General features: G+C 59.9%; 99 protein-coding genes, 2 tRNA genes and 6 pseudogenes (2 of these 107 only partly in view). 51 read left to right on the forward strand and 56 right to left on the reverse strand.

The window, feature by feature from the left end:
* The 11 genes and pseudogenes from N3C12_03925 to N3C12_03975 all read right to left on the reverse strand — a co-directional run.
* On the reverse strand, window positions 1-845 hold the 5' portion of the coding sequence (locus N3C12_03925; GenBank protein ID MCX8071587.1) for an ATP-binding protein. Its footprint begins 274 nt before the window's first position; only the first 845 of its 1,119 coding nucleotides appear in the window; its start codon is at window positions 843-845; its stop codon lies off the left edge, out of view.
* Between the two features lie 254 nt (window positions 846-1,099).
* Window positions 1,100-1,567, reverse strand: coding sequence for a hypothetical protein (locus N3C12_03930; GenBank protein ID MCX8071588.1), 468 nt, complete (start codon window positions 1,565-1,567; stop codon window positions 1,100-1,102).
* Window positions 1,549-2,961 (reverse strand): patatin-like phospholipase domain-containing protein, encoded by a 1,413-nt coding sequence (locus tag N3C12_03935; GenBank protein ID MCX8071589.1) that lies wholly within the window; start codon window positions 2,959-2,961, stop codon window positions 1,549-1,551. Before N3C12_03935 ends, N3C12_03930 begins: the two co-directional genes overlap by 19 nt.
* Before the next feature lie 4 nt (window positions 2,962-2,965).
* Complete coding sequence (locus tag N3C12_03940; protein MCX8071590.1) at window positions 2,966-3,817, reverse strand: adenylate/guanylate cyclase domain-containing protein; 852 nt, start codon at window positions 3,815-3,817, stop codon at window positions 2,966-2,968.
* Between the two features lie 203 nt (window positions 3,818-4,020).
* On the reverse strand, window positions 4,021-4,227 hold the full coding sequence (locus N3C12_03945; GenBank protein MCX8071591.1) for a hypothetical protein: 207 nt from the start codon (window positions 4,225-4,227) through the stop codon (window positions 4,021-4,023).
* A gap of 33 nt (window positions 4,228-4,260) precedes the next feature.
* Window positions 4,261-4,779 (reverse strand): GAF domain-containing protein, encoded by a 519-nt coding sequence (locus tag N3C12_03950; GenBank protein MCX8071592.1) that lies wholly within the window; start codon window positions 4,777-4,779, stop codon window positions 4,261-4,263.
* A 171-nt stretch (window positions 4,780-4,950) separates the two neighbouring features.
* Window positions 4,951-5,628 (reverse strand): annotated as a pseudogene (locus N3C12_03955) (DevA family ABC transporter ATP-binding protein).
* 6 nt (window positions 5,629-5,634) lie between these two features.
* The gene (gene devC, locus N3C12_03960) at window positions 5,635-6,786 is read right to left on the reverse strand and encodes an ABC transporter permease DevC (protein ID MCX8071593.1); all 1,152 of its coding nucleotides are present in this window, start codon (window positions 6,784-6,786) and stop codon (window positions 5,635-5,637) included.
* Window positions 6,787-6,837: 51 nt separating this feature from the next.
* Window positions 6,838-7,020, reverse strand: a complete 183-nt coding sequence (locus N3C12_03965) for a hypothetical protein (protein MCX8071594.1) — start codon at window positions 7,018-7,020, stop codon at window positions 6,838-6,840.
* Window positions 7,021-7,182 carry a hypothetical protein gene (locus N3C12_03970; GenBank protein ID MCX8071595.1) on the reverse strand — a complete coding sequence of 54 codons (162 nt, stop codon included), beginning with the start codon at window positions 7,180-7,182 and terminating at the stop codon, window positions 7,021-7,023.
* 18 nt (window positions 7,183-7,200) lie between these two features.
* Window positions 7,201-7,710, reverse strand: coding sequence for a biotin/lipoyl-binding protein (locus tag N3C12_03975; GenBank protein ID MCX8071596.1), 510 nt, complete (start codon window positions 7,708-7,710; stop codon window positions 7,201-7,203).
* Between the two features lie 126 nt (window positions 7,711-7,836).
* Here N3C12_03975 and N3C12_03980 point away from each other — a divergent pair, with 126 nt between their 5' ends.
* Both N3C12_03980 and N3C12_03985 read left to right on the forward strand, forming a co-directional pair.
* Window positions 7,837-9,513, forward strand: a complete 1,677-nt coding sequence (locus tag N3C12_03980; GenBank protein ID MCX8071597.1) for an acyl-CoA synthetase — start codon at window positions 7,837-7,839, stop codon at window positions 9,511-9,513.
* Window positions 9,514-9,678: 165 nt separating this feature from the next.
* A complete protein-coding gene (locus tag N3C12_03985; GenBank protein MCX8071598.1) occupies window positions 9,679-9,972 on the forward strand; it encodes a CBS domain-containing protein in 294 nt (97 codons plus the stop codon).
* 74 nt (window positions 9,973-10,046) lie between these two features.
* Here the strand turns inward: N3C12_03985 and N3C12_03990 are convergent, their stop codons facing one another.
* The 12 genes and pseudogenes from N3C12_03990 to N3C12_04045 all read right to left on the reverse strand — a co-directional run bounded on the left by N3C12_03990 (window position 10,047) and on the right by N3C12_04045 (window position 23,451).
* On the reverse strand, window positions 10,047-11,117 hold the full coding sequence (locus N3C12_03990; GenBank protein ID MCX8071599.1) for a phosphotransferase family protein: 1,071 nt from the start codon (window positions 11,115-11,117) through the stop codon (window positions 10,047-10,049).
* A gap of 106 nt (window positions 11,118-11,223) precedes the next feature.
* Window positions 11,224-12,486: an alpha/beta hydrolase gene (locus N3C12_03995; GenBank protein MCX8071600.1), complete on the reverse strand. Its 1,263-nt coding sequence runs from the start codon at window positions 12,484-12,486 to the stop codon at window positions 11,224-11,226.
* 74 nt (window positions 12,487-12,560) lie between these two features.
* Complete coding sequence (locus N3C12_04000; GenBank protein ID MCX8071601.1) at window positions 12,561-13,922, reverse strand: lactonase family protein; 1,362 nt, start codon at window positions 13,920-13,922, stop codon at window positions 12,561-12,563.
* A gap of 19 nt (window positions 13,923-13,941) precedes the next feature.
* Complete coding sequence (locus N3C12_04005; protein ID MCX8071602.1) at window positions 13,942-14,478, reverse strand: flavin reductase family protein; 537 nt, start codon at window positions 14,476-14,478, stop codon at window positions 13,942-13,944.
* A 6-nt stretch (window positions 14,479-14,484) separates the two neighbouring features.
* The gene (locus N3C12_04010; GenBank protein ID MCX8071603.1) at window positions 14,485-15,369 is read right to left on the reverse strand and encodes an SDR family oxidoreductase; all 885 of its coding nucleotides are present in this window, start codon (window positions 15,367-15,369) and stop codon (window positions 14,485-14,487) included.
* Window positions 15,370-15,607: 238 nt separating this feature from the next.
* On the reverse strand, window positions 15,608-16,375 hold the full coding sequence (locus N3C12_04015; GenBank protein ID MCX8071604.1) for a c-type cytochrome: 768 nt from the start codon (window positions 16,373-16,375) through the stop codon (window positions 15,608-15,610).
* Window positions 16,376-16,616: 241 nt separating this feature from the next.
* Window positions 16,617-17,966 (reverse strand): di-heme enzyme, encoded by a 1,350-nt coding sequence (locus N3C12_04020; GenBank protein ID MCX8071605.1) that lies wholly within the window; start codon window positions 17,964-17,966, stop codon window positions 16,617-16,619.
* Window positions 17,967-17,976: 10 nt separating this feature from the next.
* Window positions 17,977-18,930: a metallo-mystery pair system four-Cys motif protein gene (locus tag N3C12_04025; GenBank protein ID MCX8071606.1), complete on the reverse strand. Its 954-nt coding sequence runs from the start codon at window positions 18,928-18,930 to the stop codon at window positions 17,977-17,979.
* 85 nt (window positions 18,931-19,015) lie between these two features.
* Window positions 19,016-19,663, reverse strand: coding sequence for a hypothetical protein (locus tag N3C12_04030; GenBank protein MCX8071607.1), 648 nt, complete (start codon window positions 19,661-19,663; stop codon window positions 19,016-19,018).
* Window positions 19,656-20,309: a hypothetical protein gene (locus tag N3C12_04035; GenBank protein ID MCX8071608.1), complete on the reverse strand. Its 654-nt coding sequence runs from the start codon at window positions 20,307-20,309 to the stop codon at window positions 19,656-19,658. Before N3C12_04035 ends, N3C12_04030 begins: the two co-directional genes overlap by 8 nt.
* A gap of 760 nt (window positions 20,310-21,069) precedes the next feature.
* Window positions 21,070-21,624, reverse strand: a pseudogene (locus N3C12_04040) (DUF3179 domain-containing protein).
* A gap of 1,587 nt (window positions 21,625-23,211) precedes the next feature.
* Window positions 23,212-23,451, reverse strand: a complete 240-nt coding sequence (locus N3C12_04045; protein ID MCX8071609.1) for a hypothetical protein — start codon at window positions 23,449-23,451, stop codon at window positions 23,212-23,214.
* Window positions 23,452-24,404: 953 nt separating this feature from the next.
* Between N3C12_04045 and N3C12_04050 the strand changes: the two genes are divergently transcribed.
* Genes N3C12_04050 through N3C12_04060 form a run of 3 tightly spaced genes read left to right on the forward strand, consistent with a single transcriptional unit; the run spans window position 24,405 to window position 28,792 of the window.
* Complete coding sequence (locus tag N3C12_04050) at window positions 24,405-26,165, forward strand: DUF1446 domain-containing protein (protein ID MCX8071610.1); 1,761 nt, start codon at window positions 24,405-24,407, stop codon at window positions 26,163-26,165.
* 49 nt (window positions 26,166-26,214) lie between these two features.
* Window positions 26,215-26,418: a hypothetical protein gene (locus tag N3C12_04055; protein ID MCX8071611.1), complete on the forward strand. Its 204-nt coding sequence runs from the start codon at window positions 26,215-26,217 to the stop codon at window positions 26,416-26,418.
* A 58-nt stretch (window positions 26,419-26,476) separates the two neighbouring features.
* The gene (locus tag N3C12_04060; GenBank protein MCX8071612.1) at window positions 26,477-28,792 is read left to right on the forward strand and encodes a hypothetical protein; all 2,316 of its coding nucleotides are present in this window, start codon (window positions 26,477-26,479) and stop codon (window positions 28,790-28,792) included.
* 604 nt (window positions 28,793-29,396) lie between these two features.
* Here N3C12_04060 and N3C12_04065 read toward each other — a convergent pair.
* On the reverse strand, window positions 29,397-31,622 hold the full coding sequence (locus N3C12_04065) for a hypothetical protein (GenBank protein ID MCX8071613.1): 2,226 nt from the start codon (window positions 31,620-31,622) through the stop codon (window positions 29,397-29,399).
* 599 nt (window positions 31,623-32,221) lie between these two features.
* Between N3C12_04065 and hpnI the strand changes: the two genes are divergently transcribed.
* On the forward strand, window positions 32,222-33,454 hold the full coding sequence (gene hpnI / locus N3C12_04070; GenBank protein MCX8071614.1) for a bacteriohopanetetrol glucosamine biosynthesis glycosyltransferase HpnI: 1,233 nt from the start codon (window positions 32,222-32,224) through the stop codon (window positions 33,452-33,454).
* Window positions 33,455-33,525: 71 nt separating this feature from the next.
* Window positions 33,526-34,656: a hypothetical protein gene (locus N3C12_04075; GenBank protein ID MCX8071615.1), complete on the forward strand. Its 1,131-nt coding sequence runs from the start codon at window positions 33,526-33,528 to the stop codon at window positions 34,654-34,656.
* A gap of 49 nt (window positions 34,657-34,705) precedes the next feature.
* Here the strand turns inward: N3C12_04075 and N3C12_04080 are convergent, their stop codons facing one another.
* Entirely contained in the window at window positions 34,706-35,692 is a 987-nt protein-coding gene (locus tag N3C12_04080; GenBank protein ID MCX8071616.1) for a polyprenyl synthetase family protein, read from the reverse strand.
* On the opposite strand from N3C12_04080, the gene N3C12_04085 reads away from it, so the two are divergent.
* The 6 genes from N3C12_04085 (at window position 35,604) to coaBC (ending at window position 40,498) form a co-directional block, all read left to right on the forward strand.
* Complete coding sequence (locus N3C12_04085) at window positions 35,604-36,170, forward strand: DUF971 domain-containing protein (protein ID MCX8071617.1); 567 nt, start codon at window positions 35,604-35,606, stop codon at window positions 36,168-36,170. The two genes, N3C12_04080 and N3C12_04085, sit on opposite strands and share 89 nt — an antisense overlap.
* Window positions 36,154-37,227: an Mrp/NBP35 family ATP-binding protein gene (locus N3C12_04090; GenBank protein ID MCX8071618.1), complete on the forward strand. Its 1,074-nt coding sequence runs from the start codon at window positions 36,154-36,156 to the stop codon at window positions 37,225-37,227. Before N3C12_04085 ends, N3C12_04090 begins: the two co-directional genes overlap by 17 nt.
* Window positions 37,228-37,308: 81 nt before the next feature.
* Entirely contained in the window at window positions 37,309-38,070 is a 762-nt protein-coding gene (locus N3C12_04095) for a CDP-alcohol phosphatidyltransferase family protein (protein MCX8071619.1), read from the forward strand.
* Window positions 38,054-38,305 (forward strand): hypothetical protein, encoded by a 252-nt coding sequence (locus N3C12_04100; GenBank protein ID MCX8071620.1) that lies wholly within the window; start codon window positions 38,054-38,056, stop codon window positions 38,303-38,305. The genes N3C12_04095 and N3C12_04100 overlap by 17 nt, the downstream gene beginning before the upstream one ends.
* The gene (locus N3C12_04105) at window positions 38,302-39,306 is read left to right on the forward strand and encodes a flippase-like domain-containing protein (GenBank protein ID MCX8071621.1); all 1,005 of its coding nucleotides are present in this window, start codon (window positions 38,302-38,304) and stop codon (window positions 39,304-39,306) included. The genes N3C12_04100 and N3C12_04105 overlap by 4 nt, the downstream gene beginning before the upstream one ends.
* The gene (coaBC, locus tag N3C12_04110) at window positions 39,284-40,498 is read left to right on the forward strand and encodes a bifunctional phosphopantothenoylcysteine decarboxylase/phosphopantothenate--cysteine ligase CoaBC (protein ID MCX8071622.1); all 1,215 of its coding nucleotides are present in this window, start codon (window positions 39,284-39,286) and stop codon (window positions 40,496-40,498) included. The genes N3C12_04105 and coaBC overlap by 23 nt, the downstream gene beginning before the upstream one ends.
* A 402-nt stretch (window positions 40,499-40,900) precedes the next feature.
* On the opposite strand, the gene N3C12_04115 is transcribed toward coaBC, so the two are convergent.
* A complete protein-coding gene (locus tag N3C12_04115; protein MCX8071623.1) occupies window positions 40,901-41,986 on the reverse strand; it encodes a zinc dependent phospholipase C family protein in 1,086 nt (361 codons plus the stop codon).
* Between N3C12_04115 and N3C12_04120 the strand changes: the two genes are divergently transcribed.
* From N3C12_04120 to N3C12_04150, 7 genes are all read left to right on the forward strand, one after another.
* Window positions 41,985-42,794 (forward strand): uracil-DNA glycosylase, encoded by an 810-nt coding sequence (locus tag N3C12_04120; GenBank protein MCX8071624.1) that lies wholly within the window; start codon window positions 41,985-41,987, stop codon window positions 42,792-42,794. The two genes, N3C12_04115 and N3C12_04120, sit on opposite strands and share 2 nt — an antisense overlap.
* Window positions 42,791-44,191 (forward strand): nodulation protein NfeD, encoded by a 1,401-nt coding sequence (locus tag N3C12_04125; GenBank protein ID MCX8071625.1) that lies wholly within the window; start codon window positions 42,791-42,793, stop codon window positions 44,189-44,191. Before N3C12_04120 ends, N3C12_04125 begins: the two co-directional genes overlap by 4 nt.
* Before the next feature lie 14 nt (window positions 44,192-44,205).
* Window positions 44,206-44,991, forward strand: coding sequence for a slipin family protein (locus N3C12_04130; GenBank protein MCX8071626.1), 786 nt, complete (start codon window positions 44,206-44,208; stop codon window positions 44,989-44,991).
* Window positions 44,992-45,017: 26 nt separating this feature from the next.
* Window positions 45,018-45,446 (forward strand): peptide chain release factor-like protein, encoded by a 429-nt coding sequence (locus N3C12_04135; GenBank protein ID MCX8071627.1) that lies wholly within the window; start codon window positions 45,018-45,020, stop codon window positions 45,444-45,446.
* Between the two features lie 209 nt (window positions 45,447-45,655).
* The gene (locus N3C12_04140) at window positions 45,656-46,372 is read left to right on the forward strand and encodes a DUF2760 domain-containing protein (GenBank protein ID MCX8071628.1); all 717 of its coding nucleotides are present in this window, start codon (window positions 45,656-45,658) and stop codon (window positions 46,370-46,372) included.
* A 1-nt stretch (window position 46,373) separates the two neighbouring features.
* Window positions 46,374-48,179, forward strand: coding sequence for an Hsp70 family protein (locus N3C12_04145; GenBank protein MCX8071629.1), 1,806 nt, complete (start codon window positions 46,374-46,376; stop codon window positions 48,177-48,179).
* Window positions 48,176-50,947 carry a hsp70 family protein gene (locus tag N3C12_04150; GenBank protein MCX8071630.1) on the forward strand — a complete coding sequence of 924 codons (2,772 nt, stop codon included), beginning with the start codon at window positions 48,176-48,178 and terminating at the stop codon, window positions 50,945-50,947. The genes N3C12_04145 and N3C12_04150 overlap by 4 nt, the downstream gene beginning before the upstream one ends.
* Before the next feature lie 248 nt (window positions 50,948-51,195).
* Here the strand turns inward: N3C12_04150 and N3C12_04155 are convergent, their stop codons facing one another.
* The 7 genes from N3C12_04155 to kdsB all read right to left on the reverse strand — a co-directional run bounded on the left by N3C12_04155 (window position 51,196) and on the right by kdsB (window position 58,142).
* Window positions 51,196-52,197 (reverse strand): lysophospholipid acyltransferase family protein, encoded by a 1,002-nt coding sequence (locus tag N3C12_04155; protein MCX8071631.1) that lies wholly within the window; start codon window positions 52,195-52,197, stop codon window positions 51,196-51,198.
* Between the two features lie 66 nt (window positions 52,198-52,263).
* Window positions 52,264-52,821: a ferritin-like domain-containing protein gene (locus N3C12_04160; protein ID MCX8071632.1), complete on the reverse strand. Its 558-nt coding sequence runs from the start codon at window positions 52,819-52,821 to the stop codon at window positions 52,264-52,266.
* A gap of 38 nt (window positions 52,822-52,859) precedes the next feature.
* On the reverse strand, window positions 52,860-53,855 hold the full coding sequence (locus N3C12_04165) for a lipid A biosynthesis acyltransferase (protein MCX8071633.1): 996 nt from the start codon (window positions 53,853-53,855) through the stop codon (window positions 52,860-52,862).
* A gap of 21 nt (window positions 53,856-53,876) precedes the next feature.
* The gene (locus N3C12_04170; GenBank protein MCX8071634.1) at window positions 53,877-54,884 is read right to left on the reverse strand and encodes a KpsF/GutQ family sugar-phosphate isomerase; all 1,008 of its coding nucleotides are present in this window, start codon (window positions 54,882-54,884) and stop codon (window positions 53,877-53,879) included.
* Complete coding sequence (kdsA, locus tag N3C12_04175; protein MCX8071635.1) at window positions 54,838-55,686, reverse strand: 3-deoxy-8-phosphooctulonate synthase; 849 nt, start codon at window positions 55,684-55,686, stop codon at window positions 54,838-54,840. Before kdsA ends, N3C12_04170 begins: the two co-directional genes overlap by 47 nt.
* A 1-nt stretch (window position 55,687) precedes the next feature.
* A complete protein-coding gene (locus N3C12_04180) occupies window positions 55,688-57,340 on the reverse strand; it encodes a CTP synthase (GenBank protein MCX8071636.1) in 1,653 nt (550 codons plus the stop codon).
* Between the two features lie 16 nt (window positions 57,341-57,356).
* Window positions 57,357-58,142 (reverse strand): 3-deoxy-manno-octulosonate cytidylyltransferase, encoded by a 786-nt coding sequence (gene kdsB / locus N3C12_04185; protein ID MCX8071637.1) that lies wholly within the window; start codon window positions 58,140-58,142, stop codon window positions 57,357-57,359.
* Between the two features lie 209 nt (window positions 58,143-58,351).
* On the opposite strand from kdsB, the gene N3C12_04190 reads away from it, so the two are divergent.
* From N3C12_04190 to N3C12_04205, 4 genes are all read left to right on the forward strand, one after another.
* The gene (locus N3C12_04190) at window positions 58,352-60,088 is read left to right on the forward strand and encodes a proline--tRNA ligase (protein MCX8071638.1); all 1,737 of its coding nucleotides are present in this window, start codon (window positions 58,352-58,354) and stop codon (window positions 60,086-60,088) included.
* Window positions 60,089-60,158: 70 nt separating this feature from the next.
* Entirely contained in the window at window positions 60,159-60,653 is a 495-nt protein-coding gene (gene purE, locus N3C12_04195; protein MCX8071639.1) for a 5-(carboxyamino)imidazole ribonucleotide mutase, read from the forward strand.
* A 26-nt stretch (window positions 60,654-60,679) separates the two neighbouring features.
* The gene (locus tag N3C12_04200; GenBank protein MCX8071640.1) at window positions 60,680-61,783 is read left to right on the forward strand and encodes a 5-(carboxyamino)imidazole ribonucleotide synthase; all 1,104 of its coding nucleotides are present in this window, start codon (window positions 60,680-60,682) and stop codon (window positions 61,781-61,783) included.
* 145 nt (window positions 61,784-61,928) lie between these two features.
* The gene (locus N3C12_04205) at window positions 61,929-62,177 is read left to right on the forward strand and encodes a hypothetical protein (protein ID MCX8071641.1); all 249 of its coding nucleotides are present in this window, start codon (window positions 61,929-61,931) and stop codon (window positions 62,175-62,177) included.
* Between the two features lie 86 nt (window positions 62,178-62,263).
* Here the strand turns inward: N3C12_04205 and N3C12_04210 are convergent, their stop codons facing one another.
* From N3C12_04210 to N3C12_04255, 10 genes and pseudogenes are all read right to left on the reverse strand, one after another.
* On the reverse strand, window positions 62,264-62,563 hold the full coding sequence (locus N3C12_04210; protein ID MCX8071642.1) for a hypothetical protein: 300 nt from the start codon (window positions 62,561-62,563) through the stop codon (window positions 62,264-62,266).
* Between the two features lie 159 nt (window positions 62,564-62,722).
* Entirely contained in the window at window positions 62,723-63,043 is a 321-nt protein-coding gene (locus tag N3C12_04215; GenBank protein ID MCX8071643.1) for a hypothetical protein, read from the reverse strand.
* Between the two features lie 223 nt (window positions 63,044-63,266).
* The gene (locus N3C12_04220) at window positions 63,267-63,950 is read right to left on the reverse strand and encodes an OprO/OprP family phosphate-selective porin (protein ID MCX8071644.1); all 684 of its coding nucleotides are present in this window, start codon (window positions 63,948-63,950) and stop codon (window positions 63,267-63,269) included.
* Between the two features lie 166 nt (window positions 63,951-64,116).
* Window positions 64,117-67,317: pseudogene (locus tag N3C12_04225) on the reverse strand (molybdopterin-dependent oxidoreductase).
* A 168-nt stretch (window positions 67,318-67,485) separates the two neighbouring features.
* Window positions 67,486-68,148 (reverse strand): annotated as a pseudogene (gene nrfD, locus N3C12_04230) (polysulfide reductase NrfD).
* Between the two features lie 423 nt (window positions 68,149-68,571).
* Window positions 68,572-69,021 carry a 4Fe-4S dicluster domain-containing protein gene (locus N3C12_04235; protein MCX8071645.1) on the reverse strand — a complete coding sequence of 150 codons (450 nt, stop codon included), beginning with the start codon at window positions 69,019-69,021 and terminating at the stop codon, window positions 68,572-68,574.
* A 3-nt stretch (window positions 69,022-69,024) separates the two neighbouring features.
* Complete coding sequence (locus N3C12_04240; GenBank protein MCX8071646.1) at window positions 69,025-69,312, reverse strand: hypothetical protein; 288 nt, start codon at window positions 69,310-69,312, stop codon at window positions 69,025-69,027.
* Window positions 69,270-69,797: a hypothetical protein gene (locus N3C12_04245; GenBank protein ID MCX8071647.1), complete on the reverse strand. Its 528-nt coding sequence runs from the start codon at window positions 69,795-69,797 to the stop codon at window positions 69,270-69,272. The genes N3C12_04240 and N3C12_04245 overlap by 43 nt, the downstream gene beginning before the upstream one ends.
* Before the next feature lie 488 nt (window positions 69,798-70,285).
* Window positions 70,286-70,834, reverse strand: a complete 549-nt coding sequence (locus tag N3C12_04250; GenBank protein ID MCX8071648.1) for a hypothetical protein — start codon at window positions 70,832-70,834, stop codon at window positions 70,286-70,288.
* Window positions 70,835-70,839: 5 nt separating this feature from the next.
* Entirely contained in the window at window positions 70,840-71,268 is a 429-nt protein-coding gene (locus N3C12_04255; protein ID MCX8071649.1) for a hypothetical protein, read from the reverse strand.
* A 105-nt stretch (window positions 71,269-71,373) separates the two neighbouring features.
* Between N3C12_04255 and N3C12_04260 the strand changes: the two genes are divergently transcribed.
* From N3C12_04260 to N3C12_04275, 4 genes are all read left to right on the forward strand, one after another.
* Window positions 71,374-72,159: a prolipoprotein diacylglyceryl transferase gene (locus tag N3C12_04260; protein MCX8071650.1), complete on the forward strand. Its 786-nt coding sequence runs from the start codon at window positions 71,374-71,376 to the stop codon at window positions 72,157-72,159.
* Entirely contained in the window at window positions 72,156-72,704 is a 549-nt protein-coding gene (locus tag N3C12_04265; protein MCX8071651.1) for a TlpA family protein disulfide reductase, read from the forward strand. The genes N3C12_04260 and N3C12_04265 overlap by 4 nt, the downstream gene beginning before the upstream one ends.
* A gap of 20 nt (window positions 72,705-72,724) precedes the next feature.
* Window positions 72,725-74,023 (forward strand): hypothetical protein, encoded by a 1,299-nt coding sequence (locus N3C12_04270; GenBank protein ID MCX8071652.1) that lies wholly within the window; start codon window positions 72,725-72,727, stop codon window positions 74,021-74,023.
* Between the two features lie 72 nt (window positions 74,024-74,095).
* Window positions 74,096-75,427, forward strand: coding sequence for a hemolysin family protein (locus N3C12_04275; protein ID MCX8071653.1), 1,332 nt, complete (start codon window positions 74,096-74,098; stop codon window positions 75,425-75,427).
* Between the two features lie 227 nt (window positions 75,428-75,654).
* Here N3C12_04275 and N3C12_04280 read toward each other — a convergent pair whose 3' ends face one another.
* Window positions 75,655-78,471: a BamA/TamA family outer membrane protein gene (locus N3C12_04280; protein ID MCX8071654.1), complete on the reverse strand. Its 2,817-nt coding sequence runs from the start codon at window positions 78,469-78,471 to the stop codon at window positions 75,655-75,657.
* Window positions 78,472-78,501: 30 nt separating this feature from the next.
* Entirely contained in the window at window positions 78,502-82,362 is a 3,861-nt protein-coding gene (locus N3C12_04285; protein ID MCX8071655.1) for a translocation/assembly module TamB, read from the reverse strand.
* Between the two features lie 92 nt (window positions 82,363-82,454).
* Between N3C12_04285 and N3C12_04290 the strand changes: the two genes are divergently transcribed.
* Window positions 82,455-83,852 carry a DegQ family serine endoprotease gene (locus N3C12_04290; protein MCX8071656.1) on the forward strand — a complete coding sequence of 466 codons (1,398 nt, stop codon included), beginning with the start codon at window positions 82,455-82,457 and terminating at the stop codon, window positions 83,850-83,852.
* 32 nt (window positions 83,853-83,884) lie between these two features.
* Here N3C12_04290 and N3C12_04295 read toward each other — a convergent pair whose 3' ends face one another.
* The 4 genes from N3C12_04295 to hisI form a co-directional block, all read right to left on the reverse strand.
* Window positions 83,885-85,150 (reverse strand): MFS transporter, encoded by a 1,266-nt coding sequence (locus N3C12_04295; protein MCX8071657.1) that lies wholly within the window; start codon window positions 85,148-85,150, stop codon window positions 83,885-83,887.
* Between the two features lie 185 nt (window positions 85,151-85,335).
* Window positions 85,336-85,725 carry a peptidoglycan-binding protein gene (locus N3C12_04300; GenBank protein MCX8071658.1) on the reverse strand — a complete coding sequence of 130 codons (390 nt, stop codon included), beginning with the start codon at window positions 85,723-85,725 and terminating at the stop codon, window positions 85,336-85,338.
* An 11-nt stretch (window positions 85,726-85,736) separates the two neighbouring features.
* Entirely contained in the window at window positions 85,737-86,645 is a 909-nt protein-coding gene (gene hisG / locus N3C12_04305) for an ATP phosphoribosyltransferase (protein ID MCX8071659.1), read from the reverse strand.
* Window positions 86,646-86,663: 18 nt separating this feature from the next.
* On the reverse strand, window positions 86,664-87,050 hold the full coding sequence (gene hisI / locus N3C12_04310) for a phosphoribosyl-AMP cyclohydrolase (protein MCX8071660.1): 387 nt from the start codon (window positions 87,048-87,050) through the stop codon (window positions 86,664-86,666).
* A gap of 141 nt (window positions 87,051-87,191) precedes the next feature.
* Between hisI and lpxD the strand changes: the two genes are divergently transcribed.
* The 12 genes and pseudogenes from lpxD (at window position 87,192) to N3C12_04370 (ending at window position 98,631) form a co-directional block, all read left to right on the forward strand.
* A complete protein-coding gene (lpxD, locus tag N3C12_04315; protein ID MCX8071661.1) occupies window positions 87,192-88,244 on the forward strand; it encodes a UDP-3-O-(3-hydroxymyristoyl)glucosamine N-acyltransferase in 1,053 nt (350 codons plus the stop codon).
* Window positions 88,241-89,017 carry a hydroxyacylglutathione hydrolase gene (gene gloB, locus N3C12_04320; protein MCX8071662.1) on the forward strand — a complete coding sequence of 259 codons (777 nt, stop codon included), beginning with the start codon at window positions 88,241-88,243 and terminating at the stop codon, window positions 89,015-89,017. The genes lpxD and gloB overlap by 4 nt, the downstream gene beginning before the upstream one ends.
* A gap of 123 nt (window positions 89,018-89,140) precedes the next feature.
* Window positions 89,141-90,046 (forward strand): serine acetyltransferase, encoded by a 906-nt coding sequence (locus N3C12_04325; GenBank protein MCX8071663.1) that lies wholly within the window; start codon window positions 89,141-89,143, stop codon window positions 90,044-90,046.
* A gap of 142 nt (window positions 90,047-90,188) precedes the next feature.
* Complete coding sequence (locus N3C12_04330) at window positions 90,189-90,674, forward strand: cupin domain-containing protein (protein MCX8071664.1); 486 nt, start codon at window positions 90,189-90,191, stop codon at window positions 90,672-90,674.
* A 46-nt stretch (window positions 90,675-90,720) separates the two neighbouring features.
* Window positions 90,721-91,356: a cob(I)yrinic acid a,c-diamide adenosyltransferase gene (locus N3C12_04335; GenBank protein MCX8071665.1), complete on the forward strand. Its 636-nt coding sequence runs from the start codon at window positions 90,721-90,723 to the stop codon at window positions 91,354-91,356.
* Window positions 91,353-92,042, forward strand: a complete 690-nt coding sequence (locus N3C12_04340; GenBank protein MCX8071666.1) for an MBL fold metallo-hydrolase — start codon at window positions 91,353-91,355, stop codon at window positions 92,040-92,042. The genes N3C12_04335 and N3C12_04340 overlap by 4 nt, the downstream gene beginning before the upstream one ends.
* Window positions 92,039-92,401, forward strand: a complete 363-nt coding sequence (locus N3C12_04345) for a gamma-glutamylcyclotransferase (protein MCX8071667.1) — start codon at window positions 92,039-92,041, stop codon at window positions 92,399-92,401. The genes N3C12_04340 and N3C12_04345 overlap by 4 nt, the downstream gene beginning before the upstream one ends.
* A gap of 37 nt (window positions 92,402-92,438) precedes the next feature.
* Window positions 92,439-93,830 carry an MATE family efflux transporter gene (locus N3C12_04350; protein ID MCX8071668.1) on the forward strand — a complete coding sequence of 464 codons (1,392 nt, stop codon included), beginning with the start codon at window positions 92,439-92,441 and terminating at the stop codon, window positions 93,828-93,830.
* 257 nt (window positions 93,831-94,087) lie between these two features.
* Window positions 94,088-94,720: pseudogene (locus tag N3C12_04355) on the forward strand (ABC transporter ATP-binding protein).
* A 110-nt stretch (window positions 94,721-94,830) separates the two neighbouring features.
* Window positions 94,831-95,604, forward strand: coding sequence for an ABC transporter permease (locus tag N3C12_04360; protein ID MCX8071669.1), 774 nt, complete (start codon window positions 94,831-94,833; stop codon window positions 95,602-95,604).
* 3 nt (window positions 95,605-95,607) lie between these two features.
* Window positions 95,608-97,161: a GldG family protein gene (locus tag N3C12_04365; protein ID MCX8071670.1), complete on the forward strand. Its 1,554-nt coding sequence runs from the start codon at window positions 95,608-95,610 to the stop codon at window positions 97,159-97,161.
* Between the two features lie 33 nt (window positions 97,162-97,194).
* The gene (locus N3C12_04370; protein ID MCX8071671.1) at window positions 97,195-98,631 is read left to right on the forward strand and encodes a DUF4340 domain-containing protein; all 1,437 of its coding nucleotides are present in this window, start codon (window positions 97,195-97,197) and stop codon (window positions 98,629-98,631) included.
* Here the strand turns inward: N3C12_04370 and hisC are convergent.
* Window positions 98,623-99,678 carry a histidinol-phosphate transaminase gene (gene hisC / locus N3C12_04375; GenBank protein MCX8071672.1) on the reverse strand — a complete coding sequence of 352 codons (1,056 nt, stop codon included), beginning with the start codon at window positions 99,676-99,678 and terminating at the stop codon, window positions 98,623-98,625. The two genes, N3C12_04370 and hisC, sit on opposite strands and share 9 nt — an antisense overlap.
* Before the next feature lie 107 nt (window positions 99,679-99,785).
* On the opposite strand from hisC, the gene N3C12_04380 reads away from it, so the two are divergent.
* The 4 genes from N3C12_04380 to N3C12_04395 all read left to right on the forward strand — a co-directional run bounded on the left by N3C12_04380 (window position 99,786) and on the right by N3C12_04395 (window position 102,384).
* Entirely contained in the window at window positions 99,786-100,592 is an 807-nt protein-coding gene (locus N3C12_04380; protein MCX8071673.1) for a hypothetical protein, read from the forward strand.
* A gap of 111 nt (window positions 100,593-100,703) precedes the next feature.
* Entirely contained in the window at window positions 100,704-102,137 is a 1,434-nt protein-coding gene (gene gltX / locus N3C12_04385; protein ID MCX8071674.1) for a glutamate--tRNA ligase, read from the forward strand.
* Between the two features lie 43 nt (window positions 102,138-102,180).
* Window positions 102,181-102,253, forward strand: a tRNA-Gln gene (locus tag N3C12_04390).
* 59 nt (window positions 102,254-102,312) lie between these two features.
* Window positions 102,313-102,384, forward strand: a tRNA-Glu gene (locus N3C12_04395).
* 20 nt (window positions 102,385-102,404) lie between these two features.
* Here N3C12_04395 and N3C12_04400 read toward each other — a convergent pair.
* On the reverse strand, window positions 102,405-102,968 hold the full coding sequence (locus N3C12_04400; GenBank protein MCX8071675.1) for a DedA family protein: 564 nt from the start codon (window positions 102,966-102,968) through the stop codon (window positions 102,405-102,407).
* A gap of 38 nt (window positions 102,969-103,006) precedes the next feature.
* Entirely contained in the window at window positions 103,007-104,581 is a 1,575-nt protein-coding gene (locus N3C12_04405; protein ID MCX8071676.1) for an AMP-binding protein, read from the reverse strand.
* A gap of 58 nt (window positions 104,582-104,639) precedes the next feature.
* Between N3C12_04405 and N3C12_04410 the strand changes: the two genes are divergently transcribed.
* From N3C12_04410 to N3C12_04420, 3 genes are read left to right on the forward strand one after another with little or no spacing between them, the layout of a single operon-like run.
* Window positions 104,640-105,905 (forward strand): CoA transferase, encoded by a 1,266-nt coding sequence (locus tag N3C12_04410; GenBank protein ID MCX8071677.1) that lies wholly within the window; start codon window positions 104,640-104,642, stop codon window positions 105,903-105,905.
* Between the two features lie 5 nt (window positions 105,906-105,910).
* A complete protein-coding gene (locus tag N3C12_04415) occupies window positions 105,911-107,137 on the forward strand; it encodes a CoA transferase (GenBank protein MCX8071678.1) in 1,227 nt (408 codons plus the stop codon).
* Entirely contained in the window at window positions 107,134-107,787 is a 654-nt protein-coding gene (locus N3C12_04420; protein ID MCX8071679.1) for a cysteine hydrolase, read from the forward strand. The genes N3C12_04415 and N3C12_04420 overlap by 4 nt, the downstream gene beginning before the upstream one ends.
* Window positions 107,788-108,128: 341 nt before the next feature.
* On the opposite strand, the pseudogene N3C12_04425 reads toward N3C12_04420, so the two are convergent.
* Window positions 108,129-108,227 (reverse strand): annotated as a pseudogene (locus tag N3C12_04425) (prepilin-type N-terminal cleavage/methylation domain-containing protein).
* Between the two features lie 287 nt (window positions 108,228-108,514).
* Here N3C12_04425 and N3C12_04430 point away from each other — a divergent pair.
* Together N3C12_04430 and N3C12_04435 are read left to right on the forward strand one after the other, a co-directional pair.
* Window positions 108,515-108,934: a hypothetical protein gene (locus N3C12_04430; GenBank protein MCX8071680.1), complete on the forward strand. Its 420-nt coding sequence runs from the start codon at window positions 108,515-108,517 to the stop codon at window positions 108,932-108,934.
* A 319-nt stretch (window positions 108,935-109,253) separates the two neighbouring features.
* Window positions 109,254-110,930 (forward strand): FAD-dependent oxidoreductase, encoded by a 1,677-nt coding sequence (locus N3C12_04435; protein MCX8071681.1) that lies wholly within the window; start codon window positions 109,254-109,256, stop codon window positions 110,928-110,930.
* Here the strand turns inward: N3C12_04435 and glk are convergent.
* Together glk and pgm are read right to left on the reverse strand one after the other, a co-directional pair.
* Entirely contained in the window at window positions 110,927-111,919 is a 993-nt protein-coding gene (glk, locus tag N3C12_04440; GenBank protein ID MCX8071682.1) for a glucokinase, read from the reverse strand. The two genes, N3C12_04435 and glk, sit on opposite strands and share 4 nt — an antisense overlap.
* A 28-nt stretch (window positions 111,920-111,947) precedes the next feature.
* Window positions 111,948-113,585 (reverse strand): phosphoglucomutase (alpha-D-glucose-1,6-bisphosphate-dependent), encoded by a 1,638-nt coding sequence (gene pgm / locus N3C12_04445; GenBank protein MCX8071683.1) that lies wholly within the window; start codon window positions 113,583-113,585, stop codon window positions 111,948-111,950.
* A gap of 173 nt (window positions 113,586-113,758) precedes the next feature.
* Here pgm and gpmA point away from each other — a divergent pair, with 173 nt between their 5' ends.
* The gene (gene gpmA, locus N3C12_04450; protein ID MCX8071684.1) at window positions 113,759-114,508 is read left to right on the forward strand and encodes a 2,3-diphosphoglycerate-dependent phosphoglycerate mutase; all 750 of its coding nucleotides are present in this window, start codon (window positions 113,759-113,761) and stop codon (window positions 114,506-114,508) included.
* A gap of 2 nt (window positions 114,509-114,510) precedes the next feature.
* On the opposite strand, the gene gap is transcribed toward gpmA, so the two are convergent.
* Window positions 114,511-115,343, reverse strand: partial view of a type I glyceraldehyde-3-phosphate dehydrogenase gene (gene gap, locus N3C12_04455; protein MCX8071685.1) — the 3' portion only. Its footprint extends 202 nt past the window's final position; only the last 833 of its 1,035 coding nucleotides appear in the window; its start codon lies beyond the right edge, outside the window; the stop codon is at window positions 114,511-114,513.

Raw genomic sequence — 115,343 nt, forward strand, 5'->3', positions numbered from 1 at the left:
GCGTTGATCACGAGGTTCGCAATCACGCGGCGCAGGTCTGCGCTATTACACATGCAGTGTTCCATTGTGCCCTTTTTCTCCACCACCACTTGCACGTTCCTTACGTCGGGATGCAGTGCCAAATCGTTGCGCAGCGTGTCCCGAACAAGCTCGCACAGGTCGACAGGCTCCCGAGGATAACCCGAGGGCCGACCTCGAACGCAGCGGAGGGCTGAGCGCATCATTGCCTCGAGCCGATCCCGGGCTTGCGCAATCATCGTGAGGTAACGCTGATTGGGGTCGGATGGTGTTAGCGAGTCTGCAACCAAGGTGGCGCCATTGAGGACATTCAACAGGTTCAGCATATCGTGAACCTGCATGTGTAACTGCTCGTAGGCTTGCTGGGCGTCGTCCAGCATCGCGCGCAGGCGGCGGGCCACTGTGCGCATCATTGCCGCCAAAGACTCTGGCTCGCGCCGAAGGTACTGCTCGAAAACACTTTGCGGGATTTCGAGAAGTCGGGTGGAACAAATGGCCCGAACCGATGCACTACGGACCCCAGGGTCCAGCAGCGCCAACTCGCCTACGTATTCGTTCTTTCCAACGACTGCGATGGGCCGTTCGCCCCGAGCTACCTCCAATTGGCCATCCAAGATCACAAATAGCGAGCCACCTGGGCTGCCGTATTCGAAGAGTATCTCACCTGGCAACAGATCTACGACTTCACAACTGCGTGCGACCAGCCGCAAGGTGAACGGAGTAAAGCTTTCGAACAGGTCTATCCTGCTCAAGAGATACGCCACCTGCTCCACCGAAGGCTGAAAACCGTGCTGACGGCTCCCCGCCTCCACATTCATCTTCCACATCAGATTCTCCCATTTTTGTGCGGCTGACATAACGTGGTGAACCCTCGCATAAGCGAAAATGGTTCCAAGCGAGACTCTGTTGCGAATCTGCCCACTCAGTCACGGCTACGTTAATTTTGTCACAGTGCGTGTAGCCATCGTGCCCTGCGAGTCGCACAGCGGAACGCATGGACGGGCTGATGTCGGCCACTTCTTGTTCAGATGTATACCCAGGTTGCCATTTTTTGCTCGCCACAACGAGCGGTCGCAAAAAGTCACGGAGCCGCCTCTGGCTCGGTGTTGTCGCGAGTTTTCCAACGAGAGAGCGCACGCGAGTCGAAAACCTCATGCGGCTGACCCCAGTCGGAGTGCGCCGGTAACCATCCATCTAGAATTCGTTGAGTGTACCGGTACCCGAGGTCGACGATGTCGTACAGGCGTGACCAGTCGAGCATCTCGAACTCCCCGACTGGCGGTGACAGGTGTAAGTCGGCGGCCTTGCGCGCCACTTGCACATGTTCCGCCCCGCTCAAGCTGGTAGCCTTCATCAGCACGTAGGGTAAGGTTGGCACCCACTGCTTTTCTCCGCGCAAGCGCAGCAGTAGGCATTCCAGGGGAGAAGGAATCCGCTCCGCTGTGTAGCGGCGACCGTCGTCGAGAGACACGTCCACGGCAATCACCTTGCTGGGTAGCAATTCCTTCATGATGTCTACCGGTAAGTTGTTCAGCAGCCCCCCGTCCACCAGCAGGTCGCCAGCGGAAAGAGCGGGGGAAATATGCCGGGCAACGACACAGTGGCACGCAGCGCCTCCCAGATTGGCCCCTGTTGGTGAAGCTGCAAAGAATTCCGCAACAAGTTGGCAGACACCGTGAAGAACGGTACCCAATCTTCGAGGATTTCTGCCTCCCCAAAGGTTTGCCGCAGCAATTCTTCCATGCGCTGACCGCGCACGATCGATACAAGCGGAACGGTATAGTCATCGAGAAGTCCTCCCTCGATGAAAACCCTTCTCGCGCCTTCAAGCATTTCCTCATGCGTGCGCCCGAGGGCGACTGCAGTAGCGATCAACCCACCGAAGCTGGTTCCGCCCACGGCATCGATGGGAATCCCCGTCTCGCGGAGCGCACGCACCGCGCCAGCGTGAGCAAAGCCACGCGCGCCTCCTCCGCTCAGCACGAGGGTGATTGCATTCCCCGACAGTACACGCGCGAGCCGATGGAACCCGGCGTTCCCCATCCACCGCACGTGATGGTGCCGGTCACATACACGGTTCTTAAGCCAGCTCGCTGTGTTGGACGGTGTGCCCTGGAAGTGAACAAGAACGAGCTCGCGAGCAACCAGGTCACTCCGAGGGGCGTACACGCCGAGCTCTTCTTCGATGGGGGTCAGGGTAGGGTCCAGCTCTGCTTGAGCGATGAAAAGAATCCGGTCCGCATGTCCGATCAGATGACGCGTCCAATAGGTGGCTGCGGGGTCTGCAACCGAGACGATGAAGTCGTATTTCTGTTCGCTGTCTTCAAACAGGCGCCTACAATGCCACTCTTGTAGCTCGGTGGGGCCGCTGCCCACGAGCGCCTGCACATCGCTGCTTGTGAGGAGGCGCGTCGTCCCGAAGCGCAACAGGGCAATCTGAAGACGACTTGCAAATTCCCTTACCCGTGCACCTCGGTTGAGCGGCAACAGCGCTACATGTTTCACCGCGACCTGGGGTATGGATCCCGGTTGCCCCGCAACCAGGCGACGAATCACCGTTTGCGCGAGGTCCAACACTGCTGCTGGGCACGCCGAAGCTGCTCGACGGAACGTCTCCCCATCGATCTTAGCGAGCGTGCTGTCCCGAGCGGCGATCACGGTGGCAGTCCGCTGGCCCCCGGCAATCAATGCAGTCTCTCCGACAGTTTCCCCTTCGGACAAATACGCCACCAATCGCTCGCGGCCTTCGGAGCCGCGAATTTGTATCGCGAGCCGACCGCTGAGAAGTAAGTGCATCGATTGAGCGCTCTCCCCCTCTGGATACAGAACCTCCCCGCGGCGCAAATTTAGAATCCCGGCTCGCTGAGCGAGGGTTTCCCGGGTAGCCGGGTCGGCGTTGGGAAATACGCGCTGTAGCGCCGCCATCAGGCGAGTATGCAGCACAAGCCTAACCTACCATCGGCGATGAACGCACCGCGTTATCGGTGAGCACGTACACGGGCAGCAAGGACCCTCGGACGGCGAGGGGAACAGCTCCGCTCGGCTTCATGGGCAGCGCATGGGTCAGCCGTCCTCGCGTTGTTTCAGAAACACCAATGTCCCACGGCTCGATCGATTCGCAGATCCGTAGAGCCTCGGACCACCCGGGACCACACACGTTGTAAACGAATCGCCGAGCCTCAGTCACTCCGGCAACGACACGCCCGGTGTGCACAGCAATGCGCACTGCCAGTGTTGGCGAAGAACTCTCGTGCTGGCTCTTGGAAAAGTCACGTGCGAATCCGCGCATTTCGACTGCAGCACCGATGGCATCGTCTGCGTGCTCTGCAGTGACGGGAAGAGCGCCCGAAACTGCGCAGTACAGCCTTCCGCAGGCGCGCAAGCTTTCGAGGCCATAGCGTGCCGCAATCGCATCGAACGCTTGCAAGTGATGATTGAATACACCGAACCAGTCGTGGAGCGGGTTTTGTTCGGATACAGAGTCCAGGTCGACGAAATCGACCACGACCAGGGTTGCGTGCTCGTACCGTTCGGGGGGAACAAGCCCCTGCTCGCGGAACTGCTTTTTCAAGGTGGAGGGGATCAGGCTCGACAATAAACTTTCTGAGCGCGTCCTCTCGATCTCAGCAATGGCTTTTTGCTCTCGGAGTTCACGCCGAGAACGGATGAGTTGCATGGTGCGGGTATAGGCCGCGTACGCAAAAATGAGGAAATAGGTCAGGAGGAAGATGCCACACAACAAGTCGGACTGCGGAAGCCCTCGGTGCGTGACGTTCGCACCGAGGACCACGGTTGGCACAGCTACACCGAGCCCCAGGGCACCCGCAGCACGCACAAGCCAGCGAAATCCGCTCAGTGCGAGCGCGTTTCCGAGCGCAACGGCTGACGCAGTCAGTGCGGGAAGAAGTGAAAACTGCGTGATGTGGATCGCCCAACCCAGGAAGAATGCATCTACCAGCAGGTAACCGAGCTGTTGAGCTCGGGAGCGACTTCTCCGGTAGCTCAGATGAGCCAGGTGGGGTAGGTCAGAACGATCACGAGCAACGCAACATGATAGATCCGCAAGCCTTCGAAATTTAGAACGAAAAATGCCGACGTGGCCACCGCCCACGAAACCCCAGAGAGGCGCAGCAGGTAGATGAAGCGCGCGAGATTGTGCTCGTAGGGCAAAGAACCGGAGGCTGACCGTAACTGGGGCTGATCGGACACCGGGCTTTTCTCCTTCAGAGGTTCGCCTCGACTTCACGACCCAACCGCCATCGGTTCGATCGTTTGCGGACTGTTTTGCCTCGCAGCCTGCCTCATGTGAGCCCAGCTTTCCAGCAAGATTCCAAAGTTTGCTGCAAACGTCGTCAGTTGGTGCTCGTCTGCTGGCGTAAACGTACCCTCGCGCTTGTTGAGGAGTTGAATCACGCCAACGGGTTTATTGCTTCGCGCCAAGATCGGCACACACAACACACTCCGCGTCCGATAACCGGTGCGCTCGTCCACGGAACGATTAAACAGTGGTTCATCGTATGCATCGGCCACATTGAGGATCTGCCCGCTCTGCAACACGTGCCCGGCGAGCCCGGAAGAGGCTGGGATGCGGATCTCCAAGGGGCGCTGCCCGTTGCGAGCGACCTTTGACCAAAGCTCTCCGGTTGTCTCATCCAAGAGAAACAGCGTGGCACGATCAGCCCCCGTAAGCCACCCGACCTTGAATGTGAACGCCTCGATGACTTGGTCCAACATGCTCTCGAACGCTTCATGGTTGAGCATGTCAATGGCACTGAGGAAGCTTTGAAACTCGGTCGTAATCTGATCCACCAATTTCACGAACTGGCTAACAGCCATGCCTTCAATCTGCTTCGTCAGTTCGCCATTTCGGTTGTTCGCTGCCACCAGTTCGAGCATGCGTTGCGTTCCTGCGAGCACGGCATTCGTGAACGAAGAAAGGTAACCGTCTTCCATGTGAATGATTCGGTCGGCGACGTCCAGGATTCGGTTGTCGTGCGTGACCAGAAGCACAGTGCACCCCTGCTGCTTGGCCAATTTATGCATCAAGTCGACGACTTCGCGACGCGACTGTTTGTCCAAGGCTGCCGTGGGCTCGTCGGCCAGAATAATTCTTGGTTCAGCAACCAGCGCGCGGGCAATGGCCACACGCTGCTTTTGCCCTCCAGAGAGTTGGTGAGGATAGTGGTGTGCGCGCTCACCCAACCCAACCGCTTCAAGGATCTGCAGTGCCCTCTTGCGCCGCTCGCGCACGTTCAGCCGTCAGTGCAGGTAAAGGGACATCTCGACATTTTCCAGTGCAGTAATGGAGTCTAGTAAATTGTGAGCTTGGAAGATGTACCCGATTTCCCTTCGCACCTGGGCGAAGACGGAACGGCTCGCCTGAAGCAACTCCCGGCCGAGAAAGCACAAGCTCCCTTCTTGCACGGAACGCAACGCCCCGATCAAGGTCAACAACGTCGTCTTCCCAGAGCCCGAGGGGCCGGTCATGATGACAATCTCGCCAGGTTGCACCTCGGCTTGCACGTTGAAGAGGATCTGTTTGCGCAGTGCCCCCGAACCGTAATAGTGGTTGAGGGACTCGATGCGGATGGTGGCTACCGAGGCGGGCATGGTAAGTTAAAAAATTTCCGCCGGGTCCGCGGAACGGATTTTCCGCAGGGCAATGGCACCGGAGGCTGTGCACATAAGCATCGTTACAGCCAATGTTCCGGCAATCAGCGCCGGGCTGAGCTGCATGGGGAGTTGCGTTGCGTGATGTGTCAGTCGGTATAACTGCGCACTCACCAATAAACCTGGTACATATCCCGCGACGGCGAGCAACAGGGCCTCGTAGAGCACTACGCGATACAGGTACGAGTCGAGGTACCCGATGGCCTGGAGCGTGGCATATTCGGCCAAATGATCGGCAACATCAGAAAATAGGATCTGGTAAACAATCACCAATCCGACCACGAAGCCCATGATCGCGCCAAAGGTAAACACAAAGCCGATCGGTTGCGCCGTGGCCCAGTAGTTCACCTCTCTTTCCATGAGATCGTCTTTCGTGAGCACCTCGACGTCCGACGGGAGCTTTGCCGCAATCCGATCGCGCACGACCTCGGGAGTCTCACCAGCTTCCAGTCGGACAAGACCGAACTGAACGAGGCCCGGGCTACGCTGGGGGAAGATGCGCAGAAAGTTCGTGTCGCTGGTGATGAGGCTGCCGTCGATGCCAAAAGATGTCCCTAGGCGGAACAGCCCGATCACCGAGATCGCCCGGCCTTCGACTTCAGTGTCCACCTTTCCGTTTTTACCCAACAATTGCACTACCGGACCGAACTCCGGACGTGAGGAAGCATCAAAGAGTACAACGTCAGGGGCTCGTAAAGACTCGGCTTGGGCCCAGACCGCTTCGAGGTCCAATGCATCCAGTCTGGGGTCGGACGCGGCGATGAACAAACGGTGAGTAGTTCCGTCGGTCGGGTTTTTCCACAGGGCTACATTGGTATAGACCGGGACAATCTCCCTTACTCCCGAAACTCCCAGTGCCTGGTACAGTCGCCGACCACTGAAGCTCTGCATCGAAGCGAGAAACATCGAGCGCGGACTGACAAGGAACACTTCGCCCCGCAAGTGCGAATGAAACCGGACCGCGCTTGCGAACAGGGCTTTGCGAAAGCCTAACTGCATGAGAATCAACACCACGGCAAACGCGACTCCTGCCACGGCCACCGCGAGGCGGCGCCGCTCACGGCCGAGCTGACGACGAGCTAAAGCAAACGCGCGCATTCCGGGTTCATAAACCCAGCGAAGTCGCAAGGCTCCTCAACCTGGGTCTTTTCATTCCTGCCATGCCGACGGCACATGTTCGGCCAGAGCGGAAGAAGTATCGATGCGAACTTCTACCTGGAGGTTGCTCAGCCCGGCTACGTGCTCGCTTTCATGCAAGCGAACGCGCACCTCAACGACGCGCGCATCCACTTTTGCTGCCGGGTCATCGGCCAACGCATCGAGCTTGCCCACCTAGCGGCCAATTTGTTCCACGGTTCGGCTTAGAGCATCCTTCAAGGCTGGGCTCGTGACTACAGCGGGTTGCCCAACACGAACCTGCCCAATGTCGCTCTCGTAAACTTCCGCGACCGCATACATTCCGTCGGTATCGCCCAATTCGAGAACGCCGTCCAACCCCACACGCTCCCCCGGTTAGGCGTGGATTTTCAGCACCTCACCGCTAAAGGGTGCCCGAATCTGCGTTAACTCGAGAGCTGCCTCTGCCTCCTTAAGCCGGGCTTTGGCAACCGCTAGGTGGCTTTCGTAATCGTCCCGTTCGTCCGCGGCAGCGGCCTTCTTTTCGTACAATCGGCTAACCCGTCGCCATTCTAACTCAGCGTGGCGGAGCTGCGCGCTCAACCGTTCCACGGTTGCCGCCCGCAGGGCGTACGTGTCAAAAATCCCGAGAACTTGCCCCTGCCGAACCTTGTCTCCTTCACGCACGTACAGTTCGTGAATCACTCCGATAAGGTTTCCTGGCTGAGAGGAGCCCACGACCTTCACGATGCGGTTCTTCGGCTCTAACCGGCCGCGCGCGGCCACGGAGCAGCTTTCGCGCGAGCATCCTTCCGGTTCAATCCTCCGGCGTTGAGCCGCAGAGGGCGAAATCACCAAGAGCACGACGGCGCAAAGCCAAACAACGCGGGCGGGCGCCAACACCATGAGGGGCGCCTATCACGCGTTTCTTCCTTTAGCAAATTCTTCCCTCCTGCAGCTTCTGTTCATAGCTGCGTCGAAAACGGAGCCCTAGCTGCCTTTACCGTTGCAAAATGCTAGGCAGCGGCGCCTATGAAGCACCACAAGGAACGGGAATTCAACCTCGCAACAATCAACGAAGCTTTGGCGCAAGCGTATCCCGAGAGGGAGTGTTTGGTCTTTCGCGACCGTCGTTTTCGGTGGAAAGATTTCACCGACCGCACCCGTCGCTTGGCAAACTTTCTTCGGGCTCATGGTCTTGGGTGCCACCGGGAGCGGTCGGAACTGAAGAACTACGAGTCCGGCCAAGATCACCTCGGGCTCTACTTGTACAACGGCAACGAATACCTCGAGGGAATGATCGGGGCTTACAAGGCACGGGTCGCCCCGTTCAATGTGAACTACCGCTATGTGGAAGACGAGCTGATTTACCTGCTGAATGATGCCGACTGCCATGCGCTCATCTACCACGCGCGCTTCGCACCTCGGGTGCAGAAGATCCGTTCAGAAGTCCGTCATCTCCGGCTGCTGGTACAAGTAGCTGACGAGTCGAACAATCCGCTTTTGCCGGGTGCGTTGGACTACGAGGAGGTGTTGCGCCAGTCATCTCCGGAAAAACCTGACCTGCACTGGTGCGCGGACGATCTGTACATCCTCTACACCGGTGGGACCACCGGCATGCCCAAGGGTGTTCTCTGGCGGCAGGAGGACATCTTTTTTGCAGCACTGGGTGGACATCCGCCCGGGGGCCAAAAGGTCCCCTCGATTGATGCATTAGTCGAAAATGCCCGTTCCAGCTCGGCACGAGCGCTTCCCGCTCCGCCTTTTATGCACGGCGCAGCACACTGGATGGCGCTCACTTGTTGGCATCAGGGGGGAGCGGTCATTGTCCAAGACCAACCCGAGCGGCTCGACCCGCATGATATTTGGTCCACCGTAGAGCGCGAGCGGGTGACGTTTTTGACCATCGTGGGGGATGCGTTCGCTCGCCCGCTGGTCGATCAGTTGCAGAAGCGTCGTTACGACCTGTCCAGTCTGAACGTGATTCTCTCGGGGGGCGCAATCCTCACACCCGCGCTCAAAGAAGCGCTGCTCGAACACATTCCTCACCTAATGATCATCGATGGATTTGGTGCCTCGGAAACAGGTGGCCAGGGGTCGCAAATCGTTACCAAAGGTATGACGATCAGCAGCGGTGCTTTTCGGATGAACGAAGAAACGCTGGTGTTGAAGTACGACTTGAGTGGCCCAGTCGAGCCCGGCAGCGAGGAGGTTGGCTGGCTGGCTCGCACGGGGCACGTGCCGCTCGGTTACTTTAAGGACGCAGAAAAAACCGCACGAACGTTTCCCGTACTCAATGGCCGGCGGTATGCCATCCCAGGAGACCACGCCAAGGTTGCTGCCGATGGAACCATCATCGTACTCGGGCGTGGCTCGGTGAGTATCAACTCGGGCGGAGAAAAAATTTACCCCGAAGAAGTGGAAAAGGCACTTAAACACCATCCGGCGGTGTACGACGCTGTCGTCGTGGGAACTCCGCACGAGCGGTTCGGGGAACAGGTGACTGCCATCGTGCAGGTGCGAAAGGGCGAAGAACCCAGCAAGGAAGAGTTGATTGAGTTTTGTGCCCGTCACCTTGCCCGTTACAAACTTCCGCGGGAAATTTTGTTCGTAGACGAAATGGTGCGGAGCCCCTCCGGAAAGGCGGACTACCGCTGGGCCAAGCAGTTTGCCCTCGAGCAACTGGGCCTCGCTGGCAAGGCCCGGTAAAGCGGGTGCCGAGTTTGAACATTTGGAGAGGCTTCGCATTTCTGAGTCTCGGTTGACGTCGGGCCTTCCCATTTGAGCAGCCGGATTGGTGCTGCCCCGTGCGCGCTTTCACGGGGCAGGGGTGGTACCAACTTTGCGGTCATGCTCGAGCGGAGGAGCCGAATCATGACTCGGTTAGCACATTCTGCAGAGACAACGCTCGAGCGGCTGCGTCCGGTGGCACGAACCGCATTGGATTCCACCATCTTCGATGCCGCCCATCTGATGTACGAGTCCGGCACCGATGCGCTTGCGGTTGTGGACGCAAATCAGCAGCTTGTCGGCGTCCTCGGTGCGCGCGACATTGTTGCCGTTCTCGGTCTGGGTTTAGAACCGGCAAGGCTTACAGTGCGCCAGTGGCTGCAGTCGCCGCGCGAGTGCAACAATCACGGGCCGCGCGGGGAAGCTTGGCTCGGTTAGCGCCAGTTTTGAGCGCGTCGAGGCCGCGAGTCATCGAACGGATGCACCGCTGCTGTCGGAGCGAAGCCAGAGGCTTAGATCCAGCGTTTGCGTCCGAGAGGGGTTGTGTTCGCAAGCTCTGCCGCCTTTCTCGCCATCGTGAGCACGACCTCGCCAAAGAAGGCCATCTTGGGATTGCCTGCTCTTCCCTGCACCCAGGCGGCGTAACCCTGTTCCAAAACCACAGCCATTTTAAAGCGAGCGAGGATCACGTAGTAATCGAGTTCATCGACCGGACGGCCGCTCACCCGAGCATACCGTTCGGCCAGCTCCGCGCGTGTCGGCATCCCGGTGTAGTCGACATACCCTGCGTGCTCGCGGTCCTCGTCAGGATCGGGCCAGGCCATGAGCACCCACCCGAGGTCCAGCAGCGGGTCTCCCACAGTTGCCATCTCCCAGTCAACGATGGCCGCCAGACGCGCTGGGGCACCGTGAGCAAACATCACGTTGGCAAACTGGTAATCTCCATGAAGGATGCCGGGCACGTAGTGGCGCGGCCGGTAATGCCGTAGCCAGTCTGCCGCTTCCTGGAGCCCGGGAAGCGGCCGGAATTGAAACTTTGCGAGCAGGCCGAGCCAGCGGTCTACTTGCCGCTCATGGAATCCAAGCGGGCGGCCAAATCCCTCGAGCCCGACTGCTTGCCAGTCCACCCGGGACAGCTTGGCAATTCCGTCGATGAGTTCCCAAGCTAGGCCGCGCCGGGCCTCCAGGTCGGTATCGAAGGGGGACGGCCATTGTGCTTGGTTCATGCACGACCACCCGCGGACATATTCCATCACGTAAAAGTTCGAACCCAAAACTTGCGGGTCGGTGCAAAGCGCAAGCACTCTGGGGTGGGGCACGTCGGAATCGCGCAAGGCGGAGAGCACGCGGAACTCCCTGACCATGGATTCATTCCGCCCTTCAGGGATCAGCCGCGGAGGCTTGCGGACCACAAATTGAAATTCGCCCCTCCGCAGCAGCCACGCTTCGTTCGAGGCCCCACCGGAAATGAACTCCACGTCCAGGGGAAGACCTTGACCGGGCAGACCTTGCTGGTCCAACCACGCCTGCAACCGCTGTTGCTCTTCCAAAAGCAGTTTGGGTGTAAGCTCGGCGCAACCCATAAACCCGTTCTCCCCAGCCCACCAACGTCTACTGCGGAGCTCCACGAAAGTAAATCCGGGCTCGCAGGCCGCCTATGTTGGATTGAGCGGAGTCCGGAGAGGCTCTTTACGCGGCCGCCGCGACTTCGGCGGATTGTCGGTGTCGGGAATATACGAAGCTCAGGAACCGCTCGATGCCGTAAACGACGTGCAAGCAACGCAGCGAGGGAAACAGATCGAATGCATGCTGGGCCCCGGGAATTTCCGCATACACCACAGGTTGGCGGGAAGCAGCGCGCAACGCAGCAACAAAGTGCCGAGCCTGCTCCACGGGAACCAGAGTGTCGTGATCTCCGTGCACGACCATGAACGGAGGGGCATCGGCGCGAACCCACGAAATTGGCGACGCCTTCTCATACGCTTCGGGAGCCTCTTGCAGAGACGCTTTCATCACCTTGCTTTCGAGCAGCCGGTGGATCTCCGCATTGTGGAAGGTGTGAAAGCGGTCTACGAAGTCGTACACGCCGTACATGGGCACGGCACCCTGGACGGTGGTGTCGCGGTCTTCGAAGCCCGGTTGGTACGCAGCTTCATTGGCCGTAAGGGCGAGCAGTGCCGCCAAGTGGCCACCGGCAGAGCCGCCGGTCACGACCACGAAATTGGGGTCTGCGCCATATTCGTGTGCGTGTTCCCGGATCCAAACGATAGCAGCCTTTACGTCAACCAAATGGTCGGGAAATGTGGCGTGCGGGGAAAGTCGATAGTCCACGCTAACGCACAACCAACCACGTCGAGCCATGTGGGTCATCAAGGGGAGTCCTTGTTCGCTTTTGCTGCCGATGACCCAGCCGCCACCGTGGATTTGCAGAAGCACGGGGCAGTTTTGCGGGCGTGACCGATGGCGATACAGATCCAAGCGCAAGTTCACACCGGCGACGCGGCGGTACAAAATGTTCTTGAGCCGCTCCACCTCGGGATCGTGAATTGGAAAGGGTAAGGCAATCGCCTTCCAGTCGAGGGAAGTTGGCCATTGAGATCGCAATTCGGGAAGAACCTGAGCGCGATACTGCGAGCCGAGTCCCTCTCTGAGGGCGTGTTCTACCGCGTCGCCCGCGCGATCGCCTCGCCAATACGCGGTCCAGAGGGCCCACCAAGAAAACACGAGGATGAGCAGCGGGACTTTACCGACCCAGTGCTGAGACGCCCCGGATCCCACGAAAGCCAATGCGAGTAGGACCTGGATCCCAATATGATGCAGGGCAAGCTCATCGGTGAGCCAGCCAGCAAAGAAGCTGACGACGGCCCGTCTGCCCGGACGATAGCTCGGGAACCAAACGTTGTACGTCAAGAGCACGCTGAGTACGGTTAGCAACCACAGCATCACTACCATGGCCTTTTCACCTCCGGAGGCCCGGACACGCTAGGGTCTCGGCCTTATCTGCGGTCGCGGGCAGACCCCCTCCATCATGAACACCCGCCCAAGGCGTGGCGAACACCGCGCACGATTTCGTCCACCGTGAGCCGTCCGTCGCCACTGCGATCCATCTGCCAGCATCCGAGTGGTTGCGCCTCAGTGAGTAACGCAGCCACCCCTAACACGAGCTCCTCAACGGTTACTTCGCCGTCTTCGTTACAATCGCCTTCGCACCGAGGCCAGCGGCGGAACGTCGCCACGCTGTCATCGAATTGAGACGCGACGTAAGCGAACCGACCCGCGGGATCGAAACTCGCATCCGCTGCCCCCGCCAGGCCATCGACGCCATTTTCGCCGTCCCGCACCGCGTCCACGATTTGCAAATCACCGCTCTGTAAGTCTCGCTCGAGCAACACAACGGTGTCATCGCCGCCACGCGTCACCAGCATCGCCGAACCTTGAGGCGCGAGGGCCAAAGCAGTCGGGCCCGCAGAGTCCCCACCACCAATAACTTCAGGGTCTGTGAGAGTGCCGACAAACTGGAGGTTGCCGTCGGGGTCCTGTCGAAAATGGCCTACCGCTTCGGTACCTAGCGTGTAAATATCCCGACCGTCTGGGGAGACGCTCACAGCAACCACACCGGCGAGCCCGCCAACACCGGAAACGCCATCTAGAAAACTCGCGAGTGGAATGAGGTGACCTGTCTCTGCCGTTCGCCGCAAGTGCACGAGGCTTGCGGATCCGCTGGACACCACGAACACGTCTGTCCCCGTGGGCGACACCGCCACAGCGGTTGGGCGAACGAGGCCCTCGACCTCGCCGCTGTCACCACGATCGCTGAGCACTTGGGTTACGGCCAAACGCCCCGAGTGTCTGTCTCGCGTTAAAACGGTGATTGCGTTGTCTCCGTAACTGACAACGACGAGTTGGCTTCCGTCGGGTACAAACGCCATCCCATGGACCTGTGTAAGGCCGCGTTGGCCTGCGGCACCTCCAAACAACGCGTCGACAAAGCGCAACTCTCCGGTGAGTGGATCGCGGGCAAACGTGGCAACTGCGTCGCCAAAAAAGGCCCCTACGTAAACATGTGCTCCATCGGGCGCGACAACGATGCTAACCGGTCGAAACAATCCGCGAACCTCGCCCTCTTGGTCCAACTTGGCTTGGAGAAAACTCACCGCTCCCGTGACGACATTGCGGGAAAGCACGACGACGGCGTTGTCATCGAAACTGGCTGTGTAGACGTGTCGCCCGTCGGGGCTGATCGTCACCGCGTGCGCTCCCCCTAGGTTGTATGCGCCGAGTGGGTCGGCGAGACGCTCAATGAATTCCAGTCGAGGCCCCTGGGCAGCCGCAATGCCGCAACTGAGAATGGTTGCAAGCGCAACCAGCGAGTCGATCCTGGCTCTCATGCTCACCCCCTCGGGAGCGTTACCCCGATCGCTGATACCACATGTTTGGGTGGATCTCCCCCACGTAAGCATACGGTAGATCCAGCGACGTGAGGGGCCGATCCACGGCGCCCCAGCGAGCCGCAGTGACGGTTGCAACAAAGGCGGTGCGATCGCCAACCGCGAAACTATCAACCACTTTACACTCAAGGCACAACAGCGCGGCTAAGAGCCAGGGGACACCCGCGGGGGACCAGAACCAATCTACGCGATCGAGGTTGTTTACTCGTTTAGCGCTAGCGGAATGAAAGTAATCTTGCAGGCTCTTGGAGCGCTGCCCCACGACGTTGAGTCCAAACCAGCGCTGCTCCACCAGCCATCGGTGCGAGTATGTGCCCTGCCCTACGGCGGCAATCAGGAGTGGCGGATTGGCCGAAGCCTGCGTGACCCACGACGCTGACATCCCGTGCCCCGATCCGGCTGCACGGGTGGTGAGGATGTAGATGCCGGTGCTCAATGCGGACCAGACGCCGGCAGTCCGTTCGTCCATTTCCCGCCCCGGGGGTAACCTGGTCATGTGCTGTTAGTCTCTTCGCGAGAGTGGTCGCAGCACCGGCATCTCTCCCGTCGTGCCACGATCCACACCGGCAAACCCTTCGACTGGCAGAGGCGACCCATCGCGCAAGTGGCGGATGGCCATTGCGCCTCCGGCAGTCGCCCCTCCGTCGGCAACAATGTACGTGCCAGTGACAAAGCGAGAATCTTCCGACGCAAGGAAGAGCGCTACTCCGGCAATGTGTTCTGGCTCCCCCGCCTCCGGCCACGGCTGAAATTTTTCCAGGAATGCGCGCACCGGCTCTGGGTTGCCACGATGCAACAGCGGCGTCAGGATACCGCCCGGGCAAATGGCATTGACCCGGATGCGATGGGGTGCGAGCTCAATGGCGGTAGCCCGCGTGAGGTTAATCACCGCTGCCTTGGCTGCGGAATAGGCTTGCGGGCCGTCCCCGCCATAGAGCCCGGCGATTGAGGCTGTGTTGATGATGGTCCCACCTTGAGGCTGCTGTTTCATGATTCGAGCGGCATGCTTGGTTCCAAGAAACACCCCACGCACGAGCACGGCGAAGGTGTAGTCCCAGTCTGTAACGTCAATGTCAGTGATCGGCCCGAACGCACCACCAACCCCAGCGTTGTTGAACATACAGTCCAGTCGACCCCAGCGATCCATGGCTAAACGTATGGCACGCTCCACCTGAACTTCGTCGGCCACGTCTGTCCGTTGGAACAGGACTCGATCAGTAAAGCCCTGTTGTTGCGCAGCCGAGAGGGTTTCTTCGCCAGCTTGGGCGTTATAATCCGCGATCACAACTTTGGCCCCCTCCTGCAGAAATCGGAACACCGTGGCGCGGCCAATGCCGCTTGCGCCACCCGTGATCACCGCCACCTTATCATCGAGTCGCCCGGCCATGAGCTCGTTCCTCCTTTCTCCGTGAAGGCGCCAACGCGCCCTACTCCCTCATGCGCTGAGAACCGTTTGCCACCCTCGTTGCCTCTCACGCAATACAGGTGCAACCGCGGCTGGTGGTATGAGCGAATTTTTTCGGCAGGATTCACCGGCGCCTGAGCTAGCGAAACAAGAAGCGTCGCCGGCCAACCTTACTGGATGACTGGATGCTTCCTGACGATCCGACAGGAGCCCTCGCGCGTCAACGGCTCATCTGCACGGCTCGGTACACTGGCGGCGTTTCGAGGAGACAATGATCTGTGGGGCGCGGGAACGAGCCCAGAGGAAACCGAGAGCGCAAACTGCGGAAGCTTTCGAGAGCGCCGTCGTGCTCGAATCCGAACAAGACCAAAACCACGTGCCGGCCTTCCCTTCGCTCGCGACTCGCGTAAGTCTCGATCCGCTCAAGCCCTGGGATCTCGTTGAATCGTTGTTCGTCAAACCAGCGGTAAAACTCCTCCAGACGCTCATCCTCCACTTCGAACGCCTGCGCGAAGTAGCTGAGATTGTCGCGGTCGACCGCGCTTTTGCCTCTCGCCTGGTGGTGATGTTCGTGGTGTTGCGCTCCTGCCCCATGGTGCGACGATGCCGAGGCGTCGTTGTTGCTTTCCTTTAGGCTGGTGAGGTAGGCCACCAGATCGGCAAGTTGCTCCAGCGTCATGTCTGGATATTCCGGCATGCGTGAGTGCCCGTTTTCGTCGAGGTAGCCGGGCCCTTCGACCAGGATCGCGTTAGGATTCACAATGGCTTCCGCAAAGTATCCCGGCGGGTGGTGGCTACCCATGCCGGTGAGCTCTGGGCCTACGAAGTACGAGCTATCCCCACCTGGGGGGAAGTCCTCGCCGGCAATCTTGTGGCATTTGTAACACCCGAACTCGACAAAGGTCTTGCGTCCGGCCGCAGGATCCCCGGGCGCAGGTGAGAACTTCCAGCCAGGCGGTGTGCCGCCCCACGCATGGAGCTGCTCCATGCTGACTCGTAGCCCAGGAGGCGCTGCTTCTCTCATCGGCCGATCGAGTCTCTGCTGGGGCTCGCTGCGCTCGCAAGCAAGCAGGGATAATGACAGCACTCCAGCACCAAAATAAATTCTAAAAGCTTTCCACCGCATCGCCAGCTCACCTCCGCCCGTGCTTAGCATCTAGCTGCTCTCCGTTGGGTGTTGGTGCTCATCCGAGGCTTCGTCGCTTGCGACGCGAGACTGGGCGCGGTCTTTATGGGGCAATCTCCGGAGGGCAGCCCGTCAATACGGCATGCACACCCTGCAACAGTTCGTCCACGGTGACGTCACCATCCCCGCTCGGATCAGCCGCTAAACACTGCGCCAGAGGACCCGTCCCTAGTGCCACGCGCACCGCTCCTACGAGTTCGTTGACCAGCACGGTTCCGTCGTAGTCACAGTCGCTGATGCAGGGCCAGACGCGGAAGGGATCGCTAAAACGCGGGTCGGTGGTAAAGCGTTCATCGTCGAGCGATCGTAAGAATGCCAGCAGTTGCTGCTTCTCTTCGTCAGTCAGCACGAAGCCACGCACAAAGTTGCTCTTATAGGGGTTTTTCGACCCATCGCCCGCGTAAGGGCCCGAGTGGATCGTGCGACCACCGGCAGCGTAGTGGTCGATCACTTCCTCCAGTGTCGCGATGCTGCCGTCGTGCATGTAAGGCGCGGTGTAACTCAAATTGCGCAGCGTCGGTGCCTTAAAGCGCCCCATGTCACTCGGGATGCGGGTGATCTCGAACAGACCCGTATTATCCGGAGGGTACGCGCCCTGGCCATCAATATTGTAAAGCCCATTATTTTGAAAGGAGGTTTCGTCAAACGGGTTCCCTTCGTGGGTAACAGAAGCCGTGAAGTTGAAGCCGCCGTGGCAGTGGAAGCACTCCAGCCGCTCCGAGAAGAACAACCGGCCTCCGAAAAATGCGTCCTCGGATAACGCAGCGTCGTCGAGCCCTTGCACGTAGCGGTCGTAGGCCGTGTTCCCCGAAAGCAGAGTCCGCTCGAAGCTTGCGATTGCTTTCACCACGTTGCCCAGCGAGACCGGGCGTGCCTCACCGGGAAATGCTTCTGCGAACAAGCGCTGGTACCGAAGATCAGCCTGTAACCGGGCGAGAAACTCGTCTTCTTTACCAGCGAGGCCGAGCTCCACGGGCCGCTCGTTGAACATGGGAACCAACATTTGGCGCTCGAGGGAGTCCAAGAGGGGATTCGCCCAGCCTAGGGCCGTAGCATAGGCGACATTGGCCAAGCTCATCGCGCTTCGAGGGTGGACTTCACCCGTGGATCCAACGGCTCGGGCACGCCCATCGGTGAATGCCTTGGACTGTTGGTGGCACGACGCGCACGACTGCGTGAGGTTGCCCGATAGCCGGACATCGTAAAACAGGAACCGACCGAGCGCGACCTTCTCTTGGCTCATGGGATTGTCGGACGGCACTTTCGGTTTGGGAAAGCCAATGGGCAGATCGAACACGTAGTCGGAGGCCGGGTCGCCCTGTGCTGCCCATGGCAACAAGGCAACGATGCCAGCAATGACGTTTAGCCATTTGATTAACGGCTTCAGCGACACCAGTCGTCTCTCAATGCTGTGGAGCTACCCGGAAAAACTTCTGCAAAGCTGGCACGGGGAGCCCAGTAACGAAGTCGACCCCGAGGTTCTGCAAGATTGCTTGGCAATCACTGTCTCCGGGATCCGACATGCACCCTGGCGGCGTGCCCGCAACGTTTGCGTTCAAATCAGAATTCTCTAGCAGGGCGGCCAAGTCCGCTACGATTGCGTCGTGCTGCAAAGAGAAGGGGCGCAAAATAATTTCGGCGCGGTTGGGTCGTGCGCATCCACCGACGACTCCCGGTTGTGCGTAGAAACAGCCAGTGGATCCCAAGTGGACCCGATAGTTGTCGAAGGCGGTGTCCACCCGTAAGAACTTGTATCCGGCCTGCCAACTCCAAAACATGGCGGTGAGGCTGAGCGGCGGCGGTGCCACGGACGCATCCCCGTGGTTGAGGCGAAAAGGCACTCCGAGCACAAACCGGATTCCGTTGTAATCGCCGGGGGCCACTCGACCCCGAATGGTGTCATTGGTGAGCACCGTGCCATTCACGCACGGCGATGTTTTGTTTTCAAAGTCGATCAAGGCCACGTCCTCTAATTGCCAAATACCGTCTTGGTCGAGAAGTACGGGAACCTCACGAGCATCCGCAGTCAAGAGGCGAACGTTGGAAACGTAGAAACGAAAATCGGATGGCGTAAACTCGCTACCACCTTGCCCAACCCCATTATACGTTGCCCCGCACTGAAAGGGCTCATCCCCCACTTGCCCTCGAAACCGGATTTCCACCCGCTGGAAGACGCAGCCCTCGAGGATGTTGTTAACTCCGGCGACGAGTTCGTCCACTGTGACCTCGCCGTCGCTATTCCGATCTCCCACGCATTGGCCTAGTGCGTCGAAGCGGTACGGGAGTGATTGGCCATCCGATGGTCGCCCAGCGGCTAAGGCAGTCAACAACAGGGAGAGGGCGACGGCGCCTCGCATTCTTCGCTGCGTTCCTTCTGTCCTCGCTGTCCTTCTCTCCATCTCTTCCGTCCTCCATGTTGGGTTTCTCATCTCTGGTTCCCCTTTAGGGGGCAGCACCGTCTAGAATCCATTGTGCGATCGCCCTGCGCTCTTGTTTCGATAGCGGGGGGAGACCAAGAGGCATGGGGCTTCCGTATTCTGGGGGCACAACCGGCTCCAGCTTAACCCACAGAAAGCTCATCTCGAGGTCCCGAGGCTGTACGCGCCGAAGCCCACGCAGGCTGGCGGCGAAGTTGGTTGGCGCCGCACCCACGAGCTGTGCCCAGGCGTGCTGGGACTCCAAGTCGAGCCCTGCCACGGGCGCATGGGCCGAATGGCAGCCGCTGTGAGCGCAGGAAGGCTTGAAGATTCGCTCCTGCAGCTCCCGGAACGTATAACCGCTGGACTGCGAACAACCCTCGAGTGCTGCCAGCACGGCAGCGACAATTTCGTCAACCGACACGATACCATTTTGGTCGCGATCAGCGGCCGGACACAGCAATACGTCACTGCCGAGTGCAATCCGTACCCCCGTTACGATTTCATCGATGGTCACGGCTCCGTTTCCATCACAGTCGCCCGCACAAGCTCCTGCTCCGCGTGGGCCGAGCAGCACCACAGTGAGGATGCTTGCGGCGAGAAGCCTCATGGGCGGCTTCGCAAGCTGGAGCAGATTCAAAAGTTCGAGGGCAAGCCAAGGTCGGCTACTCATGATCGTGGCCGGCATCGACGACCTTTAGCCGCAGCGTGTAGGTCGCCGATGGGTCGTAAACGGACCCAGCCGCCACGAGACGCAGCCTTACCTTCGGAGTGGCAGTTGCCGGATCCACCCCACCGGGAAGAATCAGTTGCCAGCTCACATGGGTGTGGAAGGGAGCGACTCCCAGCAGTGCACGGCTTCCCGCCATGCTCAGCTCGGTGCCCTCAACTTGGATCCGCACGCCTTCGTCGATTTCCACAATCTCGATCTCCACTTCGGTGCCGGGCAGGAGCGGCTGCAAGTGTTCCTCCGCCTCGTCTGCGCCCACCGTTTCGAACGCCGGTGAGGTGCCGCTGTATACGATCAAGCCTCCCTCGCAACTGTCCCCCACGCCGCCAAGACACTGTTCCTCGGTCAGCTCCGCCGCCCCTTGATCGAAGTCGAAGTGGGCCATGATTTCGCCTCCGCCGCCATGGTGGGAGCCGATCAGGATGTGAGCGTGTGCTGCTTGTCTTGGGGTAGGAGTTGGGGAGGGCAGGCGGTGTTCAGTTGGTGTCGGTGACGCGGTGGGATTACTGAGTGGTCCGTTTTCACGATCGTCTCCGCAGCCGACTGCGAACAGTAAGGAAAGAACTGCCCAAAAGTGCTTCGAGTTCACCGCGCTCCTCCTGCGCCGGCTTCCATCGCCAAGCATCCGGGAGCCGGCAATTGGGCAGTTTGTCGCACCCATAAGGCTGGCCGACGCCCATTTCGCGGGTGCATCCCGCCAGCCCCAGCCCGCGCTCCGGGCGCGACACGGGCATATTGATTGGCATAGGGGACGGAACATCGCCTTTGCACTCGAAACGCTTGGGCTACGTGACGACCCTTGAGGCTGCGTCATGGAGCTCAGCAGGAAACGGTCCGTTGCATAGCTGCCGACAGCACCGTTTGCTCGGCTGGCCTCGGATCAGCGGTGAGGCGCGCAGAGGCTGGGCGCCGGTGCCCCCGTAGGAACCTGTCCGCAATGGGACACTCCAGTCCAGAGAAGAGGGTGATGTCTCGCGCCGATGAGCGTCACATCGCCTGCGCGCTGTTGCAGACTAACGTTCTCCCGCATGGGTATTAGGCGAATGCTCCCCTTTCCAGATCTCCGTGTCCGGATGAAACGCCGACCAGGTAAACCAGTAGGCTACGAGTGAAGGGGGAACCTCCCCCCGGCTTCTCTGCTGTTACCCGTGCTGGGCGAGCGTTCCGCTGGTACTCGATACGGAGGTGAAGGCCCCAATTTTGTCCGGGAGGCTTTCCCTTAAAGCGGCCAGAGGATAGGCCTTGGCCGCACCGTTGACCCGCACTCCGAGAACCCACTCCTTTGCGGGTAGTCAAGCGTCCAGCCTGCGGATCGGGAACATAATCTCGGCCGACCGCCGGTAAGTGTCCTACGGGTCCCACCTGTAGTCGCGGCTATAACCGGTGTCATCCGAAAGCACCAAAGTCTCCGGATACGGCCCGCGCCAGTCCTCCCAGGTGGTGAGCTCGCTGGGAATACTGCGAAGCCCCACGCCGGCATGCTCTCTCGTTGCGGCTGTTTCCGCCAGTTGTGACCAAAGACTCTCAGTTTGATGATTGTACAATAGGACGTTGCTCTGAAAGAGCTTGCCGGAAACGCCGAAGGTGAGGCCGGAGGAGCCGACTCAATGATCGAACGTAACCGTACCCTCCGTGAGCGGATAATAGGTGACCACAACAGCCTTGCCCCAAATTTCGTCATTGACCACTTCGTGCTAGTTCAAGATGCGGATTGGGTAGGCTTTTGCCTCCCGGCCGCTTGCCAGGCCCACGACTTCATCGTGGGGTTCAAGAAAGTCTGCTTCGGCTGCCCGGATAAATTTCGGCCTTGTCAGATCAGAAATTCCGTCCTTTGGAGACCCACCCGAGAGGATCTCTTCCGGCCGTAGCGTGTGCCGGGAAAGCTCGAAGCCAAACAGGAACATCGCTGCTGGGAGCACGATCCCGAATAAGAGCCATCTGTGCCAACAATGCACCTTCTCGCGCTTGTATACCATACCTAAACCCAGAACCGCACCGAAAAGTTCCCGGGCTCAAACCACGAGACATGGAAGGACTATGGATCCGCGATCTGCCTCGGTTGTCCAAATGTGTGGACGAACTGCTCGCGTGGCATGGAACTGGCGAGCGCGCAGTTAACGTTGCCGAGTATGTGACTCCGAACCGTCACGTCCCCGTTCGTGCGTACGGTGAACGCCCCGATCCGCTCGCCCCCCGGCGAGAGGCGGAGCGGGAAACGCCGGCAAATGACTTTGCCAGCAGGACCCTCGTAGCCGGTCAGTGTGGTTACCACACCACCGAGGTCGCCCAGCGTCGCGCGAATCGGCCGCAGGCAGGCTCGCGAAGATATCGACAGGGTTCTCGAAAGAAACCCTTCCTTTGCTCCGTTCGTAGCTCCTTAGTTCCACGATGCGATCAGATCGGACTGCGACGGCAAGTTCCCGGCGTCGGCTCGCCGGACATCATCAGCGTACGTTGCAAGGAGGTCGGGCGGCGGTGAACGGAATAAGCTGGTGACGGCTATGAGAACTACCGCTGAAATGGCGGCGGCAAATACGACGTACCACCGGGGAGAGAGCCGTACTGGAGCTGCTGAATCACGCTCGTCCGGGCTGTTTAGCGCTCTCAAGACCCTGGCGCGCAGTTCAGGCGGCACTGCGTACTTGGCCGCGTGGCTGCGGACGAGTGAACGCACCCGGTGGTGGGTCACGCGTGCTTCGGCGCAGGACGTGCAGGCCCGAACGGGCGCGTCCGTCTCGGCCTGCTCCGGCGGGTCGAGAGCTTGATCGACATGGGCCGCGATGAGGTCTTGGTAAGTGCGACAGTCCATTTTCGTTATCTCGAGCGTAGCTGTCTTCGCGCTTGCGCGTGTGGCAGCAAAGCTTGGCGCAGTATGTGGCGGGCCCAGGACAGGCGCGAACGTATCGTTCCCAAGGGACACCCCACCACGGCGGCAGCCTCCTCGTACGTAAGCTCATCAATATCGATTAAGACCACCACTTCACGGGAATGCTGGGGGAGAGTGTTCAGGACCGCTTGGACTTTTTCACTTAGGGATTTGAAAGAAAACAATTCAGCCGCGTCCCCCCACCTTGCCCCTGATGGACGCGGCTTTCGAGCTCGAAGATAAGCTCGTTCGGCTCGGCCGAATCAAACAATCTTCTTTGCGAACGGTAGCGATTGCGAACGATGTTGCACAGGAGGGTGGGCAGCCGAGCTTTGCAATTACTCCCGGGTATGAAGCGATGCCACGATCGGTAGGCGCGGAGGTAAGTCGCCCGCAATACGTCCGCGGCATCTTCGCGATCGGCGCAGAGGTACAAGGCCGTCGTATGTAGCGTGTCCATGAGCGGAACCGCCGTCACTTCAAAGCTCCCGCGCTTTGCCTCGCATCTTTTCACTCAGAACGGAGTACCATCCGATTCATCGACCTGGAAATAACCCATCTGGCCCCGCGAACGTTCCCGTGGCGCGGAGGATAAGTCAGAAGGTGAACAACGAGTGGTGAGAGATCAGTGTGAACAACCGCGTTGTCCGCGCTCTGCTGAGGTGAAGACGTCTGCCATAGGGCGCATCACGAGGAACAGCACAATTGCTCGTAGCGCTCGTAAGGTATTGACCCGGATGAAGATTGCGTGAGCCAGCGTCATGAAAAGATGCTGACGAGGCTGCGCCGGGCTCGCGCCCGCGGGCAGCTTGCTGCGGAAGTAAGGCTGCTGTGAGGCGATCCCGGTGGTAACGCTTCGCTTCATCGGAGGAAACACGGTGCCGCACTCCAGTCGAAGAAAAGGGCAAAGCCGGTGACCGTTCTGGCTTCAGGGACGTGCTGCCGGGAATCGTCGTGCTTTTTGCCTTAAGCGGTGCCGGGTTCGCGCGCTGACCTAGTAGTTCCGCTGTAAACTCCGAACCCACTCCGAGTATACCTTCCAACGCCCACCGCTGAGCAAATGCGCAGCAAGCTCTGGCAGCGGAGGCGAATCACAAAGGCCTTCCTTCGTGCTCAACAGGTCGACGTTTGTCAGCGCGGCTGAGAATGCTCGGTAACGGAATCCGCTATCCGCAGCTAAGTTGCGACGTCGCCATCGACGCTACCCTTGCTGAGCGCATGGGCAGTGGGATTCGAGCCGACAGACAACGGTGGACACCGTGGGCAGGCATCAGCACCGCGTTGCTACGCAGGTCTTTCATACAGAGGACCCCGCGCTGTTTTGCTGGCCGCCACAGTGCGCGTCGAGGAAACCCAGCCAACGCGCAGTCCGCAGGTGGAGAAGAACCTCCTGTACTTGGATGAACTCTTGCTCGCAGTGCCATCGATACGCAAACTACCCAAACTACCTAAGGAAGATGTGAAGTCTAATGGCGCGATGGTCTTCCCTAGCCCCTGCGGGGGAAGCCGAGAGACATGTGCCCGGGGCGGCCCCTCCGGCATGGGAGTTAGCAGGATAAACGGAAAATGGATTGGGCCGGCGAGCTACGGAGCTCCGAGGCGCGTTTTCCCGATCCTCGTCGGAGCGAAACGGTAACAGCGGGACGCGTAATCCAGAGCTTCGACCCTCCCATACACCCCCCTCGCCTATTCCAATCCCACGCTACGTAGCAGGCAAGGACTGTGCAGGTTGTTGCAGCGATGGGTGGTTGTGGGTTTTGGCCAGGTTCAATGAAGGCTCCCTTGCTCTGAATGACGGAGAAGTGTTTAGGAAGTGTCATGGCAAAAGAAGTACTGCGGATTGCGAACTGCAGCGGGTTTTACGGCGACCGACTGAGCGCAGCGAGGGAAATGGTAGAGGGCGGTCCGATCGACGTGCTAACTGGCGACTATCTTGCCGAGCTCACCTTGATGATCCTCTTCAAGGATCGCCAAAAAAACCCGCAGGCTGGTTATGCACGCACATTCTTGCGCCAAATGGAAGAAGTTCTCGGCACGTGCGTGGAGCGCGGCATTAAAGTGGTCGCCAACGCCGGTGGCCTGAATCCGGCTGGTTTGGCCCAGCAAATGTGCGAACTTGCACACCGCCTCGGCCTTCGTGTTCGCATCGCCCACATTGAGGGCGACGATCTCCTGCCTCGGCTTAACGAGCTTCAGGCCGAAGGGCATGAATTCCGGCACCTCGACAAGGGAATACCGCTACGCGAGCTGCAAGCGCAGGTTGTTACGGCAAATGCTTACCTTGGCGGCTGGGGGATTGCGGAGGCGTTGCGCCGCGGAGCCGACGTGGTGATTTGCCCGCGTGTGACCGACGCGGCGTTGGTGGTCGGTCCGGCAGCTTGGCATTTCAATTGGTCCCGCGAAGATTGGGATCGCTTGGCCGCTGCTGTCGTGGCTGGTCACATTATCGAGTGCGGGGCCCAGTGCACGGGTGGAAACTACTCTTTTTTCCGCGAGGTCCCCGACATCGAACGCATCGGCTTTCCGATTGCGGAGATGTACCCGGACGGTTCTTTCGTCATCACGAAGCACCCTGGGACCGGTGGTTTGGTGTCTACGGATACCGTACTCGCCCAACTGCTTTATGAAATTCAGGGACCGCGCTACTTGAACCCCGACGTCACAGCTCGGTTCGACACGATCTCCCTCTCTCAAGAGGGCGAACATCGCGTGCGGGTCACGGGTGTACGAGGTGAGCCACCGCCAGCCACGACGAAAGTCTGCATCAATTACCTTGGCGGGTATCGTAACTCAGTGACCTTTGTGCTCACGGGCCTGGATATCGAGGAAAAGGCCGAGGTGGCCGAAAAGACGTTGTGGTCCCTCGTGGGCGGCAAAGAGCGTTTCGCCGAAGTTCACGTAGACTTAATCCGCTGGGATCGGCCGAACCCGCGGCGCAACGAAGAGGCGTTTGCTTACCTCACGATTGCAGTGAAGGACCCCGACCCCTCCAAGGTTGGGCGAGCGTTTACCAACAAAGCGATCGAAATGGCGCTGGCGAATTACCCGGGCTTTTTTGTCACCAGCCCCCCGACAGACGCGAGCCCCTACGGCGTTTTCTGGCCAACGGTCATTCCTTCGTCTTTGGTTCCTCACCGCGTAGTCCTCGAGGGCGAGACGATCGACGTGCCCCCGGTCGAATCCGCCGCGGCCCCGAAGGTCGAACCGCCACCAGTGCATTTGCCACCTCCTCCGGAGGGCGAGGTCGTGCAAGCCCCGCTCGGGCTGATCGCCGGGGCGCGCTCAGGCGACAAAGGTGGGAACGCCAACGTGGGGCTGTGGACGCGACAGCCGGAAGCCTACTCTTGGCTGCGCGAGTACCTCACCACCGAGCGCTTTCGCGAACTAGTGCCGGAGGCGCGTCCGCTCGAGATCGAACGCTACGAGTTCCCGAACTTGCGGGCCTTGAATTTTGTTGTTCGTGGTTTGCTGGGCGACGGTGTGGCGGCCTCGACCCGCATGGATCCGCAAGCCAAGAGCCTCGGCGAGTACGTGCGGGCCAAGCTGGTAGAGATTCCGCGGGCGTTGTTGCCGCAGTGATGCTAGGGGCAGGCGCCAGCGCAACCCAGGGACGAGAAAGGAGAGGCCTATGATTCGGTATTACTGTGATCGCTGCGAGGCCGAGGTGGAGCAGCACTCGGACCTCACCGTGTTTTCCGTGGAAATTGGTGAGAGTGGCTCGACTTCCAGTTGGCGGTTGCGGCGAGAATTGTGTGGTAAATGCTTGGAGGAAACCAAGGATTTTCTCAACAAATTTTTCGCCAAACCGACAGCCAAGAAACGAACAGCCTGAGGCCGGCGATTGGGCCGCCAGTGTAATCGGGTTGCTGCTCTAGCGAAAGGATATGATTGTGAGTGTGCGAGGACAAACGCTTGGGGTAATCACGGCCGCATTGTTCCTGAGCACCTTTGTGGGTTGTGGCGACGACAACGGAGAATCGCCATCGGCAACACTGACCCCGACCAGGACGCTCCCCTCTCTGACCCCGAGTTCACCACCATCTCCTACGGTCACGCAGCCCAGGCCTTCGTTCACAGCCACTGGAACGGCGACGCATACCCAGCCGGTGTCCTCGCCAACGCACACGCGGACTGTGGCCCCTCCGAGCCACACGCCTGCGCAGACGGCAACGCCGGTTTCCCCTACCGTCACCGCAACTGCTTGGGCGACCGCCTCGGCGAGCGCTTCGGAGACCCCGAGCTCGACCCCCACAGCAACGCCGACTTTCGAGCCTGGGACTTGCTTCGATCCAGAGGTCCAAGGGCGCGAACCGCTGTGCGAACTCGATTTGCACCCGCAGACTTGCGATTTCCTCGTTCCGGAGTTTTGCCTGTACCCCTACCCATCGTCATTTTTTCTCCGGGCAGATAGTTCCTCGCCCACAGGCTGGCGGGTCAACTATGCTCGTGAGGCGATGCCAGCAAATGCTCGCGGTGTGCACATCGATCCCAGGGAATGGAACACCCTCGATGGCTTTAGCCCCGGTGCCATGATGTTGGCGCTGTTTCCTGAAGGGGTGGACTTAGCGGCTTCAAACGCACCGCCGATTACGAACTACGCGCGATCGGTGGAAGACGACTCCCCCACCGTGATCCTCGACGCAGATACCGGCGAACGGATCATTCACTTCGCGGAAATGGATGCCGATGGTACCAGCGATGCCAACCGGAGTCTGATTTTGCGCCCTGGGGTGCGTTTGAAAGAGCGCCACCGCTACATCGTGGCGCTGCGTGGTTTGCTTGACAGCTCCGGAACGCTGATCCAACCGAGACGCGCGTTCCAGGTTTTCCGCGACCGTATTGCCACGCCCGTCCGCGCCATAGAAGAGCGTCGGGACCATTTTGAAGACATCTTCGCGCGGCTCGAGCGCGCGGGGATCCCACGCAACAACTTGCAGTTGGCTTGGGATTTCGTGGTCGCGAGCACCGAATCCATCACAGGGAGAATGCTGGCTGCACGGGATCAGGCCCTTGCTGCGAACGGACCAGGAGCGCCGGAGTTCGAAGTGACGGCCATTGATGAGAACTACAGCGACCGAATTTGCCGCCGCGTGCGCGGAACCTACCGGGTGCCCTTGTTTCTGACCAGCGATCGCCCGCCGGCAGTTTACAACCTCGATGAGAACGGCGTGCCTCGCCAAAACGGCTGGGCGCGGGCGCCGTTTACCGTAATTATCCCGTGCTCCGCGATTAACGGCGAAGAGCCAGTGCCGGGCCGCCCGATGATTTACGGACACGGCTTGTTCGGCACAGGCGAAGGCGAGGTTACGGCTGGGCCGCAGCAGACGCTGGCAAGCCGCTTCGGTTTCATCATTGCCGCCACGGATTGGATCGGGATGTCCAATGGTGACCTCGACAATACTTTCCGCATTATTGGCGACTTGAGTCGCTTCAACCAGCTCGTCGACCGCCTCCAGCAAAGTTTGATCAATCAGATCCTGTTGGGCCAACTGCTCCTGGCTGAGGACGGCTTCGTATCCCATCCGGCGTTTCAGTTTGGTGGCGTGCCGATCATCGACCGGAGGGAGCTCTTTTACCACGGCAATAGCCAAGGGGCGATCGAAGGAGCGGCGTTCATGGCCGTGGCGCCCAACCTCACGCGCGGTGTCCTTGGGGTCGGTGCGGCCAACTACAGCTTCCTTCTTCAGCGGAGCATTGACTTCAATCCATTCTTTTTCGTTCTAGCCCAGGCCTACCCCAGCGTGCTTAATCGCGCGGTGCTCTACGCCTTGATCCAGCAACTTTGGGATCGCGGTGAGCCTAACGGCTATACGTCCCACCTAATCGACGACCCGTTGCCGAACACACCGCCAAAGAAGGTGCTCATCCACACAGGGATCAACGATTCACAGGTTTCGCATTACGCGACGGAGATCCAAGTTCGCAGCCTTGGGATTCCGGCAGTGGCACCGTCCGCGTACCCGGCGTTTGGCATCGAGGAGCGCGTCGCGCCCTTCGATGGCTCCGCATGGGTGCCGTACGATGTCGGCGGTTCTCCTCCGCCATTGGACAATCGTCCACCCGCGTTCGAGAACGGAGTCCATGAAGCCGTGCGTCGGCTTGACGCCGCGCAACGTCAGCTTGATGCGTTTTTGCGCAGCGATGGCCGCGTGGAGAACTTTTGCGATGGTCCGTGTGTTTTTCGCGATGTGCCTGGCGTGCAGTGAACGGCTGCAGAGTTGCTGACAAACGGCAGCCGCGGCCGGAGTGCGCGCGGTGAGCGCGGCGCCTCTGCCCGGCGAAGGCGCGCGACGTAGCGGCGCAGCGTTCGCTCGAGCCGCCGGATGTCGACGTCGAGTACCACTGGCTTTCCTTCGACACGGAGTCGAACCGTGCGTTGAAGCGCGCGCTCCGCTACGCGAGCAGCGCCAGTACGGCGATTGCAGCGCACTAGCAGGAGACTCGCCGACCACTGGAGCAGCACCTGCAAAAGTTCGCGTTCTAAGGCGCCGTGAGGGGTAGGCCGCCAAAGGCGCTCCCAAGCTTCATGCGCCTCCCAAAAGTAGCCGCGGTGAAACAACTCCACCCCGAGCACCCAAGCTGGATGTCTGGTCGCCACCGCCGGCGTCAGGATAATGGCACCTTCTTCACTGCCCAGAGCATGATTCAAAAAGGTACTCGCGGCGGCTCGTACCGAGGGCGGCGATTTGCCGGGAAGGTAGGGGGCCGCAGGAAGCCCCTCGAGGCTACTCCGGTTTACGGCGGTCCCGATCTGATTTCGCTGCGGAACGCCTGATCGTGCGCTCGCGGTCGGAGGTTGCCTCTCGACCCTCATTGCCAGCCCCGGTTGGGTGCCTCCGTTGGAATGGGGGTCCGTCGACTGTCGGCATCAACCTCGTCGGTAGTCACGCTGTCGCCCTTGAGCTCGGCCAAATTGCCAAGGACTGCGAACCCGACGCGCGCCGCAATTGTAAACGGTTTGGCCCAGCCACCGAAATCCAACTGTTCGACAACGCTTCTCGCTCTGGCTGCGGCGCCGTGATTTTGTTCTAGGGCAGCCACGTACGCGACAGCCGGCCACACACGCCGATCCAGAGTGGCAGGATGGGCGAGCACGGCCTCCGAATATTTCTTGAGCCAGTCTTTAATGGCTGCGTCGCCCGTTATGCGGTGCGTATAGCTCAAGCCCTCCGCCAAGATTCCGAGTTTCCAGTCTTGCACCTTCTCCGGAGCATGCCGCTCCATCCCGAGACGTGCGTACACCTTTGCACCCTCCAAATACCGCCCGTCGCCAGTCACGTCATAAAGGGCAATCAAGGCGATCTGGGGCCAACCGAACTGGCGTGGATTCCCTTTGATCGGAGCTCGAACCCGCCGCAACAAAAAATCGCCAATGCCGCGCGCGGCCTCGAGAGCGCGCTCGTCCCCGGTGAGAAGATACATCGAGAGCAATCCTTCGGTCCACGTGTGCCCCAAGTCCACACCGCCCAGCTCGAAGCTCCAGTGCAGGGGATTCTTTGGATGGTTCATCCCAACCCATTGGGGATATCTGGGTTGGTAGTGGATGACATCGACATCCATGAAGTGACGGCCAGCGGCCACCATGCTGTCATAAAACCGCCCATCGCCTGTCAGCCAATAGGTCAACGCCAGCACCCGGGTGAGATCATATTCCAGGTTGCCCCAAGCGTCGCAGCCTTTGGTTGTGTCGTGGTACCCCGGGTAGTTCCAATCGCCCCAGTTCCACATTCCATAAAAGCCGCGGCGCCGGCGCTCGTGCGGATCGGTGGCACCTGGGCTATTGGGACATTCGACCTCTTGCCGGTCGTCCCACTCCTCGCGCTCATAGCTGCGGAGCACTCGATCCCAAGATTCGGCAAGGTTCGTGAGGAACCTTCGCCCAGCGGCCGTCCGGGTTAGGCTTGCTTGCCGTAACGCACGAGCGCTGACAAGCCATTCCGGACTCACCCGCCCCTCGAGCGGTACCGAAGAGAGTGCTGATGACGATGGTGATTCTCCGCCCTCTCGGAACGCGAGCACAAACTCGTGCGTTTTTGCTGACCCGGTTCCAGCGAGCGCCGGGCGCTCGTCTCCACCATAAAGGGCGTAAACAAGCCGTTCACCTTCCAGCCGTATCGCTTGCGGATACTGCTGCCAAAACCAGCGCGCCCACAGCGTGACACCGAGATGCCGATTGTGGGCGTCAAACCAACCGGTGAGGCGACCCGTTTCCGTCCGGTGTCTCACCGTGTACGTACTGTTGTCACGTTGCGCGATGACGACCGGAGCTCGTTCCGCCAAGTGCTGGGCGCGCCCCTCGACCTCGACCGTAAGGCCTCCCTTATGGAGCTTGGGTAGAACCAACTGGGCCTCGAGTTGTGCGATGCGCTCGTAGGTCACTTCATTGCTGTGAACCTCGAAGGTGTGAAACACCCGGAGGAACGGGTGATTCGCGAAACACTCCAGGCGTACACGGTAAACGAGAGGACTGTTGTCGTAGCGGCCGCTGAGCTCCACCATGGCGCGGAGAGGGCCACTGTCGAGAACCCTGACCTGCTCTACCGGTCCAGCGAACACATTGCGGCCATCGACGTGCGCGGCACCTTTAAGGCTAGCGCCATCTAGCTTCTTTTGCTCCGTGGAAAGGTTCTCCACCCAAAAGCGACTTCCGCGGCGCACAGAAAATCGGAGCGTTCCGTTTTCCACCTGAATGCGCTGGCGATCTTCCCGGACGCTTACCGGCCGAACCGGCCTCGGAGGTGGGGACTTCACGCCGGGGGGGTCCTCCAAGCGCACCGTGGCCTTCGTTTGGCCAGGCGGCAGATCCGCTTCTCCCTGCAACCGGATCCAATGCGGCGAGCCGTCGGGCCAACGCGTTAAAACGCGAGCAGTCGTAGGTACCCTATGACCCCCGGAAAATTCCAACGCGATTTTCCCCGCATCCACTGGTCCCGACGCTCGCGGCATCGGTAGGCTGGCGGCAATCGGCCAGTGCCGCAGCTTGGTGTTCGTGCTGTTCACAAATTCGATTTCAGGCGCGGGTAATGGAGCTGCCATCGCCAGCGAGGGTACGGCCAGCAAAGCCACGATGCTTAAAAAGCAAGGGAATGCGAGGATCCATCTGGAGGAGGCTTTTAATCTGGAGGAGGCTTTTAATGCCATCGGCCAACAGTTCCCGGTGACGACTGGGTTCTGAGCGTCCATAGACGTCTTTGTGCCTAGCCGTGGGAATACCTTGGGCAACCGGTGTTGTTGCGCGGCGCGAAGAGAGAGCAAGAACGTGTGCGGTCGCGAAGGCATGCGCGTTACGCGAGCACCAGTCTTCTGTTGCAGGGCGGAGCCTATGCAGACGGTTTTCTGCCGGAGCAACCGCTGTCGGACCAGCCGTTGTCCGACCAAGCAACCGAGCGAGAACCTGTAGGCCGTACCACGGAATTCATCGAGGTTGTGGGTGCCCTCTCGATGGTGGGGCGTAATCGCTCGGAGACCTGCAAAACGAGGCACGCCAGCCGCAGGGTACCCGTGTTCGAGCTGCCGGATTGGTTGACCAGACGGTCGATGTTCGGTAGGACACTGCCCATGTTGCGTTGGACCCGCGGTCAGCGGGTTTTTTTAAAAAGCCGGCTTAACCGACTGGTCAATGGCGGTGCTGTGCGATGGAGCTGCTGATCGTTTTCCTAAAGCTCCTGGCCGCAGTGGGGTTCGCCGTATCGGCATGGTATTGCGCGGCGGTCTTGTACGGTGCGCGTCGGTTTGTGCGGGAGCGCAAGGTGGTCCCCCATTCCCCTGCCGATCCGGTGCCGGGCGTCACGATTCTCAAGCCTCTTAAGGGCTTAGAGCCGGGGCTCTTCGAGAACTTGGCCAGCTTTTGTCGGCAAGATTACCCGAAGTTTCAGGTGATTTTCGCGGTGGCCGATCCAGCAGACCCTGCGATTCCGGTCGTGCGCCGACTCATCCGCGCTTTCCCAGACGTCGCCATTGATTTGGTGGTCGACCCGACCATTTACGGCACAAACTACAAGATCAGCAACCTGCAGAATGGTTACCGGCTCTGTCGGTACGACTACCTGGTCATCGCGGACAGCGACATTCGTGTTCCGCCACACTATTTGCGAACGATCGTAGCCGACTTGCTGCGGCCGGAGGTGGGGGTGGTCACCTGCCTCTATCGGGCGCGGCCGGTTGGCGGATGGCCAGCAAAGATCGAAGCCTTATTTGTGAACACCGACTTCACCCCGAGCGTGTTTGTGGCCCGGATGGTTGAAACGACCCGTTACGCGTTTGGGGCAACGATGGCGATTCGCCGCGATGTGCTGCAGAGAATTGGCGGATTTCTCGCGTTATCGCATTACCTGGCTGACGACTTCTTCTTGGGAAACCTCGTGAGCCGCCACGGGTTCCAAGTGGAAATTTCCCCGCTGATCGTCGACACCTATCTCGCGGTGCCATCATGGAAGCGCCTCGTAGAGCACCAGCTCCGGTGGTCCCGCACGTATCGAAGCGTCCGCGGTGGGAGCTATTTTGCGCTCGTGCTCACACACGGCTGCCTGTGGGCGTTGGCCAACCTAGTTTTGTATTGGGGAAACCCGTGGGCATGGGCGGCCGCCTTAGGATTGTTAGCGTTTCGCCTCACCGTGGCCGGGATTGTGGCGCAGCGCTTTCTCGATGTGCCGTTAACCTTGACCGATGTTGCGATTCTTCCGTTCAAGGACCTGTTTTTAAGTTTGATGTGGGCAAGCGCGTTTTTCGGCAACACGGTCTCCTGGAGCGGGCACCGGTTTCGTGTTGTGGCCAATGGTGAGATGGTGCCGGTAGACGGCTTGCCGGTGGTTCCTGCCACGGTGGACGCGGCCGCCTCCTCGAAGCTCAGCACGGGAACCGACTCCTGACTCTTGTCACAGGAGTCCGTTCCCGCCGAAAGATTTGACATTCAGCGCCCACCTGTGGTTGGAGCGGGCGTATGAAGGCGTACAGCGGGGTATCGTGGTGGGTAGCCGTAGCCGTGATGTCCTTTGTCGTCGCTTGCGGGGACGATGACGCGTCCAGCAGCGAAACAAGTGCTGATCGGGTGATCGTGTTCGCCCCTGAAGGAAACCGCTTGCGTGCATATGCACCTCTGCGAGGAGAGAAGCAGGTTGTGATTCCGAGCCACGCAGACTCGCCAGTCAGTGGCCGGGACATTAACGGCCAAGTTTGCTTTCTTCCCGATGGCTCCGGCCGCTTTGTCGCAGGTGAAGACACCAACCAGCCCAATCCACCCCCGGGCTGGGGCTTGTTCCAAGTAACGGGGCAGCGCGTAGGTGAACTCCGCGCCACCCAGATTACACGCTACGTGCCCACATACCAGCCGTCGGCAGACTCGCCTGAGAACTACGGCTGCGGTTTTTTGCGGGACGGACGGTTGCTCACCACGGATATTGGAAACGAGGCGGATGGCCCGCCGACGGGGCAATTGATCGTCTGGTTTCCTCCGCTCGACCGGCAAAACCCGTCGTACTGTAAAATCGATGTAGCCATTGGCACTGCTGGCGGCATTTTTGTCGACGCTAATGATCGGATTTTCGTGGCGAGTGCGCGGGAGCAACCAGGCATTTACCTGTATGAGGGACCGTTTCCGACCAGTGCCGACAGCGCCGGTGGTTGCGGCAACCGGGATGTCACCGGCGCACCGCTAGCCACCACGGTGCGAAAGCGTCTGTTCATCCCGGCAGACGGCCACATCCGGACGCCGAATGCCGTGGTGGGCACTCCGCGCGGTACGTTCTTGGTGAGCAGCGTGCTCAACGGAGTGATTGCGGAATACGACGGCGAGGGCCGTTTCGTTCGTCGGATTCTTTCCCCCCAGAGTGGGGAGAGCCTGCCCTTCCCTTCCACGGGCACTCCGCTAGGTGTCGCGGTCGACTCCACCGGAGTCGTCTACTACGCGGACCTCGGGCTTACGCAAAACGGGCTCAACATTGGCCCGGGTCGTAACCTGGGGACCGTGCGCCGAATACGCTTCGATCAAAGCGGAGCGCCGCTACCGCCCGAGAAGTTGGATGACGGCTTGAACTTTCCAGACGGGGTCGGAGTGTGGGAACCAAGTCGGTGAGATGACGTTGCTTAGCCGCTTTCCTCCAAAATCTGCTGGAACAGAAACTTCAGCTTCCCCGGGCCAACAGTTGGTCGATCATCTGGTCCAAGATGGAGGCTTCTGCACTTTGCGTTACCGAAGCAAGTCGTTCCTTCGCACGTGCGGCAAAGCTCATGGCCAGGGCGCGTGCCTCCTCCGTGGCGCCGCAGGCTCGCAGCCGGTGGAGGGCTCTTTCCACCTCGGCATCGGAAGGGCAAGAGTTTGCAAAAAACGTTCGCAGCTCCGCGTCGCGGCGTAAGCCAATCACGATGGGCAGGGACGGATTCCCATCTCGTAGATCGATTCCCACCGGCTTTCCTATTGTTGCGGAATCGCCTTCGACGTCGAGTATGTCGTCGACGATTTGAAACACCATCCCGACATGAAAACCACAGTCGGCCATCGCGTCGACCACCGCCGCACCAGCGCCAGCCAGATAAGCGGCGGCGCGAGCTCCTTGCTGGAAAAGACTCGAGGTCTTACGGGCGACGATTTCGAAATAGTCGTCGATCGTCACCTCTGGGTTGTGCCGAAAACGCCCCTGCATGATTTCCCCTTCAGTCAGGAGGATGCACGCCTCGGCGGCCCAACGAATGAGTTTTTCCTCGAACGGAGCGCAAAGTTCGAAGGCGCGGCTGAAGATGAAGTCCCCCGTAACCAGGGTGCGCGCCAGACCGTAGCGATACAGAGCTGATGGGCGTCCCCGGCGCATGTCGGCATTGTCGATGATGTCGTCGTGCAGCAACGTGGCTGAGTGAATCAACTCCAAGGCCGCGGCTACATCGATGATCCCGTCCAGCGACCGACCCCCACAAGCCTTGTAAATGAGCAACGTCACTGCGGGACGAACGCGCTTTCCTCCGGAGCCGACCAAGTACGCCGAAATCTCCGTCAACAATGGCTCACGCGAGCAAAGCTGCGACTGGATGCGCTGCTCGACTCTTTCGAGCGCATCCGCCAACGTCCAGTCAGAATGCTCCAATGACTGCAACGGCTTGGGTCCGGCGCCGGCCACACAATCGTCCTTTCTAAGCGAACACAGCCAGATAAAGACAAAGCGCAAAGCGAGTCAAGGTAAGCCGGCGGGACATTGCGCTGCTGGCCGCCTACGAGTAGCTTTGCGCCTCGTGACCGTGCCGAGCTGCCCTGAAATATCGCCACCGTTGGCGGTGCGCCGTGCTGGAGACTACACGATCGAGATCCTGTGGCGGGATGGTCACCGCAGTGTGTTCCCAAACGCATACCTGCGAGCCAATTGTCCTTGCGCGCTTTGTCGACTCGAGAACCACCGGAAAACCGAGTTGCCCGTGGCCAATGAGGGCTTGGTACAGGTGGTCGGCATCCGCGCCGTGGGGCATTACGCTATCGGAGTTTTGTGGAACGATGATCACGGAGAATCGATTTATCGCTACGATCTTCTCCGACAATTGTGTCCATGCCCACAGTGCTGGCAGGGACTAGAGCCGAGCCAAAGCCGTGCTGACCATCGCTGACATTCGCGAGCGTTTGAGCGAGATTCGCCTGCTCGGCACGAAGGTGGACATTGTGCGTGCCGGCTTTGTCCAACGCATTGGGTGGGACGGCACCCGGATCGAGGTTGACCTGATCGTTCCCCCTGTCTCGTTACACGCCACGCAGGTTCTCGAAGCGGACATTCGCCGCTCTCTCGGCGCCCTTCCCGAGGTGCAGGATGTGAGCGTGCGCATTAGTGGAGGCGGGCGTGGAGAGGGAGCACGGAATCCGGAGGGAGTCTTGCAAGGTGTCCGGCAAGTCATTGCCGTGGCCAGCGCAAAGGGCGGCGTAGGCAAGTCCACAGTGGCGGCAAACCTCGCACTCGCTCTTTCCTCTGAAGGATTGCGCGTTGGCCTTTTGGACGCGGATGTGTACGGCCCTAGCCTCCCTTTGTTGTTCGGAACGCGTGGCCCGGTAACGATTACGGTAAGTCAGCGTTTAGCTCCTGTTTCTAAGTTTGGGTTGCAGCTCATGTCGGTCGGCTTTTTCGTGGAAGAAGAAGCGCCGGTGATTTGGCGCGGACCTGTGGTCATGAGCCTCGTCAGGCAGTTCCTGCGAGACGTTGAGTGGCGCGATCTTGATATCTTACTCGTCGACTTACCGCCAGGCACTGGAGATGCGCCGTTAAGCTTGTTGCAACTCATCCCCGTAGCTGGAGCGGTGATTGTCACGACCCCGCAGCAGGTTGCCATTGCGGACGTCGAACGGGGTATCGCCATGTTTCAGCGGGTGCAAGCTCCTGTGTTGGGAATTGTCGAGAACATGGGAGTTTATCGCTGCCCGCATTGTGGATCGGAGGAGGAATTGTTCGGTGAAGGCGGTGGAGAGGCGCTGCACCGGAAGTTTGGGATTCCTTTGATTGCGCGCATTCCACTTGAAGCCCACCTACGGGAGGCGAGCGATACTGGTGAGCCTTTGCCAGTGCGGGCTCCGCACCATCCGGTTGTCCAAATGTTCCGGCAGCTTTCCCATCGTGTATTGGAGCGGCTTGCAGAGGTCGATCGTGAGGTGCTGCCGACACCCAGGATCATAAACTAGGTTGCGTGCGGACACGCCCCAACGAACGGGCATGGAAAGTGAGCGCGGGGGAAGAACAGATGGCTGATTCGGAGGATTGTTGTGGGCTGGCATGAGGTATTGTTGTCCTGGGCCATCTTTGGCTTTATCGGCGGGACCGCCGTTTGGAGCTTAGGGCGGTTTCATCAAGAAGGTGCAAAGACCGGGCAAGTCGGGGGCTCCCTTCTCCTCGGAGAGCGAGTCCGTTCTTGGTACGTTTCTTTCCTGGACATCATTGTTGAGCGGTGCGCCTCTTGGAGAGTCCAACCAACCCACCTGTCGTTTGCCCAATTATTTCTAAGCGCGATCGTTGCCGTCGCGATCGCGCGCGGCATGTTGTTTACCGGCGGCTGGTTGTTGCTCGTTACGGGCACGTTGGACATTATCGACGGGCGCCTGGCACGGCGAACGAACGGGGCGAGCTTACGAGGGGCGTTTTTAGATTCGGTGATCGATCGTTATGCCGACAGTCTCGGATATGTGGGCCTCGCCGTGTACTTTCGTGATTCCTGGGTGCTCTGGCTCACGCTCCTCGCCATGATCGGCAGCTTGATGGTGAGCTACACCCGCGCGCGCGCCGAAGGCTTAGGCGAGAGCTGCAGAGTGGGCTTACTCCAGCGGCCGGAGCGTTACGTGATTCTGGGATTCGGATGTATGTTCAGTGTGCTCCTGGCGCGCATGTTCGCACCATTCTCGGAGCTAGCCGACAACTCTCTTCTGATTGTTGTCCTGTTCCTCCTGGCCTTGTTGGTCAATGCGACAGCCGTCCAGCGCGCATTGCACGTGTGGCGAAAACTTGGAGGTCCTCGTGAGCAGGGAAACTGACATCAGGGGCGACCGCCGACTCCTCCAGGTGCTAGGCACCTTTGTGCTCATGCTCGGCGCCGGTCTCGTGTTAGATCGTGCCCTCCCGGTGGTTGGTTGGCTCTTGACGCTTGCCGGGGCTGCACTCTTAGTCGCGGCCGTGTGGGGCAGCCGCAGCGGTGAGGATTCGCCGCCCTCAACCAGGGAGTTCCGTGGCAACGGGGCGGAAGAGTCGTCGGCTGGACTGGCGCAATGAGCCGCACCGTCCGCATCCTCCTGACTGTTGCCGTTTCTGGCGTGCTGTTGTTTCTTGCCTTGCGGGGCGTGGAATGGGAACGAGCCTGGACCACAGCGCGAGAAATCCGCGCGACGTGGTTGATCCCCGTGATGGCGGTGACGATTTGGACTCTTTACATCCGGGCGCAGCGTTGGCGAAGCCTCCTGCGGCCGCTCGGCAGCGTGCCTTTGTCCCCACTGGTGCACACGACCAACATTGGCTTCATGGCGAACATGGTGCTCCCCTTGCGGGCCGGCGAGATCGTGCGTCCGCTATTGCTCGCCCGTGCCACAGCGCTGCCGCTCGGCGGCGTTCTCGCCACCATCGTACTTGAGCGAGTGTTCGATTTGCTTGCCGTGATTTTCCTTTTCGGCATCGCAACACTTCTTGTTCCGGTTTCCGATGAGGTACGGGTTTTGGGGTACGTCCTGGTAACGATGGGCACCCTGCTTGCGGCGGGTGTAGCGGTTGCACGGTGGCAGGAGGGGCGTGTCTTGCGCCTTTGGTGTGGAGTTGCGAAGCGGTTGCCGGCGTTCGTACGGCACCTGCTCGATCACTTTGTGCGAGGATTTCTCCAGGCATTGGAGGTGCTCGACAGGCCAGCAACGTTCCTTTCGATTGTGGCGTGGACAGCGTATCTGTGGGCGATCATTGCGGCCGTAAACACACTAGGGTTAGTGGCGTTCGCCTTTGCAGTTCCGCTGCTCCGGTGCGGCCTGGTGCTAACCGCGATCGTTGCTCTGGCCGTCTCCGTGCCATCAGCGCCCGGCTACATCGGCTCTTTCCAATTCGGCTGTAAGCTGGCTCTCGAGATGTTTGGCTTAGCCGCAAGCGAAGCCCTAGCCTTCTCCGTCGTGCTTCATGTCGCGCAGTTTGTTGCGATCCTGCTGGCCGGGTTGTACTCCTTGGCGCGCCAAGGAGTGAGCTTCCGCCAACTCGAAGAAGTGAGCAAATCGGATGTCTCGGTGTCTGCGGGATAAGAACATTTTGCTCGGGCTCACGGGCGGCATTGCCTGTTACAAGAGCGCCGAGTTAGCCCGACTCTTGGTGCGAGAAGGAGCACGAGTGCACGTGCTCATGTCGGCAGCGGCGCAGCAGTTTATCACACCTTTGACCATGCAATCGCTAACGGGGCACGCAGTGGCGACCGATCTCTTCGAGCTGAGTCGCGAGTTGCAAATTGGCCATATCCAGTTGGCGGACCTCGCCGACGCGTATGTGATCGCTCCCGCAACCGCTGATGTTGTCGGCAAGCTTGCTTCCGGCCAAGCCGACGACGTCGTGACCACGGTTGCTTTGGCTACACGCGCGCCGATCCTCGTCGCTCCGTCGATGAACGTGAATATGTTCGAGCACCCGCTCGTGCAGAAGAACTTGGACGTGCTGGAGCGGATTGGGTATCGCATCGTGCCCCCCGGCGAGGGAGAGTTAGCGTGCGGGTGGCACGGCAAAGGGCGTTTGGCCGAACCCCACGTGCTCCTGGCAGAGACGGAGCGCGCTGTGACGCCTGCCCAACTTACGGGTGAACGCATCTTAGTGACTGCTGGCCCTACACGGGAGTTTTTGGACCCCGTTCGCTTTCTGACGAATCGCTCTAGCGGCAAAATGGGTTTTCAACTTGCGGCGGCCGCATGGCGCCGCGGAGCGAAGGTCAAGCTGATCACGGGCCCAGTCTCCCTGGCGACACCACACGGGGTCGAGCGGCGAGACGTCGTCTCCGCCGAAGACATGTTTCACGCAGTGCAGGAGGAGTTTCGGGCTGCCACCGTGCTGATTATGTGCGCCGCAGTAGCCGATTACCGGCCTGCGGAACGTCGCCCGACGAAGCTAAAAAAGCAGAGTGCCCGCTGGTCCGTGGAGCTGGAACCAACAGTGGATATCCTGGCGAGCATCGCTTCCTCAAAGGAGCAGCGCTTTGTGGTCGGTTTCGCCGCCGAGACCGAAAACGTCGAGGAGTCGGGCCGCAGCAAGCTTTTACGCAAGGGGTTAGACCTAGTGGTCGCGAACGATGTCAGTCGGCCTGGGGCGGGCATGGAAGCGGACGTCAACTCCGCCATTCTCCTGGACCGTTTTGGAGGACGCGTCGAACTGCCCCTGATGAGTAAAGCAGAACTCGCCGAGGCGATCCTCGACCGTGTCGTTGAACTTCGCCAGCAGCTTGCCGCTTTCTGAGTGCTGTGGGATCCCCCGGTAAACCCGAACCCGTGAAACCGATTTGCGGGGTTTTGTTCAGAGAGGCGAGCCTGCTGTCCGGAATCCGAGCCTCTCTGGAAGAGTTGTTCGGACCAGTTGAGGACTGCTCGACGATCGCTGCCTGGCATTGGTCGAGGTATTACGCCCAGGAAATGGGCGAGCCACTTTGGCGCTGCTGGTTGAGCTTCGTGGAACTCGCTTCACCGGGAGAGCTGGTTCGGTGGAAGCATGCGACAAACGCGATCGAGGTCGGTTTCGCTGTGGGCGGGCGCCGCCGCGTGAATCTCGATCCTGGCTACATTGCTGCGGGCAAGCTCGTTTTGGCTAGCACGAAAGATGCCCCTCACCGGATTTACCTTGGCGAGGGGATTTTTGCCGAGGTCACCCTTCTGTACGAACGCGGGGATTTCCGGCCACAGGCGTATACGTACGGCGATTATGCAGACGCGATCGCTCGGCAATACTTTCGCCAGGTACGTGCGCGTTATTTGCAGCAGCGCCGTAGCACGGACACCTGAGGCCGTCGTCGGCCCCGGCTCTACTGCCCGGATCCCGAACGGGGGCAAGTCGCCCCACCGCAGAAGAGACAAGTTGTGCGACCTCCTTCAGTTCTCGCCTCTCGCCGAGGGTTGTCAGGGCACGGGCTACGTCCTGCGGCAAAGGGCCGTTGCGCTCCAAGGCCCGCAACATTCGACGGATGTCACTTGCGGCCCGCAGCGCGAGCAGGCCGGTGGGGTCGGCACTCTGGTTTGCGGCGTTCGAGCCCTTCTCCAGCATGTCCAGTATGGCGGCCCAGCAGGCGCGGTTGTATTGATCGGCCAAGTCGGCGGGCAGCGTATATTGAGAACGCTGCGCCAAGCGCCGAATGATCCGGTGCCATTGGTCGAGATCGTGCACGGCGATGAAGGAATTGAAGATCCGTTTGTCCGTTTCGAAGGAGAATAGCGTGCGCGAAACAACGGTGCGCACCAACTCGTCGCACTGCGGAAACTCTCGCTGGCGCAATTCGCGCACGAGCGTGCGAATCTCCGGGGACTGCAGGGTATCGAACCGCGCCTCCCAGTAGACGTGGCCCATCGCTAGGGAGCGGTAGCTGAGCACGAGCTGCACCGGAACGTAGTGGTTATGGGAGAAGACGTCTCCTGCCAGGTGGGTGAGATAGCCATAAGCGAAGGCCCGTTGCACGTCGTTCGCGGCATGCGCCAGCAGGCTCCAACCCACCCTCCAAGAGTGGCAGTGTGCTTGTTCGCTGCGCGTGTATTTCTTCGCCTGCGTAATGTCTGCCCCCACGCACCCGTAAAGGAACTCCCAACGATGCTTACGCAGCAAGCGTTGCAGGCCTGCGCCGAGGATGGTAACGTGCGCAAGCACAGTTGCGCCGTGGGTCAGGTGCGTCATTGGGCCCCAAGCCCAGGAGGCATCAGGCAACAGGGCCACAAAGAGGGTGAAGAGTAACGCGACGCGCATGCCGTTCGATCCTAACCGGAGGGATGTCCTGCCACAACCGACACTTGGTCGCTTAGCCGAGCAAGTGCGGGCCCACCTGCAGTACTGGATGGAGTTAGGAGAGAAGGAAATTTTGCGGTTGCGTCCCACCGAGGCGCGCGAGCAAGAAGGAAAGCAAACTGTTACACCTCGGTCCACCGAGCCGCCGACTGCTCCGCCCGCGCCTGCGGCCCCCACTATGCGGAGCTTGTTTAGCGACCCCCAGTTGTTGGCAGCGCGTACTCTGGATGACGTGCGCGCCGTCCTCGGGGACTGTCGGCGGTGCAAGCTCTGTAGTTCCCGCACGCAAATCGTTTTTGGTGTCGGTAACCCTCGGGCAGAATTGATGTTTGTGGGAGAGGGGCCTGGCCGGGACGAAGATCTGCAAGGTGAGCCGTTCGTCGGTCGCGCGGGCCAGTTACTGACTGAAATCATCACGAAGGGAATGAAAATGCGCCGCGTGGACGTTTACATCGCGAATGTCGTCAAATGCCGTCCTCCAGACAACCGCAATCCGGAGCCTGACGAGGTGGCGCAGTGCTTGCCGTTTTTGCAGCGTCAAATTGAGATCGTATCCCCGAGGGTCATCGTGGCGCTAGGTAAGGTCGCTGCTCACGCATTGTTGCAAACCACTACACCGATCTCTCGTTTGCGCGGCCAGTGGCATACGTATCGAGGGATTCCGCTGATGCCGACACTGCATCCGGCGTATCTCTTGCGCAATCCGGCGGATAAGCGGCTGGTTTGGGAAGACATTAAACAAGTCATCCGACAATTGAGGTCTCCGTGAGACGGGCATTGGCAACTCGGTCGCACTCGAGGGGGCATTGGGTCACCACACTCCTCCTCGCGTGGTCCGCAACGACGTGGGCGGTATCGACGCATACCCCGACCCGACCATCTCCCACTGTCGTGCCTCAAGCCGGATCTAGGAGCGAGGTCGCTAGAGAGGGAGTTGCGCTGGTCCACGTCATCCGGATCGACGGCGGGATCAACCCCGCTGTGGCGGATTTTGTTCGCGAGTCGATTCAGGCCGCTCACCAAGCAGGAGCAGCCGCCCTGTTGATTGAGCTGGATACCCCTGGAGGGCTGCTGGAATCCACCAAGGATATCGTCAAGGACCTTCTCGGGGCTCCACTGCCGGTGATCGTTTATGTATCCCCGAGCGGCGCTGGCGCCGCTTCTGCTGGCGTGTTCGTCACAATGGCCGCCAACATTGCAGCGATGGCCCCGGGAACCAATATCGGCGCCGCCCATCCGGTAGGTGGTGGGGGAGAAAACATCGAAGGCGACATGCGCACCAAGGTGGAGAATTTCGTCGCCTCGCTGAGCAAATCCATCGCGCAGGAGCGCGGGCGGAATGTGGAGTGGGCGGAGAAAGCCGTACGCGAGAGCGTGTCCATCACCGAACAGGAGGCTCTCAAGCTGAACGTGATCGACGTCGTTGCTGCGAGCAGGGAAGATCTTATGCGGCAAATTCACGGACGCGAGGTGCGGGTGCAGCAGCGAGCACAGCGACTGCAGTTGGAGAACGTCGCGTTTGTACAACGGGAGATGCGCTTTAAGCAAAAGCTCCTGAACGTGCTGGCGAATCCAAACGTGGCCTATCTCTTGATGATGGCGGGGCTTCTGGGCTTGTATGTAGAGTTCACTCACCCGGGTTTATTTTTCCCGGGGGTCGCCGGAGCAATTTGCCTATTGCTCGGCTTTGCAGCGCTGCAAGTTCTGCCGATCAATTATAGTGGGCTCGCACTGATCGTCCTTGGTATTGCTTTGTTGATTGCGGAGCTCTTTTTGCCAAGTTTCGGCACGCTGGGAGTGGGCGGCCTGATTGCCTTTGTGCTCGGGTCGTTGTTGCTCTTCGACACGGCGGAATCCGATCTCACGCTGAATCCGGCCATTGTGTATGCGGCTGCTGCCACTCTCGGGGCTTTTACGTTTGTCGTGGGTTATTTGGTCATGCGTACGCAGCGTCGGCGCGCAGCCCTCGGTCGCGAGGGCCTAATTGGAGAGATCGGCGAAGTGCGCGAGGCCATCGAGCCAGGAAGACCGGGCCGCGTATTCGTCCATGGCGAGTACTGGACCGCTTCGGCGGACGAGCCCTTACCCACCGGCACCGCAGTGGAGGTCGTGGATGTCCAGGGGCTCCGTCTGCGAGTGCGCCGTTCGACGAATCAAAAGATGTGAACGGGGAGGAACTCATGTTCGGTTCGGCTTTGACCATTGTGTTGATTGCCGCGGTTCTGCTGATCAGTGGGGTGAAGATCCTCAAGGAGTTCGAGCGAGGGGTCATTTTTCGACTCGGGCGCTTGGTCGGCTCGCGGGGGCCTGGGTTAATTTACGTGATCCCGGTGATCGAACGCATGCTGCGGGTCGACATGCGTACGGTGACCATGGATGTCCAGCCGCAAGACGTGATCACCCGGGATAACGTGTCTGTGAAAGTGAGCGCGGTGCTGTACTTCCGGGTGATTGATCCGAGCCGCGCGGTAGTAGAGGTTGTGGACTACCTGTACGCCACCTCGCAACTCGCACAGACGACCCTCCGCAGCGTGTGTGGTCAAGCTGAACTGGATGAGCTGCTCGCCGAACGGGAGAAGATCAACGCGAAGCTGCAGGAAATTCTCGACGCGCAAACCGATCCGTGGGGAATCAAGGTCATTACCGTGGAGGTCAAACACATCGACCTTCCCCAGGAGATGCAACGGGCCATGGCACGACAAGCAGAAGCAGAACGGGAGCGGCGGGCGAAGGTAATCAATGCAGAGGGAGAATTCCAAGCAGCGCAGCGCCTGGCGGAGGCCTCGGCAATGATTGCGGCGCATCCCGTGGCACTCCAGCTCCGATTTTTGCAAACGCTCACCGAGATGGCAGCGGAAAACAATTCGACGACGATCTTCCCTTTGCCGATCGATCTGTTGACTCCTTTCTTGAAGCGCGACGAGTCACAGGACTCACCTGATCAACGTTCCTCCTCTGCGACTTGAACAGGGAACTGCGACCGGGAGGCGAGGTGGTCGATCCGGTTTTTCCGGTCAGCCCTCAAAAAGCCGATGCCCTGCGCCAACGGATGGCGCGCCTTGGGATCCGAGAGGAGGACCTCGAAGAGTCCTTTATGCGGGCACGGGGAAAGGGCGGACAGCATGTCAACAAGGCTTCCACCGCGGTCCAACTGTTACACCGCCCCACTGGCCTCAAGGTCCGTTGCGAACAAGAGCGCTCGCAGGGCCTCAATCGCTACCGAGCACGGCAGATCTTGTGCGACAAACTCGAGCGAAAACTTCTCGGCGAGGCGAGCGCCGAGCAGCAGCGAATCGCGAAAATTCGCCGTCAGAAAAGGAAGCGCTCCCGTCGGGCAAAGGAGAAAATCCTGGCGGAAAAGCATGCGCGCTCCGAGCTGAAAGCGCTGCGCGCGCCGTTGCGCCCGGACGGTGAGGAATAGAAGCGGCTTGCCCCGAACCGCACTGAGAAGTGCTTTTTCGCCAAAAGTCGGTCTCGTAAGGGACTCGGTACTCGAGGGATCAGAGGCGCCGGTTTCTGTGCCTGCGCATAACGAGCGTCTTCCGACTGCCAGCGCTTTGCCTACCTTCGGAGAGGCAACATCGCTATAGAGCCGCATCCGACCTGGAGAAATGTGAGGTCTCGTTACGAATGTCCACTGCACCCAAAGATCGAAAAGTGTTGTCGGCCCTACTTCTGTTTGCGGGGCTCGTGTTCTCGCTCGCCAATGTAGCGGTGTTGTTGATTACGGTGAAAGGATCCATAACCGTTCCATTGGCAGTCGAGCTTTACCGCATTTGCCCGCCGTGTGTGGTGTACTTCGCGGTGGCGCCACTCATCGTTGCCCTGTTGACAGTACTCCTGTTGCGGCAGATCGTGCCTGCTACCCCAGCTGCAGCGAAAAACACAGAGGCAGCGCCTGAAAGCCCGGGCAAAGCTGTTGCGCAGTCAGAGCAGGCGCTCAGGGACACCGGTGCTTTGCAGTTGCTTGCTTTGCTGCAACGTGAGGGGCGCTTTCTGGATTTCCTCGCTGAAGACTTGGGGGCGTACTCCGATGCGCAGATCGGTGCCGCGGCCAGAGCAATTCACGCCGGTTGTCGGAAGGCGTTGGAAGGGCGACTAGAGTTGGAGCGGATCCTCTCCGGCGAAGAAGGCGCTGAGGTAACCGTCGACGCCGCGTTCGATGCCGAGGCGATTCGCCTGTTGGGTGACGTTCGCGGGGCACCACCGTTCCGCGGAGTCCTGCAGCATGCGGGGTGGCGGGTGCGCCGCTGCGAGCTCCCTCGCATCGTTCCTGGATCGAGGCCGGAAATTCTCGCACCGGCAGAAGTCGAGATTCCACCAGCGCGGGCTGAGAGCCGAGCGTAACGTGCCGCGGTACGTTGTCGGGATCGATCTCGGAACCACGAACTCGGCGCTGGCTTACGTGCCCCTTGAGGAAGACAGCGCTTCGGTAATGGTGCTGCCCATTCCTCAGCTCGTCACGGTCGGCGCTTGGGAAGAGCGCAGCCTCTTGCCTTCGTTCCTCTACATTCCAACGCTCGAGGAATCTTCCTCCGCAGGATATCGGTCGCCTTGGGCCCCAGCCCCAGGCTTCGTGATTGGCGAGCTTGCCCGGCGCCGCGGAGCAGAAGCGCCGCAGCGCCTCATTGCCTCGGCTAAGTCCTGGCTTTGTGTGGACACGGTAGACCGCCAAAGCCCCATTTTACCTTGGGGCTCGGAGGCTGACGTCCACCGGCTCTCGCCAGTCGAAGTTTCCGCTCGGTACCTGGAGCACTTGCGCACCGCGTGGGACCAAAGGTTTCCGGACAGCCCTCTTGCCGAACAAGAGGTTTTCATTGGGGTGCCTGCTTCGTTCGATCCCGTTGCCCGGGAGCTCACCATGCGTGCGGCTTTGCTGGCGGGGCTCGAGCGCGTTACGCTCATCGAAGAACCGTTGGCCGCGTTTTACGCGTGGCTCGCTGGGCAGGGAGATGAGTGGCGGGAGCAGGTGCGTGCTGGAGACCTTGTTCTGGTTTGTGACGTCGGTGGGGGCACGACCGACTTTACTTTAATCGAAGTGCGCGCCTCGGAGGGACAGCTTGTTTTAGAGCGGATCGCAGTTGGCGACCACATCTTGTTGGGTGGCGACAACATGGACCTCGCGCTTGCACATGCGGTGCGTGCTCGGTTGGAAGCCGCGGGACATCCGCTCGATACCTGGCAATTCCAGGCGCTCGCGCTTGCTTGCCGGGAGGCAAAGGAAACGCTCTTGCGCAGCGCTGGGGAGAAACAAAGGTCGTTTCCGGTCGCTCTTCTTGGAAAAGGAAGCAGGCTGATCGGTGGCACGATCCGCACCGAGATTGAACGCGAACTCGTAGAAGAGCTTCTCACCGAAGGATTCTTTCCCTTTTGCTCGCCAGAGTCGGAGCCCGAGGACAATCCCCTGGCGACCGTTGCCGAGTGGGGTCTCCCGTATGCCGCCGATGCCGCGATCACACGCCATCTGGCTGCATTCTTACACCGAGCGCGTGCCGCAAGTGGAGCTCGAGTCGGGTTACCCTCCGCGGTCCTTTTTCATGGGGGAGTTTTTCACTCGGAAGTGTTCCGCCACCGGGTCATGGCACTCCTCGCCCGCTGGTCCAGGCATGCGCCGCCGCCCCGCTCGTTGCCGGGGACGGATTTCGAGCATGCGGTGGCGCGCGGAGCGGCGTACTACGGGTTTGTTCGCAAACGTGGCGGCGTGCGCATCCGTGGAGGGGTCGCCCACGCGTTTTATCTCGGGATCGCCGCCGCGATGCCAGCCGTTCCGGGCATGCAACCGCCAATCAAAGCTTTTTGCATCGTGCCCCGGGGTTTGGAGGAAGGCGCGGAAGTTGAGCTTCCCCAGCGGGAGTTTGCTCTGACTGTGGGTCGAGAAAGCGTGTTTCGATTTTTCCAAAGTGCGGTACGGAGTGATCCGGCAGGTGCTCTAGTGGAACATATTGGGCCGGAATTTCACGAGCTCCCTCCGGTGCGCACGTGCTTGCCGGGCAGCTCAGCGGTTAACCAACGCATCCCTGTGTACTTGCAAGCAAAGGTGAACGAGCTCGGGACCCTGGAACTCTGGTTTGTACAGCGCAGCGGCGGGGGGCGGTGGAAGCTCGAGTTCGACCTTCGCGCTGCTGGTCAACGAACAAAGGGAGGCTCAAGGTGAGCCACAAAACGCGGCGCTACGTCGTTGGGATTGATCTTGGCACTACCAACACCGCCGTGGCCTACGCGGATATCGAGGCTCCGGCGCCCGAAGTCCGCGTGCTGCCAATTTTGCAACTTGTTGCAGAAGGAGAGGTGGCGGAACGCCCAACCTTGCCATCCTACCTTTATCTGGGCGGGGGCCCAGAGCTGCCTATAAGCGCTTTCGCCCTACCCTGGGATCGTGATCGCAACTACGCCGTCGGCGAGTTCGCCCGGCAGCAAGGCGCACGCGTCCCGAGCCGCTTAGTTGCGTCGGCAAAGTCGTGGCTTTGTCACGGCGGGGTTGACCGTTCTGCGCGGATTTTGCCGTGGGGCGCACCTGTTGAGGTTCCCAAGGTTTCGCCGGTCGAGGCATCCGCGCGTTACCTCCAGCATGTTAGAGAAGTTTGGAATCGCAGCTTCCCACATGCGCCTCTTGACGACCAGCAGGTGGTGCTCACGGTTCCAGCATCTTTTGACGAGGTGGCGCGTGAGCTTACTTGGCGTGCTGCGCAAGAGGCCGGGCTCCAGCACGTCGTGCTTTTGGAAGAGCCGCAAGCAGCGCTTTACGCCTGGCTCGATGTTCATCGCCACGATCGCGATACGATTTTGCAGCAATTGCGCTCAATCTTAGTTGTCGACGTTGGCGGAGGTACGACTGACTTTAGCCTTGTTGCGGTGCGCGCCATCCATGGCCGTGTTGCTCTCCAACGGGTTGCCGTAGGTGACCACATTCTCCTCGGCGGCGACAATATGGACATGGCAATCGCCCGCAAATTGGAACACAGTTGGGGGCAGCAACTCGATACGCAACGGTTTTATTCCTTGGTGCAGCAATGTCGATCGGCCAAGGAGACGTTGCTGAGCCCGGGAGCGCCGTCGAGCTATGTGGTCTCCCTAATGGGACGCGGCCGAGGGGTGATTAGCGGAGCCTTATCCAGCACACTCGAACGGGAGCAAGTTGTGCGCGAGTTGCTCGAAGGGTTCTTCCCAGCGGTGCCGTTTGACTCGGAGCCCCTGCGGGAAACAGGCCTCGCGGTGGCCGAGTGGGGATTACCCTTTGCTGCCGATGCGGCGGTATCGCGGCATCTTGCGGCATTTCTCCGGCGGCACTGTGGAGATGGCACGGATGTCGCGTGGCCGGATGCGATCTTGTTCAACGGCGGGGCTCTTAAACCTCAGGTTACTCGCGACCGCATTGCGCAACTTCTGAGCACTTGGTCGGGCCGACCTGTAAGCACACTCGAGAGCGTCGATCTCGATCTCGCTGTTGCTCGGGGAGCTGCCTATTTCGGGCTGGCTAGGACTGGACGTGGCATCCGCATCGGCGGTGGCGCGGCGCGGAATTATTACGTCGGAATCGACACACGCGGTGCTGCAGGGGGACAGGTGCAAGCACTTTGCGTGGTCCATCGTGGGATGGATGAGGGAGAGGAGCGCGAATTTTCTGAGGTGCCGCTTGCAGTTGTGACCAACCAGGCCGTGAGTTTTCCTCTTTACGCCTCTTCGGTTCGCACGGAGGACCGCTGCGGATCGATTGTCTCCTTGCGCCGAGAGGAAGTGTCCGCATTGCCGGCCATCCGTACGGTGCTCCGGTTCGGTAAAAAGCTCAAGGCGCGTGAACTGCCTGTACACGTTGGAGTCCGCCTGACGGAGGTAGGCACACTGGAGCTGTGGTGTGTCTCGCGAACAACCCCGCACCGCTGGCGGCTACAATTTGACTTGCGTGACGCTAACCTCTCGGGAGGCGAGCAGCCAAAAGAGCAAGCAGAATTCAGTCTCGCTGCTGAGCATGCCGAAGCTGCCCTTTCGTTGCTGCGATCGGTGTTTCCTCAACAGGGCTCGGCCACGGGTGATCCCATTGGTGTGGTGCGTGAGCTGGAGCAGGTTTTAGCAGCAGGCAAGGATGCCTGGCCGCTCGCCTTCCTCCGGCAAGCTTGGGAGGTGTTGTGGGAAGGCCGGGAGGCACGCAAACTCTCTCCCCAGCACGAAGCTCGTTGGTACAATCTCGCAGGATTTTTTCTGCGACCTGGCTTTGGTGCCTCAGGTGACCCGGTGCGTGTGGACCGGCTGTGGCGGCTGCGCTCAGAGGGCATCCGCTTCGCCAAAGCCGTGCAGGTGAGGACAGAATGGTGGACGTTGTGGAAACGGATCGCTGGTGGCCTGCAACGCGCGCAGCAACAGCAACTCTTCCAGGAGGTGGCTCCTCACCTGCTGCCGCGATTGCAGAGAAAGCGGGAAAAGGGACCAAAGGCCGGACCACAGGAGTTGCGAGAATTCTGGCAACTGGTCGCCAGTTGCGAGCTGTTGTCTGCCGAACAGAAAGCGGAACTCGGTGATGTTTTGCTTTCTCATGTCTTGAAGGGGAAGGCGACAGCCTTGGAAGTGTGGGCATTGGGGCGCCTCGGGGCACGAGCACCAATGTACGGGCCGCTCAATTGCGTGGTGCCCGCGGCAAAAGTTGCCGAGTGGGTCGAACGGATCGTAGGGGGGACGTGGGAGCGGCCCGAAGCGGTGGTTTTTGCCCTTGTGCAACTTGCTCGTTGTGTGGGAGACCGCGAACGAGACTTACCGGCAGAAGTGCGCGAACGAGTCGCTCGCCGGCTAGAGACCGAAGGAGCCTACACGTGGGCGATCCGGTTGATCCGCGAGCCTCATTCGATTGAAGTTGCCGAACGCGCCCGGATTCTCGATGAGGTGCTTCCGGCAGGTTTGGTGTGGTCAGCCGAGCCGCTGCCGTCCAGTTGACACCCCTGCTCCCGGCAACGACGAAAGCGCGTAGTCATGGTGGCGACGCAGGTAGAATCGGCTCGCCCTCAAGGAGGGGGGCGGACCGGCAGGGTCACGCGCACCTAAGGCTATGGATTTCTTCGCCGCCTTCTTTCTTCCCGGTATTGGGCACGAGGGAAGCGATGGGTCCGACGCCTCACCATAGGTGGGGCACCCTACCAAGGCACTGCCAAAGCGCAGGGACCATTTTGTGCTGGCCGGCGCGTCTACACAACGACCCTATTCGCGACGACATCGTCAGTGGTAGTCTCTCGGCTTCTGTTTTGAGCGTGAACGTTCGCACCTGGCGCCTGTGTTGGGGTCCACTGCTGAGACTGCTCCATCGGTGGTCTGGTCTTCCAGCGCCGGTGGAACCAAATCCATTGTTCAGGATAGCGCCGAATCATTTCTTCGAGGATCCGGCTGCATCGTTGCGTGTTTTCCACAAGGTCTGCTTGCGGGTCGCCAGTTTCCACCAACTCTACAGGGGGCCAGACCTCGACAACGTGCTTGCTGCTTTCCCCTACTCTGCGCAAAAAGACGGGAACGATCCGCGCCCCGCTGTGTTGCGCTAGGCGAACCGGCCCTGTTGTCGTGCAGGCCGGGATGCCGAAGAAGTCGACGAAAACGCCAAAACTATAACGTTGATTTTGATCGGCAGGAATCGCCAGGATGCCACCTTCGCGCAGAATCCGTAATGCTTCTCTGGCAGCAGCCTTCTTCTCGATCGAGCGCGTTCCCGCACGACCCCGTAACCGTACGAGCCAATCATTGACAAGTTTGTTACGCATCGGCCGGTGGATTAGCGTGACCGGCACACCCATGAGTCCGTGAAAGTACGCAAGCAACTCCCAATTACCAAAGTGCGCCGTCAGGACGATTAGGCCACGGCCGTCCTGACGCGCGACCACCTCCCGCCAAAGCGCTGGCTCGTCGATGCGTACATAGTCCCCAACGTTTTCGCGGTTGAGCTTGTGAAAATGCGCTACTTCCGCCGCCATCCGGCCTAAGTTTCGCGCACAAGCCTGAAGAATCGCGCGGTGTTCCTTCGGTGTTCGCTGCGGGAAAGCCAGCGCCAAGTGACCGAGAGCGATCGTTCGGAGGGGCCACGCTAGCCAGTAAACCAAGTGACCAAACGCCGCTCCGACAGCAATCGCCCAGGGGCGCGGCAATACTGCGAGAAACCCGTAGGCTGCGCGCAGCAACCAGTACTCGAAGTAGTCTTTCACTCGTGGGGACCGAAGCGGACCAATGACGGCCTCAACTTTTCCTCCCCCAGCCCAGGCGGGTGCTTCTTACGCGTTGGGGGACGAACCAAACACTTCCCGTTCTTTGGCGAGCAGTTCCTCGTACGCAAGACGATCGATTTCCTGGTAGCGCGCCAAGGCGGCTTGCATCTGCTCTTCTGCGCCGTTTTTGCGGGCAAGCTCCTCGAGTTTGTTGCGCACCCACGCAATGTGCCATTTCTCGTCCTTGGTGACCTCGTGCAACACAGCACGAGTTTCGGGGTCCACGTCCGGCCGTTTTGCGTGCTCCTGATATCGCTGAAAGGCGCGCTCCTCCACGACCACGGTCAAAGCCAAGATGTCGATCAAGTTTCGCGGGACAGCTCGCAAGCCAATGCGTCGTTGGTATCCGTCATCAACCTTTACCGGTTCGCCCCCGAGGTCCTTGATCCGCTTGGTCCACAGCCAGGCGTGGCGCGTCTCGTCTGCGAGATGGAGGGAGAGCTTTGTTTGCGATTCCGGATCGTCCAGATGTGACAGCAGCCGAAAGAGCAGGTTTGCACCGCGCAGTTCTGCATCCCGGTAATAACTCATGAGCAAGACCAGACGATGGTCCACCGAGTTCATCTCCTTCGCGCCTCCTTCGACCAGGCCCAACCGCCACGTCAACCGAGCTTGGCAGCAGCCTCATATTGGAACGTTGCGTCAGGGTCAAGGTTTGGCATCGGCCCTCGGCGCCAGCGCCGGTGCCACCAAACCCACTCGGCTGGGTTGGCACGGATTTGTTGCTCCAGGGCATTGTTGATCGCTTTTGTGAGCTCGCGCACACGCTCCGCGGGAGCCAAGGACGAGTCCGGATACAGGGGTGGGCGCACTCTTATGCGCCAACCAATGCTGCCGTTTCGCTGAATGAACACTGGCAGGACTGGCAATTCGCGCCGCACGGCCAGTGCCGCGGCCGCCACCGGAGTGCGCGCGAGCCTGCCGAAAAACGGCACGGAGATCGAAGGAACGTGCGTATCCTGGTCGATCAACATGGCGAGGACACCGTTTCGCTTCAGCACCCGCAAGATGGCACGAGCCGAGTCGGGGCTCTCGCGAACAATGGTTTCGACCCCTTGCTTGCGTCGCCATTCCACCACCATGCGGTGGAGCCGCGGAACGTACAGTCGACGCGCCACAGCCGATACCGGAATGCCGCGCCACGCAAAATAGGCTGCCAATAGCTCCCAATTTCCAATGTGGCCGGTCACCGCGATGCAACCCTGGCCGGAGCGCAACACCGTTTCCAGGTGTTGATCTCCTTCCAACTCGAATAGCTCCGCGGATCGCCCGCGGATCGTATCGATCTTTGCCACTTCGCAAAATGCTCGGCCAAAATTGGCGAACGCTGCACGCGCGATCCGCTCCCGCATGGAGTGCGAGAGCTGCTTGCCAAAGGCATACTTTAAGTGTTCCAGAGCTAGGCGGCGGCTGGATCGCAGAAGGTAGTACGCCACCTCACCGAGGCGCTCTCCAAGTTTCAAGGCAGCTTCGAGAGTCAAGAGGTCCAGAAGCCGCAACGCTCCCCGCACCGCGGCAACGAGCAAGACACCTTTCAAAGACTTCCAACGCCGACGCAAGCCCGGCCACTGCAAGGAAAGGCGACGCGACCAGCTCATCGACAGCGACCAACCGGGCCGTCACACCACCCCAGCTTTAAGTAAATCATGGAGGTGGATGACGCCAATGAGTTCGGCTCCGGGCTCGTCGGTGATGAACAAGGCCGTAATGGAATGGCGCTCCATCTCGGCAACGGCATGAGCGGCCAGAGCCTCCCTGTGAATGACCTTGGGGCGGGTCGTCATAATCTTAGCGGCAGTTACTTCACGAACGTTCTCGATCCGTTCGAGGGCACGGCGCAAATCTCCGTCCGTGATGACGCCCACCAGTCGGTCGCGGTCGTCGACGACTGCAGTGATGCCGAGCCGCTTCTTCGTGATCTCGGTCAGCACGTCACGAAACGGGGCATCCGGGTGGACCCTTGGTACCGCCTCGCCAGTATGCATGAGGTCTTCGACACGAAGGAATCGTCGGCCCAACGCGCCGGCCGGATGGAGCACCGCAAAGTCCTCTGCTCGGAAGCCACGCCGCTCCAGTAAGGCAACTGCCAAGGCGTCGCCGAGAGCCAATGACGCAGTCGTGCTTGCGGTGGGTGCGAGTCCTAGAGGGCAAGCCTCCTCCGCCACGCCCACATCGAGGGCAACGTCCGCGGCCTTCGCCAAGGTTGAATGCAAATTACCGGTCATGGCGACGAGGGGAAGAGCCAAACGCTTCACGATCGGGAGCAAACGCAAGACCTCCTCGGTTTCCCCGCTGTACGAGAGCGCCAACACGGTATCGTCCTTCACGAACACTCCTGCGTCGCCATGTACCGCTTCGGCGGCGTGCAAGAACACAGCGGGCGAGCCCGTGCTGCTGAGTGTTGCCGCAATCTTGCGGCAGATGATGCCCGACTTGCCCATTCCGGTCACGACGATTTTCCCACGACACGCTGCAAGAAGATCCACCGCCTGTGCAAAGCGCACATCTAACCGATCTGCCACGGTCCGCACCGCATCCGCCTCGATGTGCAGCACGCGGCGCCCCCGGGCGATCGCAGCCTCAGCCTCGTTGGCTAGCGCTTTTGTTGCTTTCTTTGGTTCGTGCATCGATCTCTCGCAACTCTTCTAGGAGTGCCGCCAAGTGTGCCAACGGGTAGGAATTGGGACCGTCGCTCAGGGCATGGTCGGGGTCCTCGTGAACCTCGAGGAACAAAGCGTCGATTCCCACAGCCGCCGCTGCTCGCGCCAGTGGACGGATAAACTCGCGCTGTCCCCCAGATGCGTGGCCCTGCCGGCCCGGTAGCTGCACGCTGTGCCCCGCGTCGAAAACCACCGCGACGTTTAGCTCGCGCAGGATCACCAACGAACGAAAGTCGACCACCAGGTTGTTGTACCCAAACGATGCGCCTCGTTCCGTAACTAAAATTTGCTCGTTGCCGACACTGCGGAGCTTTTCCACCACTGGCCCCATATCCCAGGGCGCGAGGAACTGGCCCTTCTTCACGTTCACCGGTTTGCCAGCCCGAGCGACGTCGAGCAGAAAGTCTGTTTGGCGCACCAAAAACGCCGGTGTTTGCAACACATCCACCACTTCAGCCGCAATTTGCGCTTGCCCGATTTCGTGCACGTCCGTGAGGACGGGAAGGCCCACCTCGCGTTTCACCGCGCTCAGAATCCGCAGTCCCTCGTCGATCCCAGGCCCGCGGTAGGAGTGCAAGGAAGTCCGGTTCGCCTTGTCGAATGACGATTTGAAAATCACCCCTACGCCGGCGCGCTCCGCAATTCGGCGGAGTGCGTCGGCATGGCGCAGCGCACTGTCGCGACTTTCGATCACACAGGGACCGCCAATGAACACGAACGGGGCGCCGCCGCCGATGCGGAGGTCCCCGACGTGGATTACCGTCTCCATATCATCCTGTGACTGCAGCCAATAACGGCTTGTGCATCCTTTGCGCCTTGTGCTGCAGGACGGCGCGCACGAACCCTTTAAACAGCGGGTGCGGCTCGGACGGGCGCGATTTGAACTCGGGGTGGAACTGGCTGGCCAGGAAGAACGGGTGATCGTCGAGTTCGATCATCTCCACAAGCTGCTCGTCGGGTGACAGTCCACTGAAGATCATCCCATGTTGCTGCAAAATTCCTCGATACTCGTTGTTCACCTCGTAGCGGTGCCGGTGCCGTTCGCTAATGCGGCGCTTCCCGTACAGGCGATGCGCTAAGGAATTCTCGCGAACGATGCACTCGTACGCTCCCAAGCGCATGGTCCCACCCTTGCGGGTGACACGGCGCTGCTCGCTCATCATGTGAATCACCGGATGCGCAGTTCGTTCGTCAATTTCCGTAGAATTCGCGCCCTCGAGCCCGCAAACATGACGAGCAAATTCGATCACCGCCATTTGCATGCCGAAGCAAATGCCTAAAAACGGCACCCGGTGCTCGCGGGCGTAACGCACAGCGGCAATCTTTCCTTCCGTGCCACGCGGTCCAAACCCCATTGGCACGAGCACCCCGTCGGCGTGCAGAACCTCTGGTGGCAGCCCTTCTTCTTCGATTCGTTCCGAATCGACATAGTCGATCTCGACTCGGCAATCGTTGGCAATGCCGCCGTGGATCAACGCCTCATGCAGGCTTTTGTACGCATCCGCAAGATCCACATACTTACCCACCATGGCGATGCGGACCGTTTCCTTCGGATGCTTGATCGCTTGGACCACCTTGGTCCACTTGGCGAGATTCGGCTCCCCCGTCCACATGTTAAGCTTTTCGACAATTCTCTCGTCCAAGCCTTCGCGGTGGAGCAGCAACGGCACCTCGTAAATTGTCTCCACATCGCGAGCGGTAATGACGCAGTTTTCGTCAACGTTGCAGAAGTGGGCGATCTTGAGTTTGATCTTCGCGTCTAAGTCCCGGTCGCTCCGGCACAGCAAAATGTCGGGTTGAATCCCGAGTCCAGTAAGCTCCTTCACGCTGTGTTGCGTCGGCTTGGTTTTTACCTCTCCCGCAGTGGGGATGTAGGGGACGAGCGTGAGGTGGACGTACAAAACATTTTCACGCCCGCGGTCCCAACGGAACTGACGGATCGCTTCGAGAAACGGCAAACTCTCGATGTCGCCCACCGTGCCGCCTACCTCGCCAATCAACACATCGTAGCCCTCGGCGGCCGCCAAGATCCGCCGCTTAATTTCATCGGTGATGTGGGGGATCACTTGCACGGTGCCACCGAGATACTCGCCCTTCCTCTCGTTTTGGATGACCTGCTCGTACACCTGACCGGTGGTGAAGTTGTTCTTGTGCGACATCCGCACAGAGAGAAAGCGCTCGTAATGGCCGAGGTCTAAGTCCGTTTCGGCGCCATCCTCAGTGACATACACCTCGCCATGCTGGAACGGGCTCATCGTACCGGGGTCAACGTTGATGTAGGGATCCATTTTACAAATGGTGACGCGCAAGCCTCGGCTTTCTAACAGCGCGCCGATCGAGGCTGCCGCTAAGCCCTTGCCTAAAGACGAGACGACCCCTCCGGTCACGAAAATGAATTTCGTCCTTTGAGTCGCCTTCGCCATGGCAATAGGTTTCCGTCTAGCGCTTCTCCACTCGCGAAGCTACCGCCGCGGGCGCCCGTTCGAGACTACTTGCAAGAGCCTGTTCCGCTTGGCGGAGGTCTTCAAGGGTGTCGACTTCGATCCCAACTCCGTCAGTAGTTTCCACCACGCCGATCTTGAAGCCGCGCTCTAGGGCCCGGAGTTGTTCGAGCGCTTCCGCTTCTTCCAAGGGCGTGGGAGGGAAGCCTGCAAAGCGTAGGAGAAACTCCCGCCGAAAGCCGTAAATTCCAAGGTGCTTGTAACCCCAAACCCCTGCCCGCTGCCCGTCCCGCCAGTAAGGAATAGGACTTCGAGAGAAGTACAACGCCAGGCCCCGTTCGTCCGTGACCACCTTGACTACATGTGGGCTCTCCCAGATCTGGCGTTGTGTAATCGGAACTTTTGCGGTGGCCATAGGAAGTTCGGGGTCTTGTTGGAGTCGCTCGGCAATCGCTTGGATCGCCCGCGGTTGTACGAAGGGCATATCGCCCTGAACGTTCAAGACCAACTCTGCTTCATGCTTCTGCGCCACCTCAGCCACACGCTCCGTTCCGCAACGGTGATGGGCGCTGGTTAACACGACAACTCCACCGAACGCCCGTACTGCATCTGCAATGCGCTCATCATCGGTTGCGACGCAAACGTAGTCGAGCTGCGGCACTTGGCAGACCCGTTCGTAGACGTGCTGAATCATCGGCTTCCCGCCGATCAAAGCTAACGGCTTCCCGGGCAGGCGGGAGGAGGCAAAACGGGCGGGGATGACCGCGATTATGCGTTGTGGCATCGGCGCATCCTACGGACGGCCCTCTCCTACCGCAACCCTGTGGTCGGAGCAATTCGCGCGCATAGCGCTGCTCGTACCATTGACCACTGCGCGAGTGCAGTAGCACGAGGCGGAAGTCTTCGAGCCATGCGGCTTTCTGCGACCTTCACGCACCCCCGGGGGCTCGTGCAGTTTCTTTTTCGAGTCCCTCGCGCTAAGCGAGCTCCGCTGTGCGTTATCGTCGGACGTTCATTCCCACACTGAAGCAAGACCCGGCGGATGCCGAGGTGATTAGCCACCGCCTCATGGTGCGAGCCGGGATGATCCGTCAAGTGGCGCGGGGCATTTACAACTTCCTGCCGTTTGGCCTGCGTGTGGTGCGGAAAGTAGAGCAAATCGTGCGCGAGGAAATGAATCGCGCTGGCGCTCAAGAGATCTTGATGCCGACGATTTGCCCGGCTGAACTGTGGCAGGAAAGTGGCCGTTGGGACAAATACGGGAAAGAGCTCCTGCGCATCAAAGACCGGTACGAACGGGACTTTTGCTACGGCCCGACGCACGAAGAGGTGGTTACCGACATTGTTCGTCGCGAGGTGCGCTCCTACCGCGAGTTGCCCATCAATCTTTACCAAATTCAGGTCAAGTTTCGTGACGAGGTTCGTCCGCGCTTTGGCCTCATGCGAGGCCGCGAGTTCATCATGAAGGACGCATACTCTTTTCATGTTGACCAAGCAGACTGCCGCCGCGAATACGAGCACATGGCGAACACCTACCGCCGCATCTTCGCCCGTTGCGGCTTGGAAACCCGGCAAGTCGAGTCCGACACCGGCGCCATTGGCGGCACGCTGGCGCACGAGTTCCACGTGCTCGCGGAATCCGGCGAGGACGCCATCGTAAGCTGTGACCATTGCGACTACGCTGCCAACGTCGAGAAGGCGGAAATTGCGCCACCCCCGCTAGACACCGCAGGCGGGGGCACGGGAAAGCCGCACAAGGTACGCACGCCAGGGAAACGCTCGGTGGAAGAAGTTGCCGCGTTCTTGGCAGTCCCTCCGGAGCAGTTCATCAAGACGCTGATTTATCTCACCAGCCGCGGGGATTATGTCGCCGTTTTGGTGCGCGGCGACCATGAAGTCAGTGAAGCGAAGCTGCGAAGCTTGCTCGGCGCCGATTGGGTGCAACTCGCCGACGCTGAGGCTGTGCAACGACTGACCGGAGCCGAAGTTGGATTTGCGGGGCCGTTTGGCTTGTCGATTGAGACCTGGGCGGACTGGTGGATCCGCCCGCTGCACGACGCCGTAACTGGGGCGAACGAGTCGGACTACCACTTTGTGCACGTCGATGTGGCCCGCGACCTTTCTGGGCTCCGCTACGCAGACCTGCGAGCGGCACACGCCGGCGACCCTTGTCCGCGCTGCCACGAGGGGCATTTTCGGAGTTTTCGGGGCATAGAAGTCGGAAACATTTTCTACTTGGGCACGAAGTACAGCGCTCCGATGAAGGCTACCTTCCTCGATGCCAAGGGCGAAGAACGACCGATGGAAATGGGCTGTTACGGCATCGGCATTACCCGCACGGCGGCCGCCGCGATCGAACAACACCATGACGAGGATGGGATCATTTGGCCGCTTTCGATCGCCCCCGCGCATGTGCACATCGTGCCCGTAGCGTGGAACGACGACCGGCAGCGCACAGTGGCAGAACAGCTACACGACGAGCTGGAAGCTCAAGGCATCGAAGTGCTGCTGGATGATCGGGAGGAACGTGCGGGGGTGAAGTTCAAAGACGCGGATTTGCTCGGCCTGCCCTTCCGCGTGACCATTGGAGGGAAAGGGCTGGATCGCGGCGTCGTGGAAATCAAGCAACGCAGCGACCGGTCGCCTCAAGAAGTCAATGTTGGGGACGTGGTCAACGTGCTGGTTCGTTCGGTTCGCGACGGGCTGGCCGCGGTGATTGACAAGGCATGACCGCAGGCACCTAACGCGGCTGGCAGAGAAACGGTGCCGCAGGTCCAACACGAGAAAAGGAGTGTTCTCCATGCTGCCGTTGGTCGGAATCATCATGGGGTCTCGGTCCGATTGGGAGACGTTGTCGCACGCTGCCGACACGCTTGACGAACTGGGCATTCCCTACGAGGTGCGCGTTGTGTCCGCGCACCGCACGCCAGATTTACTTTTCGAATACGCGGCGTCGGCAGAAGCCCGCGGGCTGGAAGTGATTATCGCCGGTGCTGGTGGTGCTGCGCATCTCCCGGGAATGACCGCGGCGAAAACGCTCCTTCCCGTGCTGGGGGTTCCCGTAGAATCCCATGCGCTTCACGGCCTCGACTCTTTGCTGTCCATCGTGCAAATGCCGGCCGGTGTACCGGTTGGCACGCTGGCCATCGGCAAGGCTGGCGCCATCAACGCTGCGCTGCTTGCTGCTGCAATCGTTGCCAATCGGCACCCTGAGTTCCGCGCTGCGCTGCAAAAGCACCGAGAGGAACAAACGAGCGCTGTGTTACGCCATCCGGACCCGCGTAAGCCGGAGTGAGCGAGCGCATAGGTTGGAGGTGTGCCGTGCCAGTTGTCGGTGTTCTGGGTGCCGGCCAGTTGGGGCGCATGCTCGCGCTTGCCGGCTACCCCTTGGGCTTGCAATTCCGCTTTTTTGACCCTGCGCCCGAGGCGCCTGCGGAGGACTTGGCCGAGCGGATGGTGGCCTCGTTTGAAGACACTGCGGCGCTCCGGGATTTTGCAAAGCAGTTGACGGTGGCGACCTACGAATTTGAGAATGTTCCTGTCTCTGCATTAGAAGAGGTTGGTCGCTTTACGCGCGTTAGCCCTTCACCGCAGGCGCTCGCTGTTGGCCAAGATCGTTGGCGCGAAAAGCAATGCTTCGAGCGAGCGGGGATCCCGGTTCCGCCATATGCGCGGGTAGACAGCCGCGCGGATTTGGAACGGAGCCTAGCGCATGTTGGTCTCCCGGCCATGCTCAAAACGCGAACCATGGGCTACGATGGCAAGGGTCAGGCACCGATCCGCTGCGAAGCAGACCTTGAAGAAGCATGGCGTCGTTTAGGGGGGCAGCCGTTGCTCCTGGAACGGCTGGTGAACTTCGAGGCCGAGGTTTCCATCCTTGCTGTGCGCAGTCGCAGCGGGAACACGGTCTTTTATCCGCTGGTCGAAAATGTTCATGGCGAGGGCATCTTGCTGCGGTCGCGGGTTCCAGCGCCGTGCGGCAATGCAGAACTCGAACAACAAGCCCGGGAATATGCTCGAGCAGTGTTAGAAGCGCTGGACTACGCCGGCGTCCTGGCGATCGAGTTCTTTGTCGAAGGTGGCCGCTTGTTGGCAAACGAGATGGCCCCACGGGTGCACAACTCCGGGCACTGGACGATCGAGGGCGCGGAAACGAGCCAATTCGAAAATCATCTCCGTGCGATCTTGGATTGGCCCCTCGGCAGTACGGCACTCCGCGGTCCCAGCGTGATGTACAACGTGATTGGTTCTCCGCCTCCAATCGAGCGGGTCTTGGCCATCCCGGGGGTTCACCTGCACCTTTACGGGAAGTCCCCGCGGCCGCGACGGAAGCTGGGCCACATTACAGTCACTGCCGCCGAGGAAGAAATCCTTAGGCGGCGCGAATCGGAGCTGGCCACGGTGTGGGTTAGGCAAGCTTGCTGAAGCGCGAAGTCGCGAGCAGTGCCCCGGGCTCTTGACCGGCAAGTGGCAATAGAGCCGTTCATGACAGACTAGGCGCCGTGAACCTTCCCTTTCAGCCGCCAGAGTCGGATGAAAGAAGAGACCGGATGTACAAACACGGTGGAACATGCCTGAGCCAATGGTCGTGGGCATTGACATAGCCGGACAGACGTTCCTGGTGCCGTTTGGGCTGGGAAGCCCGGTGAAGAGGTTTTTGAACAACCGCAATGGCCGCAAGACACTGCTGAGGCGGCTGCGTCGCATGGCGGTGGAGCTGATTGTGATGGGGCCCAAAGAAACACTGGTGCGCGATCTGGTCGGCACACGCGAGGCTGCGGGATTCAACCCGACCATCGTCGATCCTGGGCAGGCATAAGATTTCGCCAGGGACATGGGGTATGTGGGCGAGGCGGATCGGCCTGGTGCGCAGGCGCTGGCCGAGCTCGCGCAGGTGTTGGTCCGTCACCCGAGCGGGACCGCTTCATTCACCCCCTGCCCGCGGCCCAGCAGCGAAGAGTGTGTTGGCTCGGCGCCCGGCGCCGTGTGCTCATGAATCTCTACCGGGTCTAGTCGCAGGGGCTTGAGCGCGGCCACCCAACCGTGCCCTTCGTACAATCTAGCATCAAGCGATCGGTCGCGTTCTTCGGCGAACGAGTCAGAGACATCGAAGCGCAATTGGACACGCACCTGAAGAGCTCTCATGTGGATCTGACAGAGCCGCTCGCTCAACTGCCCCGCGGCGGCTCGGTACCGAGCCCGCATTGATCCCAGATCCCCGCGGATAGCCCGCGTACGCTAGGATCAAAATCCACACCGCGACGCCAAGCACGTGCGAAGCACGGGTACCATCTCCGACGGGCGGAGGAGCGCGTGGTTCTTCTTCACTCCGGAGACAGGTCCACCGCGTACCACTCGGCGGCGCTAAAGGGCGACCTGAAGGGCAGCAATCATCAGGTCCTCGTCCCCTTTTGCCGAGCCACCCACTTCAAAGTGACTGTGATTGAGCTGGATCTTTGCGAAGTAATCATCGAACAGGAAATTGAATCCGACCGTGGCTCCTAAGGTCAAGTTGCTGTCAGTTTTGAGATCCGGATCGAAGCCTTCCCAGCGAGCTACTGGCTGGAGGTCGAAATTGACCTTCGCGAGACGCAGTCCGCGGAAACGATATCCCACAGAAACATACGAGCCCTCTTTCGCAACAGCGCCATCGTGCGCACGAATGTACTCGCCTTTCAAGAACACCGGGTCGTAGTCGACTTAGAACTCCGCCCCGGTGTGGTTCTTTCGAATCTTTGTCGGCCCGAACCAACCATCGTAGCGAGAGCCCCCGGACGTGGAGCCAGCGAAAAGGTTTTAAAACTAGCCGCTCACCGATGTCTTTCCGATCGTTTTTGTCCGCAGCACTAGGTCCCTCGCCGTTGAACAACCTGACCGTGTACACGACGTAGAGCCACTCGCCAGTCAATTACACACCCGGCTCTCGGAAGTCGCCGAAGCCCCGTTGACCCTGAAAAGTTGCGCCGCTGACGATCGCCCGTTCGGCAAAGTCCAGCTTGGCTGAGGACTCGAGCCCCTCCATGCTCACTGGAATCTTTTTTTGGCCGACTTCAATGATGTAGTGCGGGATGAATTTGAGGATGACGATGAGGTCCTGCAGGATTTTCGAGTCGCTCTTGGGTTGTGAGAGCGTCACCTTCTCGCTGCCGACGATAATTGTTTTGTTCTCGCTCAGGGCCTTGGCGAGGTCGATCAAAACTGCGTAGCCGAATGTGTCGGTAAGCGAGCCCTTTAAGTCGATTTCTGAGCGTCGCAACCGGAACTCATCTGGGTCGAGCTCGCTGTGGAGTCCCCACACCTGGAGGAGGCCACTAATTGTCGCGGTGCCACGACCGATTCGAAGCTCGAACGGCGCTGGGGGCTTTGGGGCCGATGGGGTCGGAGGGGACTGTTCCGCACTGACCTCGGCCGCTCTCTCCCGTTGCCGCAGTTCTTGCTTTAGCTCGTCGAGCTGTTGCTGGAGCCTCTTATAATCCTGGCGCTTTCTCTCCAGCGCCTGGAGGCGGCCACGAAGATCTTCCTCAGCCGAGGAGGTTCTTGACGGCAGCCCAACCATTAGGAAGAAAATCCACGCGAACACCAGCACGCACATGGGTCTCGCTCCTTTCCTTCGTCCTCGTGGCCCACGCCGCGTACAGCGGTGGCCGCCTTTGGCTACGTCCTCTGGGCCCGGGCTGGTGGCGGCGGTCCTGTCCACTCTGCCGCGGTAAACACCGACGCAGCGCTTCGTCGGCGGTGTCTCGCGAGGTCTCCGTTACCAACCGAACCGGTGAGTCGTAGAACGACACGCTACCTCCGACCAAGTCCTGCAGGCACACGTTCCCGAGGTGGGGGTCCACCGCCATGGCCGCGTTGGCGTGCACTCCGGTGCCGCGGCGTGGGTCGCCGGGCACCCGGGCTCCGTCGATCCACGCATCAGAGGCTCCGTATGCCCAGTGGCCCTGCCCAAGCGAAAAGGAAATGACGCCAGGGCGAATCCCCTGGATTACCTGTACCCGTCCGACCATGGGCTTCTCACCGAAATTTGGCAGCTCCCAAACTCCCGACGGATTCGACTCCGACACCACACGAACAAGATCTCCGTTTTTGAGGCCCAGGCGTGCTGCATCCTTGGCGTTCACAAGAATGGAGTTTTCCGGATACAGCTCGCGCAGCCACGGGTTCCCTGGCGTACGACTCTTGGTGTGGAAGATCTCCCGGCGTGTAATCAGATGAAGGTCGCCTTCCTTTGTCACGAGTGGTCGGCCCCGGCTGTCCGCGATTGGCAAGTGGATCGCCAGTCCGAGTAAGGGCTTGCCGGTCACCGAGTTTTTCGTTTTGGCCACCTTCTCGCATTAGAGGTTGATTTGCTTGCCGTACTTGTTCTTGACCTTCTCGCCGTCGAAGGCCTCTTCGTAGTTTTGGTACCGGCCACCGCGGTTGAGCACGTAGACCACGCGCCTCCAATGTGGGCCTACGGCGGCCCGCCACTTCCGAATGTCAAGCACGCTCGGGGTTAATGCCGCCTGGCTGCCTCGAAGATGCGCAGCTCCTCGTCAGATGCCTCGGGTACGGCGTCGGAGCCATCGCTGCTTTCCCCAAAGGCAAGGTTTGCCACCATCCGGAGGTAAAAATCCTCTGGCCGCTTAAAATCCTCGCCAGGACCAAAACCGTCCGGGCCGAAACCCGGTAGCCCCATCCTCTCAGCGACGACCAACATGAACGCCTCAAGGGAAGTCGGCATCTCTTCGCCAAAGACTTTCACAGTCTCCGGGATGGGCGGGATGGCCGGTTGTCTGACCGGTTGCACCTTCCAGATGTTGTTCGGGTGCGACCCGTGGAACTCCCACCGCTCATAGAACGAGAGGTCCGGGATGATGTAGTCCGCGTACATCGAGGACTCGCCGATTGTGATATCCGAGGCGATGAAAAGCGGCAGCTTGTCGACGTCGGCCAGTACCTCGATTTGCGTGTTGCCGGCTGGAAGCGCGTACCCGGGCGTGCCCATGTATAGGAGCAAGCACTTGATGGGATCCGGGTACTGATCGTGAACTGACGGCCGAAGCTCCTGGTAGATGTCGGTTGCGTGGGGAAACCAAGGCCGCTTTGCGGGATACTTCCCTGTAAACAGGGTCGTCTCCTCGTACTTCTTCTCGCGGAGCAGCCCGAGGCCGAAGGGCTTGGCCTTTTTCGGGTGCATACCATCGACGAAGTTGAACGGGCCCTTGGCCTTGCCACCCATGAAGTCGTACGTGGATGCCTTCACCATTCCCCCACGCCTATCGTAGTTCCCGATGAGAAGGTTGAGCGCGTTCCACGCCAAGCAGTTGTAGAAACCGTTGGTGTGCTGCGAGACACCACGGTGTATATCGGCGGCCGCCCTCTTGCCATGAGACGTGAACTCTCGGGCTAGGTCGACGATGTCTTGCTCAGCGATGCCGCAGATTTCTGCCCACTCCGCAATGGTGTGGGTACGGGCCTCGTCGAACAGAAGCTGCAAGGCGGTTTTGACCTTGTGGCCGCCGACCTCGCCGTCGACGAGCAAGTCGCCGTGAACCGGGTTCTTCTCGTCGTTCGGATCGAAGAGCAAGGGCTCGCCCCCCCGAAAGCACCACGAAGGGGTCGAACTCATACTCGACCGTCTCCCCGCGAACGTTCGCAGTGCGTTTCTCCTTCGTCAGGCCGAGGTCGGACGCACGCAGCAATGCGCCGGGCTTGCCGTCTTCGACTTTCACGAGCCAGCAGGCATTCGACCAGGTCGGCTCCCCGTCTACGAGGGCTGCGGCCTTGTTGGCGTTGGCTAAGTAGCGTTTGTCGTGGCGCTCGTGACCGAGGATCCAGCGGATCATGCCGAGCGCGAGTGCGGCTTCGGTCCCTGGCTTTGCCGGAACCCACTTCCAAGCCTTGGCTGCAGTCTTCGATAAGCGCGGATCAACGACGGCGAACTTGAGACGCCCCTCTGTGAGCCCGGTCGTGATGTGAGGTGTGCGCAGCGGAGGGCAGTTGGCCTCGAAGGGCGAGGAACCGACAAAAATTATGAACTCGCTGGCACTCTGATCTGCTTGCCAGAAAAACTTTTCGCCGCCGAACCAGGTGGCCTCCCTCTTCTTCTCGTCGAAGCCGTTCTGTTCCGACATGGCCTTGCCCGCAAAGTAGAGCGAGCCCTGGCAAACAGCGGTGTGGCCGTGGAAGTTCACCGAGCCAAGCCCTTCTTGCACGAATCTCTTGAAGAACTCCGCTCGACCAGATTCCAGCTGCCCGTGGATCCACAAAAACTGGTTGTTTTTGGGCCCCAGGTTTGGGTGCTCTGGATCGATGAGAAGCCCTAGGTGGTCTTTGAACCGCTCCTTGAACTCAGCGACTTTTTGCTGCTTGGCCTCTGGCGTCGTGGCATGCCAGAGCTGCTCCACCGCCTTTCCCATTTCCGCCGCAAGGTGCGGATCACGCAGAGTCCAAAGATCCTTGAGGCCTTCGACGTGACGGTTCTCCTCACCAGGCACGTAGGCAAAGAGCTTCCCTCCTTCGACGATCTCGGCAACGGCCTGATGGAAATCGATTGTGTGAAATCGCATGGATCCCCGCGGCCCGTCGCGCTTCAAGACTTTATGGATCCGATAGGGGTCGTAGACGGTGAGGAGCCCAGCTTGGCCCTTGGGGCAGATGGCTCCCTCGATGCGAGCGGCCTCGGTTGCCGGCGTCTCGTAGGGCAGGTGAGGCGTCCGCGTGCACGGCGCATACGGATTGCCGTCGATCTTCACCACGGTGCCCTCGTCGATCTTCAGCTTTGTCGGGCACCCCGTGTTGCAGCCCAGGCAGACCGTGAAGATCTGGTTTTCCGGGTCGTTGCGGTGGTACTCGATCCGGTCGGATCCGACGGCCTGCCTAGAAGAGTCTGTAGCCGGGGCTTCTGCGGCCCTGAGGAGGGGCGTGATGCCCAGCGCCGCTCCGCTCTTGATGAAATCACGACTGCTCTTTTTCATGCCCCCCTCGAGCGGTAGGAACGTTCGGGCAGCGAGAAACAACCACACCGCAAGTGCAAACGTGCCACCGAGCACTCCCCACTCCACAGCGTTCGGGGTGTAGCCAAGAGCCCAGCGCGCGTGGTGGTACGCTTCGGGCAGGGCATCAAAGACCGGTTGAATTTGCGCGGGGATCACTAGATTGAGCCTCGCCCCGAGAACGCCGAACACCATGAGCAGGCCAGCAGCCCCAAGGGCGGTGATGCTCGATCGCGTACGCGAAAGCGCCACAAGGGGAACGGGTACGAGAAAGCCGAAGCCGAGCTGAACGAACCAGAACACCCACCAATAGGGGCCGAAGAGGGTCAGTTTCCATGCCGTGGCCTCGTGGGGAACATTCCCATAAAGGGTCACAAGGACCTTGGATGTCAGCAGTAAAAGGTCGAACGAGAGGATACCGAGCGACATGCGGGCCAAGTCCCGCACGAGCACCAGTTTCCGATCGGGCGCGAGGCGGGATGTTGCCGCAACGAGTGCGGTGAGCAGCGCGCCGCCCGAGTCAAGCGCGGAGACTAGGAACACAATTGGGAAGAGACCGCTGAACCATGCTGGACGCGCCTTGGCAACGGCGAAGATCGAGCCCACGCCGCCGTGTACCACGATCGCAACCGGGATCCCGACAATGCCGAGCACCTTGAGCCAGAAGTGATCCCGGACACGCGAGCTCTCGTCCATTCGCCGCGAACCGAAGGCCAACCATCGACAGAGACGAGGGCTCGAACCGCGCTCGACCAATCGCACGCGTAGCGCCAGGTATAACTCGACGAGGACGACTACGATTGTAAACGTTGTAAAACAGTCCCATCCATGCCATCAGCGACGTTCGGTTCCAACTCGCCAGCACCTTGTAGACCCGTTCCGGGTGCCCGAGGTCCATCACGATCAGAAACTCGCCCAGCAGCAAGCACGCAACGGCTTGGAGAAGCGCCAAGGGTCCGACTGGCTCTAGGCGCTTCACGCCAAGAACATACACGAGCGTCGACAGCAAAAAGGAGCCTGCTGAGAGCCCGAGAAAGAAGATATAGCCAGCTACCCACAAACCCCACGGAACGTGCTGAGTGGTGGCGAGCACACAGTGACCTTTCACCAAGGCCGAACTCAGAGCCCAGAGGCCGACAACGGTGAGCGCAGTGACCACGACTAGACCCAGGAACCGCAGAGAGACTGACCCGCGCTGTGACGTTTCCCGATCTCATCGCTCTCCCTCCCCTCGCATCACGTGAGGTAGTACACGGCTGGCTCGTTCCCGAGCTCCTCCTTGAGTCGCAGATGGCTGCGCTTCGCCAGGAGCTCTCGAAGAGTCTCGCCGTGCAGCCGGCACTTGCCTTCCGGGTCAGCGAGGTTTCCGAAGTGGATTGCTCGCCCAATACAAGTTTCGGCACAGGCCGGATTCAGGCCATTGGCGAGCCGGTGCAAGCAGAAGGTGCACTTGCGCTCGTTCCCCGACGGAGACTTTTTCGGGTCACGCCGGCCATACTGGCCATACTCGGGCGATGGGTGCCGTTCGTGCGGAGGCAGTTCCGGTGCGTAGGTCTCGCCATAGTCGAACGAGCGTGCGCCATACGGACAGGCCGCGACACAATATAGGCAACCGATGCACCGATCATAATCGATGGCGACGATCCCGTCGGGCCGGTGATAAGTTGCTCTCGTTGGGCAAACCACAGTTCAAGAGGAATTCCCGCACTGCATGCAAGGCCGCGGGATGAAGCGGCGGGTAACGAATGGAAACTCGCCGATCTCCTCCTCCATCGCGACATTGTAAGCCACACCCGGCGGGGTGTGATTCTCAGCTTTGCACGCCACCGTGCAAGCCCTGCAGCCGACGCAGCGTTTGAGATCGATCACCATTCCCCAACGCACCCGCCGCCGCTCGGGGTCTTCGCCTCGGCGCGTGCATCCCGCGACGCCCGCTAGCGCCAGCGCCGTGACCGCCACAGCGCCGATGTTCCGCAAAAACTTTCGTCGATCGACAGCCGACGGAAATTCTGCTGCGAGCACCTGCCTGGCAGCATCTCCCGCACAGCACGATCCATTTTCTCCTCAAGACGTTGGAGCAGCGGTTGCGGCACCGGTTGCCGCTCCGGGTTGAGAGCTAGAGCTCGTTGCCAATCGAGGGCCGCCCCGACGATGTCGCCTGCGGCCACGCGTGCAGCCGCACGGTCCGCATAAGCCGCATCGAAGCTTGGGTCGAGCTCGATCGCCGTCGACCAGTCCTCAATCTCCCCTTGCAGGTCGCCGAGTTGCGCGCGCGCCCATCCCCGACGGTGGTAGGCAATCGGGTTACAGGGGTCCAGCGCTATGACTTGAGTCCAGCACATCACGGCGCCAGCGAAATCGTTCGCCACCTCCCGCCGGGTGGCCTCCTCCCACAGCTCCTCTACGTTCGATCGGGCCCTCTCCCCCTGGGGCGGCTGCAACCTCTCGTTCCGGGTAACCATGGCGATACCTCCCTGAAGTCAGGTTGCCGTGTCGAAGACGATGCGGCTTTCCCTAGGTGGGCTACATTTGGGCTGAACAGCGCGCGTTGCGCTTGCTGATCAGCCGCCGAAACCTGCCCTGCCGGCCTAGAAATCCACCCATCGCTGTGCCCGTCACTCCTTCCGAGCGACTACATTTGCAATCGGGGAGCCATCAGGGCGGAAGAAAATCGCACTGCTGCGGTCATCCGCCGAGCCACGAGCAATTTTCCCAAAAATCCGCAACTTCGCGCAGGGTTCAAGCTTTCTGCGCAATTGCTCGGCTGCAACGCTTTTCTCAGAATTGGGATTGTGTCCGATGCGATTTTTGAGCCGATAGAAGTAACGGTAGCCACGGGTGCGTGAGTAACTTCCGGCCTTGGCTGGGATGGCGCTCTCGGTAGCGCCGGGTAGTGAGTGGTAGGGAGGGCCTGTCGTAAACGCAGTTCTCGGAGCGGCCCCTGGAACCGTCAGGCTCTCGGGCGAACCGCTTCGTAGGCTGCAATCGCTTCCGGGGACAGGTAGTCGCGAATTAGGCGGCGGAACTCGCGCAGGGCACGGTTTGCGCCAGGAAACTCACGCTCGTCCACCCACTCGTCCCCAATCCATGCATCAAACGCCGGTGTCTCGCCTAAGGTCAACTCGAGGATCCGTTCGCCGATCCGATCGCCAGTAACCAAAAGTCGAACATTGCGACCGCAGTCCACAATCACTCCGCGCGCGTACGGTGGCAACACAACCATGTTGCGGACCCGATCCAATTCACGCTGTGGGAAGCGCCGTTCCGTGAAGTGCACCACCTTCCACTCACCGGGCCCTGGGGAAGCCTCCAGAAGCACCTTGAGGTTGTTGTCCGTCAACCGCTCCCGCGCGGTTTCTTGTTCGAAGCCCTTCGCCACCTCGTAAAAGCGCATTCCGGCGGGCCCACCGGGCCGGCGGCCGCGGATCTTCTCCGCACGGGTTGTGTCGACCCACCACTTGCGGGCAACAATCGCGTCTTCGGTCTTGGGATCGCTCATAGACATCAATGTTTGGTTTTGGCGCGGGTGCCTGGGCGAGCCTTGCGTGAATTCCCGTTCGCTCCGTTCGTCACGCCCTGGACCATGCGTTTGGCAAACAGGTCAGCCTTCCGCTCCGCATCCGCCCAGAGGACATAATGGCCGAGTTCGTGGTAGACGGCTGCAATCCACTGCCGTTCCGAATTGTATTTGCGGCCATTTTTCCAATTCTCCGGGTGAACCAAGTGAATTTTGCCATCCTCATAGGTCTTCCCTACGACTTTGCCCCAGTCGAGGTACTCGAACCATTCCACCTTCGGTGGGCGGAGGTGGTAGAACTTGCTGACCAAGCGGATTGCGCGCCGGAATTCTGACTCTTTATGAGTTCGAAAAAACGTTTCCAGATGCCGGTGAATGATTCGGCGGTCTCGCAATGGAGGGAGGATCATCCGCATAACCCAATACCCGCGTTGCACGTGTAAAAGCCGCTTCGAAAGCTGTCAATCCAGGAGTTCGCGGTTGCTAGAGTCGTTACCCCGAGGACGCTAAACGGGAAGTCGATGTACCCGATAATTTTGCAGATCGGGCCAGTGACGATTTATTCGTTTGGCCTCATGATGGCGATTGCCTTTTTGGTTGCCGGCTTTCTGACCAGCAAAGAGCTGGTGCGCAAGGGCTACCCCGGCGAGCTGGGCTCCAGCCTCGTGGTGTGGGCCGCCTTGGGTGGGCTCGTGGGGGCGCGGTTGTTCCTGTTCGTCGAAGATCCCAGCGCGTTTTGGCAGCACCCGTTGGGCACCCTTTTCAGCGGTTCGGGTTTTGTTTGGTACGGTGGTTTATTTGGCGGAATGGTCGCGACCTATGTGGCGGTACGCCGCGCCGGGGCCCCCTGGCTCCGGGTGGCGGACGCTGCTGCACCGTCGCTAGCGTTGGGGCACGCCATTGGCCGAATTGGATGCCAGTTGGCTGGGGATGGGGATTGGGGAAAGGTGACCACGGTTCCCTGGGGCATGGCGTATCCAAAAGCGATTATCGGATGGCCCTATCCTCCGGGCGTGGTTGTTCACCCGACTCCGCTTTACGAAGCGGCAGCGTACAGCTTGATTTTCTTGATCTTGTGGATGCTAAGAACGCACGAACGTCCAGCGGGGTCGCTCCTATGGGCCTATTTCGTTCTCGCCGGTACGGCTCGTTTCTTCGTGGAGTTTCTGCGGATCAATCCCATTTGGTGGCTCGGCCTCACGCAAGCGCAATGGATTAGCTTGAGCCTGGTCATTGCCGGGGCGGTGGGGTTGGTGTGGCCGGCTGTGGTGAGCTTGGGGGCCCGAAAGAGCCGTGGCACCCTATGAAGCAGCGGATCCTTTTGCCGGTGTTCGTGGCCGGGGCGTTGTTGTTTGCCCTGGTCCTCGTCTTGCAAAGCCAGCGTCGGGAGCGGGCTCGTTTTGCAGCACCCTCCTTTCAGGTGCAGACGCTCGACGGCCGCACTGTACGGCTGGAGGACTACCGCGGACGAGTGTTGTTTCTAAATTTCTGGGCAACTTGGTGCCCCCCGTGTCGGGAAGAGATGCCGTCGATGCAGCGCGTGCATCAACGCTTCGCGCAACGCCCATTTGCAATGCTGGCCATCAGCCAAGACGCCTCGCCGGAACCAGTGCGGGCTTTCGCGAACAGTTTACGCCTGAGCTTTCCGATCGGCCTGGATCCGAAGGGGGAACTGCCGGAACGCTACGGTGTGACCGGCTTTCCTGAAACCTTCATCATCGACCCGGAGGGCAAAGTCGTCCGCCACGTCGTTGGCCCGCTCGAGTGGGACGATCCCGAGGCGATCGCTTACCTGGAGGAGGTGATTGCCTCGGCCGAGCGCGCGCCCCAGGACGGGGCGGGCAGGCGTTAACGCGGCTGAGCGTGCAACGCATGGCGGCGCAGAGAAGCATGGCGGCGTTCGTACTGGCAATTGCAGCCGCCCTCTCACTCGTGTTTCCACCGCGATCGGCTCGGGCTCAGAATTTCACGCTTCGATACATCGTATCTTTAGAGAACTCACGGGAACCGGTCGTTTCTGTGCGCTGGGAACTCGCAGGCATTGACGAAGTGCAGGAGATTTCGCTCCGCTTTCGCGGCCCATCTCCAAGGGAGCTAAAAGCCACGGGAATTTTGCTCCAAGAAGGCGAGCGTTGGATTTGGCGGCCCACTCAACCATATGCTCGGCTGTTCTATCGAGTGGACGTCAACTCACGACGCGGATCGCAGCAGCGCTTCGACAGTTACCTCGCGAGCAATTGGCTCGTGTCGCACGCGCGTCAACTTTTCCCGTTGGTAGGAGTGACCTACCGGGCGCCGTACGGTGCGCCGGCGGCGTATTCCAAGCTGCGGTCGCGGGCAACGCTTGCATTTCAAATGCCGCCGGGCTGGCGTTGTGTAGCGCCCTACGCCGCGCGGCAGCAAAACGTGTTCGAGCTCAGCGGCCGGCGCTCTTTTCTTACTCCACGAGGGTGGTTTGCCTGTGGTCATCTCGAAAGCGAGGCGCGGGAAATTGCCGGCGTGCGAATCGAACTTGCGCAAGTGGGCGGCGTGGCTGGCGACCGCGAGGAAATTTTTACTTTTCTTGAAGCCACCTTCCCGTTGCTTCATCGTCTCCTCGCAGGAGACACAGCTCGCATCTTAATCATCCGAGCCCCGGACCCGATGTGGCATGGCGGAATCAGCGGTGAAGGATCCCTTTTTTTGCATGCCAAGCGCCCCGTTCGCGATCCAGACAGAACTTCGGCGTACCTGCACGAGCTGTTTCACGTCCTACAGCCGTTTAAGCCTGCTGCCGATGCGGATTGGCTCGTCGAGGGACTTGCCGAATTTTACTCCCTAGAGCTGCAGCGCCGTGCTGGGCTGCTGGATGAAAGAGGCTTCAAGAAGGGCCTCCGGCTGTTCGAGCGCTATGGTTTGTGGAACGTGGACCTGCGAAGACAACATGACAATCCGGCAACAAACAATAGTGCGCCATTGGTTCTTTATGCGTTGGACCAACGGATTCAGCGCCTCACTGCGGGCAAAGCCCGGCTCGACGACGTGTTGCGACGGCTCGCCGAGAGCCAATCTCGTGTCGATTCGGCTACGTTTCAGAGCACTGCAGAGTCCGTTGCGGGTGCGTCGCTCAAACGCTTCTTTGAGCGATACGTCTTCGCCGGGCAAGTTCCCCAGCTCAACCGTGTCGATTGAACAAGGGTGCAACCCGAGAGAGTGGGCGGAGCGCTCGAACCAGAGAGATCCTGAACAATAAGCGAGGGGACAATGATTGACGGGACTATTTTGTGGCCGCTCGTGGTCATTCTACTTTTGATCTTGGCCAACGGCGTCTTTTCGGCGGCAGAGATTGCCATTGTGACCGTGCGTGAAAGCCGGTTGGTGCAACTGGCCAAAGAGGGCCGTCCAAGCACCACGGTAATCTTGGAACTCAAACGGCAGCCCAGCCGGTTCCTGGCGACCGTTCAGGTAGGAGTGACCATCGTAGGCTCCATGGCCTCTGTACTAGGTGGCGCTTACGCCGCCACACGTCTGGCCTCGGTGTTAGAACACATTGTGCCGCCGGCGCTGGCTCCCTGGACACCGACTGCGGCCCTGGCCGGCATGGTTGCAGTGATCTCTTATCTTTCCCTTGTGGTCGGAGAACTCCTCCCCAAGTCTTTAGCGCTGCGCAATCCAGAGCGAATTGCCTTCGCTACCGTTCACGTCATCCGCATCCTCGCAGCGGTATCCGCACCGCTCGTTCGGCTCCTCACGCTTTCCACCGATACTCTGCTCAAAGTCCTCGGCGTTCCTACCCGCACCGCAGAAGTTTTCATCACCGAGGAGGAGGTGAAACACATTGTGCAGGAAGGAGCTCGTCACGGCATCTTCGATGAAGCCGAACGCCAACTGATTCACAGCGTGTTCGAGTTTACCGACACCTCGGTGCGAGAGGTGATGGTACCGCGCTCAGAAATTCATGCACTGGAGGAAACCACCGCCCTGAATGAGGCACTGTGCAAGCTTGTGGAAACCGGTTTCTCACGGATGCCAGTCTACCAAGGCGATCTCGACCACATCGTGGGCATCGTTCATCTGAAGGACATTTTGCGGGAACTCGATAAACCGAAGCCAGTTTCACTTCGAGAAATTGCCCACCCGGCCTTTTTCGTGCCCGACTCCATGCAAATCAGCGATCTTTTGCGGGAGTTGCAGGCACGCCGGGTACACATGGCGGTGGTCGTAAACGAGTTTGGAACCGTTGTCGGCCTAGTGACAATCGAGGACTTACTTGAAGAGATCGTTGGCGAGATCCGCGACGAGTTCGACACCGATGAGGAACAACCGATTCAGGAAATGCCTGATGGGTCGCTGCTCGTGCAGGGGTCCCTTTCTCTCGACGAACTGACCGAACGCTACGATCTGCCGTTCCGGAGCACGCCGGATTACCGCACGGTCGCGGGTTTGGTTTTGGCCCGTTTCAAAAGGTTTCCAAAAGGCGGTGAAGCGATCGTCGAGGGACCTTACAAAATGACCGTCGTCGTGCTCGACGGGCGCAGGCTGCGGAAAATCCGCATCGAGGGACCCATCCGCAAACGCGCCGAGACGCGCTCGTAGTTTCCGCGCCTCCGTGGTCTGTGCGAGCGCTAATCCAGCCTAGACAAAGCCCCCGGGCAGCGGAACGCAAGGGAGTTCTCATGACGTGCGATGGTGCTTGCGAACTGCCCACCAGGATGCGACAGGCCCACCACTGCCCCAACAGCTCTATCCTGGCCGAGCGAGGATAGTAGGAACAAGCGGGTCCTGCGACCACGCCAGCCCCCAGTCGCGAGCTGGCGAAGTCTTTAGAATAAGGTGCCAATCGTGAAGTGAACGGCCCCAAACGCCTCGCCTCGGCGCCGATCGAGCTTAATTCCGTAGTGCAGGGCTAACGGCCCCACCGGAGTCTCGTAAAGTAGACCCATGCCAGCAGACCGACGAAAATCCTCGAGCGAAATCGATCGATCCTGTAGGTAAACCCCCCCTGCGTCCACGAAGGCCACTCCGATCGCACCCCAGACTAGGGGAAAGCGCAGTTCCGTGTTCACGTTCAGGGAGAGGTCGCCTCCGAGGGGGTTACCACCAGGAAAGACCCGTTTGCCAAGCGCGTCAACAATGGGCGCGCCCTGCGGGCCGATGCTGTTCTCCGAGAAACCCCGAACAGTGGAACGCCCACCAAGGAAAAACCGTTCGCGGATCGGAACAACAGCGCCTGAGAATGTGCGCGCCCAGCCTGCCCGAAGAGCATACAACCAGGTGAGCGACTCACCTAACGGGACGTAGTGGCTGTGGTGCCATTGAAGCTTTGCCAGCGGCTCGTCTGAACCAAGAAAACCAGCGGCGAGCCGAAATCGCACCGATTCGAACACTCCGCGGTGCGGCATAAAGGGATCGTCACGCCCCTCGTATACCAAGAACGGTCCGACACCACCTGTTCGGAGCTGCCCCTCGTCAGCAGGATTGAATACCCGGGCATCTGGTCGCAAGTCGAAAATGCGCGCCTGTTCCCACTGAAATTCCACGCCTGTTAAAAGTGCCGAGCGCCACCTTCGCTCGAGTGCCGGGACGAGTGCCAATCGTTCGATGCTGAATTGATCGACAGAGCGCGTCGCCCGCTGGCCAATGACATTGGTTCGCAGGGTCCAACTGGTCTCCCAGAACTGCGGGTCGCGAAATCCAAGGTCCACTAAGTACTCATTTGGGGCGGTTGCCTGAGCCGGGTCTAGGGCAATATCACCGCGCAACCCAAGTCGTTCACCGCGGTGGCGCAAGTTGATATGCGCGATTTCTCCGAACGCCCGGAAACCGTCGCGCGTGTTGTAGCCACCGCCGAAGCTCACCGACAACGGAGGTCGTTCCTGCACCTGCACCACGACGTCACGAGGAATCTCTCCCGATGTTTTCGCAGTCTCGAACGGCTCCAAAGCATCCACGAATACCCCCCGGAACAAGCCAAGCTGGTACAGGCGAGTTTGCGCATTGGCTAACGACTGCGGAGTCAGCGGCGCGTCGGGTTTCAGCTGAGATTCCCGTCGAACGACCGACGAATGCACCTGTAGGTTACCGCGCACCCGTATTTCCCCCACTCGCTGCAAGGCGCCGGGGTTTACCTCGAACGTCACCGCCGCCAGGCGTTGCAAGGCTTGCTCTTCGATGATCCGCCACGTTCCAGTTACCGTGGCGTCTGCGTATCCAGCGTCGCGGAGGTAACGGGCTACCCGCTCTGCTTCGCGCTCTAGGGCAAAGGGGTCAAACGCACGCCTGAGACGGATCTCCTGCAGAGCTGGCCGGCGGATTCCTTCGGGAAGGCCCGCAAAATCGAGCTGCGCCGTCACTACGGGAAGCCCTTCATCCACCACGATGGTCACATCGATCCGCCCTTCACTGCGGTCGATGTCGATGCGGTAGTCGGTGATTTCCGCATCAACGAATCCGAATTCTCGGTAACGAAACCAAAGCCGTCTTAGGTCCTCCTCGAAGCGCGAGGGCACGAGAAAGCCATGTCGTCGAGGAAACCACGAACGTGGCCCCGTGGACATGACCTCGAGCAGCTTCTTCTCGGAAACCCGTTGACGGCCCTCGAAGGTGACCCGACGGATGGTGAGCAAGGGACCCTCATCGATCACTAAGCGGATCCGTTTTTTGTCGGGGTCGGATCGCTCGACCGAAAGACGCACGGCTACCAGATAATGTCCTCGCTCCTGGTAGAGTTGCTTGGCAACGCGCGCGAGCTGTCTCCACGTTCCGTCCGTGATGAGCAAACGTTCCTTGAGCCGGGCCGCGGCGAGGATTTGGTCCTTTGAGACTCGCCGATTGCCTTCGACAACGATTTCGCAGCGCGGGCCCGGACGGAGAGCCAACCGCAGCGTGCCGGAGATGCTGCTCGTTTCGACGAAGTCGGCTGTAGCTCTGGCCTCGAGATAACCCTGCTCTCTGAGGTACCGTACGGCCGCCTTCTCAACTTCTTTGGCGCTCCGTGCGGTCCACCGCTCACCCGAACGCACGGGCAACGCGCGCAGGAAAGCCTGAGGGTCCGTTATGTCCGCCCCGAACCACTCAATGGTCGTAATGGTTTGTGGGCGTCCCTCGTGGATCCAAATGTGCACTGCGGCCGATTCTGGGTCGCAGGGCTTTGCCTCGACCCGAACCGCCACCTCCGGGAAGCCGTTGTTTCGGTAAAGCGCCGACAGCCGTTGTTCGGAACTCGCCAAGACCTTATCGTCGAGTGCTGTTCCAACCGGCAGCCGTGCAGTTCGCTCGAGTTCGCGGAGCGAGAACGATCGCTGCCCATGAAAGACCACGCGGCTGACCAAGAGCTTTGGCTTCACGGACACAAGCAAGCGCACCCCGCCGTCCTCCGTCCGTGGTGTGAGCTCCACTTCCCGATACCGTGCCGTCGCTTGGATCGCGCTACGAATCCGCGCCTCGGTGTCGGAGTTCCAGTTCTGCGACAAAAACTCCTCGAGCAGGACGTTGAGCTCCCCTTTCTGCCACTCTGGTTCCCCACGCACCTCTACTGATACGAGAGATCGTGGTTGGTGTTCGGGCTCCGCGAAGGCCGGAGCACTGCGCGACAGGGCCACAGCGCAGGCGAACCAGCCCACTGCGGCCCAGAGAATCATGCGTATCAACACGTTCGATCTCCGCCACCCTTAGGGGCAAGCCAAAGAAAACGGCGCGCGGAGAAACTCCACCCGGAACTTAAGGTCTCCGGAAAAAGCACCTGCCGCTTCGTGTGTCGCGCTTTCCCAACCGCCCAGTAGGGAAACACGGCGCGTCAATCGGTATTCCAGTTGAACCGTCTGCCGGGCTTGCGCGCCCACGCTCGTTGATGCCGAGGCATAGAAACGTTCACTGAGCTCTTTACCGACAGTCACGCGTGGCTCCACTGTACCTGTGTCACGAGCTTGAGTGGCAGACAGCTCGAATCGGTCTACCCCCAACCAACGCTGCACGCGTTGTTCTGCCTCGCGCTTGGGAAGCAGGGCAAACGCCGCTCCTGCGGGTGAAAATCCACCCGTTTGCCCCACCATCGCGCGGGTACGACCTGTCGCCAGCAGACTCAGGATGTCTTCCGGTGCTAACGAGGGATCGTCGGCAGAAAATTGTACTCGTGGCCGGTCCGCCTGCCCTGTAACCTGCGCGGTGACGAGGTATTCGGCTTGCGGTGTGGCTACGCGGGTTTCTGCAACAAAATCGAGCCATGGGTTCAAACTCGCAGGATCTCGGAACTCCAGCGTGCCAGCGGTGATCGTGAATGTACGGCCTTGGAACGTCACTTCGCCATCGAGGACCCCGATCCTGCCACCGACCAGTGGTCGACCGATGGTGCCGCCGACCCAGAGATCGAGCCAAAACTCAACTTTGGCGATGTTGTTGTCCAGGAACACATGACCCGGCGAATGGATTTTCAAGTCAAGCCCGACCGGGGTTCGCATCACAGTTTGCACGCGCCTGGGAGCGAAGAGGCGATCTCGCAGCCAGCGCAAGAGGTCTCCGAGCGCAAGATCGCGGTCGTACACGGCATTCAACACCTGGAGATCGCCGGCAACGCTGAGATTGTCCCAGGTGCCGGTAAGTTCGCCACGACCGGACAAGCGCGCCTGGAGGTCGTCACCCCACGAGCCTGCAACGTCGTGCAAAGTCCAGGAGAGTGCCGGCCCAGAGTACAGACCAGCCTGGCCGTTGATCGAGAGTTTGCCATCGCCGACCACTGCCTCGATGACCACATCGCGCACCGACTCGTTTTGCAGTGTCGCGTGCCCTCGAATCGCGCTCAGCGGTGGGAAGCCTTCGATTTCCAAGATGCCGTCCTTCACTGCCAGGCTGCCCTGCGCTTGCCATTCCCCTAGGGATCGGCGTTCGATCCGAGCCCCGATGGTTGCTGCTCCGCTGGCTTCAAGAATTGGCTCTCCGAGCAACTCCAACAGTACAAGGTCGGAAGTGCCGTGAATTTCCGCTTCCATTTCACCATCGATGCGCCCTTTGGCCGCGACTTCGATCTTGGAACCGTCACTTTCGAGTCGCCACGGATCGAGGCGAAAGGTGTCGCCATCCAACTGCAAGTGGAAGGGTATCGTTGCTTCGAGACGATAGGGCTCCCGAGCGAGGACGAACCGGTTGAGTTTGATCTCCGCTCGCTCGACGCGAGGCTGGGCCAGGCGGCCACTGGCGACCGCCTGGCCGGCAGTTTCAATTCGGATCCTGCTGTGCGGCGCGACGACTTGGATCTGAGCTGCCGTCGCCGCGACATCGAAACGGTAGCCTTGACGAGGGTCAACTGTGCCTCGGAGCTGCAACTTTTGATCGAGCGCATCACCCTGGATGGTCCACTGCTTAGGTTCAAAATCGATGTGGATTTTGCCGCTCGCTAACTCGGCCTTATCCACCCGAAGGTCTTGCACCACCACCTCCGCGTTGCCGCGAGGAGTGAACAGCGGCCCGGACCATTCGCCTGCCACCGTCAACTGGCCTCCCACTCCGCGGCGCCCGAGCCCCACGATGGCGTCCAAGCGAATCGGGTCGCCCCTCAGTGCAGCGCGGTCCAACACGTTGCCCTTCCCTTCAGCATTGAGGTGAAGGTTCTCCTTCCCATCGCGCCGCGACAACTCCGCAGCCACTCGCCACTCACCGGTGCGATAGCGTGCCTCACAGCGAAAGCTTGTGATCGGTTCTTGCCAGATGCGGAACTGATTCACCACTGCCTGGAGATCCAGCTCTGCCGAAGAACGTCTTTGCCGGAGGGACAGCTCCCCGCTTACTCGCCCGCGGGAGACCGGGAGCGGATCGCCCCACAACCAAGTTGACGCCCCGGTGAGAAATTCTGCGCTGAAGTCTTTCGCGTTTACTTGCAGTGCGGTTTCGGGCTCTTGCCCTAGGCGCCAAACTCCGCTGACGTTTAAGTGTCCGCCGCGTTGGTCGCTGGCGTCGCAAGTGCCGGAGACTTGCCACTCGGGCGTGCCAACCGCACGAACACCGCAAACGGCTTCGCGTACAGTGCTCTGGAGCAGGCTGACTTGCACTAATCGGAGCGAGGTCTCGATCACCGTGAAACCTTCATGCACTCGCCACGCGCCCCCAACGCGGGCTCGTCCTGTCAGTCCCATGCGTTGACCAAGGGGTTCGAGGACGCTGGCCAAACTCTGCAGGTGATCACTTGCAATTTCTCCGTGACCGGTTTGTTCGTTTTCTCGCCAGCGATGCTCCAACTTAAACTCCACAGCGCCAAGCGCGGAACCAGCGATTTGGATGCCCCCTTCATGCGGGAGGATCTGCCCGGTGGCATTCCAGGCAATCGGCAGCGTCCTGAGCTGGAGCGGCACCGGAACTCGAACCCGAGTCCGGCCTGCGGCGGACCACTGAAGCTGCAGAGGCTTCAAGGGGCCAAGGATCTCACCGGAGAAATTCAACCGTTGCAGCGCATCCTGAGGAACCCGAAGCCCAACGAGCCGGGCTAAATTTCCAGGTGACGACACCCCTCCGCGAGCGGCAGCCGTGAGCTTGGGATGGTCGCCAAGATCGAATGCCACGTCGCCAGAAGCCCGGAGCGTTGCATGGCGAAGCCGAACCCTCTCAAAGCGGAGCTCAGGGCCTTGGCGCACAAACCGACCTCTCAGGTCCGCTCCCTCTATTTTCTCCCAAGAGCCGTTGGTGAGAAAAAAGCGGAAATCCACCACCGGATTCACAACCGGCCCATAGAGTTGGCCGATTCCGCTGAGTGTGCCGCGAACCACCGGGATGTCATCCGAGAACGCGGCCAGGCTTACGGCGTCGATCTTTCCATACACGCGCATGTGGTCACTGTCGATGCGCCGGAGCATCACAGCGCCTTGAGAGCTGCGCAGGCGCCCGAAAGTGATCCCTACGCTTGCTTGCGGGTCCCATTCGCCGTGCACTTCGACCTTTTGGATTGTGAGCCCGTGCGGACCACGTTCCCAACGGACACTGCCGCCTGCAACACGCCAGTCAACCTTCAGCGTGGGAGCCGAGCGCAGCTCGCATTCCAGCGATAGGGAGGCAAACTGCAGACTGGCGCCCTGTTGGCCATAAGGGAATCTCAGATGCCAATGGCGACCAGTCACCATCAAGCTCAATGGCACGCCGAGAAAGAGTTCGCCGCGGTGGGGCGCTCCACCTTTCTCCTCCCCGCCTACGCTACCAGGGGCCATGAGCCCGAAGTCCACGTCGAGCCCATCCACATCCGCGAGCAAACGGAGTGAGCGCGTGGTGAGTGAGCTCTGCCAGTCTACCGCCAGTTCACCACGCTGTACTGCCAGGGCCTCGCCGCATCGCAGGTTGCGCAGGGTCAACCTCCCCAAGGGATCCAAGGCCAAAGCATCGAGAGCGCACTCCCTACCGGTCGCTTGAGCAAGGCGCGTGAGTAAAGCGGTGCGCACCTTGCCTTGGCCTGCGTGGAAAAGCACCAGCACTGCAACGAAAGCGAGAGAGGCGAAGCCGAGGAGGACAAGCCAAACCCAACGGATCCCTCCCGCCACATTCTCAATGCCACGCATCGTCACCATGCCTTGTGTTTGCCGAGCCGCGACTTCCGCACAAGCGCGCTAGAACAAGCTGCCCCTGCTTGCTAGCCACACCGCTCATGCCCATGACTTTGGCCAGATCTTTGCGCGTCCGTAGCATTGGTGTGCTCGCCCTTTTTATGCTGGGAGTCCCCGGCCCGGCTCGTTCGTTGAGCTCTGTTCCAGAAAGTTTTTCGTCTGTCGCCAAAGCGGCACGGCCCGTGGTGGTGAACATTTACTCGATGCGGGTCGTTCGGGTGCCGGGGTCGACTGGCGATCCGGTAGAAGACTTCTTTCGGCAATTCTTCGGACCGGGCCTTCCGTATCGCGCGCAACGACAGCAAAGTTTGGGCTCCGGGTTCATCATTTCGAGCGACGGATACATCGTCACGAACGCTCACGTCGTCGCCTTGGCGCAGCAGATTCGCGTGCGCTTAGCGACACGCGAGGAGTACGACGCGAAGATCGTTGGCGTGGATCAAAAGACCGACATCGCGTTACTAAAGATTCGTCCGAAAGCGCCGCTACCAGCGGCAAAGTTAGGGGACTCCGACAGTCTTGAAGTCGGTGACTGGGTGGTCGCTGTGGGAAACCCGTTCGGCTTAGCGTCAACGGTTACAGCGGGAATCGTAAGTGCGAAGGATCGCGTGATTGGTGCAGGGCCATACGATGACTTCATTCAAACCGACGCATCGATCAATCCGGGAAACTCCGGTGGGCCGTTGCTGAATCTTCGGGGCGAAGTCGTGGGGATCAACTCCGCGATTTTCAGCCGCTCAGGTGGAAGCATCGGCATTGGCTTCGCGATTCCAATTAACCTAGCGAAAAAAGTGATTGACGAGCTCCGCGAGCACGGGAGAGTGATTCGCGGCTGGCTTGGTGTTTCCATCCAGGATGTGACTGCCGATATGGTGGAAGCCTTCGGCCTGGACCGCCCGCGCGGGGCACTGGTTGTCGAGGTCGAACCGGGAAGCCCTGCAGATCGAAGCGGGATCCGCCGGGGTGATGTAATCGTGGAATTCAACGGCGTGCCGATCGAAGAGAGCCGCCAGCTTTCTGCTCGAATCGCCGAACTCCCGGTGGGGCGCTCTGTCGGCGTAGTCCTCTTACGAGACGGCAGAGAGCGCCGCCTTACGGTCACCATCGCCGAATCCCTCGAGGAGGGGCAGCTGAGCAGGCCGAGTTCCGCCGCACGCGAGTGGGGTCTTGTCCTTACGGACCTTACTGCGCAATTGGCGGATCGTTTTCGCATTCCCCGCAACGTACGTGGTGCGTTGATTCGTGAGATCATCCCGGGCTCGCCCGCTGATCGCAGTGGTTTGCAACCTGGCGACGTGATCCGCCAGGTTGATCGAACGCCGGTCACGTCGGCAGCCACATGTGAGCGGGCCTTGGCCAGGGCTGGCGACTCCGTTCTCTTGCTGGTCCAGCGCGGGCAAGCCAGCGGCTACGAGCTTCTGCAGCGCAGCGAGGACGAGCCGTAAGCTGCTGGTCATATGGTCATTGCGCGGGCCAGTTAGCGTGTTCGGTGTTCGGGGGCATTGACCCCCAACCACAAACCCATAGCGATCAAATAAGCGATTGCCATCGAGAGAAGCGGCACAGACCAGGAGCCGAACGTATCGCGACTCCAACCTACGGCCACAGAGTTCAACGCTCCGCCGAGGTTACCGAACATGTTCATCGCTCCGGTGACGCTACCGGCATGTTTTCCTCCAACCGCCGAGCACACCGCCCAGGCCGGTGCCACGCACAGGGCTGCGAAGCCTGCGGCCAGGCTAAGGGCCAGGGCGGCAATCCACGGGCTTGCACTCCAAACTCCCGTGATTGTCCCCACCGCGGCCAGCGGTAGCCCCAGAAGCGCCGGTAGTCGCCGACCCCAGCGCTCACCCCAGCGCCGCGCCGCTGCATCACTTGCCCAACCTCCACTCGCAACACCCACGGCTATGCACAGCAAAGGAAGGGCGGCTAAGTAGCCGGCTTCGACAAAGCGGAAGCCTCTCTCTTCCATCAGGTAGGTGGGAAGCCAAGTGAGGAAAAAGTACCATCCGTAAATCACCAGAAAGTACATGGCGCAGAGGACGGCAACATTCCGATTCCACAGGGTCGCCCACGTAAAACTGTGCGGAGGTGCCTGCGTCGTTTGAGCGCCGATCCAGGCCAGTTCGGCTCGGTTTACCCGCGGATGCTCCGAGGGATGCTCGTAGAACAGCCCAAGCCAAACCACCACCCACAGGATTCCGATTGCGCCAAACACCGCAAACGACCAACGCCAACTCATCACCGTGAGCATGGTGGCGACCAAGGGTTGGCTCAACGCCCCAGCAATTGCGCCTGCCATGACCGTGAGCCCAAAAGCACGGCCAGCCTCAGTCGGAGGCAGCCATTGTCGGAAGGCCCGCGCCAACGTAGGCAGCAGACCGGCCTCACCCACTCCGAAAAGAAACCGCACGGCAACCAGGGACCAAAATCCGACCGCAGCACCGGTGAGCATCGTCATCACCGACCACCAAATGACGATGCGAGCCATCATCAACCGAGCGCCAAAGCGGTCCGCCAGCCAGCCCCCAGGGATCTCGAACAGCGCGTATGCGAAGGTGAAGGCGCTGAACACGTATCCGAGCTCCGTATCCGTTAGGTGAATGTCAGCACGGATGCTGGGAGCCGCGACGGCAATACAAACCCGATCCAGGTACGCAACCCCCATCACGGACAGTGCGAGTCCAACCACAACGAATCGAACTCGCGTCGGCGTGGGGCCGTCCCTTGGTGCCCGATCCATGGTGCACGCCAATACCAAGCTGAGGCCGGCAAGCAACCACGAAGCGGCCGCCTCGACCCGCGAATAGCCTTACCAAGGCCGGCCGTCCGGCTAGAAAGCGAACGGTCGGGTGCGGAAGCAGTCCCGACCGGTGAAAACGCGTTTGCACCCCGCGCCGTCGGCCCGCCCAGTGAGTAAGCCGGAGCTTATTGGTGTGCTGCCGCTCCTTCCCCGCTCTGCGCCTCGGAAAGTACTTTGCGCAGTTCCCGCTTCGTGCGTTCGTTGAGAATGCCATCGTCTCGAATGCCACGCGAGCGCTGGAAGGCCTGAATGGCGTTGACCGTTACTGCGTCGAGCTTGCCGTTCACCTCACCCAAGTATTCTTTGACTTCACGCAACGCGAGTTGAGCCTCGCGAACCTCCTCTTCAGTAACCGGTTGCGAAAGAGCCCGCGCTTGAACATCCGGGATCGACTCCTTGATTTTCTCCGCTGCCTCGCGGGCGCGCGCCTCCGTGTCTTGCTGGCAAGCGAGCATAAAGAACGACAAGGCACCGGCCACGAGCCAAAGCTGCATGACGCCGTTCTTGCTAACCATTCGCTTCGACCTCACCCGACAATTTTATTCAGGGGGTACTCGATAATCCCGGTCGCACCCTCGGCGATCAGCCGAGGAATGAGTTCTCGCACCTCAGCTTCAGGGATCACGCTCTCCACCGCGAACCACTCACGGCCTTCGAGTTTTCCGGTCGGGTAAAGCGGAGATATTGTAGGGGCGGTAAGGCTTGGGATCAGCGACACGACTTGCTGGAGCCGTTCCTTTGGAACATTCATCTTGATCCCCACCTTGCCCTCGGCCTCGAGAGCTCCCTGCAGAAGCATGGCGATTTGTTGGATCTTCGCCTGCTTCCATGGGTCGGACCAAGCTGCCTCGTTAGCAATCAATTGCGGGTTGGACTGAAATAGCTCGCATACGATGCGCAGGCGGTTTGCTCGGATCGTACTCCCGGTTTCAGTTACCTCCACGATGGCATCCACTAACCCATCGGCAGCTTTGGCCTCGGTGGCTCCCCACGAAAACTCCACATCGACCGGAATATTCCGTTCGGCAAAAAAGCGGCGCGTGTAGTTCACCAACTCAGTGGCCACTCGCTTGCCGCGGAGGTCCTCCGGCTTCTGCACCGGCGAATCCTCCGGCACCACCAGCACCCACCGCGTGGGGCGGAAGCTCGACTTGGAATAGACCAAATCACACACTGTGCGCACCCGCGCGTCGTTTTCCCGAATCCAATCGACGCCAGTTATGCCTGCGTCCAGCGTGCCGTCTTGAACGTAGCGCGCCATCTCTTGAGCTCGCACCAGCGAGCAGCGAATGCTGGGGTCGTCGATCGAGGGGAAGTAACTGCGGTCCGACACCGCGATCTTCCATCCGGCGCGACGGAAGAGTTCAACCGTAGCGTCTTGCAGGCTGCCCTTTGGAATTCCAAGCTTCAATCGCGGTGCTGCGGTATCGCTCATGGGCTCAACCCTATCGAATCACTTTGGTTGCCGGTAAAGCTCTCCCGGGTCCACCACTCGCTCTTCCACGACCTCCCATCGGTCGTCCACCCGTTTGCGGAAGAAACAACTCGGATACCCTTCATGGCAAGCGGCGCCGCCGTGTTGACGCACCTTGAGTAACACCGCATCGCGATCGCAGTCGATCCGAATCTCTTTGACCTCTTGAACATGGCCCGAGCTCTCGCCCTTGACCCACAACTGGTTTCGCGACGTGCTCCAGTAGCACGCTCTGCCCGTCGCCAACGTTGCTTCCCAAGCCTCGCGGTTCATGTAAGCGACCATCAGCACTTCGCCACTCTCGGCATCTTGAGTAACGACCACAACGAGGCCGCCACGCTTTGCAAAGTCGGGCTCGATGTTCATGAAGCTGCGTTTGCTAACACACCGCCTGAAACACGGCAACGCGTTAGGCCCCATCCAACCAATCGGGGCTGGTGCCGGCTGGCAGGTTTGCTCCCTGTGGGCATGGGGCTAATGTGCCTAGCACATGACGAGGAGAGAAGGATGAGACTGGACGAAATTGCGCTTCGCATTGGGTGTGAGCTGCGCGGCGCCGGCGACGTAGAGATCCATAGGATTATGCCGATTCAAGAGGCGGGGCCGGGCGACCTGACTTTTCTCGCCAACCCCAAGTACCGCCGCTATCTGGCGTCGACGAAGGCCTCCGCTGTCATTCTCCACCGCAACGAACCGGAGATCCCCCTGCCCTCACTTCGTGCGGATGACCCTTATGAAGCGTTTGCGCGGGCGGTCGACTTGTTTTTCACCCCGGTGCCAACTTGGGAAGGCATTCACCCAACAGCCGTGATCCATCCATCGGCGGAGCTTGGTCCGGACTGCACCATTGGCCCCTACTGTGTCATCGGCCCGGGGGTAACGCTCGGCGCCCGCGGAAGGCTCGAAGCTCACGTGGTGCTGTACCCCGAGGTGAAGATCGGCGACGACTTTCACGCTCATAGCCACGTCGTGGTGCGCGAGCGGGTCATCATTGGCCACCGGGTGACACTGCAACCGGGCTGCGTGATTGGCGGCGACGGTTTCGGCTTCGTGCTGTCGCCCGACGGGGTAGCCCGCCGCATCACCCAAGCGGGCACGGTGATTCTCGAGGATGATGTGGAGGTCGGAGCGAACACCACGATCGACCGCGCGGCAATCGGCGCCACGCGCGTGCGTCGCGGTGCAAAGCTCGACAATCTCGTCATGGTTGCTCACGGGTGCACGATTGGTGAGGGGACAGCCATTGCCGCGCAAACCGGATTGTCGGGCAGCACCCAAGTGGGTCGATTCGTCCGCCTCGGAGGTCAGGTGGGTGCTGCCGGGCATCTTTCGATCGGCGATGGCGCACAGGTGGCCGCTCAGTCGGGAGTTCATAATGATGTCCCTGCCGGGGCAACCTACGGAGGGACTCCGGCGGTAGAGATCCGGCAGTGGCGCAGGAAGCACGCAGCGCTGCAGCGCTTGCCCGAGGCGCTGCAGCGGTTACGACGCTTAGAACGCCAAATGGAGGTACTGGTTGCACGCGCCGGAAGATTTGATGACGGCAGGGAGGAAGAATGATCGAAGTCGTCCCGATCCCCCAACTCGTGGACAACTACGCGTACCTCGTCATTGATCCCAAAACGAAAAAAGCGGCGGTGATCGATTGTGCTGAGGCCGGCCCCGTGCTGGAGGAGGTGCGCAAACGAGACGTCCAAGTCACGGCACTGTTGCCGACACACCACCATTACGATCACGTCGGCGGGCACGAGGAGTTTTTGCGAACGTTCCCAGTCGATGTGTATGCATACGTAGGACAGCGGTCGCGCATCCCTGGGTGCACCCGCGAAGTTTCCGAGGGTGACGAGATTCGAATTGGAGCCCTGATCACGAGCGTGATCTTCATTCCTGCCCACACAACCGGTCACGTTGCCTACCACTTCCCGGGCGAGAAGGTGGTGTTCACCGGAGACACCTTGTTCGTTGCCGGGTGCGGTCGCCTATTCGAAGGCGACGCAGCGACGATGATGGCTTCCCTACAAAAGCTGGCATCACTTCCGGATGACACGAAGGTCTACTGTGGGCACGAATACAGCCAGAAGAATCTAGAATTTGCCTTGCAGCTCGAGCCTCGGAACCAGGCGTTACAGCAAAAGTACCAACGGGTACTCACGCTACGCCAGCAGGGTCTGCCAACGGTGCCCAGTACTATCGCCGAAGAGAAAGCCACAAATCCCTTTCTGCGCTGGCACAGTGCCGAGTTGCAAGCTTCCCTGCGACAAGTCGACCCGAATCTGCCGTTAGAGCCCGTCGCAATCTTCGCCAAAGTACGGTCGTTGAAGGACGCCTATTAGTGCGCGTCCGGCTTCCACTGGAGGCCGTGACACACGTTCCGAGCGGAGCATCATGGACGAAGGTAGAAACGCGCCGTCGAGTTGCATTGGCGGAGAGGTGCCTTTAGGTAGTCACAAATCGGTATGAGAGCACAGCCCACGCGCTACGACGAACTCGAGCACATTATCGACGCGGTAACGGCGAGCTACGACGGGACTCACGAAATCGACAGCTTGGAAACAGCCGCCCTGCCGAACCGACGTGCCGTCATCGACGCACTCCACCACCTCAAGCATGTCATCTACATGGGCTTTTATACGCTGCGTCCACTCACGCGTGGCAACCTGCGCTATGCCATCAGTGAGCATCTGCACCCGGCTTACGAAATTTTGGTGGAACAGATCGGGCGTGCCCAAACTTGGGAACGCATGTGTTCGCGTGAAACCGTCCCACGTGACCCAGGCTGGGCCGAAGAAGTCGTCCTCAGGCTCCTGCGAAAACTCCCCGAACTGCGTGACCTCTTGAACCTCGACGTACTCGCAGCCTTTGCAGGCGACCCTGCGGCCAAAAGCGTGGAAGAAGTCGTCTTCAGTTACCCTGCCATCCAGGCGATTACGACGCACCGCATCGCTCACGAGCTTTACCTCGAGCAGGTGCCCATGATCCCACGCATTCTCTCGGAGTACGCCCACAGCGAGACTGGCATTGACATTCACCCAGGAGCGACAATCGGGAAGAGCTTTTTTATCGACCACGGGACTGGAGTGGTCATCGGAGAGACGTGCGTCATCGGCAACAACGTGAAAATCTACCAAGGGGTTACCCTCGGCGCGTTGAGCGTGCCGCGGGATGCCGACGGAGTGTTGCTTCGGAACCGGAAGCGACACCCGACGATTGAAGATAACGTCACGATCTACTCGGGAGCGACGATCCTCGGAGGCGACACCGTCATCGGCGAGGGATCCATCATTGGCGGGAACCTGTGGATCGTCGAGTCCGTGCCCCCGCACAGTCGCTTGACTCGAGAAACGCATCCGCAACACCGTTGAAGGCCGAGGTGGTCTCGCTGCTCGTGGGTAGGCGCCCCAACGCCAACCAGCAGGCCGACGCGCTGCTCAAGTGTGCGCTAAGCAATCGCTACACATCGCCGCCCCGCTCGTTTCGTGCTGCAGGTGGTAGTATGGGCGCGGTATGTGCACCCGACGATTGCCGTTTTTTGCAACAGGCCTGTGGGCATCCCTGTGCGCGACGTCGGTCATCCTCAGTGGTTGCTCGACGAGGAACGAAATATTCCAGGCGCAAAGCCAGCTTCTTGTCGCCCGGCCGAACTCTGCCTCCACGATCAGCGCCTTGCTGGACGACGCCACCCACAATTGGACCGACAAGCCCATCGAGGCACGGGAACTGTGTTCGCTTGGGCGTGCCACGGTGCAGCTCGTGCGCATTCTGGGCGCTGAAGAACCGCACGATCATCCGGATCACGACCTGCTGGTCGTGCTGCTTCGTGGCGGAGGCTCGATGGCCCTGGCCGATCGCACCGTTCCACTGCAAGCGGGCGATGTGGTCGTTATCGAACATGGTGCTCGGCACGCGTTTCGGAACCATCACCGAGGCGGCTCTCTTGCCCTAGTTGTCCGGCTCAGCCCTGCTGCTGGTGGGGAGCCGTCAATCCGTTGATGCGCTAAGGTCGTTGGCTAGTGTTGGAGCGGAAAGGGTTCGCTTGATGGCCATTCGGATTACGCGAGTGTACACCCGAACAGGTGACCAAGGGGAAACCGCCCTCGTTGGAGGCAAACGAGTCCCGAAGGATACCGCGCGAATCGAGGCCTACGGTACGCTCGACGAGTTGAACGCAGTGCTCGGCATTGCTCGCACATTCAACAGCGAAACGCAGCCGGTGCCAGTACGTGAACGTGTGGAAGCGATTCTCAAGCAACTGCAAAATGAGCTATTCGACCTCGGGAGTGAACTCGCAACGCCCCCGGAAGCCCATCACAGCGAGATGTTTCGCGTGAGCGAACGCGAAGTAACCGCACTGGAGAAAATGTTGGACAGTTTGCAGACGGACCTGGAGCCGCTTCGGTCCTTCATTTTACCCGGCGGAGGAAAGGTCAGCGCCTTTTTGCATCAAGCACGCACGGTGTGCCGCCGTGCCGAGCGTCTGGTATTACGGCTGAGCCGAGAAGAGGACATTGGCCCTTGGCCACTTCGGTATCTCAACCGACTGAGCGACCTCTTGTTCGTACTCGCTCGCTGGGTGGCAAAGCAGACTGGCGAGCCGGAGTTTCTCTGGGAGCGCGGCTTACAGCCTCGGGCGAAGAACCGTCCCGCAAAGACCGAAAAGGGGGAATCAGAGTGACACAATCGACATTGTATCTCCGGCAACTCGAACTCGGTCCGATGGAAAACTTTGTATACATTGTCGGGGACCGAGCCACGCGCAAGGTTGCGCTGGTCGATCCTGCGTGGGACATTGATGCGATCGTCGCAGAGTTGGAAGAGCACGAACTCGATCCAGTTGCGATCTTGATCACGCACTTTCACCCGGACCATCTGGGCGGCAACCTGTTCGGCCACCACATTGCCGGAGCTGCTGAGTTTCTCCAACGCAACTACCCGTTGAAGGTCTACCTCCACAAAGCGGAGGTCGACTACGCCCAGCGCATCGCCGGGCTGTCGAGTTCGGATTTGGTGCCGACCGAGGGCGGGGATACTCTTCAGGTGGGTAACGTGAACATCCGCTTTCTCCACACTCCCGGACACACGCCGGGGTCGCAATGCTTTCTCGTGGAGAACTCTCTGATTTCCGGCGACACGCTGTTCATTGGGAGCTGTGGGCGTGTGGATCTCCCCGGTAGTGATCCCGCGCAAATGTACGACAGCCTGGTGAACAAGCTCGCCGCCCTTCCCGAGGAGACCATTCTCTATCCCGGGCACAACTACGCTTCAGAGCGAAGCTCGACAATCGGCAAGGAAAAACGGTCCAATCTCTACCTCCGTTTCCAGCGGCTCGAGGACTTTTTGCGCTTCATGGGATACGCATGAGCGCCTTCCCGTCGCTCTTTGTGTACGGAACTCTTCGGGACGCAAATCTCGTTTATCAGCTGACCGGCAAGTCGTTTCGGTCCGAAGAGGCCTGGCTTTTGGATTACGAGCGGCACGAGTTGCCGCACACCTACCCATTCGTGACCGCGTCGCCAGGGAAATGCGTGCGCGGCCTGATCTTGTATGATGTCGACCAGGAGTCGCTCACCGCGTTCGATCGTTACGAATGTCGCGGGGTGCTTTACGACCGGGTAACGGCCAGGGCAAAAACGAGAAACGGAGTTCAGGAGGTGCTCGTCTACGTGCGTTGCAAGGATCGCCTTCCGCTCCGCGAGCAAGACGGCAGCGACGGTCCTTGACTTGCACGAACAGCTTGGCTGACTAGCACGAGCGCCTATGGACGGTGACTCCGCTTCATCGCTTTCTGTCGCTGTAGTTGGCGGCCGCAGCGCGGCACTGACCCGCCAAGAACTTCTGCACACCATTTGGCAGCTTGCGTGGCCAGTCATCATCACCCTGTTGCTGGAGTCACTCGTCGGTTTGGTCGACACACTGATGGTGGGCAGGCTCGGAGCCGACGCAGTTGCGGCTGTCGGAGTTGGCGCTCAGATCCTCAATAGCGTGAGCATCGCAATGACGGCTGTGGGCACCGGCACGTTAGCGCTGGTGGCGCGGTCGGTAGGTGCCGGGCATCGAGACTTTGCCGAACGGGTGGTGGCGCAAGCGCTCATCGCCGCCAGTGCTTTATCCTGCCTGTGCATCGCCCCGGTGATTGTGTTTGCCGAGTCTGTCGTTGGCTGGTTCGGAGTACAGCCGCAAGTGCATGAACTCGGTACGCAGTTCACCCGCTTGGTGATGCTCTCGATTCCCCAGTCGGCCACGCTCTTCGTCATCGGCTCGGCACTGCGGGCCGCGGGTGACACCCGCACGCCTCTGTTGATCGGCGCCTTAGTGAACGTGGTGAACGTTGTGGGCAACTATGTGTTCATCTTTGGCGCATTTGGATTTCCGGCGCTTGGTGTGCGCGGTTCAGCGCTGGCCACCGTAGTGGCTTTTACAACCGGCGTTGTGCTGGGCGTCGCTCTGCTGATGCGCGGTCGGCTATCGCTGCGGCTGGAACCCGATCACTTTCGCGTCGACTTCACGCTCATTCGGCGCGTGCTTCGGATTGGCTATCCCGCGGCCACCGAGCAGTTGCTCATGCAAGTTGGATTCTTCCTCTACCTGGTGTTCGCGGCTCGGTACGGTACAAGCGCCGTGGCCGCGTACTTCATCGGTGTTCGGATCCTCGCGCTCTCCTTCTTGCCCGGCTACGGTTTTGCTGCAGCGGCTGCCGCATTGGTAGGCCAAAGTCTTGGCGCGAAACAGCCGCAATTGGCCCGGCGGTCGGGTTGGGAATCGAACCGCCTCGCAGTTTACCTCATGTCGCTGTGCGGCATCGTGATCATCGCACTGGCGGCCCCGATTGCTTCGACGTTTGTCGACGATCCGGAGGTGATTCGCGATACTGTCGCGTTCATTTGGGCACTCGGTGTCTCTCAACCCTTCATGGCGATCGACTTCACCTTGGGCGGCGCACTTCGAGGCGCGGGCGACACCCGGTTCCCGCTGGTAGCGGTTTTCGTTGGTTTCTACGGTTGTCGTCTCGGCTGTGCGTACTTGGTGACAAACGTGGTTCACTGGGACGTACAGTGGCTCTGGCTCTCGTTGGTGGGTGATTACGTGGCCCGAGCCGCGCTGAAAGCGTGGCGGTTTCACAGTGGCCGCTGGGAAAGTGTCCGGGTGTGAATCGCCGGGTGGACACTGCAATGGATTGCACGCTCGCATCCCCCGGGCGATGACGAAGCGCCAAGTGTCAGCCAGCGGACGTGACTCGTGTCGCCCGTTGGAGGGAGGCCGATCAATTCTCTGGCGATGCGCTTTCCACGCGGGCGCAAGAGGAGCAATTTGTTGACAAGGTGTAGAGCCCTGGCTAAACAGCGCGCTCGCAATTCGGTCGCTTCGCGCTTGAATTCTCCTGCTTTTTTTTCGTCAACGGGGCGTTGCTGATGATTGAGGTACGGAACCTGACCAAGCGCTACGGGGAACTTACCGCGATCTCCAACATCAGTTTCACGGCGGAAAAGGGCCAAATCTTGGGTTTCCTCGGACCGAACGGTGCTGGGAAAACCACAACGATGCGGATCATCACCGGCTTCATGCCAGCCACGTCGGGCACGGTGAAGATCGCTGGCTTCGACATTTTCGAGGACTCGTATGAGTGCCGGCGGAGGATCGGCTACTTGCCCGAGTCGCCTCCGCTGTACAACGACATGACGGTGCTTACGTACTTGCGCTTTGTGGGCCGTATCCGCGGGATCAGCAAAGCGGATCTCAATGACGCTGTCGATCGCGTATTGCGCTCTTGTGGGCTTGAGGACGTGCCCCACCGAGTCATCGGGCATCTATCCAAGGGGTACCGGCAGCGTGTGGGTCTGGCCCAGGCAATGATTCATAGTCCTTCTGTTCTGGTTTTGGACGAGCCGACCATCGGCCTCGATCCCAGGCAAATCATCGACATCCGCACCTTGATCAAGGAACTCGCTGCGGACCGCACGGTGATTCTCTCTACCCACATTTTGCCAGAGGTTTCGCAGCTCTGCGACAAGGTGGTCATCATCAATCAAGGACGGATTGTGGTCGAAGACATGCTTGCGAACCTGACTCGGGATACAAGCCTCGAACAGGTCTTCCTCCGGTACATCAGTCAGGATACGGCAGTGCCAGCTGGTGCGGTGGAGGGGGCGGCATGAAAAACGCGTTGACGATCGCTGGAAAGGAGCTCCGCTCGGCGTTTGTCTCGCCGATTGCTTATGTCGTGCTCACGGGGTTCATGCTCCTTGGCGGTTGGTTCTTCTTCAACCTCCTCAACCGGTTCAACTTCCTGGTGCAGATCTACATGAGCTTTCGGAACCCCGAAGTTCAAATGCGCCTGAACTTGAACGAGCTCGTTGTCGCTCCGCTGCTCGGGAATCTCTCGGTCGTGCTCATCATTCTTGTGCCAGTGATCACGATGCGGTCGTTTGCGGAGGAGAAGCGCGCCGGCACCTACGAGCTCCTGTTGACCTCGCCTCTCTCCGTGGCGGAAATTGTCGCTGGGAAATTCCTCGGTGTGGTGGCGTTTTTGATCATCATGCTGGGGCTGACAGCGATCTATCCGATCATCTTGCTGGTTTACGGCAACCCGGAACCTGGCATCATTGCTGCGGGTTACTTAGGGCTGTTCCTGCTGGCGATCTCCTTCGCCACGGTTGGCCTCCTCACCTCATCCTTCACCGACAACCAAATTGTCGCCGCAGTAAGCTGCTTGATCGTCCTGCTGTTGCTTTACGTGATCTCCTGGCCCGCGGAGACGGCTGGTCCCACGCTGGCGGCCGTGCTGCGTTATTTGTCGCTGACCGAGCACTTTTCTGAGATGGTGAAAGGCGTCATCGAAACCAAGGATCTCATTTACTTCGGCAGCGTCATCGCTCTCGCACTCTACCTAACACATCGTTCGGTCGAATCGGTTCGCTGGAGGTAAGCTGTGCGCCGCAACCAATCGTTGCTCGGGTTGTTGGGGCTCGTTTTTCTTCTGTTTGCCGTGATCGCGGGTGCCTTCACAGGCGGGCGCACCGTGATCGATGTGGTGTACATCGCAGCCAACGGTGTTGCTGGGGTCTTCTGCCTGATCGCTTACCTGAGCGCTGGCTTGGAGCAACTGCGGAACGTGGTGAGTGAACGGTCCACCCGTTACGGAGCCAATGTGATTGTCGGCTCACTAGCCTTCCTCGGCGTGCTCATTGTGTTGAACTATCTGGGGGCGCGCCACAGCAAGCGGTTCGACCTCACCGAACAGAAGGTATACAGCCTGTCGGACCAGTCGATTAACGTCGTGAAAAACCTCGAAAACGAGCTCAAGATGCTCGCCTTTGTCGAGGGCGGGATTAACCCTGAGTTGCGGGATCTGCTGAGTAACTACGCGCGCTACTCCTCAAAGGTCTCGTACGAGCTCATCGATCCCGACAAGCAGCCGGAGCTGGCGGAGAAATACCAGATTCGGACTTACAACACAGTGCGCGTCGAGTACGGCAACGAAAGCACACTGGTAACCCAGCCGAATGAAGAGAATCTGACGAATGCCATCATCAAAGTCACCCGCAAAACCCGTAAGGTAGTTTGCGTGATTGAGGGTCACGGTGAGCCTGATTTGGACGACCTACAGAGCCCTAAGGGTCTCGCCACTTTCCGCTCTGCCCTGACCAACGAAAATTACGAAGTGAAAAAGGTTCTCCTTCCCTCGGAGCCAAAAATTCCGGACGATTGCTCCGTGGTTGTTGTTGCAGGTCCACAGCGTCCATTTCTCGAGCACGAGTTGCAGGCACTCCAGTCTTATCTCGAACACGGCGGGCGCTTGCTCGCTTTGGTTCCACCGCGCACTGGAAACGAGTTCGTTCCGGTGTTCGAGAAGTGGGGGATAAAGCTCGGAAGCGACGTGGTCGTGGATCAAGTGGTCCGCCTGTTTCAGGGGCCCGCGTTGGGTCTGACGCCACTGGCGAACACTTACAGCGTGCACGAGATCACGCGCGATTTCAAGCAGCGCACAATCTTTCCCATGACACGCTCGGTCAAAGCCGACGCTGCAGGGAAAAGTGGGCTATCCGTCGTGGAACTCGTTAAAACCAGCCCGTCGAGTTGGGCGGAAACCGATTTGGACGGCGTTTTCCAACGTGGCGAGGCGTCCCTCGATGGTAATGCTGACCTCAAAGGGCCCGTGCCGGTGGCAGTGGCCGTGGAAGCCAACCTTAAACAAATGGGGTTCAACCAGGACGGAACCGCTCGGCTGGTGGTGTTCGGGAGCATCGAATTTGCCTCCAACCGCGAGCTTGACGGCACCTTTTACAACCGCGACTTGCTGATGAACGCCGTTGGTTGGCTTGTGGGCGAGAGTGATTTGGTGTCGATTCGACCGCGAGGAATTCGTGCTTCGCGGATCCAATTCACTCCGGAGCAAAGCTTGATGACGTTCTACCTCACCGTGCTGCTGATCCCGCAACTTTTGCTCGTTGCCGGCATCGCAGTTTGGTGGCGGCGAGAGTAGCCATCCACGAATTCACCGCGCGAGGCGGGTGCCATGCGTTTCCGCACTACATTGTTCCTCTTGGTCATTCTGGCTGGTCTCGGGGCCTACTTATACTGGATGGAGCTGCCTCGGCAGCAGAAGGAGGCAGAGGCCAAAAAGCTCTTCAACTTCAAAGCGGACGATATTGTGCAGGTCCGTATGCGCTTTGAGGACCGCAACATCCTTCTTCGTAAAAGCGATGGTGCGTGGCGGTTGGTTGAGCCCATCGAAGCGCCCGCAGACGAAATCACCGTCAAAAACCTTTTGAACACGATCGCGGAGTGCGAGGTAAAGCGGGAGCTCGAGGACGCAACGGACCTCAAGCAGTTTGGGCTGGACCCGCCCTTTGTCACGCTTGAGGTCAAGCTCAAGGACCGGGAATTACCCGCGGTCGCTGTGGGCAAGAACACGCCGGTCGGATTTTCCGCGTACCTCCAGCGTTTGGACGATCGCAAGGTGCGCCTGACCACCTCCGCGTTCCGCGCTGGGTTGGATAAGCAGGTCAAAGACTTCCGCGACAAGGCCATCCTCAACTTCAGCGACGACGACGTACAACGGTTCTCGTTGGTTCGCGCTGATGGCACTGTCACGCTGGTCCGGAAGGATGGCCAGTGGATCGTCGAGCAACCCGGAAGCAACCCCGCAGATGGGCCCACAGTGCGGTCGTTTCTATCGACCCTGAGAACGATGCGGGCGATCGATTTCCCGAACGACCAGCCAGCCGACCTTTCTCCCTACGGCCTGGACAACCCGCGGTTGCGCATCGTGCTGTTCCTCGGGAAAGACCAAGCGGAAAAGCATGTCCTCATCGGAGGAGAGAATCCGGAGAAGAAGTCGGAGATTTACGTACAAACCAGTGGCGTGCCTACCGTGTATACGGTCAGCGACTGGGTGTGGCGGGATTTGAACAAGAACCCGAACGATTTCCGCGACAAGCTTGTGCTCGGTTACGACGCGGAGCAGCTTCGCGCCGTCCAAGTGACTAGGGCGGATGGGTCGAGCTTTCGAGTGGTGGCCAAGGACAAGGACCAGTGGACTGTCGAGGGTATCGACGGCAAACCGGCACTCACCGTCATTCGCCAGTGGTTACAGGACATCCATGATTTCCGCGGTTACGAGATTGCGGCGGATAACCCGCCTGACGTAGCTCCCTACGGTCTAGACAAGCCAATGCTGACCTTCGATCTTTTCGGGGCCGAGCAACAAGCGCTTGGTTCTATTCGCGTGGGTGTTGTTACCACGGACCAGGGCTCGAAAGAGTACTATGCGGTGGGCTCCAAGGGAGCTACCGTGTTCAAGGTTCGTGATTACTTGGTCACACGACTCAACAAATCGGCCCAGGATCTTCTTGAAAAGCCAACTCCGACACCCGGCGGAATCACTCCCACGCCAGACAACGAAGTCCAAACAGAGGACAACGAACTCACCGAGGAAGACGCGCTAGACTGATTCGATCTCCTTGAGAGCGGCTACCAGCGCATCCACCTCCGTGTCCGTCCCGACCGTGATCCTGAGTGCATCCTCGAGCTCCGGGGTGTCGAAGTAACGCACGAGAATACGGCGTTCCCTCAGGGCCCGATACAGGGGATCGAGGCGTTCTCCCCGACGTCGCGCTAGAACGAAGTTGGCCTCGCTCTGAGGCACCTCGAACCCGAGCGAGCGGAGCGCCGCGATCAAGCGCTCGCGCGTGCTACGGATGCGGCGGACATTCTCCTGCATCCAGGCATAATCCTCGAGCGCTGCGCGAGCACCAACAATGGCCAAGCGATCCACATTGTACGAGTCTTTCAATTTGCCAAGCTCCGCAATCATTTGCGAGCGTCCCACTGCCAAGCCGATCCGCAAACCTGCAAGAGAAAACGACTTCGATAGCGTACGTAACACGACGATGTTTGGGAGCTCCTGAATCAGCGGCAGAGCGCTTGCCGATGCGAAGTCTACATAGGCTTCGTCGACCACCACCAGAGTAGCCGGAAGGCGAGACGCGAGAGCGCGGATCCGGTCGATCTCGACCGCTGTGCCGGACGGAGAATTAGGATGGCAAATAAACACGAGCTTAGGGCGCATCTCTTCCAACCCATCGGGTAGGCAGAAATCCTTCCCGTAGGGCACTCGCTGGATCCGACCCGTTTGAATTTGCACCAGTGTGTCGTACAGGCTGTACGTCGGGTGCGGGTACGCGACCACGTCGCCGTGATCGACGCAGGCGCGAACAACCAGGGAAAGCAACTCGTCCGAACCATTGCCGACGAGAATCTGTTCCGGGCTCACTCCATAGCGCTCGGCGGCCACTTCCCTTACCGCTCGGGCGCTGGGGTCAGGGTACAAGCGGAGGTCCTCATTAGCGGCCGTGCGGATCGCCTCCAGGACGCGGGGTGAGGGAGGGTAAGGGTTTTCGTTGGTGTTGAGCTTGATGAACCCGCGCTCCTGTGGCTGCTCCCCTGGCACATAAGGGTGCAACTGGCGCACGGCCTCGCGAATCCAAGGGAGTTTCATGGTGTGCAGCAGCTAGCAAATGCCGCAGCACGGGAAAAGGAAAGCTAGATCTCCAGCGGAACCTGGGCTTTGAGATGGGGGGAGAAAGCCCTACATAGAGAGGTCCGATGGACGTTGAAGTCCTTCTTGGCCTCCAACAAGCCTACGCAGATCTAAGTCGGGCGCTCGATGAAGCTCGGGTTCTCCTGCCGATTCAGGATTGGCTTTCTCACCATGCTCTCCCCCGGGCGGCGGGCTTAGGACGCGACCTCCGGCAGGCGCAACGACGACCTATGAGTGAAGGCGAGATCGAGCGCTTTGCGCGGGAACTGCACGGTCTGCTCCAGGCGGTTCGGTTAAAGACTGACGAAGTGTGTGCCGCGCCCCTGTATGCAGCAGCGCGAGCGGCGTTGTACGCTAGTGATTTTGCCAGGGCTGAAGCACTTCTTCCATCCCTCTTCGCCGATGTCGAACGGGTGCTGGTGCGGCCGAGTTGCCTTCTTGTGCCCGTGGACCCGTCGCGCCGGGTTCGGCGACCGGGTCAGTCACCGTTCCCGGCGCCCCGGGAACTTGCCGAAGAGCTTTGCGCGCTGTTTAGCCACGGTTTGCCGATTCGATCGGAGCCGGGCTCGCGCTGGCTGGTGGATTTTCCGTGGATTCTCGCTGCTGGCGCTGCCGGAACCCTCGCCTGCCCGATTTGGCTCGTCTGCGATGCCCGTAGGGTCCAGGCGGCGGTGTTGGCTGATCGCCGAGAACCAGGATGTTTTCGACTCTACGGCACTGTCATTCGCAGTTTTGTGGCTGTGGGTATCGCTTCGCGGGCGGACGATGAATGGTGGTTCGTGCAAGACCCGCCCTTCGAGCACTATCGTCAAGTGCTCATCGAGGAACTCCATGCACGCAACTTGCCTGTGGAAAGCGTTGCAGAGATCTGAAGCCCGCAATGCTCGCCGCCGAAGCCGCATAATCCGCGGCGTTTCACGGGGACGACGCAGTGTTGCTGCGTTGACACACCAGGCGGTCGCTGTTAGGCGCCCGCCGTTTCTATGAGTGTTGTTCGCACTCGTTTCGCACCGAGTCCCACGGGTTACCTCCATTTAGGTGGCGCGCGCACCGCCTTGTTCAACTATTTGTTTGCCCGCCACCACCAGGGCCAGTTCGTGCTCCGCATTGAGGACACCGATCGCGAGCGCTCTACCCCCGAATCTATTCAGGCGATTCTCGACGCCATGGCTTGGCTTAAGCTCGATTGGGACGAGGGCCCTTACTACCAAAGCCAACGGCTCGCCTTGTACCTCGAGCATGCGGAGCGTTTGCTGGCTTCGGGGGCCGCCTATCGTTGCTACTGCACGCCAGAGGAGCTCGAGGCAAAGCGCGAGCAGGCGCTCAAAGCTGGCCGCAAGCCGATGTACGACCGCACCTGCCGCACGCGCACAGATGCACCCGCAGGAACGCCCTACGCGATTCGGTTCAAAACGCCCGTCGACGGCGTTACGGTCGTGAATGACTTGGTGAAAGGACACGTGGCGTTCGAGAATGCTGAGCTCGACGATCTCATTATTGTCCGCTCGGATGGCAGCCCCACATATAACCTGTGCGTGGTCGTTGACGATGCCACGATGGCAATTACCCATGTGATCCGGGGCGACGATCACCTCACGAACACACCTAAGCAAATTCTGATCTACCGGGCACTCGGATACCCCATTCCGGCGTTTGCTCACGTGCCGCAAATTCTCGGGCCTGACCGGACGCGTTTGAGCAAGCGTCACGGTGCCACTTCGGTGCTCGCCTACCGAGAGATGGGCTACTTGCCCGACGCCCTCGTCAACTACTTGGTGCGTCTCGGCTGGTCCTACGGCGACCAAGAAATCTTCAGCCGCCAAGAGCTCATCGACAAGTTTTCGCTCGAACACGTGGGCAAGTCCGCTGGGGTTTACAACGCGGAGAAGCTGGAGTGGGTGAATTTTCACTACATGAAAACCACGCCTGCCCAAGAGCTTGCGCAAGCAGTGAAGCCGTTTATCGCCGCACGGGGCTACAAGGTTCCCGGCGATGACGCTTGGCTGGCCAAGATGGTTGCTACCTTGCAGGAGCGGGCGAAGACCCTTGTAGAGTTGGTCGAGATTGGTCGCTTTTACCTGGTCGACGAGGTCGAGCTCGCGCCGGAGCTGGTATCGAAATTCCTGAAGCCGGACATCTTACCCGCCCTGCAGCAACTGCGGTTGCGGCTCTCGGAGCTTGATGACTGGTCTCCGACAACGATTCAGCAAGCTTTTGAACGAGTGATGGCAGAGTTCCGCCTCAACCTAGGGAAAATTGCGCAGCCTGTGCGCGTGGCTACCACTGGAGGCACGGTGAGTCCCGGAATTTTTGAGGTGCTCGACGTGCTGGGAAAGGCGCACACCCTCAAGCGTCTCGATCGGGCGCTCGCGCTCGCGCAGCAAGCCACACGACCCGCTCAGGGGCAGACAGCTTGACTCGCAAGCTCTCTCCGCTTAATTGAAGGCGCGCTGAGTTCATTGAGGAGTCGGCTAATTGGCAAGCCACCTGACTCTGGATCAGGCGATTGTAGGTTCGAGTCCTACCTCCTCAGCTCAGTTGGTCGGCGGTCGGGCGGCGGCCTGCCGCCCGACCGTGTTTTTGTGCGCGTTCGGTCCCATCGTCTAGCGGTTAGGACGCCGGCCTCTCACGTCGGTAACAGGGGTTCGAATCCCCTTGGGACCACTTTCCCTACAGGCGCTGGCTTACCCGCTGGGTCGCTCCCGGGAACGTCGCCACCCTCGTAACAACAGCCGCCAGGCCAGGAGCGTGATTACCGCGCCGGCCAATAATACGATGAGGCGATGCTCGATCCGAGCAACCTTAGGAAGCAGGTTTTCCACCTGGGCTGCTAGGGCCCATCCGCATGCCATGAACGTCGCTGCCCACAAACTGCAGCCCAGGACATCGAACAAAAGAAAACGAGAGAATGCTAGGCCATTGGCTCCCCAGAACAGCATGCTTGCCACTCGTGCGCCCGGGATCAAGCGCGCAACGGTGATCGCCCACGGACCGTACCCGGATATGCGGTGCTTCGTGACCGCGAATCGCGACGCCCACTTTGTGCGCCGGCCTGAACAGCCCAGGTAGAAGCACAACGAGTCCGCTGTGACGGCCCCGAGCGTGCCCATGGCCCAAGACGCGGGCCAATATAGAAGCCCGTACCGTGCAAGCCCGCCGGCCAGGATCATCACTGTGTCGCCCTCAAAAACAGATCCCAGGTAAGCAGCGAAGAGGCCGTATTTGGCGAGCAAATCTTCCAATGCCATAGTTTCGCTGCCGGAAAACCAGTGCTTCGCAAGACGCGCTACCGACGAGCGTTCGCCTCGTCCCACGCTTGGCGAAGTGCACGTTTGTCCGGCTTGAACATCGGAGTGAGTGGCATATCGCGAATGATGGTCAGGCCGTCCGGCCTTTTAAAACTCGCCAGTTCTCGGCCCACGAAGCTGCGCAACTCCTCCAGCGTGGGTGGGTCGTTCGGGTCTACCGGAACAACAAACGCCCAACCAACTTCACCGAGGCGGCGGTCGGGAACGCCTATCATCGCCACACGAGCCACTTTTGGATGCTGGAGCAAGACGTTCTCCACTTCCATGGGGTAAACGTTGAAACCGCCACGAATGTACATCTCGTTGGCGCGCCCACGTAAGTGGAGATACCCCGCCTTGTCGAGAAATCCCAAGTCGCCGGTATGCACCCATCCTTCGGAGTCGATGGTGCGCGCCGTTGCGTCAGGATCGTTCCAATAACCCACCATGGTGGCTGGCGAGCGCACCACGACCTCACCAATTTCTCCTGCAGGCAGCGGGCGATTCTGCGGATCGACAATCCGCAGCTCCACTCCTGCGGTGGGTTTTCCCACGGTGGCGCAGAGCACTTCGACAGGGTCACTCGGCAGCGACGCCGTAGCGATTCCGACCTCAGTCGAGGAGTAACGTACGCTCACCACAGCGCCGAGCTCGTGCTGCACGCGTTGAATTAGCTCTGGAGCCACCGGAGCCCCCCCGAGCAAAATGCTCCTTAAGCACGACAGGTCATAGCGTGCTCGCCCAGGGTGGTCGAGCAAACTCAGCATTTGCGTGGGGAAGGCACCGAGATGAGGGAGCCGCTCGCGCGCGATTGTCTCTAAGACGGCCGTGGGGTCAAAACGATCGTGCACGATCGACATTGCAACGTTCGTGATCTGAACGGCGATCCGCGCCATCGTGCCCAGGTGAGCAAAAGAAACACCAGCAGCCAAATGCTTGCGCACGGGTTCGAGGCCCGCCTCGTAACGCCGACTTTCGATCGCAGCCAATGCCAGCAAGTTCCGATGGCAGTAACACGCGCCTTTAGGGACTCCGGTGGTGCCGCTGGTAAAAATAATGGTCGCTGGTGCGTCCGGGTCGACGTCCACATCTGGTGCCGTGCCGAGACCGTTGGACAGCCTACGGACAAGCGCCCCTGTATCCGCAAGGTCCCCAGGGTCGATCCAAATGGTGTGTTCCAGTGTAGGCAACCCAGGCGCCTCCTCGTCGATTAAGCGCTGGAAGTCGACACCCTCGTGACCCGTTCGCACGCCCAACAGCAGACGGGCTCCACTGCGGGCCAAAATCGCGCTGATTTCCCGCCGCCTATAGCGGAGGTTCATTCCCGCCGTGACCAAGCCCAGTTGTGCCGCTCCGAGGTACGCCATCAGGTAAAAAGGGGTCGACGGCAGTAGCAATGCGATAACGTCGCCTGGCCGCAAACCTAACGACCAATAGAAGGCTGCCAGCCTCGCGGCGTAGTCCGCCCAGTCTTGGTAGCGGATCGATTCGTCGCCATAACGAAAGGCCAAAGCTTGCGGATGTTCGCGCGCGGTCTCCCGCAACAGCTCGCTAAGATTGCGTGCCTGCCGCATGGTGGGCGACGCTTGTATCACGATTTGCCTGGGGGCACTACGGCCGCCTTGATTGGAAATGGCACTCCTTGATAAGGGCCACCGCGTGGAATCCCGGAGCAACACCAACTTATCTGGATTTCGAATTCTCGACTGTACCGAAGAGCCGGGCTATTTGGCTGGGAAACTGCTCGCCGAGCTTGGAGCAGAAGTCATCAAGGTTGAGCCGCCCGATGGTGACCCGGGGCGTTACCGCGCCCCATTTATAGGGGAAGTGCCCAATCCGGAGTTGTCCGTTCCGTGGCTCGCACTCAATACCAGCAAGCTGAGCGTCACCCTGGACTTGGCCAAACCGCAGGACCGTGCTCTCTTCTTGCGTTTGGTCGCGACTGCTGACGCCCTGGTGGAAAGCGCCGGAGCCGATGTGCGCACTGGACCGCGGGCGCATGGGATCCATGATGCTGACTTACGCCGAGCCAATCCTCAACTCGTGATCTGTCGCCTCAGCCCCTTCGGCACCGAAGGCCCATACGCCAACCGGCGAGGGTCGGATCTTACAATTGTGGCATTAGGAGGGAATTTATACCCCACAGGAAACCCGGACCGTGCACCCGTGCGCTGTTCTCTACCGGTTTCGCACTTTCACGGGGGCATTGAGTTAGCGGTCGCAACCGTCTTCGCTTTGTGGGGCAGAATCACGGCGGGCGTGGCAGAAACCGTCGATGTTTCCCTACAAGAGTGTCTCACCATTCCAAACATGACCACCCCAACGCAGTTTCCGTTCACCGGCTTTACCGGGAAAAGGGTTGGTGGAGGCTTTCGTGGAGCCAAGGCATTCTTCCGCGAGCTGTGGCGCTGCAAAGATGGCTGGATCTCTTTCGCATTACGGGGCGGTCCAGCTCGCAACCCCGGAATTCAAGCACTTGTGGAATACATCCGTGAGTGCGGCATGGACGACCCCGCGTTAAATCGCGACTGGAAAAACTACAACCACAACACAATTTCTCAGGACGACGTCAACGCGATCGAGGCAGCGCTGGAATCGTTCTTTCGCACGCAGACCATGGAAGAACTGTTTCGTGTGGCGTGTGAGCGAAATCTGTTGCTTGCGCCCGCGTTTAGTGCGCGGGAAATTGTCCGGTCGCGCCAACTGGCTGCGCGTGACTTTTTTCTCGACCTCGAAGATCCTGGCCGTGGGTTGGTATTGCGCTACCCCGCCTGTTTCGCCCGAACTAGTCTTGGGCCAGCGCGGATTCGCCACCCGGCGCCGCGGATCGGCGAACACAATCGTAAGGTGTTCAGCGCTTTGCCCCACATCTCTACCGAAGGTTCTCCTTTGAGTTGAGGCCGATGCCAATCCGTTTGTTCGACCAGATTAAGATCCTAGAGTTTGGCGGTGGCGCCGCCGGCCCGCTGGCAACACGTTACTTTGCGGATCACGGTGCGATCGTTGTCCGGGTGGAGTCGCGGGTGCGACCGGACTTTGTCCGACTCCTTCGTTACACGCCCGGAGACCCAGCTGGGCTCGATGGCAGCCACATGTTTGCCATGCTCAATGTCAACAAGCTGGGCATCGCTTTGGACATGTCACGCCCACGGGCGCGAGAAGTGGCCCTTCGGCTGGTAGACTGGTGCGACGTGCTTGCAGAGAACTTTGCTCCCGGAACCATGGCCAAGTGGGGGCTGGACTATGACACCCTGGCTGCGCGGAAGCCCAACCTCATTATGGTGAGTACATGTTTGAACGGACAGACCGGCCCAGAGAGAAACTACCCCGGGTTTGGCGGCCAAGGCTCAGCCCTTGCCGGGTTCAATCATTTGACTGGCTGGCCCGACCGTGAACCACTCGGACCCTATGGCACGATCACCGACTCCTTATCGCCAAGATTCGTCGCCCTGCTCGTAGGCTCTGCGCTTATCCATCGCCAGCGCACTGGACAGGGCCAATACATTGATCTCTCGCAGGTCGAAGCAGGAATTGTGTGCCTGACCGAAAACATTCTGACGTACACCGCAACCGGCGAAGTGCTACAACGGTGCGGAAATCGCTCGCGCTATGCCGCGCCCCACGGCGTGTTTCGGTGTGCCGCAGAAGGCGACGACGATGATCGCTGGATTGCCATTGCCGTTCACAACGATGCAGATTGGCAAACCTTGCGGACCGTGATGGGCGATCCAGAATGGGCCCGAGACTCGCGCTTTGACACTGTGAGCGGCCGCCTCGCCCATGCTGAAGAGCTGGAAGAAAAACTCGAAAGTTGGACCCGCCAACATCAAGCGCGGGAATTGGCAGATCGCCTACTCGGAGCTGGCATAGATGCTGCCGTGGTGTCTAACTTCGCAGAGCTGCTTGCAGATCCTCAGCTTGCGGCGCGCCAGCACTTCCGTACCGTCGAGCATCCGGTCATTGGCTCTCATCTATGTGAGCGGAATGCGATCCGCTTCTCTGAGACGGTGGAGGTAGAGTATCGCCCTGCGCCGCGGGTCGGAGAGCATACGGAGTACGTCTGCAGGCAGCTCTTGGGTATGAGTGCCAAGGAGTACGAAGAGCTTGCCGAGTCGGGGGTTTTTCAATGACCAATGAAAAATACTCCCAATCTTGGCATCTTGATGTTGAGCACACGGCACTTTGCATCGTCGAGATGCAAAACGACATTGTGCACGAATCCAACATTGGCAAGCGGGGCATTAGTGGTGTGCTGGCCGAAGCCGTTGCACAACGTGGCGTTTTACCGCGTTTGCGTGAGGTGCTCCTGGCGTCGCGCGCCGTAAATGTTCCAGTGTTCTATATCAACGTGTCCAACAAACCAGGCTTACCGAGGCCCAACACTCTGTTGCATAAGCGAACCGGCCGGAACCCGCTGTTGATCGAGGGCACCTGGGGTGTACAAGTTCACGAAATGCTCGCCCCAGTTCCATCCGACTTCGTGCTGGAGCGGTGCGTCGGCATTGACGGTTCCTATGGCACGCAGCTTTATCCCCTACTGCGGCTCCTCGGCAAATCGGTGCTCCTCGTCGCGGGCGTCTCCACAAATCTCGCCGTGGAGGGCCTGGTGCGGGGGTCTGTCAACCGTGGTTTCGAGGTGTTGGTGATTGAAGACTGTTGCGCAAGTTACCCCGAGACCTGGCACCGGTTCTCTGTAGAGAACATCCTGCCACTTATCGCCACTGTTACCGATGCTGCCACCGTGCTCGCAAAGCTGCGCACCCATCAGCACCAGGATTGAGAGTATCTTGCCCGATGAATGGTTCGAACTAACAGCCCTACCAGTAACGGCCGACATTACTCTTCGTAAATAAACCTGCCCCCCTCGCTCTCGAACTTCCACACCCCACCCGCTCCTTGCACATGACGGGCCGTACCAACGAAAGTCGTTGCTGTGGCATTGATTGCCAACTCCACGCCGGTGTCAGACTTCGTGTAGCCGTGGAGTTTTGCCTGGCAGTCCGATGCTGAAGTGCAACTAACGTACGAACCATTTGCCGAGAAATATGCCTCCTCAGCTGTGACGGCGTTGCGTAGGTCTCCTTGAGCTAACCCATCGAACGCATGCTGACGGTAAAGGACGAATTGAGGGATCGCTACCGCCGCCAATACGCCCAAGATAGCAATGACTGTAAGCAACTCGATCAACGTGAAGCCTTTATCCGCGTGCCAACGTTGCATACTTAACGGACTTCTGGCGAGCAAACCTCGTACCGCGAACCGAAAGCTTAATCAAGAACTTTCGTTTCGCTGGATTGACCGTGGTTGGTCCTACGGCCCACGACTGTCCGGAAGCTAACTACTAGGCCGTTTGACACCAGTGACAATTTTTGTCGCGCCGTCCCCACGGGAATTGAAGAAAGCGCCTGTGAAAGCGCTATGCGCGTTGCGTAGCGGGTACTCGGCTCCCGTGTCTTGCCAAGGCTGCGTAGACAAGGGAACTGGCTCTTGCTACGCGTTTGCTGATCATGACGCGTGGTTCTGGAGTCCGAGCTAAACCGGGGAGGCGACCGGGAGAGTTCGTCTTGGAGTTGTCGCCCGCATGGGAGTTGCGGCTGCGCCGGGTCGTGCGCGAGCACCTGAGTTCCCGGCTCCCGGACCCTCGGGAACCAGGACTTTCCCGGGCGGAGCGTGAAGCTCGGCGTCGAGCCCGGCGACAGCTCATTCAAAGCTCGGTTTGCCAGCTACTCGCCGACTTGGTGATGGCCGACATCGTGGGACGCGAGGTGGCATTAGCAACACGCTCGTACTTTGGGGTCCGGCGAGGGAGCCTGCGAGAACAAGTCGAACGGTTGTTGCAAGAAATCACTGCTGCTTCTCGTGACAGCGGGCCACTGAGCCCTTCAGCCGGCGTTGCGGGAACGGTGCGCGCCAAGCAGAAAGGCTAACTGCTGCGGATTTGGATGGCCGCGCAGGCTTGAGTTGGGAGCCCTTTCCCCCTTTCTTGGTTCGCCGTGGTAACCCCTAACCCCCGTGGAGCCGAGGAAGCGGTATCTCGGCGGCCGAAGAGCGCGAAGCGACGTGCGAACTCGATGAGCGCATCCGCGCCAGACACGGTTTCCTAGTTTTGCGGAGAGTTGCTGGCGGAGACAACGGAAAAGAGAACGCGCTTAAGGGCAGCCAGTTGAAGCTTCTCCTAGTTGGCTTTTCTGGCGAAAGACACCTGGGCACGTTGCCAGTTAACAAGTTTCCGTCAAAGGTGGTGGTATGGTCAGCTCACGAAAAAGGCGGGTGTTAATCGTCGGTGGAGTTGCAGGCGGCGCTTCCTGTGCAGCGCGGCTACGGCGGTTGGACGAGGAGTGCGAGATCGTGCTGTTCGACCGTGGCCCCCACGTGTCGTTCGCGAATTGCGGTCTGCCCTATTACGTAGGCAACGTGATTACAGAAGAACGCCGCTTGCTCGTCGCCACGAGGGAACTCTTCTATCAGCGCTTCAACATCGACGTGCAAACCCTGACTGAGGCCCGAGCGATCGACCGCGCTGAGCGCCTGCTTCGCGTATGTGACCTGCGAACCGGCAAGGAGCGGCTCGAATCCTATGACGCCCTTGTTCTCGCCCCGGGAGCGGCGGCCATCCGTCCCTCCTGCCCCGGGGTCGAGCTACCAGGGATTTTCTCCGTTCGCAGCATTCCGGACTCTCGGGCAATTCGATCGTGGATCGAGGACAAGAAGCCCGAAAGGGCCGTGGTTGTAGGTGGGGGGCTCATCGGGCTCGAGATGGTGGAGAACCTGGCCCAGAGAGGTCTGAAAGTATGCGTTCTCGAGAAGCTCAATCAACTCGTACCACCGCTCGATCCGGAGATGGCGGCATGGGTCACACAGCACTTAGAAGATCAGGGAGTCGAGGTTCACCTTGGCGATGGGCTGCATCACCTGGAACAGTCCGGAGAGAACTTAGTCGCGGTAACCGATAGTGGTTGCCGATATCCGGCGGGGCTCGTGATCTTAGCTTTGGGTGTGCGCCCTGAAGTACAGTTGGCCCGTGAGGCTGGCTTGGCCATTGGCCCCCGCGGCGGAATTATCGTTGACCAGCAGATGCGCACCTCCGACCCTCACATCTGGGCTGTCGGCGATGCAGTCGAAGTTCACGATGTCGTGACCGGACAAGAAACTATTTTGCCCCTCGCTGGGCCAGCAAACCGCCAAGGTCGGATTGCTGCCGATGCGATCGCCGGCCGCCCGAGTAGGTTCCGTGGTGTTCAAGGCACAGCGATTGTCGGAATCTTCGGTCTTACAGTGGCATGCACTGGAGCAACGGAGAAAGGACTCAGACGCGCGGGGGTGGAAAACTTTCGCGTCGTTTACCTCCACCCTGGTCACCATGCAGGCTACTACCCCGGGGCCAAGCCAATCCACCTAAAACTTCTTTTCTCGGTCGCCGACGGCCGAGTGCTTGGCGCCCAAGCTGTTGGCTACGAAGGCGTGGATAAGCGCATTGACGTGATTGCCACTGCAATCCAGTTCGGGGGAACCGTCGACGATCTCGCTGAAGCGGAGCTTTGCTACGCACCACAGTACGGGGCGGCCAAGGACCCAGTCAACGTTGCAGGCATGATTGCGCAAAACGTGCTCCGTGGTGATGTGGAGCTCGCTGATTGGCAAAACCTCGGGCGCGGGGACATTCTTCTCGTCGATGTCCGCGAGCAGGACGAGTTTGCCGCGGGCCACATTCCCGGAGCGGTTTCGGTTCCGCTGTCGCAGCTCCGCCAGCGGTACATCGCACTTCCTCGCGACCGGAAGCTCTACGTGTACTGTGGCGTGGGACAGCGTGCTTATTTTGCGACGCGCTTCCTTAGCCAACTTGGATATGAGGCCGCGAATTTGTCCGGCGGGTACGCCACCTACCTCGCCATGCGCAGCGCAGGGCTGTTGCCCCGGGATTAGGGCTGTCGCACGTTCTCCAACAAAGAAGCGTAGCGGGCAGCACCAAGCAAGACCAACTCCTCGATTAAAACAACCCGTACGGGGATTGCCTCGAGCAGAGGGCGCATCCGTCCTTTGTTGAGAAATGCTTCGATGAAGCCTCCTCGCTCCAGCAAATCGAGGTTCGTAACCGCAATAGATCCGACCACATATACGCCACCTATCGCCATCAGCTTCAGCGCCAGATTTCCTGCCTCGGCCCCATATAGCCGGCTGAAGAGCCGCATAGCCTCGGCACAAAGCTTCTCGCCCTGGCGGGCTCGCTGCACAATTTCCTCCGGAGAGAGCGCTGCATTGCCCTGCTCAGCGACATCGTGTGAGGACGAGCCCTCGCCCCGATAAAAGCTTAGAAACTCGTAAAGGTTCACGAGGCCTGGGCCGGACAGGACGCGCTCCCAACTCACGTGACCGAACCGCTTGCGCAACCACAGGAGCAATGCGTCTTCCAGTTCGCCGCAGGGTGCAAAGCTCGTGTGTCCGCCCTCAGTGGCAAAGGGGCGGTAATTGGCACCATCCCAGTACAAACCTGCTTCCCCGAGCCCAGTACCCGCGGCAATCACTGCACGGTTGCCCTGCGCCGCACCCAGCCCAGGCTGCAACGTGTAACAGTCGCCCTCCGACAAAAGAGGCACCGCGTAAGCCGCGGCTTCGAGGTCATTGAGTACCCGAACGCAGCCAATACCCAACTCTGCTGCAAGCTCTTGGGCATCCACACTCCATGGCAGGTTGACCGTGACGCTCCGCCCAGCCACTACCGGACCAGCAACGGCGACTGCCAGCCGGGACGGCAACTGGCCACCCACCTTCACGATATAGTCACTCAATAACTTCGGGAGCGAGGCAATCTCTGCCGTCAAGAACTGTTGTAACGCGATCGACAGGCGCAGATTGCCAGGCTGAAAGATCGCAACCCTGGTTTTTGTGCCACCAATGTCTACCGCCAGGATCACCGAGAGCCTCTGCAGCGCGAAGCGATTCCTACAAAATCGTGGCTAAGAACTGCCGGGCAACTTCTTGCACCTCTCGCAAGTGCTCCGCCCCACGGAAGCTTTCCGCGTACAGTTTGTAGACGTCCTCGGTGCCCGATGGGCGGGCTGCAAACCAAGCATCTTCGGCAACAACCTTGATCCCACCAATGGACGCTCCATTCCCAGGCGCTTTGTCGAGCACGGCGATGACGCGTGAACCAGCAAGCTCACGAAGTTGGACGTCGGCGGCACGGAGGCTCGCAAGCTTTTTCTTCTGGTCCGGTGTCGCTGGAGCATCAATCCGCTGGTAAGCGGGGCTGCCGAACCTTTGCTCGAGTTTCCGATAGACGTCAGCGAGGTCAGCCTGCAAAGTCGAATGAATTTCCGCAGCGAGTAAGTTCAGCACAATGCCGTCCTTATCCGTCGTCCAGGCCTTACCATCTCGAGCAAGCAACGTGGCCCCTGCACTTTCTTCCCCGGCGAAAAGCACAGAACCCTCAAAAAGGCCACTCACGAACCACTTAAAGCCCACCGGGACCTCGAACAGTTCCCGCCCGAGGGCAGCCGTGATGCGGTCGATCATTTGTGTGGTGACCACTGTCTTCCCTAGGCGGCCAGCGGTCGGCCATTGCGCGCGGTGGGGGAAAAGATAGGAAACGGCAACGCTTAAATAGTGATTCGGGTTCAGAAGACCGCCGGCTCGTGTCACGATGCCATGCCGATCTGCGTCTGCATCATTGCCGAAGGCAATGTCGAACCGGTCACGCAGGTCGATGAGTTTGCGCATTGCATAAGGGGAGGAGCAGTCCATGCGGATGCGCCCGTCCCAATCAGCAGGCATAAACCGAAACGTTGGATCGACCTCCTCGTTCACCACCTCGAGTTCCAGCTTGTACCTCTCCGCGATCCGTGACCAGTACGTAACAGCGGCTCCTCCCAAGGGGTCGACGCCGATGCGCAGGCCCGCACGGGCAATTGCGTCAATCTCGATAACCTCCGGCAGGGTGTCGACGTACGAGGACAGATAATCGAACGTGTGCACTGTGTCCGCCTTCGTTGCCCGCGTCCACGATACTCGCCGGACCCCTCCGGGAGCACGCAGCAACTGGTTCGCCCGCTGCTCGATCCACCTGGTTGCTGCCGTGTCTGCCGGACCTCCGTGCGATTCGTTGTACTTGATCCCGCCATCTTCGGGTGGGTTGTGGGACGGGGTCACGACAATCCCGTCGGCCAGCCGCCGTTCACGGCGGTTGTGGCGCAGAATCGCGTGGGAGACCACTGGAGTCGGCGTGTAGCCGCCCTCCGAATCCACCAAAACTTCCACCCCGTTGGCGACCAGCACCTCGATGCTCGTGACATAAGCTGGATAAGAAAGGGCGTGCGTATCGCGCCCCAAAAACAACGGGCCTGAGATGCCTTTTGCCTTCCGGTAGTCGCAAACCGCTTGGACGATCGCCGCAATGTGGGTCTCGTTAAAACTGCCCTTTAGCGAGCTACCGCGGTGCCCCGATGTGCCGAACGTTACACGCTGTCGTTCGTCTTCCGGGTCGGGCTGCTGAGTGAAATAAGCACTCACCAGCTTCGTGACATCCACCAGCGCACTCGCGGGAACCAGCTCTCCTGGGATCACGGTTGGAACGCCATCCATCGTCTCCTCCTATGACATCGTTGGCCTCGCGCGCACAATGGCCGAGGCCATGCCTCCGCATTCCGTACTCGATGCGAGGAAGGCTCGATTGATTGCCGGGTCACTCCGATTCGTCTCCCCTTCACTGGCCCAACTCCACGCTCCTTGCTAGCACGTGGCAAGGGAAAGCGACCATGAAGCAAATCGTCTTGCTGCGCCACGGCGAGAGCGTCTGGAACAAAGAAAATCGCTTTACCGGATGGACGGACGTGGGCCTCAGTGAGCGTGGAATAGAGGAAGCAAAGCTTGCGGGGCAGACGCTGCTGGAGCACGGATTTCGCTTCGACGTCGCCTTTACGTCAGTACTCAAGCGGGCAATCAAAACTCTCTGGATCGTATTAGAGGAAATGGACCTCATGTGGATTCCTGTCCACAAGAGCTGGCGTTTGAACGAACGCCACTACGGGGCGCTGCAGGGCCTGAACAAGGCGGAAACAGCGGCCAAGCATGGCCTGGAGCAAACCCAGATTTGGCGACGCAGTTACGACGTGGCCCCGCCTCCCCTCTCCGCTGATGACCCACGGCACCCGCGCTTTGATCCCCGTTACCAAAAACTGCGCCCCGAGGAACTCCCGTCAACAGAGTCGCTCAAGGACACCGTACAGAGATTTCTGCCCTACTGGCACGAACACATTGCGCCCAGTGTCCGCGCGGGTGAGCAGGTCATCATTGCCGCACACGGCAACAGCTTACGCGCTTTAGTGAAGTACTTGGATGAGATTTCCGACCAGGATATTGTTGGTCTCAACATCCCAACGGGAGTCCCGCTCGTCTACGAGCTGAATGACGAGCTTCGTCCCATCCGCCACTACTACTTAGGCGATCCGGAGCAAATTGCCCGGGCCACCGCTGCCGTCGCCGGACAATTGACCCAGAAGGACTGAGGTTACTTCCCGTCCTTCTCCGCCAGCAAGGCAAGAAAGTCGACACAGCGCGCAGCGTAACCGGCTTCGTTGTCGTACCAGCTCACCACTTTGAAAAAGCGGTCGTTGAGCTCAATGCCCGCTTTCGCATCGTAGATACTACTATGGCGATCACCAATAAAGTCACTGGAAACGACTTCATCCTCCGTGTACGCGAGGATTCCCTTCAAAGGACCTTCGGCTGCCGCTTTGACGGCTGCATTAATCGCGGCAAGGCTTGTCGGCCGTGAACTTCGAAATGTCAGGTCCACCACTGACACATCCGCGGTCGGGACGCGAAAGGCCATACCGGTGAGTTTGCCCTTGAGCTCAGGGATGCAAAGCGTGACCGCCTTTGCTGCCCCCGTACTTGCGGGTATGATATTTTGGTAAGCATTACGCCCACCGCGCCAGTCCTTCTTACTCGGGCCGTCCTGAGTCGGTTGGGTCGCGGTGACCGCGTGGACGGTCGTCATCAACCCTTCTTCAATGCCGCAGTGCTCGTGAATGACCCTTGCCAGCGGAGCAAGGCAGTTGGTCGTGCAACTCGCGTTGCTGATCACCTGGTGCTTTGCTGGATCGTACTGATCCGCGTTCACGCCGAGGCAAAACGTCGGCACCTGTTCGGGGCTACTCTTCGTTGGGGCCGAAATGATGACCCGCTTGGCGCCGGCGGCAAGATGTTTTGCGGCAGACTCGTAGTCAGTAAAAAGTCCCGTGGACTCGAGGACGTAATCGACACCCAGCTCGCGCCAGGGCAGCTCCGCAGGATCCTTAATCGATAAGGCCCGAGTGGATTTTCCATTCACGGAAAATC

This window comes from Candidatus Binatia bacterium, from assembly GCA_026415395.1.
Taxonomy (GTDB): domain Bacteria; phylum Desulfobacterota; class Binatia; order HRBIN30; family HRBIN30; genus HRBIN30.

Excerpts from the sequence above, each read along its gene's own strand:
- N3C12_03950 (MCX8071592.1), bottom strand. The coding sequence starts at position 4,779 with ATGCTCAACCATGAAGCGTTCGAGAGCATGTTGGACCAAGTCATCGAG.
- devC (MCX8071593.1), bottom strand. The coding sequence starts at position 6,786 with ATGCGCGCGTTTGCTTTAGCTCGTCGTCAGCTCGGCCGTGAGCGGCGC.
- N3C12_03975 (MCX8071596.1), bottom strand. The coding sequence starts at position 7,710 with ATGGTGTTGGCGCCCGCCCGCGTTGTTTGGCTTTGCGCCGTCGTGCTC.
- N3C12_03980 (MCX8071597.1), top strand. The coding sequence starts at position 7,837 with ATGAAGCACCACAAGGAACGGGAATTCAACCTCGCAACAATCAACGAA.
- N3C12_03985 (MCX8071598.1), top strand. The coding sequence starts at position 9,679 with ATGACTCGGTTAGCACATTCTGCAGAGACAACGCTCGAGCGGCTGCGT.
- N3C12_03990 (MCX8071599.1), bottom strand. The coding sequence starts at position 11,117 with ATGGGTTGCGCCGAGCTTACACCCAAACTGCTTTTGGAAGAGCAACAG.
- N3C12_03995 (MCX8071600.1), bottom strand. The coding sequence starts at position 12,486 with ATGGTAGTGATGCTGTGGTTGCTAACCGTACTCAGCGTGCTCTTGACG.
- N3C12_04000 (MCX8071601.1), bottom strand. The coding sequence starts at position 13,922 with ATGAGAGCCAGGATCGACTCGCTGGTTGCGCTTGCAACCATTCTCAGT.
- N3C12_04005 (MCX8071602.1), bottom strand. The coding sequence starts at position 14,478 with ATGACCAGGTTACCCCCGGGGCGGGAAATGGACGAACGGACTGCCGGC.
- N3C12_04010 (MCX8071603.1), bottom strand. The coding sequence starts at position 15,369 with ATGGCCGGGCGACTCGATGATAAGGTGGCGGTGATCACGGGTGGCGCA.
- N3C12_04015 (MCX8071604.1), bottom strand. The coding sequence starts at position 16,375 with ATGGAGCAGCTCCATGCGTGGGGCGGCACACCGCCTGGCTGGAAGTTC.
- N3C12_04025 (MCX8071606.1), bottom strand. The coding sequence starts at position 18,930 with ATGCGAGGCGCCGTCGCCCTCTCCCTGTTGTTGACTGCCTTAGCCGCT.
- N3C12_04030 (MCX8071607.1), bottom strand. The coding sequence starts at position 19,663 with ATGAGTAGCCGACCTTGGCTTGCCCTCGAACTTTTGAATCTGCTCCAG.
- N3C12_04045 (MCX8071609.1), bottom strand. The coding sequence starts at position 23,451 with ATGAAGCGAAGCGTTACCACCGGGATCGCCTCACAGCAGCCTTACTTC.
- N3C12_04050 (MCX8071610.1), top strand. The coding sequence starts at position 24,405 with ATGGCAAAAGAAGTACTGCGGATTGCGAACTGCAGCGGGTTTTACGGC.
- N3C12_04055 (MCX8071611.1), top strand. The coding sequence starts at position 26,215 with ATGATTCGGTATTACTGTGATCGCTGCGAGGCCGAGGTGGAGCAGCAC.
- N3C12_04065 (MCX8071613.1), bottom strand. The coding sequence starts at position 31,622 with ATGGCAGCTCCATTACCCGCGCCTGAAATCGAATTTGTGAACAGCACG.
- hpnI (MCX8071614.1), top strand. The coding sequence starts at position 32,222 with ATGGAGCTGCTGATCGTTTTCCTAAAGCTCCTGGCCGCAGTGGGGTTC.
- N3C12_04075 (MCX8071615.1), top strand. The coding sequence starts at position 33,526 with ATGAAGGCGTACAGCGGGGTATCGTGGTGGGTAGCCGTAGCCGTGATG.
- N3C12_04085 (MCX8071617.1), top strand. The coding sequence starts at position 35,604 with ATGCGCTGCTCGACTCTTTCGAGCGCATCCGCCAACGTCCAGTCAGAA.
- N3C12_04105 (MCX8071621.1), top strand. The coding sequence starts at position 38,302 with ATGAGCCGCACCGTCCGCATCCTCCTGACTGTTGCCGTTTCTGGCGTG.
- coaBC (MCX8071622.1), top strand. The coding sequence starts at position 39,284 with ATGTCTCGGTGTCTGCGGGATAAGAACATTTTGCTCGGGCTCACGGGC.
- N3C12_04120 (MCX8071624.1), top strand. The coding sequence starts at position 41,985 with ATGCCGTTCGATCCTAACCGGAGGGATGTCCTGCCACAACCGACACTT.
- N3C12_04115 (MCX8071623.1), bottom strand. The coding sequence starts at position 41,986 with ATGCGCGTCGCGTTACTCTTCACCCTCTTTGTGGCCCTGTTGCCTGAT.
- N3C12_04130 (MCX8071626.1), top strand. The coding sequence starts at position 44,206 with ATGTTCGGTTCGGCTTTGACCATTGTGTTGATTGCCGCGGTTCTGCTG.
- N3C12_04140 (MCX8071628.1), top strand. The coding sequence starts at position 45,656 with ATGTCCACTGCACCCAAAGATCGAAAAGTGTTGTCGGCCCTACTTCTG.
- N3C12_04160 (MCX8071632.1), bottom strand. The coding sequence starts at position 52,821 with ATGAACTCGGTGGACCATCGTCTGGTCTTGCTCATGAGTTATTACCGG.
- N3C12_04165 (MCX8071633.1), bottom strand. The coding sequence starts at position 53,855 with ATGAGCTGGTCGCGTCGCCTTTCCTTGCAGTGGCCGGGCTTGCGTCGG.
- N3C12_04170 (MCX8071634.1), bottom strand. The coding sequence starts at position 54,884 with ATGCACGAACCAAAGAAAGCAACAAAAGCGCTAGCCAACGAGGCTGAG.
- kdsA (MCX8071635.1), bottom strand. The coding sequence starts at position 55,686 with ATGGAGACGGTAATCCACGTCGGGGACCTCCGCATCGGCGGCGGCGCC.
- N3C12_04180 (MCX8071636.1), bottom strand. The coding sequence starts at position 57,340 with ATGGCGAAGGCGACTCAAAGGACGAAATTCATTTTCGTGACCGGAGGG.
- kdsB (MCX8071637.1), bottom strand. The coding sequence starts at position 58,142 with ATGCCACAACGCATAATCGCGGTCATCCCCGCCCGTTTTGCCTCCTCC.
- purE (MCX8071639.1), top strand. The coding sequence starts at position 60,159 with ATGCTGCCGTTGGTCGGAATCATCATGGGGTCTCGGTCCGATTGGGAG.
- N3C12_04205 (MCX8071641.1), top strand. The coding sequence starts at position 61,929 with ATGCCTGAGCCAATGGTCGTGGGCATTGACATAGCCGGACAGACGTTC.
- N3C12_04210 (MCX8071642.1), bottom strand. The coding sequence starts at position 62,563 with ATGCGGGCTCGGTACCGAGCCGCCGCGGGGCAGTTGAGCGAGCGGCTC.
- N3C12_04220 (MCX8071644.1), bottom strand. The coding sequence starts at position 63,950 with ATGTGCGTGCTGGTGTTCGCGTGGATTTTCTTCCTAATGGTTGGGCTG.
- N3C12_04245 (MCX8071647.1), bottom strand. The coding sequence starts at position 69,797 with ATGGTTACCCGGAACGAGAGGTTGCAGCCGCCCCAGGGGGAGAGGGCC.
- N3C12_04250 (MCX8071648.1), bottom strand. The coding sequence starts at position 70,834 with ATGAGCGATCCCAAGACCGAAGACGCGATTGTTGCCCGCAAGTGGTGG.
- N3C12_04255 (MCX8071649.1), bottom strand. The coding sequence starts at position 71,268 with ATGCGGATGATCCTCCCTCCATTGCGAGACCGCCGAATCATTCACCGG.
- N3C12_04260 (MCX8071650.1), top strand. The coding sequence starts at position 71,374 with ATGTACCCGATAATTTTGCAGATCGGGCCAGTGACGATTTATTCGTTT.
- N3C12_04265 (MCX8071651.1), top strand. The coding sequence starts at position 72,156 with ATGAAGCAGCGGATCCTTTTGCCGGTGTTCGTGGCCGGGGCGTTGTTG.
- N3C12_04270 (MCX8071652.1), top strand. The coding sequence starts at position 72,725 with ATGGCGGCGCAGAGAAGCATGGCGGCGTTCGTACTGGCAATTGCAGCC.
- N3C12_04275 (MCX8071653.1), top strand. The coding sequence starts at position 74,096 with ATGATTGACGGGACTATTTTGTGGCCGCTCGTGGTCATTCTACTTTTG.
- N3C12_04280 (MCX8071654.1), bottom strand. The coding sequence starts at position 78,471 with ATGATTCTCTGGGCCGCAGTGGGCTGGTTCGCCTGCGCTGTGGCCCTG.
- N3C12_04285 (MCX8071655.1), bottom strand. The coding sequence starts at position 82,362 with ATGCGTGGCATTGAGAATGTGGCGGGAGGGATCCGTTGGGTTTGGCTT.
- N3C12_04290 (MCX8071656.1), top strand. The coding sequence starts at position 82,455 with ATGACTTTGGCCAGATCTTTGCGCGTCCGTAGCATTGGTGTGCTCGCC.
- N3C12_04295 (MCX8071657.1), bottom strand. The coding sequence starts at position 85,150 with ATGGATCGGGCACCAAGGGACGGCCCCACGCCGACGCGAGTTCGATTC.
- N3C12_04300 (MCX8071658.1), bottom strand. The coding sequence starts at position 85,725 with ATGGTTAGCAAGAACGGCGTCATGCAGCTTTGGCTCGTGGCCGGTGCC.
- hisG (MCX8071659.1), bottom strand. The coding sequence starts at position 86,645 with ATGAGCGATACCGCAGCACCGCGATTGAAGCTTGGAATTCCAAAGGGC.
- hisI (MCX8071660.1), bottom strand. The coding sequence starts at position 87,050 with ATGAACATCGAGCCCGACTTTGCAAAGCGTGGCGGCCTCGTTGTGGTC.
- lpxD (MCX8071661.1), top strand. The coding sequence starts at position 87,192 with ATGAGACTGGACGAAATTGCGCTTCGCATTGGGTGTGAGCTGCGCGGC.
- gloB (MCX8071662.1), top strand. The coding sequence starts at position 88,241 with ATGATCGAAGTCGTCCCGATCCCCCAACTCGTGGACAACTACGCGTAC.
- N3C12_04325 (MCX8071663.1), top strand. The coding sequence starts at position 89,141 with ATGAGAGCACAGCCCACGCGCTACGACGAACTCGAGCACATTATCGAC.
- N3C12_04330 (MCX8071664.1), top strand. The coding sequence starts at position 90,189 with ATGTGCACCCGACGATTGCCGTTTTTTGCAACAGGCCTGTGGGCATCC.
- N3C12_04335 (MCX8071665.1), top strand. The coding sequence starts at position 90,721 with ATGGCCATTCGGATTACGCGAGTGTACACCCGAACAGGTGACCAAGGG.
- N3C12_04345 (MCX8071667.1), top strand. The coding sequence starts at position 92,039 with ATGAGCGCCTTCCCGTCGCTCTTTGTGTACGGAACTCTTCGGGACGCA.
- N3C12_04350 (MCX8071668.1), top strand. The coding sequence starts at position 92,439 with ATGGACGGTGACTCCGCTTCATCGCTTTCTGTCGCTGTAGTTGGCGGC.
- N3C12_04360 (MCX8071669.1), top strand. The coding sequence starts at position 94,831 with ATGAAAAACGCGTTGACGATCGCTGGAAAGGAGCTCCGCTCGGCGTTT.
- N3C12_04370 (MCX8071671.1), top strand. The coding sequence starts at position 97,195 with ATGCGTTTCCGCACTACATTGTTCCTCTTGGTCATTCTGGCTGGTCTC.
- hisC (MCX8071672.1), bottom strand. The coding sequence starts at position 99,678 with ATGAAACTCCCTTGGATTCGCGAGGCCGTGCGCCAGTTGCACCCTTAT.
- N3C12_04380 (MCX8071673.1), top strand. The coding sequence starts at position 99,786 with ATGGACGTTGAAGTCCTTCTTGGCCTCCAACAAGCCTACGCAGATCTA.
- gltX (MCX8071674.1), top strand. The coding sequence starts at position 100,704 with ATGAGTGTTGTTCGCACTCGTTTCGCACCGAGTCCCACGGGTTACCTC.
- N3C12_04400 (MCX8071675.1), bottom strand. The coding sequence starts at position 102,968 with ATGGCATTGGAAGATTTGCTCGCCAAATACGGCCTCTTCGCTGCTTAC.
- N3C12_04405 (MCX8071676.1), bottom strand. The coding sequence starts at position 104,581 with ATGCGGCAGGCACGCAATCTTAGCGAGCTGTTGCGGGAGACCGCGCGC.
- N3C12_04410 (MCX8071677.1), top strand. The coding sequence starts at position 104,640 with ATGGCACTCCTTGATAAGGGCCACCGCGTGGAATCCCGGAGCAACACC.
- N3C12_04415 (MCX8071678.1), top strand. The coding sequence starts at position 105,911 with ATGCCAATCCGTTTGTTCGACCAGATTAAGATCCTAGAGTTTGGCGGT.
- N3C12_04420 (MCX8071679.1), top strand. The coding sequence starts at position 107,134 with ATGACCAATGAAAAATACTCCCAATCTTGGCATCTTGATGTTGAGCAC.
- N3C12_04430 (MCX8071680.1), top strand. The coding sequence starts at position 108,515 with ATGACGCGTGGTTCTGGAGTCCGAGCTAAACCGGGGAGGCGACCGGGA.
- N3C12_04435 (MCX8071681.1), top strand. The coding sequence starts at position 109,254 with ATGGTCAGCTCACGAAAAAGGCGGGTGTTAATCGTCGGTGGAGTTGCA.
- pgm (MCX8071683.1), bottom strand. The coding sequence starts at position 113,585 with ATGGATGGCGTTCCAACCGTGATCCCAGGAGAGCTGGTTCCCGCGAGT.
- gpmA (MCX8071684.1), top strand. The coding sequence starts at position 113,759 with ATGAAGCAAATCGTCTTGCTGCGCCACGGCGAGAGCGTCTGGAACAAA.